Consider the following 115,343-nt stretch of genomic DNA (forward strand, 5'->3'; position numbering starts at 1 on the left):
CGGCGAGCATGTTTCGGAAATGTCGGATGCCGCGGGCACAAGCTGGCTCGACGTCAGCGCGCGCGCCTGGTCTGACGCGCTGCTCGACGCTTCCTTCATGGACGCAAGCCAGATGCCGCGTCTCGTCGAAGGGTCCGATGCGAGCGGGATGCTTCGCTCCGAAATCGCTTCCGAATGGGGCCTCGCGCATCCCGTGACGGTCGCCGGCGGCGCCGGAGACAATGCGGCGACCGCTATCGGCATGGGTATTCTCGAAGAGGGCTCCGCCTTCCTGTCGCTCGGCACCTCAGGCGTGGTATTTGCGGCGAACAGCGCCTATCGGCCCAACGCCGAAAGCGCGGTCCACACCTTTTGCCACGCGGTTCCGGCGCGCTGGCACCAGATGGGCGTCATCCTGTCCGCCACCGATACTTTGAACTGGTTCTCCGGCGTCACCGGCAAGTCGGCCAGCGAGTTGACGAGCGAACTGGGCGGCGACTTGCGCGGGCCAGCGGCGATCTTCCTTCCCTATCTTTCCGGCGAGCGCACGCCCCACAACGACGCGCATATCCGCGGCGCGCTGACCGGTATTTCGCATGGAACCGACCGGCCGGCCATTACCGCCGCAATCCTGCAGGGCGTCGCCTTCGCCTTCCGCGACTGCATCGAGGCGCTCGCCGCGGCCGGCACCCGCATCGACAGGCTGATCGCCAGCGGCGGCGGTTCGCGATCCGACTACTGGCTTAAGACCGTGGCGACGGTGCTCGACGTACCGATCGACGTCCCGGCAGCAGGCGAAGTGGGCGCGGCGTTCGGAGCGGCGCGTCTCGGAATGCTGGCAGCCGAAGGAGCCGATCCTGCGGCGACCTGCACCATGCCGGCCGTCGAACACACGATCGAACCGGAGCGCGCGCTTACCGACGCGTTCGGCGAAGCCTATCAGACCTATCGAAAAACCTACACGGCATTGCGGAGTATATGAGAATGAGCACGCGCTACTTTGGAGATATCGAACCTGTTTCCTATGAAGGAGCAGACAGCACAAACCCGTTGGCGTTCCGCTTCTACAATCCGGACGAGATCGTCATGGGCAAGCGCATGGAAGACCATCTGCGTTTCGCCGTATGCTACTGGCACAATTTCGTATGGCCGGGCCTCGATCCGTTCGGCGGCCAGACCTTCGACCGGCCCTGGTTCGGAGACACGCTGGATCTGGCGAAACAGAAGGCCGATGTCGCCTTCGACATGTTCACCCTTCTGCGCTCGCCCTTCTACTGTTTTCACGATGCGGATGTCCGGCCGGAAGGCGACAGCTTCGCGGAAAACACCAGCAACCTGAACGCAATCGCCGATTATTTCGAGGAAAAGCAGGCGGAGACCGGGGTAAAGCTGCTCTGGGGCACGGCCAACCTGTTCTCTCACAAGCGCTATATGGCGGGCGCCGCCACCAACCCCGATCCGGACGTCTTCGCCTTTGCAGCGGCGACAGTGAAGACCTGCATCGACGTGACCCACCGGCTCGGAGGCGAGAATTATGTGCTTTGGGGCGGTCGCGAAGGATACGAGACGCTGCTCAACACGAATATCGGCCAGGAACTCGACCAGATGGGGCGCTTTCTCAACATGGTCGTCGAGTACAAGCACAAGATCGGTTTCAAGGGCGAGATCCTCGTCGAGCCGAAACCGCAGGAGCCAACCAAGCACCAGTATGATTTCGATGTCTCTACCGTTTACGGTTTCCTGAAGCGCTACGGTCTGGAAGGCGAGGTCAAGATGAACATCGAGCAGGGTCACGCAATCCTCGCCGGCCATTCCTTCGAGCATGAACTCGCAACGGCCGCCGCACTCGGCCTGCTGGGATCGATCGACATGAACCGCAACGATTACCAGTCCGGATGGGATACGGACCAGTTCCCGAACAACGTTCCGGAAATGGCGCTCGCCTATTATCACATCCTGCAGGCTGGCGGCTTTACGACGGGCGGCACGAATTTCGACGCCAAGCTGCGGCGTCAGTCGATCGAGCCGGATGACCTTCTGATCGCCCATATCGGCGGCATGGACTGTTGTGCGCGTGGTCTCAAGGCCGCCGCGAAAATGATCGAGGACGGTGTCCTCTCCGGATTTGTCGCCGAGCGTTATTCCGGCTGGCAGGGCGGGGAGGCGCAGAAGATGCTCAACGGCGACTATTCGCTCGAAGACATCGCGGCCTATGTGGAACAGTCGGAAGTCAATCCTGAGCCGAAATCCGGCCGACAGGAATACCTGGAGAATGTCGTCAATCGCTACGTTTGACGCATTGCAAAAAAACGCTCTTGCCTTGTCGGGGAAAGATGCAATGCTGACGCCGATTCATACTGATTTCTAACATCGGAGCCTGCCTTGCTTGAGACCCCCTATCTACTGTTCCTGGGCGATGCGCCCGATTCACTGGCGGCAAAGGTTGCGCAGGGCATCAAGGACTGGCGACCGGAACTCGCCGTCGGACAATTGCGGCTGGACGGCTGCAACGCAAACCTGAAAATTCCCGATCTGACGATCGAGGAAGCAAAGGCCAGGGGCGCGCGCACCTTGGTGATCGGCGTCGCCAACCGCGGCGGCGTTATTTCCGAAAGCTGGAAAGCCGTTCTCAAGGAGGCGCTGGAAGCCGGCATGGATCTGGCTTCGGGCCTGCACAATCTGCTGCGCGACGAGCCGGAACTGGCGCAACTGGCGGCAAGTCAGGGACGCAAGCTGCATGACGTTCGTCTGCCCTCGGTCAAATATCCGATCGCCAACGGCAAGAAACGAACGGGCAAGAGATGTCTCGCCGTCGGCACCGATTGCTCGGTCGGCAAGATGTACACCGCCCTGTCCATGGAAAAGGCGATGCACGAACGCGGCATGAAGGCCACGTTCCGCGCGACCGGCCAGACCGGCATCCTGATCACCGGCGACGGCGTGCCGCTCGACGCGGTGATCGCGGATTTCATGGCCGGTTCGATCGAATACCTCACGCCGGACAACGATCCCGATCACTGGGATCTGATCGAGGGGCAGGGGAGCCTGTTCCACGCATCCTATTCCGGCGTTACGCTGGCGCTCATCCATGGCGGACAGCCAGACGCGCTGATCCTGTGCGACGAGCCCTTCCGGCCGCATATGCGCGGTCTGCCGGATTACACGCTCCCGAGCCTGGAGACGCTGCAGGACGTCGCGCTTCAGATGGCCAGGATCGTCAATCCGGATTGCAAGGTGATCGGCGTATCGCTCAATACATCGGCCATGGATGACGAGAAGGCGGCCGCCTATATCGCCGAGGTGGAGCAGAGGATGCAGCTTCCGACCGTCGATCCATTCCGGCAGGGAGCGGGGAAACTCGCGGACGCCCTGGCATGAGCATACGCAGACTTGGCGTCGAGGAAACCGTATTTCGCCTTGCGGAGACGTTCACCATTTCGCGTGGATCGCGCGATCAGGCGAACGTGATTACGGTTTCGATCACCGAGGACGGTCATACAGGTTTCGGTGAATGCGTGCCCTATGCGCGCTATGACGAGACCGTCGGCGGCGTCATCGCCGCCATCAAGGCGCTTCAGCCGGACATCGAGGCGGGCGCTGCGCGCGCCGAGTTGCAGTCGTTGCTGCCCGTGGGCGCTGCCCGCAACGCGCTTGACTGCGCCTTGTGGGATCTTGAGGCGAAACAATCCGGCAAACGCGTCTACGAGCTTGCCGGTCTCCCGCAACCAGAGCCCGTGACGACCGCTTTCACCCTCTCGCTGGAAGCGCCCGGCGTTATGCGGGAAAAGGCGCGCAAGAATGCGCATCGCCCGCTCCTCAAGATCAAGCTGGGCGGAGAAGGTGATATTGATCGCATCAAAGCCGTCCGGGAAGGGGCGCCGGAAACGGCCATCGTCGTTGACGCCAACGAGGGCTGGAGCGTCGAGACCTACCGCAGCCTTGCGCCGGATCTGCTGCGCCTTGGCGTGCGCATGGTCGAGCAGCCGCTGCCGGCGGGTAAAGACGAGGCGCTGCTGGAGCTCGACCGCATACTGCCGGTCTGCGCCGATGAAAGCTGCCACGACCGGTCAAGCCTGCCGTCGCTCGTCGGCAAATACGACATGGTCAACATCAAGCTCGACAAGACAGGCGGTCTGACCGAAGCCCTGCTTCTGAAGGACGAGGCGCTGGCCGCCGGCTATGCGATCATGGTGGGATGCATGGTCGGTTCATCGCTCGCCATGGCTCCTGCCGTGCTGGTAGCCCAGGGCGTCGACATCGTCGATCTGGACGGCCCGCTGTTGCTTGCCGAAGATCGTGATCATCCACTTGTGTACAAAGATGGCGGCGTATGCCCGTCCGAACCGGAATTATGGGGTTGAAGAATGCGTACAGTTTACGTCAACGGCGCCTATGTGCCGGAAGATCAGGCCAAGGTCTCGGTTTTCGACCGCGGCTTTCTGTTCGCCGACGGCGTCTACGAGGTCACCTCGGTTCTTGACGGCAAGCTCATCGATTTTGGCGGACATTGCAAGCGGTTGCGCCGCTCGCTCGGCGAACTGGAAATGCGTCTCGACCTGAGCGACGAGGATCTGCTCGCAATCCATCGCGAACTCGTTGCGCGCAACGATATCGACGAGGGCATGATCTATCTCCAGGTCACGCGCGGCGCCGCCGACCGGGATTTCGTCTTTCCTCCCGAAGATACGCCGCCGACGGTCGTGCTGTTCACGCAGAAGAAGCCGCTGATCGAGAGTGCGCTCGCCGCCAGGGGCCAGAAGGTCATCACCATCGAGGACAAGCGCTGGAGCCGTTGCGACATCAAGACGGTGCAGTTGCTCTATCCGTCGCTCGCCAAGATGGAGGCGAAGGCGAAGGGCGCTGATGACGCCTGGCTGGTGCGCGACGGTTTCGTTACGGAAGGCTCGTCCAACAACGCCTATATCGTGACGTCCGACGGGACCATCGTCACCCGGGATATCTCAAGCGCGATCCTCAGCGGCATCACCAGGCAGGCGGTGCTCGAATGCGCGCGTGATCTGCAGATGAAGATCGAGGAGCGTCCGTTCAGTGTCGAGGAAGCCGAAAACGCCGTCGAGGCCTTCTCGACCTCGGCGTCCGGTTTCGTCGTGCCCGCCGTGGAAATCGATGGCAAGCCGATTGGCGACGGCAAGCCCGGACCGGTCGCCACGCGTCTGCGTTCGGTCTATATTGAAAAGATGCGCCAAGCGGCTATCTGACCGTCTCCTTTCGATTGTGCGCAGTTCCGGTTTACTTTCCGGGGAATGCGGTGCAGATACGTCCAGATGAATTCCGCCACGTTATGCGAAAGTAATTTTGCAGCCGGCGAGCACTTCTCTGCGTATTGTGGATAGTGTTTCAGGGCGTCTCGCGGTATTTTGTGACAAGACCTGCGTAAGGGAGATCCCCCATGAATATTCAGTTGAAACAGAAGGACAGCCCGTCGCTCGGTTCTTTCAACTGGTCCGATCCGTTCCGTCTGGACGACCAGCTTACCGACGACGAACGGATGATCCGCGACTCCGCGCACGCCTACGCGCAAGAGAAGCTGCAGCCGCGCGTGATCGAAGCCTATCGCGAAGAAAAGACCGATCCCGGCATCTTCGCCGAAATGGGCGAGATGGGGCTGCTCGGCGTCACCATTCCGGAAGCCTATGGCGGCATTGGCGCAGGTTACGTGTCCTATGGCCTGGTCGCCCGCGAAGTCGAGCGCGTCGATTCCGGCTACCGTTCGATGATGTCGGTCCAGTCCTCGCTCGTCATGTATCCGATTTACGCCTATGGCTCGGAAGAACAGCGCAAGAAATATCTGCCAGGACTTGCCGCCGGCACGTCCATCGGCTGTTTCGGCCTGACGGAACCCGACGCCGGCTCCGATCCGGGCGGCATGAAGACCCGAGCAAAGAAGATCGACGGCGGCTACAGCCTGTCCGGCGCCAAGATGTGGATTTCCAACTCGCCGATCGCCGACGTGTTTGTCGTCTGGGCGAAGTCCGAGGCGCATGACGGAAAGATCCGCGGTTTCGTGCTGGAAAAGGGCATGAAGGGCCTGTCGGCGCCCAAGGTTGAGGGCAAGCTGTCGCTCCGGGCCTCGATCACCGGCGAGATTGTGCTCGACAATGTTGAGGTGTCCGAGGACGCGCTTCTTCCGAATGTTGAAGGCCTGAAGGGTCCGTTCGGCTGTCTCAATCGCGCGCGCTACGGCATTGCCTGGGGCGCGCTCGGCGCCGCCGAATTCTGCTGGCATGCGGCCCGTCAGTACGGTCTCGACCGGAAGCAGTTCGGTCGTCCGCTTGCGCAAACCCAGCTCTTCCAGAAGAAGCTCGCCGACATGCAGACCGAGATCTCTCTCGGTCTTCAGGGCGCGCTGCGCGTCGGCCGTCTCATGGATGAGGCCCAGGCCGCGCCGGAGATGATCTCGATCGTCAAGCGCAACAATTGCGGCAAGGCTCTGGAGATCGCCCGCATGGCGCGCGACATGCACGGCGGCAACGGCATTTCCGAGGAATTCCAGGTCATGCGCCACATGTGCAATCTGGAAACCGTCAACACCTACGAGGGCGCGCATGACGTCCACGCCCTGATCCTCGGCCGCGCCCAGACCGGCCTGCAGGCGTTCTTCTGATACCTGCCCGAACACACGCCCTGTCCCGATAACGGACAGGGCGACACGGAATCTCCTGCTGAAATTTCCCGCCATTTATGCTATAAGACGTGCAGTGAAACCCGCGAGCGCCCGGGCCCCTGACGCCTGAAAATCTCAATTCCCGAAACAAAGTCAGATTGTGAAACAAACCTACCACCAACTCTCATGCCGGACCTGATCCGGCATCCAGTCGTCAAGCGTCTGCGTGGCGGAAGATGAAGAAGCAAACACCTGAAATCCGGATTCCCGAAACAAAGCCAGTTTGTAAATCAAGCCTCACCACCAACCCTCCTGCCGGGCTTGATCCGGCATCCAGCGGCCACGCGTCTGCGTGGCGGAAGGTGAGGCAGCGAACGCCTGAAAATCAGATTCCCGAAACAAAGCCAGATTTCGCAAAAGCTCCATGCTACCAATATATTGAATCAAAATTATTAGTTAAAGTGTTGATATAATAGGATTTTTCTAACTTTCAATTCCATCTTGTCACGCGTCGCCGCAACGAATAGAGTGCGCTTGGCCCTGCGAGATGCCTCCGGACCCGCGGAAAAGGTTCAGCCTGCTCGATCATTCATGACATTCGTCTGCCCCAGGTGCAGCCGGTTGCGGGTCTCGGTCCTATGCACATGGAGGCAACATGAAAATCCTTCCCGCATCTCCGGATATTTCCCGTCTCAAGAAGCAATCCAAGCAGTTGCTGAAAGCCGCCAGGGCCGAAAGCCCCGAAGCGATCGCCCGCTTTGTCGAGGCGTTGCCGTCCTTGCGGGACGGCGATGCGCCAACTGCGAATGTTCTGCGGCTACACAATGCGCAATCGGTCATTGCGCGTGAATACGGATTTCCGTCCTGGCCGCAGTTGAAGCGTTACGTCGAGTGGAAGCGCGGGGATCTCGCAGAAAGGCTGGCGACCTGGTTGCGGCTTGTGCTGGAAGGCAACGCCGCGCGTCGCCGGCTCGCCATGCGCATGATGGATGAAGAGCCGGATCTGTTTGCCGGCGATCCATGGGTCGCGTGCGTCCTCGGCGATGTTTCGGCTCTGCGTGACATTCTTGGCCGCGATCCGGATTTCGTTCTGAAGCAGGACGGTCCGCTCGCCATGCCGCCACTGGTCGCTGTCGCGCATTCGAAACTCATTCTCGACGGCGATCGCGAGGACGGCCTTCTCGCATCGGCCCGTCTGCTCATCGATCACGGCGCGGACGTCAACGCACGCTGGTCCGACCCGCAATACAAGGACAGTTCGCTTTCGCCGTTATACGGAGCCGCTGGCGTCACTCACCATGCAGGCATGACGAAGCTGCTGCTCGACGCGGGCGCGGATCCGGATGACAACGAATCCCTCTATCATTCCATGGAGACAGGCGATCTCGCCTGCACGCGATTGCTTCTCGAGGCAGGCGCGACGGTTCCCGGAACCAACGCTGTGGGTCGGGCGCTGGATTACGACAGGCTGGACGCGTTGAAACTCCTCATCGATCACGGCGGCGACCCGAATGAGAACGTCTGGCTGCACCATGCGATCATGCGCGGGCGCTCCCTCGAGCATATTCGGCTGCTTGTCGAGGCTGGCGGCGATAGCCGCGCTGTAAGTAGCGAAGGCGTCAGCGTCTTTCGCTGGGCCATGCTTCATGGCCGCGAGGATGTCGTCTCCTTGCTCCGGGGTCTCGGCGTCGAGGAAAGCCCGACCGACGAAGAGCGCTTTGTCGCCGCTTGCACGCGCGGCGACGAGGCGGCGGCCCGATCCATTCTTGCAGATCATCCCGATGCGTTGTCGCGTCTGTCAAAGGCGCAGCTGCAGATTCTTCCGCAGCTTGCGAGCATCGGCGCGATCGACGCCGTCCGCACGATGCTGGCGTTCGGCTGGCCGCGAGAGGTCAAGGCCGGGTGGCATGCGACGGCGTTGAACCACGCCGTATTTCAGGGAGACGCCGCCATGACCCGCCTGCTCATGCAGGCCGGCGCCGATTGGCGAGCACAACATGGTTTCGGCGACAACGTTCTCGGCACACTGTCCTTCGCCTCGAATGCGGAGGACATCGCCGATCCCGCGCCGCTGGATTACGTCGGTTGCGCAAAGGCGCTTGTCGAAGGCGGCGTGCCGGTCGAAGCCTTCGATGAGTACGTCTTTTCTCCGGAAGTCGCGGCCTGGCTCGAAACTGCGTAGCGCCGTTAATTCATGCGAAAGCGCGCGCCCGGCGCCGGCGGGGTCTCCACCGCGCCGGCGAAACACTGGGCGTTCTGCATCCAGTATTTGGCGACCGGGCCGACAGCCTCGATCTGCGTATCCGCAACGTTGCGGGTCTGGGTCACCACTTGGCAGAAACCGGTCGCCGGTCCCGTGACGCAATTGTCCTCCTGCGGCTCGTTCCATTCCCATATCTCGCCCGATGGCGCGGTCAGGGAAACGAATGGCGCCGGATCGGGAACCGGTTTCCCGCGATTGACGAATGTCCAGCCGAAGGTGGTCACGCCCAGATGGGCGATGTTCCTGATCCGGTCGGTGTCGACCCGCTCCTCGCCGAGCACATCGAACACCTCCTGGCCATGCGCCCAGGTCTCCATCTGCCGCGCTGAAATGCAGGAGCGCGCGCTCATGTCTGGCCCCGCCCAGGCAAGACGGGCCTTGGGATCGGCTTTCGAATAGGCGTCCGCCAGTTCTTCGAAACCCTCGCGCCATGACGCCGCGAGGCGCAGACCGGTCGTGTCTCCCAGCCAGTCATACTGCACCTGCCGCAGCGATCTGCCTTGCTGGAGAGCTTCGGCGATCGGAACCATGAAGGCGTCGAACGCCGCCCGGTCCCTCAATGTCAGCAAAGCGCCGTGATTGAACATGTGCAGATGTCCGATCACATCCTCGATCGTCCAGTCCTTGAACTGCGTGACGGTCTTCAACCGCTCCGCGCCGAGCGGCGCGACGAGGGCGTGGAGGGCTCTGGATTCCTCAAGAAAGTCTGTGGCTTGCTGCATCTTGCGTTCCTCCGTCCGCCATGCGTCAGTAAACTGTGCCGTCGCAATTTTGTTAAGGGGTCAATCGTTCTTTTTACCAGTTAGCTTGTAGCGCACGAAGCCCCAGACCTTTCTTGGCATCACAAACACGCCAACTGCAAATGCCAGAGCAACTAGCAACGGATGTGCGCGCCTCAGCATTCGACTGGCATAGCCTTTGGCTTCCTTTTCCTGTTCTTCGACCTGGCCACCTTCGAGGTGGCCGCAGACATGGTGGCCAATCTCATGATACAGGGTCGTTTCGGCATTTAATCGGTAGAAAAAACTCCGATACCAGATGTTTTTGCTCGGCCAGGTCACCAGTATCTTCGAAAATTCAGTACGATAATAACCCAGATAATCCAGATCCTCGTGAAACGGCATAACGTCGATTGACGTCAGCTTCTGCAGATCCCTGGCGTCGGGAGTATGCAGCCAGCGGGACACCATTTTCGCGATCTTCTCCGGATCCTTCAGTTTTGTCGATATGGTGATCTGGACACCGCGCTTTTCAAAGCAGTAGGATCGATCTGCGACAACAGAAGCCAGAAGATCGACCGTGCGCCGGTGAAGCGAATGGAGTTTGGACCGTCGCAACCGACGCAATTCCCTTGCGCATTGATCGCTGTCTATCTCATTGAGAATACTTAGAAGAACCGCCAGGAATCTGGCTTGTGGGCCACGATGATATTCGGCCCATTTGGGCGATCTCAGCTGTTCCAGAATGACAGGTTTCGCGGGGGTTCCGATTGCATACAGAACGCGCCAGCCGTCCCGAGTCATCCTTGTGTTAGAGCCTGCAACGCCGCCAAGAAGCTTTTTCAGCGCGGCTCTGGCAGGATCTTCCGAAGGTGTCGCGTTTACGTTCATTCACCATCCCTATTTCTACCTGATGTAGGTATTCAAGGCAAAGCAACCAAGGCTTCGGTGGTCACACATGGAGTGTTGTGATAGCGGGAGGTTCGCGCTTTGGCTGTTGGAAACTTTCGTTTTCGGGAATAACAGTCACGGACGCAATTTCCGGAGATCAGCACGATGAGCAACGGTCGAAACAAGTACCAGTCACGAGAGAACCGTGCGGTTGTTGATGAGCTTTTAATGAAGCAATGGGATCCAATCGGCGTTGGCGAAGATCCAGACGCTGCCGGTGAATACACCAACTACGCCGACCGCGCCAATGTCATGCTGATGGACGAAGATGCCGATGTCGATGAAATCGCACGATATCTCGACTGGATCGCTACGGTTTACATAGGGCTGCCGGGCTTCCCCAAGAAAAGAGTGTTGACGCTGCTGAGTTGCTGGTCAGTCTCAAACCTTCATTCAATACGCACTGAAGCGCCGCGGCGACACAGGCGGCCGAAAATTCAATCTACTGGTCGCTGATTTCGAACAGCATGGCGCCATTCGCGATCTGGCGGCCGGTCTCCGCGCCGATCGCTGCGACGATCCCGTCGATCGGTGAAACAATTTCGTGCTGCATCTTCATCGCCTCCACAACGCCGAGCCGCTGACCTTTCGTCACGGCGTCGCCGATTGAGACGCCGATATCCGTCACGACGCCATGCATCGGCGCGCGCAGAAGGCCGGCTTCGGCGCTGTCTTGCAGGCCCGACTTCAATCCATCGAGGCGGCGAAAGCGCAACTCCCGGCCTTTCAACGCGACAAAGACAGCGTCGCCTTCGATCAACGCCGCGTCGAGGCGCAGGCGCTTGCCGTCGATGACGAACAGCATCGGGTCCGACGGATTGGTCTGCACTGTCCTCGTCGCCCCGTCCATTTCAATCGCGTAGCAGCCATTGCCTTTGGCGGTGAGGCGCAGCTCCGGCGCCTCCATCAAGCTCATGCGAACGGGAAGCAGCGGCGAACTCGACCAGTCGAGCAGGGCGGGGGCAACCGAAACGGCCTTTTCATGCGCTTCTCTGCGTCGGTCGAGATAGACGAGAATGGCGGCGATCGCCGTGGCGTCCGGATCGACCTCTACAAGTTCGAAAGACAACTTTCCGACCAAATCCGTTGTCGCCTGGCCTGACGCAAAGGCGTCGGAGGTCAGCAGGGTCTTCAAAAACGCCTTGTTGGTTTGCGGACCGAAGAGGATCGTCCGGTCGAGCGCTGATACGAGCGCCTGCCGGGCGCTCTCGCGGTCTGGCCCATGGGCGACGATCTTGGCGATCATGGAATCGTAGAACGGCGAGATTTCCGTGCCGGTCTCGACGCCTGAATCGACCCGCACGCCGTCGCCCTCCGGCGGCCGCCACAAATGGATCGGACCGGTGGACGGCATGAAGGCGTCGTCCTCGGCGCATAGCCGCGCCTCGATCGCATGCCCGTGAAAGCCGATATCCTCCTGGCGGAGTTCGAGCGTTTCGCCGCGCGCTATCCGGATCTGCCATTCCACGATGTCGAGGCCGGTCACCATCTCGGTCACCGGATGTTCGACCTGCAGCCGCGTGTTCATTTCGAGGAAGTAAAAATCGCCGCTTTCCGTTAGCAGAAACTCCACGGTTCCGGCGCCGAAGTAGTCGACCGCCCGGGCGGCGTCCACGGCGGCCTTGCCCATGCCTTGACGCAACTCGTCTGTCAGGGCCGGGCCGGGCGCTTCCTCCAGCACCTTCTGGTGGCGCCGCTGGACCGAGCAGTCGCGTTCGCCCAGATGGATGCAATGTCCGTGCGTATCGGCGAGAATCTGGATCTCGACATGGCGCACGTTCTCCAGCGCCCGTTCGAGGATCAGTTCGTCCGATCCGAATGCCGCGCGCGCCTCCGTGCGCGCAATATCGAGTTCGCCTTTCAGGGCGTCAGTGTCCCTGACAAGGCGCATGCCGCGACCTCCGCCGCCGGCCGAAGCCTTGATCATCAGCGGAAAGCCGATCTCTTCCGCAGCCCGCACAAAGGCGTCGTCGCTCTGGTCTCCGCCCTTGAAACCGGGAATGCACGGGATGCCCGCCTGTTCGACCAGCGCCTTGGCTGCAGCCTTGCTTCCCATGGTCCGGATAGCGTGTTCGTCCGGCCCCACGAAAATCAGGCCAGCGTCCTTGCATGCTTTGGCAAAGTCTCGATTTTCCGAGAGAAAACCGTAGCCTGGGTGAATGGCTTGAGCATTCGATTCAAGCGCTGCCGCGATTATCTGCTTGATGGAAAGATAAGATTCGGCCGCAGCCGATCCATCCAGAGCGACCGCCCTGTCTATGAATTTGACGTGTGGCGCGGCGCTGTCGGCCGGCGAGTGGACAGCGATTGTCTCAATCCCCATGCGCCTTGCCGTGCGCATGATGCGGATCGCGATCTCGCCGCGATTGGCGACGAGAAGCGTGTCGAAGGTTTGCGTCATCGCGCCCAGTCCGGCTTTCGCTTGCCAAGGAAGGCGGCGATGCCCTCGCGGCCTTCCTGACTGGTCATGCAGTTTGCGAAACGATCGGCTGCAAGGTCGATCAGTTCATCGGTGTCCATCTGGCCGACGCAAAGAAGAATTTCCTTGGTCGCCGCGTTCGCCTCCGGGCCGCATCTGAGAACCGCCTTGCGGATCTCCTTTTCCTTTTCAGCGAGTTCGTCGGCCGAATCGACGACCTCGTTGGCAAGTCCGAGTTTCAGCGCTTCGTCGCCGTCGAACCGCGTCGCCGTCAGCATGATGCGCCGGGCGGTCCGCAGCCCAAGTCGTCGCACCACATAGGGCGCGATCTGGGCCGGCGGAATGCCGAGGGTTGTTTCGGTCAGGGAAAACTGTGCGTCCCGGGTGGTGATGACAATGTCGCCGGCGCATAACAGGCCGAGCCCTCCGGCCATGGCGGCGCCTTCGACAAGCATGATGACCACCTGCGGCATGCCGTCGATCAGCGCGAAGAGTTCGCCTGCGTCGCGGTTCGCATCGCGGATCGTCGCCATGGGGTCGGCGGATTCCTCCGCCTCCATAAAGCCTTTCAAATCGCCGCCGGAACTGAAGACCCCGCCATTGCCGCGGAAGGTAATGCCGCGGATTGTGCTGTCCTCGCGCGCCTGACCGAGAACGGAGGTCAAGGCCGTCACCGTGTCCGACGACAGCGCATTGCGTTTATCTGGGCGGTTGAAGCGGATCGTCAGCCAATGGTCCTCATGGACCAGCACCAGACCGCCGGATTCCTGCAACATGGGGTTCTCCTTACATTCTCGCCACGCCGAAGCTGTTCGGATGGAGCTGCCGTCGTCGCGCTTCCCGGCAGGTTTCCAGGGCAAAGCCCAGCACCTTGCGCGTGTCGCGCGGGTCGATAACGCCATGATCCAGCATGTGGCCAGAGGTATAGAAAGCGTCGGATTGTCCGTCGAACAGACTGACGATCTTGTCGCGCTGTGCTTTCAGCATCGCCGGGTCGAGCGTCTTGCCGCGCCGCGCGGCCGATCGGGTCATCACCTGTTCCATCGTCAACGCAGCCTGCTCGCCTCCCATCACGCCGGTCTTCGCGTTCGGCCAGGAAAACAGGAAATCCGGCGCGTAGGCGTAGCCGCACATGCCGTAGTTCCCGGCGCCGAAGCTCGCGCCGACATAGAAGGTGATCTTTGGAACCCGCACATTCGATACGGCCTGGATCATCTTGGACCCGTGCTTGATCATGCCGGCGTGCTCATACTCCGCGCCGACCATGTAGCCGGTTGTGTTCGACAGGAAGACCAGAGGAATGTCGGCCTGGTCGCACAATTGCATGAATTGCGCGGCCTTGGTCGCCCCTTGCGGATCGATCGGCCCGTTGTTGCCGAGAATGCCGCAGGGATGGCCAAAGACGTCGGCCTGCAGGCAAACAGTGGAGACGCCGTAGTCCGGCTTGAAATCGCTGAAATCGGAGCCGTCCACCAGTCTGGCGGCAAGCTCGCGCATGTCATAGGGGCGTCGATAGTCAACGGGCGCGAGCCCTGCGATCTCGTCCGCCGACGACACCGGCTCCGTAAAAGCCCGGGCGGGCGGTGCGGCGCAGTCCTTGTTCCAGTCGAGACGAGCGACGATGTCGCGGGCGATCGCAATGCCGTGGGCGTCGTCCTCGGCCAGATACTCCACCAGCCCGCTGACGGATGCATGCATTTCCGCGCCGCCAAGCGTCCGGTCGTCGGATTCTTCGCCCGTGGCCGCCTGGACGAGGGCTGCTCCGGCAAGCGCCGCCATACCGTTCTTGCGCACGCCGATCACATAGTCGCTCATGCCCGGCTGGTAGGCCCCGCCTGCGGTCGACGGGCCGTGCAGAACGGTGATGACCGGAACGCCGGCGGCCGACAGTTTCGCAAGGCCGTGAAACATGCCCCCGCCATGCGCCCACAGCTCCACCGTGTAGTCCATGAGATTGGCGCCTGCGCTTTCGACGAGATGGATGAAAGGCAGTTTTTGCTTCAGGGCGATGTCCAGGCAGCCAAGCGCCTTGTCGACCGATCTCGGGGTTGACGCGCCGGCGTTGATGCCGCTGTCGTCGACAAAGACCAGGCAGCGCACGCCGCTCACGAAGCCGATGCCGGTAATCATGCTTGCGCCGGGCACGCTGGTCGCGGGATCGCCATTGTCGGCCAGATAGCCGGCCATATTATAGAGCGCGAGGTAGGGCATGCCCGGATCGAGCAATTGCGAGAGCCGTTCCCGCGGCGTCAGTTGTCCGCGCTCTTCGAAACGTGGCCGACGCTCCTCCGATTTGGCGGCGGCGCGGTTTTCCAGATCCCGCAGCGTTCCGACGAGACCGAGCATTGCAGCGCGGTTTTCCGCAAAACTTTCAGACTGGACGTCGAGCATGGAGCGATAGACGGGCATGTGCCTAATCCGGTTGATGTGCTGGTTCGCGATCCTGCCGCCTTTCAAGTCGCAACGCCAGTTCATTTGGAACGTGAATCGGCGTCGCGAGAAGGATTTGAGCGTACGCCTTGGCCTGCGGGTCGTTTCTCAGGCTGGCGACCCCGCCCCCGCCAAGGCAATCGTGCAGGAGAAAATTGATGGCGTTGAGACCCGGAAGATAGAACCGCTCGACCCGGCCGTTGAGAAAATGCGCGAACCGGTCGGCGACGAAATCCTCCGTCAGTTGCTCCCAAAGATAGGGCAGCGCATCCGGGTCTCGGGCGATCACGCCGATATTGGCCTTGTCACCCTTGTCGCCGCTGCGCGCCAGTGCGGCATCGATCAGCCGAAGCGTCGCCATTTGCGTCGTGGCGGCGGGAGCTGCGGGTGGTTCGGGTCTGACGATCGAGGCGGGGCCAGTCGTTGGCGCATGCGTGACAGTGCGGGTCGCGCCGCCCAGACTGACGGTCAGCGCAATGTCGTCGCGCGGCAAAAGGAATGAAAAGAGCCTGACGACCGGCGAGGGGCGCGGGCGCGTCCCGGCGAACCCGCTCAGCCCCGGCGGCCCTGACAGGCCGAGCCCGACCGCCTCGCGGAACAGCAGCGCGATCGCCTTTTCGTCCGCATGGCGGGCGGCGAGCTTGACGCAGACCTCGCGCCACTCCTGCGCGCGGGCATGCGCGCCATACTGGCTTTCGGCGCCGATCACCTCGACGCTGGTCTCCGTGTAGTCCGGGAGGTTGGCGCTGCGCAGGATATGTCGCGCCCGGTTGACGGCGGCGTCGGCGAAGCGCTGCGCCTTTCTGTCGGCGTCGAAGCCGGTGAAGCTGAAGAGATGGCCGCCCCGGTATCCGTCCATCCAGGTGGCGCAGATTTTCAGCGTCTCAGGCGGCGGCGATCCCTTTGCTCCCGTCACCGCGACAAGGTCGTCCGCGGCCTGCTCAAGCCGGACCTCGCTGAAATCGCATGTCACATCCGGCAGCTTGTAGGCCTGCGGATCGCCGATCTCGTAGAGGATCTGTTCGGCCACGGTGCCGGTGGATACAAGGCCGCCGCTGCCTTGTGGTTTGGAAACCGAAAACCGTCCGCCAGGCTCGACCTCGACGACGGGATAGCCGATCGTCTCCATCGTGTCGGCGCACAGCTCCCAGTCGGTGAAATTGCCGCCGGTCGCCTGCGGGCCGCACTCGATAATGTGCCCGGCCAGACTGCCGGCCGCCAGCAGATCGCAAGATTCAGCTGTCCATCCATGGACGTGAATGCACACGCCGAGCGTGACGGCGGAATCGACGCAGCGCCCGGTCACCACGATGTCCGCGCCCATGTCGAGGGCTTCGGCGATCCCGAAGGCGCCCGTATAGGCGTTGATGCTTGCAATGCGTCGCGGATCGGGGAAGGGGGCTTTCGCGTCCAGTTCCAGGATATTCGATCGGGACAGGTTATCGGCGCGATCCGTCAGATCATCGCCCGTCACCCAGGCGACCTTCAGGGCGAGGCCAGCTTCGGCGATAGCCTTTTCAAGCGCCGCCGCGCAGGCGCGCGGGTTCAGCCCGCCGGCGTTTGAGACGATCCTCACGCCTTGTTCGGCGATGCGCTCCAGATTGGGCGCAATGGCTGCGGACACGAAATCGGTCGCGTAGCCGAGCGTCGCATCCTTGGCCCGCGCCCGCGCCAGGATAGACATGGTGATTTCCGCCAGATAGTCGTAGACGATGAAGTCGACGCGACCGCTGTCGAGCAACTGGCGCGTCGCCAGCGCCGCATCGCCCCAGAAGCCGCTCGCGCCGCCGATCCTGACAGGTCTGTCGCTCATAAGCCTCCCCAGCGAACGAACCGCCTCCTCGATGCGGATCGATCTGTCGATCTACATAAGATGATCGGACAAACGTATGCAACCGCTCCCGTCAGCCCTCAAAGCCTTCCAGCTTCATGTCGTGCGCGTAGCCGCGTCCCTCGCGTTGGTCGGGCGGCGGAATGAAGAGGAATTCCGGCGTGCGCCGGCGATATTCATGCATATGGACGATCACCGTGTCACGGTCGGCGAGCACAACGCCATAGGCCGGTTCCTCCATGTTGCCGGGAACGCGCCTGATATCCGGATTCTCAGTCTCGTCGCGCAGATCGAGCGCAAGCTGCTGGTTGGTGCTGCGCATGCAGGAGACCGGAACGCCGCGCCAGCTTCCGAAGATCGGCCGGTGGATGTGCCCGAAGAACAGATGCCGTATCCGCGCCCGGTGCGGCTCGAGGATCGACCAGAGCGCTTCGCTGTCGAGCATGCGACTGCCGTCCATTCCGGCGATCCCGACCTCGAAGGGCGGATGGTGCATGAAAAGGAAGACCGGCTCGTCATCGGCGTCCAGTTGCGCCTTCAGCCATGCCTGGCGTTTCTCGCAATAGTGCCCCGAGTGCACGCCTTCCTGCAATGTTTGAAGGAACAGGCACTTGCCGGCGTCGGTCCGCCAAACGCCCTGGACGAAACCATTACCGTCGTCGAAGGCGTCGGGAAAGTGGCGGCGGAGTTCCGGCACGGCGTCGTGATTGCCGACCATCAGGACGAGCGGGATCGTGAGGCCTGACACCGCCTTTTTGACAGCTTCGTACTCTTCCGGCCCGCCCCAGTGGGTCAGATCTCCGCCGATGACCGCAAATTCCGCGTCGGACTGTTCGGCGTTGATGCTTTCTACGGCGCCGGCAAGCCGTTTCGCCGGGTCGGAGCCGTACATGGTCTTGCCTTCGCCGACCACGTGGACGTCGGTGAGATGGATGAATTTCGCCATTTCGGAAATATCCGCCTGAGGTTGAATGCAGGCTGACTATAGTGGCCGGGTTTCGCGCCGCAAGGGCGGCCAGGTGTATTCAGCCCCGTTTCGGGCCGATCCGGTTGCGCAGCGTTCCCAACCCCTCGATTTCGAGTTCGACCACGTCGCCGGGATTGAGGAAACGGCCGAGTTCAAGACCACAACCCCCGCCGACGGTTCCCGAGCCGATGAATTCTCCCGGATAAAGCGTCTCGTCGCGCGAGACGTGGGCGATGATCCGGGCAAAGGAGTGGTGCATTGTGGACGAATTTCCGCGAGACCATTCCTCGCCATTGATACGGGCGACCATAGTGAGATTGTCGCCATCGCCGATTTCGTCGCGCGTGACGAGCCACGGTCCCATCGCATTGGCGGTCCGGAAATCCTTGCCCTTTGACGGCCCAAGCCCGCCCTGCATTTCGGCGATCTGATGGTCCCGGGCGCTGAAATCGTTGAAGATCAGGAACCCGAACACGTGGTCCATGGCGTCTTCTTCGGCGATGTCGGATCCTTCCTTGCCGATGATGATTCCCAGTTCGAGTTCGTAGTCCAGTTTCGTCTCCCCGAATGGCCAGAGGATCTCGTCTTCGGGGCCGGAGACGGAAAACCGGTTGCCCTTGTAGTATATCGGTTGATCGTACCAGACCTGCGGGATGACGACCTCGTCCGGAGATATTCGCGTTTTCGCCTGTCCGAAAAGATACCGGTTCGCGCGCGCCTGGCGCAGGTGCATTTCGAAGGTCAGGGCGTCGCGCATTTGCGGCGGACAGGGCACAGGCGCCAGCAAGCGGACCTGGCTCGTAAAGATCTTTTCTGCTTCGTCGATTGCGTCGCCGGCGGCGGCGAGACCTTCCTCTCCAGCTTCGATCAGGGAGAGCATATCGGAAAAGGCGGGATGGAGATTGCGGTCCAGAACGGCGATGCGGCCGTCATGCGCTATCGCGCCGATTTCGGGCGCTTCCGCGCCCGGTCGTTCAAACGTCAGGAGTTTCATGCCGTCTCTTTCAGATCTTCATAGAGTTCCGATACGCGCGTGCCGGCGACGTATGTCTTTGCGAATGAGGGGCGCTGCTGGATGGCCTCCCACCACCGTTTGAAATTCGGAGCATTGTCCCAGACATGGGCGAGGCCGAGATCGCGCATGCGGTCGACCGTGGGAACCACGCAGATATCCGCGATCGTGAACTGGTCTCCGCAGAGCCAGGCATGGTCGGCAAGCGTCTTGTCCATGCGCGAGATCGTGTCGCCAAGCCTCTCGATCGATTCCGCCATCTTGCTGTCGGTGAATCCGTTTTTTCCCATTTCCTTGTAGAAATGACGGCGCAGCGGCCGGTCGTCCGCGTTGGACTGGATCTCTTCGTCCGAGTAATCGCGATAGTGCCGGGAGAAGGCCTTGTTGAAGGAGGGGACCCGGATGGCGGCCGTCGGCACTTCCTCCAGATAGCGCATCCATGCCCGCATGCCGGCGCGTCCATAGGCGTCGGGGGGCGAAAGCGGCGGTTCGGGAAACACCTCGTCGAGGTATTCCATGATCACCGAACTGTCGATGACAGGCCTTCCGTCATGCAGCAGCGTTGGCACCACGCCGTTGGGATTGAGCTTCAAATATTCCGGCGCCAGCTGTTCGTTCTTGCGAAAGTCGATCTTGGTGTTCGTGAAATCGACGCCTTTCTCGTAGAGACACATGCGGGTTTTCTGGGAACAGGTCGAAATCGGATTGTTCAGAAGTTCGAGCGTCATCATTTTCCTCCGCCATGGGCTCCACAGGAGCACGGTTCGTCATGCGGGCAGGTTGCGCCGCGCCGGTATCTCAACATCTGCCGCATGATTTCCGGACGCGGCGGCGCGATCCGGCCATGCGACAGGTCGCGGTAGATCGAGGCGACATTGGCGACCACGCGTTCGCGGTCGAGCCAACTGTCAAACTGGTCGAAGGCGATGTCCCAGGCGGCGTCCTCCCAGGACATTCCCGCTTCGTATCGTATCGTCGCCTCATTGCGCGTATGGATCAGGTAATCGCGCATATGCCGCAGTTCGGCCTTGGTCCCGACCGGTCCGTGGCCCGGAACCACCGTTTCGATGTCCCAGTCCAGAATGAGGTCGCAGGCCTTGATCCAGTTGTCGATCGGGCCTGCCCAGATGATCGGATGACCGCCCGAAAACAGGATGTCGCCTGTAAAGACGGTTTTGGCATCCGGTATGTGAACCACAATGTCGCCGCGCGTATGGGCGGGTCCGAGTTCGACCAGTTCGACGGTGCGGCCGCCGACCTCAATGGTCTTGTGGCCGTTGAACAGCTCCGTCGGCGGACGGTGAACCACGTCCGAAAAATCAAAGCGCACGCCCATTGTTTCGTGAAGAAAGGCGCCGATTTCGCCATGGTTGCGCCAGTTGCGCACCATCTCGGCGAAGACTTCTGCAGGGCGTTCCTCCATTTCCTCCGCACAGGCCGTCGATCCGATGATCCGGGCGTCGCCGGCGAGCGCATTGCCGAAGGTGTGGTCGCCATTGGCGTGGGTGTTGACCAGTATGTCGATTGTTTCGGCTTCCGGCGCGGCGCGGCGGTAGGCGTCCAGCATGTCGCGCGTCAGGCGGCCGGTAAACAGCGTGTCGACCAACAGGCTTTCGCCCTCCGAGACGACAAGTCCGCTATTGCTCCATCCCCAGGATCCGTCTCCCTGAATATAGGCGAAAAGGCCGTCGCCGAGATCCGTCAGTGTGCGTGTTACATTCGTTGCCAAGTGCTTTGCTTTCATATGAGGGCCAGCGCCAGCCAGGGCGCGATCATGACAATCGCGATCATGACGACCATGATCAGCGCAAACGGGGCGGCGCCGGCGAATATGTCGCTGAGGCCAATTCGGTCATCGTCGAGATTCGATTTGATCACGAAGCAGGCCACTCCAAGGGGTGGGGTCAGAAGTCCGATTTCGACGGCGATGATCGTGACGATCCCGAACCATACGAGATTGATCCCGAAAGGCTCCACCACTGGCAGTATCAGCGGCAGGAGTATCAACAGGATCGAGGCGCTGTCGAGGATCGTTCCGAGAAGTATGATCACGATCAGGTAGAGGACGAGGATCCCGGTCAGGCCGAGGTTCCAGGTAGCCAGCAAATCGGTCATGGCGTTTGGCAGGCCGGTCAGGGCCAGCAAGCGCGAATACATGTGGGCTGCGATGATGAGAAAGGTGATCGAGGCCGTCACCTGGCCGGTTTCGATCAGGATGCGTCCGATCTCGCGCCATCCGAGCCGCCCCTTGAACTGCGCCACGAGGAATGCGCCAAGCGCGCCGACGCCGCCGGCCTCGGTCGGGGTGAAGAACCCGCCGTAGATGCCGCCCAGCACAAGCAGGATCAGGGCGACCACCGGCGCAGATTTCAGCAGCATTTCCGACGTTGCGATCGAGGCTGTGTCCAGACGGTTGGAAACGCCGGTGAAGCCGGACGCGAAGCGCGCCATCAGAATGATCGCAACGCTGAACAGGACCGCCAGCACGATGCCCGGAAGAATGCCTGCCTTGAACAGATCGCCGATCGAGACTTCGGCGAGTATTCCGTAAAGGATCAGAAGAAGGGACGGCGGGATCAGCATACCGAGCACCGAAGACCCGGCGACAACGCCCACGGAGAACCGTGGCGTGTAGCCCTGCCGGATCAGTTCGGGAACGGCGACCTTCGTGAACACGGACGCCGAGGCGATCGAGGTGCCGTTGACGGCGGCGAATATGGCGTTGGCGAAAACCGTTGCGATGCCGAGACCGCCGCGGAACTTGCGGAACAACTGTCCGGCGACGTCGAACAGGTCGCGACCGAGGCCGGAAGCGCCGACCAGAACGCCCATCAGCACAAACAGCGGGATAACGCCGAACGAATACCGGGCGACGCTGTCGAGAGCCGCCTGGGAGAGGAGGGCGCCGGCGATCGCGAATTTTCCTTTGACCAGGATGACGCCGACAAAGGAAACCGCCATCAGGGCGATCGCCACATGCATTCCGGTCTGGATCAGCACGAGGATCACGGCGATCGATGCAAGCCCGATTTCAACGTTGCTCATGGGTGGCGCTCCGTTTGAAACGCCGCCCGGAACAGGTTGACCGTCAACATGGCGTAGACCACGCAGGTCATGACGCATCCCGCAAGCACTGCAAGGACGAACGGCCAGCGGGGCAGGGTGAAGACGCCGTAGAGCCCCACTGTCTCGCGGTCCGCAATCGCTGATTCAATCTCGGGCCAGATGTAGCGCAAAAGGACGGCGAGCATGATCGTGCCGACAAGATGGTTCATTGCATCCATCAGCAGCGCCGCCCGTGGACTGCGCGCCATGATGCGGCCGATAACCATGTCGGATCGCACGGCGCGACCGGATGCCGTCGCATAGGGCAATTGCAGAAAGACGATCGAAACGATGGATGCGCTGACAATCTCCGCCGTCGCCGGCAAAGGCGTTGAAAAGGCGCCGCGACCGATGACGTCCAGATTGATCATCGCCATGATGGCGACTGTCCCGAGACCGCCAAGAATGGCCAGCACAAGGGCTATCGTTGTAAGGATGCGCTGCGCCGCCGATGGCGACGCAACGCGAAGTTCGGCTGTCATTCAGCGGTCCAGTCGCGGGCGAACTCCAGTCCGGCCTCGTTCGAAAGCTGCATGAACGTTTCAAGCGTTTTGCTGCCCGGTTGTCCCTGTGAATCGAGCTTGTCCGCCCAGTTCCGCGCAATGTTGGGCATGTTGTCGGCGTAGGCGGTCCGCATCTCGGGAGACAGTGACGAGATAGTCGCGCCTTCCGCCGAAGCCTTGTCGAGGCTGGTTGAACCGGCCGTGTAATAGGCATCCGCCGTCTTGTCGCGATACTCGGCGGCCACTTCCGTGATCACCGATTTGACGTCGTCCGGAAGGCTGTTCCAGACATCCAGGTTGATCGTGAGAGCGGACGAATATTTGGCGCCGAATCCAATTTTCGTGATGTAGGGGGCGACCTCGTAGAACTTGTAGGGCGCTATGGCGGACTCGAAGACGATGGCGCCGTCGATAAGGCCGGTCGAGATCGAATTGTAATAGGTCGTCAGCGCGCCGGCGACCGGCGTCGCGCCGCTTCCTGTAAGCCAGTTCAACGCAAGGCCGCCCGTGCCGATCTTGTGCCCTTCAATGTCGGCGGGCGACTTGATCTCGAAATTCGTGACGAACTGGTAGTCGTCGATACCCACGGGCGCGAGAAGCTTCTGGTTGTTTTTCGCCCAAGCCGCATCCATCTCCGGAATTTGCTCGTGCAGCTTGGTGATGACCTTGAGGAGCGCGGGAAGATCCGATGTTCCGAAAGGCGTCACGTAGGTAATCTGCTCGAGAGGCAGCTTGTCGCCCTCGAAGAGATGCGGCACATAACCGAATTCGGCGATGCCGGTCTCGACGGCTTCCAGCACGCCTTTGACGTCTGCGACGGATCCGGCGTAGGCCTCCGTCCATTCGATGGAATGCTTTCCCTGTTCCTCAAGGCGGCGATTGACTTCCGGTATGAAGAAATCTCGGATGTTCGCGACGCCCTTGGTGATCGGCGGATGACCGGCCACGACAGTGAACGAAAAAGTCTCTGCATGTGCGAGACCGGATGCGGCGGCGAGCGCCAGAAACGCCACGCCGGTTTTAAGAATGGTTTTCATGTTTTCCTCCCATTGGTTGAATTCAGTCGTCTACGGATCGGCCTCCCGCCTGTTCGGGATATGCGTCATTGTCCGGGCCGGCCTGGTTTCCAATCAGAAAGGCGCCGGTCAGGAAATCGACCAGTTGCGCTCTGAGAATCCGTTTGTCGGCGGGTTTGCAAAGTCCTCCCGAGAGCCTCTGCAGCCGACTTTCAGGTCCGTCGTCGCTCAAAGTCATCAAAATGGAGCCGACCATGAAATGGTAGCGCCAGTGCACCTCTGCCGGGTCGAGCTCGGGCGCGGCGTCGGCCAATGCGGCGACGTAGCGTTCTGCAACCCGGTCAAGTTCTTCGCGGACAACAGCGTGGGTCCATTCATTGGGGTCGACGCGATGTTTGAGAACCAGTCGCGCCAGGAGCAGGCCTGTCCGCGGGTCGTCCTCGTTGACATAGGCGTCGACGAACGACTCGATGACTGTGCGCAGATCCGGGCGCGCATTGTTCGCGCGCGCTTCGGTCTCAATGCGATCCAGGTTCGCAAGTCTCCGGACTGTCGACCGGTGAGCGACATCGCGAAAGACTTCCGTTGCGAGATTGTCCTTGCCGCCAAAATGATAGTTGACCGCCGCCGTATTGGCGCCTGCTTTCTCCGCGAGCGCGCGCGTCGTCACGCCGCCAATGCCGTGGGTGGCGAACATCTCCTCCGCCACAATGCGGATCCGGCTCTTTGTCTCTTTCTCAATCGTGTGATTCAAACGCATGTTTAAATCAAATCATTGAAACGCGTGCTTGTCAAATTCGCACTGGGTTGTCATGTTTGCGACGCAACCTGAATTTGTGGATATTGCCACATTCATATCGGGTAGAATCGCTATGTTCACTGCAATCAAATCGGGCGATTCAGGGTGCGACAGTGATGGGCAGATATTCGTATTCGGCAGGCGCTTCCAGTTCGGGGAGCAGAATCGGCAATGATCGCAAACCGCAGTCGCTGCCAGGCATTCAGCAGACCGAATGGCGCCGCCGCGGAGCGGCGGTCGGCGGCCACTGCATTGGCCGGGATCGCTAAAAGGCAGGCTTGCTTTCACCGCAGCGGGGCGTTTAATTCCCCACGGTGACGGGGAGCCTGTTGATGATCCGCATTCTGACACTTCTTCTGGCGCTGACGGTCCCGGCTCTGTCGGGGGAAACGCAGAACAGTCCATTTGATGAAGCAAGACGATTATTGTTCAATTTCGGCTATCTCGAGCAGGTGGACGCCGATAATGACGCGCTGGCGAAAGCGATCCGCCTCTATCAGAGCGATTGGGAACTCACGCAAACAGGTGTTGTCGACGACGATCTGATCGCCCGCCTTAAGCAGGACCATCCCGCCACGAAATCCAGATTGCAAATGGCCGAAGGACAGGCGTGCCTGATCAGGAATTCCCACCCCCAGGCGCAGGAAACGATAACCTATGAGGGACCTTGCGTTGACGGCTTAGCCAGCGGATCAGGATATATTTCCTTTAAATATCGTCACAAGGGCGAGTGGCGCGAAGGCTCCTATGAGGGGCAACTCAAAAACGGCGTTATGAATGGATACGGAATTTCCATCTCCGGGAACGGCGCGCGTTACGAGGGCGCGTTTCGAAACGGCCTCTATGGCGGGCATGGAGTGAAGACCTGGCCGAGCGGCGACCGCTACGAAGGCGATCATGCCGACGGCAAGAGAAACGGTCGCGGCGTCTACACCTGGGCGAAGAGTGGAAACCGGTACGAAGGTGAGTATGTCGACGGGAAACGGGAGGGGTTTGGCGTCTTCAGTTTCAAGAACGGCAACCGTTATGCAGGACACTTCGCTGGCAATAAAAGAAACGGCTTCGGTATTTTCGAGTGGTCGGATGGTACACGCTATCTGGGAACCTATGTCGGTAATCGGAGAGACGGCTACGGACGTCATGAATGGTCGGGTGGCGCCAGTTATGGAGGCGACTACAGAAATGGCGAAAGAACCGGCCACGGGGTTATGGAATGGCCCAATGGTCACCGTTATGAAGGCGCGTTCCTTAAGGGGGCTCTCACCGGACAGGGCAAATATGTCTGGCCGGATGGCAGCTTCTATGAAGGCGAATTCCTCGACGGCGAATTTCACGGGCAAGGTATGCGGATATTCCCCACCGGCAATCAATACATCGGAGAATGGAAAAACGGTCGGGCGGATGGCCACGGAATTAATGTCACCGTCGACGGCGGCGTCTACGAGGGCGAACTCAGGGACAACGCGTACAATGGTCATGGCGTCATGACCTGGTTCGACGGTATGCGCTACGAAGGAGCGTGGGTCGATGGACAGCCGCACGGACACGGCGTTCTGACAGACGCTGATGGCGCGGAGTATGAAGGCGAATGGAAGGCCGGATGCTATTCGGACTTTTGGATCAATACGACCCCGGAGGCGTGTGGCCACGAAGAGACGACGGAAACCGGCGACGACGCCGACTGATGATCCGTTGTCCTGCTCTGTCGCCCGGCGGCGAAATTACGTCAAGGCAGCCATCTGTTCATCGAGATGCTGCCGAATGTCGTCAGGCGGCTCCATGGAGCGGCGTGTTTCCGGGTTGAAGAAGACATTGGTCGACTGCGAGACGACGCAGCACTTGTCACCCTGGAAGATCGCGTACTGACAGGTGATGGAGCGGCCGCCCACGGCGGCCAGCCGTCCGCCGACCTCCACGGTGTCGGGATAAAGAATCTCCTGCAGATAGTCGACAGTCATGTTTGCGAGCACCATCCTGCTGTCAGGCAGCCGATCGCCGAACAGATTGTGCATGAAGCCGACGCGCCCCGATTCCAGATAGGCGGTAATCGCAACATTGTTGATGTGCTGGTTGGGATCCTGATCGGAATAGCGCAGGGTCACCGGCGTCAGGAATGAATAGGCGCCGCGTTCGCGCGGGATCGTCTTGTCTGTCGGCATTTCTGGCGGTTACTTCCGTGTGGGATCCTCTGAAACAGCGACGAGCTGCTTGCCGAAATTGCCGCCTTCGAGCAGCGAAATCAATGCCTGCGGCGCTGATTCCAGCCCTTCGGCGATGGTTTCGCGATACTGGATGCGGCCGTCTTTGACCATCGGACCAACCAGATCGAGGAATTCCGGAAACTGGTCGTAGTGATCGGTCACGATGAAGCCCCGCACGCTGAGGCGTTTGACGAGGATCGCCCGCCAGGTTCTGGGCAGATGGTTCTGTCCCTCCGACGCGCCTTCGCCCAGACCGCCGGCGTTGTACCAGGATATCACGCCGCAGATCGGAATCCGGCCGAACGTGTTCATGAGCGGGAGCACGGCTTCCAGCGTCTTGCCGCCGACGTTCTCGAAATAGATGTCGACGCCGTCCGGGCAGGCTTCGCCCATCGCCACCCTCAGGTCGTGCGGCGTGCTTGCCGCCCGATGGTCGAGGCAGGCGTCGAAGCCCAGCGTTTCGGTCGCATAGGCGCATTTTTCCGGTCCGCCGGCGACGCCCACGACGCGCAGCCCTTGCGCCTTGGCGAGTTGGCCGACCATTGTGCCGACGGCCCCGGTCGCAGCGCCCACGACCAGCGTCTCGCCTTCCTTCGGGCGGCCGTGAATATTGAGGCCGGCATAGGCCGTCATTCCGGGCATCCCGAGCACGCCGAGATTCGCCGAAAGCGGCGCGACCTCCGGATCGAGTTTCCGCAGGCCCTTGCCGTCGGAGACGCCGTGCGTGCACCAGCCGAAGCGATGATCCACAAAGTCGCCGACCGAAAAATCAGGATTGTTGGATTCGATGACCTGGCCGACGCAGCCGCCTTCCATGGTCGCGCCGATTTCTACAGGCGCGGCGTAGGAAGGGCCGGCGTCCATGCGACCGCGCATATAGGGGTCGAGAGAAAGCCAGATGGTGCGCACAAGGATCTCGCCGGGACCGGGAGCCGGCATCGGCAGTTCCTCAAGCCGGAAATTGTCCGGCGTTGGCGGTCCGTCCGGCCGCGAAGCAAGCACGATCCGTTTCATTGTGTCGTTGCTCATCATCTTTCCTCCTGATTGCAGGCCGGATATTTCCAGCTCCGCTTCACTTGTCCTTTATCGTGATCTCGAAACTTTGCGTCTTCGCAGGTGGAACGTCTTCCCAGGGGCGCAAATAACCGTAGACGAGTTTGGCGTCGCCGGGTGCAAGCGGCGTGACCTCGATCGACAGAACTTGTGGCGCGCCGACCTTTGCGCTGCTTTCCTCGACGGGGGCCCAGCCGAGCTCCTTCAATTCAAGATGATCAAGGCCGCTGCTTTGATCGTCGATCAGGCTCCATGTGTAGCCCGTGGAGGGAGTGCCGTCGAGACGAAGGATAAGCGCGGCGCCCACGACCGCATCGATCGTCTCGGCCGTCGCCGGCGAGACGGAGAGCAGCAATCCAGCGATGGCGGCGCGAATCCCCATGATGCTTCTTCACTACAGCAACCGACAGGAACCGGAAAGACGCTTGTTGATCTCACAAACTGATTCAATCCGCTGACAAACTGATTCAATTCTTTTGGATTTGCATCATGAAATCATTGGTTTTTCGGATTTCCTGCGCACGCCGCTTGTCCGGGGCGCCTCATCTCGATAGTTTGCTGCCATTCAAGTTCGGATTTTTTTCATGAAGTGTCTTATTGTTTCGGATCTGCACTACAATCTGAAAAAATACGACTTCGTTCTTTCCGCCGCCGAGCATGTGGATCTGGTCGTTCTGGCCGGGGACTTCCTGGAAATATCGCTCTACATCGACCGCAAGGCGCAGGCGGTCGTCGTCCAGAATTATTTTCGGCGGATTCGAGAAAAAGCGCCGCTGCTGATCTGTTCCGGCAACCATGATCTCGACCAGCGCAACGCGGCGGGCGAGATGTGCTCAAGGTGGGTCGACAGGATGCGGCTGTACAACGTCCACACCGACGGCGATTCCATTGTGGTCGACGACACGCTCTTCAGCATGTGCCTGTGGTGGGACGGCGAAGCGGGTAAAAAGAAGATCGAGGAGCAACTTCGCAAGGGGCATGAAATGAGGCCGGATCGCTGGGTCTGGGTTCATCACGCTCCGCCGGCGGGTTCGCCGACAAGCTGGAACGGCAAACGCTCCTACGGCGATCAGGAATTGCATGACTGGATAGAAACCTGGCAGCCGGATCTGGTCTTCTGCGGTCACGTTCACCAGGCGCCCTTCGTCGCAAACGGATCCTGGATCGATCGTATCGGTAAGACCGTCGTCTTCAATGGCGGGCATCAGCTGGGCGCCCTGCCGTCCTACATCCTTCTGGATACGAAAACGTCGCAGGTCTATTGGCGCGGCCAGCCGGGAACGCGCTGCGCCAATCTGGGCGAGCCGCTTCTGACGGCGCAGGACTGGGCCGAGGACGTGCCGGAATGGGTTTTTGCTATGTGTCGTCTGGAAGCTCGTCATCTGGCATGAACTGTTCTTCCTGCTCGTGCGCGAGTGATTCAAGCACCTCGTCGACCATGCCGAAATGGTCCTTGTAATCCTGAAACTGTCGCTTGAGATCGACCAGATAGGCGGTGGAATTGTTGAGCCGCATGGCCAGGAGATGGGCGATCGGCAGGAGGAACGACGGATTGTCTTCGATAAACCGCTTGGCGCCGTCAACGATATGCACCTTTGCGTCGGTCGCCGCGCGCACGTTGGCCGTGTGATCGACGTCGAGCAGGATCGACATTTCTCCGAAGACCGAACCGGGCTCGGTGACCATGGCGATCGAGACGTCGCCCCGGTAAACCTCAAGCGCGCCTTCCGCCAGGACGAAAAGCCGATCCGAGCGGTGGCCCTCCGTCATTATGATTTCGCCTTCGGTTAGATGCGCCGGTTCCCGGTCGCTGAAATATCGCAGTATTAACGACATGGACTCTCAAATATGCTGGCCGCCTTGACAATCTACGATGCGGCTTCATCGCCAACTCAAACACATATCCGTCCGGTTTTGCAAATCATCTTGCTGCCGGCATGAAAAAGGGCGGTCCGTTTCCGGGCCGCCCTGCGCGTCATATCCTCGAAATCCGGATTATCCGGCGCGCTGATCCAGCAATGGCGTGATGTTGCGGATGGTTACGCGGCGATTGCGCCATTCGTCATAGGGCGTGTCGATCTTCAGATACTCCTCGCCATAACCCTGGATGACCAGGTTTTCCGGCGGCACGTCATAGGCCTCGACCAGGATCTGCGCCACGGTTTCCGCGCGGCGGTCGGACAGCGTGAGATTGTAGATGTCCGATCCCACGGCGTCCGTGTGTCCTTCGACCAGGAAGAGCGCATTCGGGTCGCGATCGATGACGTCGAGCATGCCGCCGGCGATGTCGGCGAGATACGGAACCTGCGACGGCCCGACATAGGCGCTGCCGGAGGCGAAATTGACCGAATCCAGATCGACTCGACGAACCATGGCGCGAACGCGTTCGTTCTCGCGAATGTCGCGTAGCGTGTAGTTATGGGTGACTTCGGCGACCGGAGGCGCCGACCATACGTCGGCCAATTGGCGACGGCCGTAGCCTCCGCTTTCCACGACATACTGGTCGTAAGGAATGGTGATCTGGAGCGGCGGAAGCTGCCGATCATAATTGACGGGCCGCTGGCGGTCGTCGCGCGTGTCGAACAGGACGACCCGCTCGCCATTCGGGAAAACCTTTACACGGCGCAATATGTAGCCGCCTGGGTCACGCACCGTGATGATCTGCACGCCGTTGCGACGGGTGATGATTTCACGCGTCCTGCCGTTGCGCATGCGTTCGTACTCGACGTCCCGACTGTCATGGCGAAACAGCGCGCTTTCGTCCTTGCGGACATAGTAACGGCCGTCGCGCTCCACGACGAAACGGTCGCCTTCGTCTTCCACGACGCGTCCGCCCAGAGCGGGGGCCAGCACGCCAACGGCGATGCCTGCGGCGGCGGCGCCGATCAGGGCTTCACGGTTGCGTTTCGCATCGTCACGCCTGTCCTGCTCGGCCCGGCGCAAACGATCGCGTTGACGCTCGGAAATGTTTTCCGGAACCACCGCGACCGGGCGCTCTTCGGCGGCCTCGATCTGCTGTTCGACGGGCGCTTCCGCAATCGGCTTCGGCTTGGGAGCATCCGGTTGGGGACGCGGCGCCGCGCGCCGTTTTTCCGGCGGTCTGCGACGCGGCTCTTCTGCTACGGAGTCGCGCGGTTTGCTGCGGTTGGTTTCCGCGTTCTGGCGATCCTGATCGCCCCGCTGACGCTGACCAGCTTCATTCTTGTTATTCCTTCTTGGCTGGTCAGCCGTCGTGGCGGGTTTTTCCTTTGGTTCGGGTGCGGCGGTCTCCATCCCTTCCGGCTTGGGTTCCGGTTTGGGCGCTGCCTCTTCAACCGGTTTCGGCTCGGGCTTGGGCGCTGCTTCTTCTACGGGTTTCGGCTCGGGCTTGGGAGCTGCTTCTTCTACGGGTTTCGGCTCGGGTTTGGGCGCTCCCTCTTCGACAGGCTTTTGCGGACGCTCGGGACGCTCTGCGCGTTCCGGGCGTTTTTCCGGATTTTCCCGCGCGCGCTTGTCGCCTTGCGCATCCTGCGCCGGCTCCGGTCGCGCATTTTCAGCCGCGTCCCGCGGCTTCTGTCTCTGCTGCTGGCGGTTGTCCGCCTGTTCCCGACGGTTGTCCCGTCGCTCCCCGATAGCGCCAGCCATGGCTGCGCGTGCGGCGTCGAGCTCCTGCTTGGCTTCCTCCACGCCCTCTCCGGTGGCGCGTGCGCGTTCGAAGTTTCGACGCGCCTGGTCCAGCCGTTGTTTTGCTTCACCCATATTTTGGGCGCTCGCGTGCGTTGCCGCGAACATCGTCGCCCCGGCGACCGCGATAGCCGTTGCAGGCGTCGTAGCCTGGCCGACGACGATGGTCAGTGCGGTGGTGGCGTTGAGCAAGCTGCGTAACATCTGAATTTCCTCGTGAGTCTTGTTATGCCCGTCCGCATGCGGCGGGCTGTTTATTTCAGTATTCAAAACGATCATGGCCGGACTTGGTTCCGATCATTGACGTTTCCGGCCGATCACTAAACACTACGCTGCATGAACCCTGCATTAATGACGATCGCCGCCGATCTGATCCGGCGAATTCCGCGCGCCGAGCGCGATTTGCTGAATGCAATGGCGTTGACGGAAAACGGCCTGGATTGCCGGTCTGACGCCGGGATCCGTGGTCTTTTGGCCGCCTTTCCGGGCGCGATCGTGCATGACGCGGAAACCGATCGCGCGCGCTTTGCGTCGCAGGATATGCGCCGCGCTTTCAGGGAATTGCTGGATGCGGCTGCGGACGATCAAGTTTCGTTACCGCCGGCGACGCTTTATGCGCGAGGCGAGATCGCGCCGGCCATCCTGGCGGCCCAGAAAGCCGGAATGCTGGAAGACGCGCTGGAATGGTTTCGCGAGCAGGGCGGTATTTTCTTCATGCATTATCATGGCCAGGACGCCTGCGGACGGATTCTGGACGGTTTCCCCGATGACGTGCGCCGCGAGAACTCGACTGTGGTTCTGTGCTCGGCGATGCACGCCCTGAAATCAGGCAGCGTCAACAGGGCGCGTCACATCCTGCGCGAATTCAAAGGACCGGAAGCCATCGATATCGAACGCGTCGTCACGAGCCCGGACCGCTATTCGCTGGAGTTCCGGTCGTTCCGCCTGTTGATGGGCCTTTATGAAGACGTCGCCTATTCGAAGCGTATTCAACATTGCATGTTCGACCTTTTGGGCGAATTCTCGCTCGACGACCATCTCAACCGCGGCGCCATCTACAACACAATGCTGGAACTGTGCATGCAGCAGCAGCAACTGGGCACGGCGGAGGAGATCGCCAATCGCGCCGCTTATCACTACAGGCTCGCTGACGCGCACCTCATGGTGTTCTACATCGAGTTCCATCGCGGCGTGCTGGCGCTCATCCGGGGCTCTGTGCCGGACGCGGACGTGGCGGTGCATGCGGCTGAAAGCGCGCTCGGGCGGGTGACATTCGATTCACCCACAGATCGGCGGCTGCTCGACCTTTTGAAAGTGATCACCGCCTATGAGAAGGGCGACGCGGAAGGGCTCGTCGCGTACCTCAACAGCGAGTTCGACAAGTTCGCTTATGGCGAGTTGTGGCCAACCATCGTCGAACTGGCGCTCTATTACGGAAGCCTCGCCATCAGCGGCGAGTTGGGTGTCGCGGCGGCGCGCGCGTTTCTTGAGAAATGGCGCGTCCAGGAATGGCGATCGCATCGGTTTCACGATGTCATCACCTTCCGACAGATCGATATTCTGCAGAACCACAATCGCTGGCAGGAGGCGGCGGACCTGCTTAACACCGTGCAGGCCAGGATCAATCGCACCTGGGTGGAGTCGGCGGAAGAAGCTCTTTCGCGGCTTGATGACAGCCGTGAAATCGGCATTGCGATGGCCTGGCTGAAACACCTCATCCATCAGGGCGCGGATGGAGAAATTCGAGCGCGCCAGATTGAGGCGTTTCTCAACAATCCCAATCTGAACGGGCGTCAGCGCGCTGTTCTGTTGATATGGGACGCCTATGTCGCGCGATCGCAGCGCAGCCTCACCCGTGCGCGGCGGCAGTTCACGCGCGCGCTAGAGGATTCGATGCGCTCGGGCGCGCTCACCCATCTCGTCGGGGAGCGGGCGCTCATCGATAGGCTGCGAGACGACAGGCGGATAGCGGATTTCGTGCTGTCGACGCCCGGAACAGCCAGTTACCTGCGCAAGCTGGATCATTTCCACGCGACGTCCCAGCGCGATATGCCTGGCCTGACCCGGCAGGAGAAGCGGGTTCTGACCTTGGTCGCGGAAGGCGGGTCCAACAAGTTCGTGGCGCGCCAGATGCGGTTGTCGGAGGTGACGGTCAAGTTTCACCTGTCGAATATCTACCGCAAGATCGGGTGCCGCAGACGCGCGGAAGCGGTCGCAGCCGCCCGCGCCCTGAATTGGGTCGCGTGACGCTTACCGCCCAAAACTTATACCAATATCTTCAAAACCTATACTTCTGTCCGGTTGTGAAACCGCGAACCTTTCGCCGATCATGAAAGGACGGTGGACCCGCGCAACCAAGACCGGGCCGCCAGGCAAACGGGGAACCGACATCAACATGTTGTCGAATCGCATCTTGTTGCTTGCCAGACGTCTCGTCGGTTTCGCCGGCGTGATGCTCGTGCTCTCCATCATCATATTCGCGCTTGCAAGGATCGTTCCCGGCGACCCGGCGCGCATCGCGCTTGGACCCAGCGCCACCCAGGAGCAGGTCGACGCCATGCGCCAGGAAATGGGTCTCGATAAGCCGCTGGTTCAGCAGTACATGGATTACGTTACGCACGGCGTGCGCGGCGATTTCGGAAAATCGCTGATATCAGGCCGCCAGGTCAGCCACGAAATCGCCAGTCTGCTGCCTGCAACGCTCGAACTGGTTATCGCAACGGTCTTCCTCATCGTCGTCATCTCGATACCGCTCGGCGTGATGACGGCGCGCCACCGCAACAGCTGGATCGACAATGTCGGCCGCTTCTTCTCGATCGTCGGCGTCACCATGCCGAGTTTCCTCTTCGCCATTTTGCTGCAACTGGTTGCCGCGAGTTTCATGCCCGACTGGCCGGTGATCGGCCGCATCAACTATTCTCTGGACATTCCCGCGGGCCCGACCGGTTTGCTTGTGGTCGACTCGATTGTGCACGGACGCTGGGACGTGCTGGGAAGCGCTCTGAAACATCTGGCGTTTCCGGCGCTTGCGCTCGCCATGGCGGGCATCGGCCAGATCACGCGCATCACCCGTTCGGCGATGATCGAGCATCAGCGCCGCGATCATGTGCTTACGCTCAAATCCTTCGGCGTGCCGGAACGCGTGATCATCTTCCGCTATCTGCTCAAACTGTCCTCCATTGCGCCGCTGACGATCATGGGGCTCGAATTCGCGTCGCTCATCGGCAACGCCTTCGTCGTCGAGATGGTGTTTTCCTGGGGAGGTTTCGCCTCTTACGGGCTCGAGGCGATCCTGCAGAAGGATCTCAACGCCGTCATGGCGGTGGTGCTCGTCTCCGGCCTGTTCTTCGTGATCGCCAATCTGGTCATCGATATCGCGCTGATGGTCATCGACCCGCGGCTGCGCTTCAAGGAGGCCGGCGTATGAGCGCTGTCGCAGGAAGCGAGCCAAAGGCTCTCAGCGCCGGCTACATGGCCTGGTACAGGTTCAGCCGCAATCCGGCGGCGCTCATCGGCGCCCTCATGGTCATTTCCGTGATCCTGCTCGCCATATTTGCGCCGCTGATCGCGCCCTATCCGGACGACGTCGGGGCAAAGGTCGATTTCCGGTCCCGGCATATGGCACCCGACTGGGCGCACTGGATGGGCACCGACAAGGTCGGCCGCGATATCCTCACCCGCGTCATTTTCGGCTTTCGCGTCTCGCTTCTGCTTGTGATCGGCGTGCTCGGCGTCGCCGTGCCGGTCGGGGCGGTGCTCGGCATGCTCGCCGGCTATTTCAGCGGCGCTGTCGAGAAGATCATTTCCGGTTTCACCAATGTCATGCTGGCCATTCCGCCGCTGGTGATGGCGCTCGCCATCGGCAATGTGCTCGAACCCAATCTCGTCAACGCCATGCTCGCCATCACCTTCCTCTGGTGGACCTGGCATGCGCGGCTCGTCTACCGCGTTTCCAAATCCATCGCCGCGGAAGACTATATCGAGGCGGCCCGGCTCGCCGGCGCCAGTCACTGGCATATCCTCACGCGTGAAATCCTGCCGAACTGTGTCTCGGTGATTTCCGTCAAGACGACGCTGGACGCCGCCTTCGTCATCCTGTTCGGCGCGACGCTCTCCTTCCTCGGCCTTGGCGTGAAGCCCCCGACGCCCGATCTCGGCACCATGGTCGCCGACGGCCGGCAATTCCTGCCGGAAATGTGGTGGGGCGTGCTCGGGCCGGGTTTTGCGATCTTCTACGCGACCCTCGGCTTCAACCTGCTGGGCGACGGCCTGCGCGACATGTTCGACGTGGAGGTCTGAACCATGAGCGCGCTGCTTCAGATCAAGGATCTCGACGTCTCCTTCATGACATACGGCTACCGCAGCCACATTCTGAAGAGCGTCTCGCTTGAGGTGCCCGAAGGCGGACGCGTAGCCCTGATCGGCGAGACGGGCTCGGGAAAATCCGTGACCAGCAAGGCCGTGCTCGGAACTCTGCCGGACAACGCGACGGTCGAGGGCGGTTCGATCCGCTTTGCCGGCGACGACTTGTTGAACCTTCCCCAGAGCAAGCGCGACACCCTTAAAGGGACAGCCTTCTCGATCATTATGCAGGACCCTTTGAGCTCGTTTAATCCGGTGTTCCGCATCGGCCGGCATCTCGACGACGTGATCTATTTCGCGGACCGTCGACTGGGCGAGAAATCAGACGCCGCCAATCGCCGCCAGCGCATTCATACTGTTCTGCGCCAGGTGCAGCTTGCCGATCCAGAGCGTATCTGTCGCGCCTATCCCTCGCAGCTTTCCGGCGGCATGCGCCAGCGTGTTCTCATTGCGCTTGCGCTTTTACATCAGCCGAAGCTTCTGATCGCCGACGAACCGGGCACCGCCCTCGACGTTACGACCCAGGACGAGATCATGAAACTGATCAACCGGCTGGTCTCCGACAACGGGCTGACGCTGCTGATGATCACGCATAATCTCGGCGTCGTGCGCAAGATGGCTGACGACATCTACGTCATGCGCAAGGGCGAGATCGTCGAACACGGCCCGCTCGCCACCATCTTCCAGACGCCGCAGCAGGCCTACACGAAGCAATTGATCGCGGCGATCCCTCCGCTCTACGGCCCGAAGGTCGTGGATCAAAAGCCGGTCGAAGCGGAGACCGTGATTGAATTGGCGGCCGTCTCCAAGGTGTTCGAGGAGAGGTTCCTGTTTACCCGCGGCGCCGGCCACACGGCCGTCCGCGACGTGTCCCTTAAGATCCGCCGCGGCGAGATCTTCGGCCTCGCCGGAGAATCCGGTTCCGGCAAGACGACCGTCGCCCGCATGATCATGGGGCTGATCCGGCCGAGCAGCGGTCAGGTTGTCGTTGACGGACGCGACGTGTCGCAGGCCGGTCGCGACGGCGCGTTTCGCCGCAAGATCCAGATCGTCTACCAAAACCCGGGCACGTCGCTCAATCCCAAGCGCACCGTCGGGCAGACGCTCACCGTGCCGCTGCAGTTTTCAGGCGGCGGGCGCGGCGCGCTCAACGAACGGATCGAAAAGCTGCTGGCGCAGGTGGAGCTACCGGCCCATTTCACGTCGAAATATCCGCACGAATTGTCGGGCGGCCAGAAACAGCGCGTGGCGATCGCGCGAGCGCTCGCCGCTGATCCGGAAATTCTTGTGCTCGACGAGCCGACCTCCGCGCTCGACGTGTCGGTGCAGAAGAACGTCATCGATCTCTTGCACAGGCTGCGCGACGAACTCGGCCTGACATTCCTGTTCATTTCCCACGACCTTTCGCTGATGCGCAATTTCTGCAGCCAGATCGCCATCATGCTGAAGGGCGAGATCGTCGAGGCGGGCGAACCCCGCACGGTGTTTGGCGATCCGCAACACCCATACACCCGCGCGCTGATCGCCGCGGTTCCGGTGATGAGCGATGCGGAAGACAATTTGAAACCCAAGACAAGCCGGAAAGACCAGCAGCAGTATCTTGCCGATGCCGTTACCTGAACCGGTTGCCCATACAGGAGAGAAACGTGCTTAGACTAGGGATCGACGTTGGCGGAACCAATACGGATGCGGTGATCATGCGAGGTCGTGAGGTGCTCTCGGGCTTCAAGGCGTCGACCACGCAGGACGTGACCACCGGTGTGGTGGAGGCGCTCGAGGGCGCCATAAGCAAGGCTGGCGCCGATCGTGCCGAAATCGGCAACGTCATGATTGGAACCACCCATTTCACGAACGCCGTCATCGAGCGCAAACACATTAACCCGGTCGCCGCCATTCGTCTTGGATTGCCTGCGACGGCGTGTCTACCCCCCATGGTCGACTGGCCGGACGATCTGCGCGAGGCAGTCGGCAATCACGGTTATCTGGTGCGCGGCGGATACGAGTTCGACGGCCGCGAGATCGCTCCGCTAGACGAGGCAGAGATCGACCGGATCGGCGATGACATCAACACCCGCAAGATCAAGGTCGCAGCCATCAGCTCCGTATTCAGCCCGATCAATCAGGCCATGGAAACTGCGGCCCGTGACCGGCTGCTGCAGAAATGTCCCGATGTATCAGTGGTCCTTTCCAGTGATATCGGCCGCATCGGCCTTCTGGAGCGCGAAAGCGCGGCGATCATGAACGCCAGCCTGCTGGCGCTCAGCGATCGCACCGTCGAAGCCTTCGCCGAGGCGTTGAAATCGGCGGGTCTGGCCTGTCCCTTCTACATCACCCAGAACGACGGCACGTTGATGGCCGCCGACATGGTGCGCCGTTTCCCGGTTCTGACATTCGCCTCAGGCCCGACCAATTCCATGCGCGGCGCGGCGTTCCTGACTGGCGAGCGCGACGGCATCGTCGTTGACATTGGCGGCACCACCACCGATGTCGGCGCGCTCCAGCACGGCTTTCCGCGCCAGGCGGCGACCGTCGTCGATATCGGCGGCGTGAGGACGAATTTCCGCATGCCGGATGTGTTTTCAATCGGCCTCGGCGGCGGTTCGCTCGTACGCAGGAACGCAGACGGCGACATCACTGTCGGCCCGCAATCGGTCGGCTATCGGATCACGAGCGAGGCGCTTGTTTTCGGCGGCGACACGCTGACTGCGACCGATATAGCGATCGCCAGGGGCGAGGCCGATTTCGGCGATCGCGCCGCCGTCGCCAATATCTATGCAGCTACACTGGATGGCGCCCGAGCCGCAATGACCGGAATGCTGGAGCGCGCCGTCGAGCGCAGCCGGATTTCTCCGGAGCCCATTCCGGTCATTGCCGTGGGCGGCGGGTCGATCCTGATGCCTGACCAGCTCGGCGATCTCCAGGTCATCCGACCGGAAAACTTTGCGGTCGCCAATGCAGTGGGCGCCGCGATCGCGCAAATCAGCGGCGAGGTGGATCGCATCTTCTCGCTGGAAAACGGCCTGACCCGCGACATCTGCCTCAAACAGGCCGAAGAGGAGGCGACAAAGAAGGCCGTCGATTCAGGCGCTGTCGCGGAGACAATCGAGACGATTGAACGCGAAGACGTGCCGCTCGCCTATCTTCCTGGCAACGCCACGCGCATCCACGTCAAGGTGGTCGGCGAAATGGGGGGGCTCGATGCTTAGCAGGCAGTCCGAAATGCGGGTCGTCACCGAAGAGGACATCGACGCGCTGGAAATCGGCTCGGCGATCCTCGGTACGGGCGGCGGCGGCAATCCCTATATCGGCAAGCTGCGCGCCAAACAGGTTCTGCGGGAAGGCCGTCCCATGCGGATCTTGCCGCTCCAGGCCCTTCCGGACGACGCCAAGGTGGTTTCGCTCGGCGGCATCGGCGCGCCGCTCGTCTCGCATGAGCGTATCAAGGAGGGCCGTGAAGGCCTGCGTTGCGTGCGCGCGCTTGAGGAGCGCTTCGGCTTCAGGATCGACGCCATCGCCTGCGAGGAGATCGGGGGACAGAACAGCATGGAGCCGCTGATCATCGCGGCGCTCGCCGGACTGCCTGTCGTCGACTGCGACGGCATGGGGCGGGCCTTTCCGGAAATGCAGATGACGACCTATTCCATCTACGGCCATTGCAGCACGCCCAGCGTCATGTGCGATTGCCACGGCAATGTCGTGACTTTCGATCACGCGGTTTCGGAGCTTTGGCACGAGAAGATGGCGCGCGCCTGCGTCGTGGCGCAGGGCGGCGCGTCTACACTGGCGAGCGCGCCGATGGACGGCATTTTCGTGAAGCGGTTCGCCATACCGGATTCCTACACCAAGGCGATCTCACTCGGACGCACGGTTCGAGCCGCCCAGAAGCGCCACGAGGATCCCGTGCAGGCGATCTGTGCGTTTGAACATGGCAAGCAGGTTTTCACCGGAAAGATCGTTGACCTCAAGCGTCACCTCAAGGGCGGTTTCGTCCGCGGCGAGGCGATACTCGACGGTTTCGATGATTTTCAGGGGGATACGGCGCAAATCGACATCCAGAACGAGTACCTCGTGTTCACCCGTAACGGCGTGGTCGAGGTCATCGTGCCGGACCTCGTCGTCATTCTCGACAACGATACGGGCGAGGCGATTTCCACTGAAATGCTGCGATATGGCCAGCGGGTCAGCGTTCTGGCGCTGCCGTGCCATCCGCTTCTTCGCACTCCGGAAGCGCTGAAGGTAGTCGGACCGTCCGGCTTCGGACTGGGTCATCTGACCTACAGGCCGATGGAGGAAACAGACAGGAAGGATATGCCGGCATGAGCGGATTTCTCATCAACGCAGACGACATGGAGGCGATCGCCACAGGCGGTGCGTTTCTCGGAACCGGTGGGGGAGGCGATCCCTATATCGGAAAGCTGATGGCGCAGGCAGCCATCGCCGAATACGGGCCGGTCACGGTGATTGACGTCGAGGATGTCGCGGACGACGCGCTGTGCGTACCGGTCTGCATGATGGGCGCGCCGACGGTCATGGTCGAGAAACTGCCGAACGGCCAGGAAGCCCGCGAGGCGCTGGCCCAGCTCGAGGCGTTTCTCGGACGCAAGGCGGACGCGCTGATCTGCGTTGAGGCCGGCGGCCTCAACTCCACGATCCCATTTGCGGTTGCTTCTGCAACAGGCCTGCCGCTGATCGACGGCGACGGCATGGGTCGGGCCTTTCCGGAAATCCAGATGGTCAGTTTCACCATGCAGGACGTGTCGGCGACGCCGATGGTAATCGCCGACGAGAAAGGCAACAGCTCGGTTCTCAACACGATCTCCAACGTCTGGACGGAACGGCTGGCGCGCGTCCAGACCGTGCAGATGGGCGGATCCGCCCTGGTCGCCCTCTATCCCATGAGTGGCCTGCAGGTGAAAAAGAGCATTCTGCGCAACACCTTGTCGCTGATCCGGGAGATCGGCCAGACAATCGCATCGGAAAAGGCCAGCCGCCGCAACCCGGCGGAAGCGCTGATCAGGCGTCTTGACGGAAAGCGCCTGATGACTGGCCGCGTCGTCGATATCGAACGGCGCACCGAGGGAGGGTTCGCCCGCGGCACGGCGACGCTCAAAGGCATGGACCAGGATGAGGGCAGCACATTCAAGGTCCATTTCCAGAACGAATTTCTCATCGCGCTCAACGATCGCGACGAGATGCTTGCCGTCACGCCGGATCTGATCTGCGCGCTCGACGCCGATGGCGGCTTGCCGGTGACGACCGAGCAATTGCGCTTCGGTCTCGCCGTGACGTTGATCGGCCTGCCTTGCGATCCGCAGTGGCGGTCCGAGGCGGGCGTCGATCTCGTTGGTCCCGGCTATTTCGGCTACGCGCAGACCTACGTTCCACTTGAAGAATTGCCAAACGGAAACTGAGAAAAGGAGAACGGAAATGAAGAAACTGGGACTTGGATTGGCCTGCGCCGCAGCCATTGCGGCGTCTACGGCCCTGACTGCGCCGGCAGTCGCTCAGGACAAGGTGTCGCTTGTCGTCAACACGGTGCAGATATTTGGCACCATAGATCCGGCCAAGGTCAACGACTACACGGAATACATGGCGGCGGTGAACCTCTATGACGGTCTGACCACGGTGAGCCCGGAAGGCCAGGTCGTCCCGCAACTCGCCGAAAGCTGGGAAGTCTCGGACGACAGCAAGACCTACACTTTCAAGCTGAAGGAAGGCGCGAGTTTTCAGGACGGCAGCCCGGTCGAGGCCAAGGACGTCGTCTACACGATGAAGCGCCTGCTCGCGCTCAATGAAGGCCCGTCCTATCTGTTCGCAGACCTTATCGAGGCCGACGCCGTCAAGGCGCTCGACGACAGGACGGTCGAGATTACGCTGAACAAGGTCTATTCGCCGTTCCTTACCAACACGCCGCTGATCCTCGTCGTCAATTCAGATCTGCTGGCTGAACAGGATGGCGAATGGGCCGAAACATATCTCGGCGACAATTCCGCCGGCGCAGGGCCTTACCAGCTCGACAACTGGACGCGCGGCGCACAGATGATGCTGAGCCGCTATGACGATTATCACGCCGGTTGGCCGAACGAGAAGCCGATCGACGAGCTGCGTTTCGTGGTCACCCGAGACGAGGCCACCGTCAAGGCGCTGGCAACCAAGGGCGAGCTCGGCATGTCCTCGCAATATCAGGGCAACGAGACCTATGAGGCGATCTCCAAGCTGCCGAACTACAAGATCATCGCCGCCGATACGGCGACCGGCTTCTACATCAAGCTGAACAACCAGACCGCACCGACCGACGACGTGCATATCCGCCGCGCCATCGCTTATGCGATGGACTACGACACCATCCGCGACGTCATCTATCCGGGCGGTCAGTTGAACGGCCCGCTGGCGCCTGTCTTCGCCGACGCCTATCTCGACAGCCTGCCGGATACGGAATTCGACCTCGAAAAGGCCAAGGAAGAGGTCGCGAAATCGAAATACGCAGGCTCGGAGCCGATCAAGATCGTTCACAGCTACGTCGCCAAGACAGCCTTCGAGGAAGAGATCGGCCTGCTGTTCAAGTCGGCGCTGGAAATGATCGGCTTCGAGGTGGAGTTGCAGCCCGAGCCCTGGAACCGCATCACCGAACTCGCCGCCTCCGTCGAGACGACGCCGAATGCGACCCAGGTCTTCTACGGCCCGACCTACCCGTCGCCGGACTCCGTCTTCTACGTCCAGTACCATTCCCGCGCCAAGGGTACCTGGTCATCGATGGAATGGGTGATGGATCCCGAGATCGACGCGCTGATCGACAAGTCGCGCCAGACAACGGACATCGCCGAGCAGAACATGCTCTACAAGGAAATCCAGCAGAAGCTCTACGACCGCCAGTCCGACGTCTTCCTGCTGACCCAGAAGAAGCGCTTCGCTGCCAACAAGTGCCTGCAGGGCTACGCCTGGGTTCCGATGCAGAGCTGGGACACCGACTTTTCCCGCTTCTGGTGGAATTGCGACGAATAAGGACTTTCCTGCAAAGGGTTCCCTCCGGACGTTATCTCCCTGACGCCCGGCAACTGCGCCCCCGTTCGCTCGGACGGGGGTTTTTTCTTGCCGTTTTGGGTGCCGCTATGACTAAGTCGACTTTTGGGGAGCTGCACGGACGAATAGTTTTTTATTTCGCTAAGAGTGTTCTCTGATTTTCTTTTGTCCGTATTCCTTTAGTTCTTTGAAAACATTCTCTTGGGATTTCAGATATTTCTCCATTAGAACAATGAAGCCATTGTTTGAATTTCTCTTTTCCCATGCGTCATCATTCATGATTGTGATCATGCTTCGATAGTTTGCCGCGTTTCGTTCAAATTCATCAACGTACTTCGCGAGTTTTTCGGGAAAGGAACTGTATGCTATCGCCATCATTTTGCCAGCTGGCGGCAACTCGCGTATTCCGCCCTTTGTAAGTTCGCGAAGTTCCTCTGGATGAAGTAAGGCGCGCATCTCTTCAAACACAAGGCTAAAAAGTTCCTCATACTTGAGCCTAAGAATTTTCTTCTCTTCTCGATTATATCTTAGGTGATCGATGTAAAGAGTGGGGCCGATAGCGGCTATTGCACCGATGGCGGCAGCTAGCAATGTACTTAATCCTGCGTCCATATTGGTAGAACCTTTTGCTTTTCATCGAGACATTTTGACCCGATATCTCTCCTTGATATTTAACATTATTTTCGGATTATCCGCCTCAATACCGTCAAATTCAGTGGCCTGTGTTCTGTTTATAGTTTCACAATCTTTGCACATCAGATAGTCGCAACTGCAATCCCGGCGTGCGTCATCGCTGCTTTGTTAACTGTCACAGTTCTGTCGTAAATCCGCAATCAAAGTGACAACCCTTGCGCCTATGAGCGCTACAGCACGTCCGTACTGAACGTGTCCGTGTAACATCTAGGGGATCTGTCATGATCATTTCACGTCGCCGGCTTATGCAAGGCGCCACCGCAGCCGGGGCCTTCGTCGCCGCGCCCGCCATCCTCAAATCGCATGATGCGCTCGCGTCGTCCGGCCAGGTCAACGTCTTTGCCTGGGGCGACTACATCCAGCCGAACATGATCGAACTGTTCGAAAAGGATACGGGCATCAAGATCAATCTTTCGACCTTCGGCTCCAATGACGAAGCCGAGCAGAAACTGAAGGCCGCAGGCGGCAAGGGCTTCGACGTCATCTTCCCGTCCGTCACAAACGGCAACAACTACTACCCGGACGGTCTTCTGCAGCCGCTCGACGAGGAAAAGCTCGTCAACGCCGGCAACCTCATCCCGTCTATGGTCCGCGATTCCGTCGTGCTTGGCGGCACCTATCGCGGCAAGCGCTACCTGATGCCCTTTGACTGGGGCACGGAAGCCATCACCTTCGATTCCGCGACCTTCGATCTGAGCGACGCCGATGTTTCCTTCGGCTCCATGTGGATGCCGGATGCAGTCGGCAAGGCCACATTCCGCCAGAAATCGGCGATCATGGGTGTGGGTCTCTATCTCGACGCCACCGGCGAACTGAAGTCCGACCGCATGCTTGACGTCTACAAGACGGAAGACGATGCGCGCCGCGTCTGGTCCGCTTGCGCCGACTACATCATAGCGCACAAGGAAAACATCGCAGCCTTCTGGAACAACGCGACCGAAGCCACCAACGCCTTCAAGCAGGCGGGCGCCGCCATCGGCCAGACCTGGGACACGACCGGTCTTCTTTTGAACCGCGAAGACGCGAAGTGGAAATATCGCATGCCCAAGGAAGGCGGCATTACCTGGATGGATTCGATCGGCATGCCGTCCGGCGCCGCCAATGTCGAGCAGGGCTACGCCTTCATCAATGCGATGTTCACGCCGGAAATGGGCGGGCTTCTTTCCAAGAACACCGGTTACAACTCTGCAGTAGCCGACGCCGCGGAATATGCGGGCGAGGAGTACAAGAAGCAGTTCACAGAGGTCTACAACGCCGACAATCTCGCCAATCTCTGGTGGTGGCAGGCCGATACGCCCTGGTTCGCTCCGCTGCGTCAGGAATATGTCGACAAGATCACCAACGCCTGATTTTGCAAGCGACATCCAGGCAAGGCCGCGTTGATCGCGGCCTTGCTTCGTGAACCTGGAGGATGATGATGCGCGGACAGGACGTGTTTCTCGACGGCATAAAAATGACCTACCCGAACGGGTTTACCGCCGTGCATGAAACCGATCTTACGATCAATGCGGGCGAGTTCTTCTCGATCCTCGGCCCGTCCGGTTGCGGCAAGACGACCATCCTCAGAATGATTTCGGGATTTCTTGATCCCACGGCCGGCGCGATTTCGATCGGCGGCGTCAGGATGAACGGGATCGGTCCGAACAATCGGCCGACCGCGCTCATTTTCCAGAACCTTGCCCTGTTTCCGCTGATGCCGGTCTGGGAAAATGTCGCTTTCGGCCTGGAAGCGCGCGGCGTTCCCAAGGCCAAGCGCCGCAAGCGTGCCGAGGAGCTTCTGGAGCTCGTGGCCCTGTACGGTCAGGCCGACAAGATGCCGACGGAGCTGTCCGGCGGGCAGCGCCAGCGCGTCGCGGTTGCCCGCGCTCTCGCGGTCGAACCTGCGGTACTGCTGCTTGACGAGCCGCTCTCCGCGCTCGACCTGAAGCTGCGGCAGCACATGCGCGCGGAACTGAAGGAAATCCAGCGCAAGACGAGCGTCACCTTCATCTACATTACCCACGACCAGGGCGAGGCGCTCGCCATGTCCGACCGGGTCGCGGTCATGAACGAGGGACGCATCGAGCAGGTGGCCTCGGCCGACGATATCTACAACCGGCCGCAGACCGCTTTCACCGCCACGTTCGTCGGCGAGCAGAATGTGTTTACCGGCAAGGTGACCTCGGCTGTCGGCAACGAAGTCGCGGTCGAGACCGGGCAGGGGACGCTCTACGGCGTCAACCGCAACGACCTTGCGGTCGGCGACGAGGCGCTCGTCATGGTGCGGCCGGAGCGCATCGGGCTGCTCAATGGAGAAGCTGGCGATCCGGAGAAAATGGCGAAACTGAACACGCTGTCGGCGCGCCTGCAGCGGCGCGACCTCGAGGGCGCTCTGATCAACCTTTATCTCACCGCCGGTGAAAACGATATTCACGTCAACATGCATAACACCGGGGATGATGCTCCCTTCTCGGACGAGATAAAGCTCGCTTTCCGGCATCGCGATACGGTCATCATGCGGCCGGGCTCCATCGCCAGGGACCGGGCCTGAACCGTGGAGGCGCTGGTTCGCTCATACGGCAAGGGGCTGACGGCGGTCTTTGCCGGATTGGTCGCACTGTGGATCATTCTGATGATCGTGGTGCCACAAGTCACAATGATTGACAGGGCCTTCACGTATCAGGATCGCGGCGGCGAAACGGCCATGCTCGCGATCGAGATCGACCGGGCCTATACAAAACGTTTCCAGCTCGAGCAGCAGGTCCAGAGAGCGCAGAATGCCGCCGACGCTGAACCCGGTGCGTCTGCGCCCTCCGTATCTGCGCCGTCGGCGACGCCGTCCATTGGCGCGCCTGCTGCCACGACCCCGTCGGCCGGCGGGCTTCCGCAGCCTTCCGCTGGCGGCGCCGCGAACCAGGAAATCGACGTCGAGGCGCTGGAAGCCGAAATCGCGACGCTGACCGCGAAAATCGAGGAACTCGAATCCCAGGAAGACCTTTCCTCCGGCGAGGCCGGCATGAAGGCGACCTATTCGCTGAAAAATTTCACCACGATGAGCGGCATTCACTTCCAGATCTTCGTGATGACGCTCCTCTACGCGTTTTGCGTGACGATCCTGTCTTTCCTGATCTGCTATCCAGTGGCCTTCGTGATCGCCACCACGACCAATCGCAACCGGTTGGCGTTGATGATGCTCGGTCTCGTCATTCCCTATGCGATCAACGAGCTTTTGCGCATCTTCTCCTGGATCATGATCCTGGAAAAGAACGGCATTCTGAACACGTTCCTCAACTTCATCGGCATTATCGATATCGACGCCGGCGAGGGCATCCGCTTCGTCGCGTCCAACGGCGCAGTCTTTACGGTTATGGTCTACGCCTATGTGCTGTTCATGGTGTTTCCGATCTACAACACCATCGACACGCTGGACAAAAACCAGATCGAGGCCGCGCGCGATCTCGGCGCGTCGGCCTGGAAAATCCACACGCGCGTCGTCATTCCGCACGCCAAGCCCGGCATCGCCGTCGGATCGATCATGACCTTCATGCTCTCCGCCGGTTCGATCGCCGTGCCTGAAATCGTCGGACGCGGCCTGCATCCCGACTGGTTCTCCCAGCTCATCTACCGCCGCTTCTTCGAGGCGGATTCCTGGAACCAGGGCTCGGCCTATTCGCTGGCGCTGCTGATCGCCTGCATCGTCTTCATCTTCGCCACCATGGCGATTTTCAAGGTCGGAATCAGGGATATTGCGAAATGAGCGTTGCGACCCGGACAGATCCGATGGGCGTGGAGACGGGCGCACAGCCGCGCGCCGACCGGGACTGGGCGAACGCAATTCTCGGCGGCTATGTGGTCGTTTTCTTCGCCGTGATGTTCCTGCCGCTGCTCTTCATGGTCGCGGCCGCCTTTAACGCATCGCCCACGCCGTCGGTCACAGACTGGCAGGGCTTCACGCTGCGCTGGTTTCGCGAATTGCCGAACGATCAGCGGATGATTCAGGGGCTCTGGCACTCGCTGCTGATCGCCGCCGGCGTCATCGTCATATCCATTCCTTTCGGCCTCTCCGGCGCTTTCATTCTCACCCGGATGCGCTCGCGCGGATCGTCGCTGCTCTATACGGTGCTGGTCTCGCCCGTGCTTGTCCCCGGCATCATCCTCGGCGTCACCACGATGATCTTCTGGCGCGATTTCTTCGGTGTCCAGGCGGGGCTTTTTACAGCCATGGCGGCCCAGTCCTCCTTCATCGCCTCCTACTGCATGCTCATGTTCATGGCGCGATTGCAGCGCCAGGACCGGGTGCTCGAAGAGGCGGCGCTCGACCTCGGCGCCTCGCCGTTCATGGTTTTCCGGCGCATCACCTTGCCTTTTCTCATGCCGACGATCCTCACGGCTTGCGTCATCGCCTTCCTGCAGTCGATTGAAAACTACAACACGACCTTCTTCGCCATTGGCGGGTCATGGACGCTGGTGACCGAAATTGGCAGCCGCATGCGCTTCGGCCTCTCGCCGATGATCAATGCGATCGGCGTCATCTTCGTCGCCATCACCATAATTGTTGCGATCACCCATACGCTCGTGACAAGAAAGCGGGCATGAAGATCCGCTTTGCCTGCCTGCCCGGTTACGAAGCCATTCTGCCCAAACCGTCGCTTGCCTCCGGCGCTCTGCCGGACTGGCTGAAGGCGATGCCGGCCGCGACGGCGAGCAGCGTTCTGCTTGACGCGGAGGTGCGCACGGTCAAGCAGTGCCCGCCCTTCGTCGACGCCATGCAGAGCGGGATCCTGTTTCCGCTCGCCGCCGACGTCAGGGTCGAGAACGGCGAATTTGCCTGGGACTGGAACGCGCCTTCATCAGGCAGCCGGATGACACGCTCGCCGATTGGCGTCCACGCTCCGGAACAGGCGACGGGCCTTCCCGGCGCGCCATCCGGCGAGTTCGTTATCAAGTTCAACAATTTCTGGACCGTGGAACTGCCGGAAGGCTGGTCGATGCTGTTCACCCATCCCGCCAACCGCCCGGACCTGCCGTTTCACACATTCTCCGGCGTCGTCGACTGCGACCGCTGGAAATCGGGCCACGTCCATTTCCCGGCGGTGTGGACCGATCCGGAGTTTAACGGAACCCTGCCGGCAGGCACGCCCGTGGCGCAGGGCTGGCCGATAAAACGGGAAAGTCTCGAACTCAAATTCGCCGAGATGGACGCCAAAGAACTGGCCGAACACGAGACAGTGCAGGATGCGCTTGGCGAACGGGCAGGAGTCTATCGCAAGGATTTTCGCGCCCGGAGTAAATGATGCCGATGCGCGAATGCGCCAGTGCAGCTGTCCGCAAAGTTGCTGCATATCCGACCGCGCGGACGCGGGTCGCCGGGTTCCGGCCCAAGGCCGATAAGAGGGGTAATTTGCTAAATTTATTATATTAAACAGCCTCATTGGGGACTTGATCCACCATCCAGCAGCGCTGTGTCCACGGCGCGTAAGGAGAAATCATCCGTAAGTCTGCACAGGCTTCGCCGAAAGCGAAAACCGCCCCTTCGAACCCTGTGTCAGGATCTTCAGATTGTCCGCCGCATTGGCCTGCGTCTGCTGCCTTTCTTCAAGAAGCGCGCGGCAGCCCTCGATATCGCCTGTGTCCCGGCGGGCGATGGCGAGGCTGCGCAACGACAGGTCGGAAGGCGCGGCGGCGTGCGCCGCTGACAGAAGGCGCAGAGCCTCATCAGTCTCGCCCAGCGCCAGCTTCGCATTGCCGAGATTGAGCGTCGCATCCGCGTCGTTCGGCTGGTTTTGCAGGTAGGCCTCCAGAAGAGCTGCGGACTGCGCCGCGTCGCCCGTCTCCAGCAGCACGGATGCGAGTTCGAACCGGGCGTTGTCGTGACCGGGATCGCGTTCGAGCGTCTTCCGGAAGCCGTCGGCTGCTTCCTGGTCCCTGTTCAGGCGTTTGAGAACCAGGGCGCGATTGTAGTGAAGCGCCGCATGGTCCGGCATCGCGGCAAGCAGGCCGTCACAGGCTTTCAGCGCCTTTGGCCAGTCCTGTCTGGCCAGCGCCTCCTGCATCCGCCGGGCGAGCCCGTTCACATCCTGTTTCAAGCGTCTGCGTCTCCGAAATCCTTTGGCGCGCGCATTCAAACGTGAACTCGATGCAGAATCCAGTCAGAAACCGTCAGCCTGTTATTTCCAGCCCGCGCCTGGCGAAGGCAGGGGCGAGATGCTCGAGCTCCGCCGCCCGGTCGCCCACGGCGTTGCCCTGCTTCGAGCGTTCGGCGATGCCGACAAAGATCACAGCGAAACGGAACAGCGCGAACGCTTCATGGAAGGGTTCGAGCGGGGCAGTGGGCGTGGCGTGTCGATAGTATTCGTCGACGAATTCCGTCCGGGTGGGAATGCCAAGTCCGGCCATATCCAGATCTCTTATGCCGCCATATTCGGCCGGCGTGGTGCGCCACGCCATGCAGCAGAACCCCAGATCGGCCAGCGGATGACCAAGTGTGGAGAGTTCCCAATCGAGGATACCGGCCACTCTCGTGGAATCCCTGTCGAATATGAGATTGCCAAGGCGAAAATCGCCATGGGCGATCGACACGGCGCCGTCGTCGTCCGGCATGTTGTCGAACAGCCATCGCTCCAGTTGATCTATCTCCGGCATGCCTGTCAGCGCTGATTCCCGCCACTGCCGGCCCCAGCGGCTCACCTGCCGTTCAAAATAGTTTCCGGGGCTGCCGTAGTCCGAAAGGCCGATATTCTCGGGCCGCACCGCATGCAGTTTCGCCATCGCCTTGGCCATGGACAGATAGACGCCGCGCCGTTCGGCGGGAGAAAGATCCGGCAGCGAGGCGTCGTGAAAAACCCTGCCGTCAATCCGCTCCATCACATAGAAGGGCGTGCCCAGAACCGAAGGGTCGTCGCAATAGGTGAGCGGCCGCGGTACGGGAACGTCCGTGTTCGTGAGCGCAGAAAGCACCCGGAATTCTCTGTCGACCGCGTGCGCGCCCTTCTGCAGCCGGCCTTCGGGCTGCTTTCGCAGCACGAGGCTGCGGTCGCCGCTTGTCACAAAAAAGGTCGGGTTGGACTGGCCACCCGAAATCGGCGTGACCGTCATCCCGCCCTTCAGGTCGAGTTCCCGCGCGAGATAGTCGGCGAGCGCAGCTTCGTTGACGCCGATCGATGGCGTCATTGCACCGGCCATGACCAGAACTCATCGCCCTTGTCGTTGAGATGACGATTGAGAACCATCTTGTGGACCTCGTCGGCGCCGTCGACCAGTCGGGCTTGGCGGGCGTAGCGATAAATCCATTCGAGCCGCGTGTCCTTGGAATAGCCGCGCGCGCCGTTGATCTGGATCGCCCGGTCGGCCGCATCGTGCAGCACATTGGCGACAACGATCTTGGCCATCGATACTTCGGCCTGCGCCTTTTCGCCCCTGTCGAGCGCCCAGGCCGCCTTCATTACCAGAAGCCGGCCGGTCTCGATCCGCATCGCGAGATCGCCGAGCATGAGCTGGATGCTTTCGCGGTCCGCCAGACGCACGCCGAACCCTTCGCGATAGCTGGCGTAGTCCCGCGCGATTTCCACGCAACGCTTGGCGAGCCCCAGCCAGCGCATGCAATGGGTCAGGCGCGCCGGACCAAGCCGCGTCTGGGTGACGCGCATGCCCCTGCCTTCCTCGAACAGGAGGTTGTCCTTGTGGATTTCGAGACCGTCGAATTCCAGTTCACAATGCCCGCCATGTTCTTCAGGGCCCATGATCGGGATGCGACGGACGATGCGCCACCCGGGCTGATCCTTGTGGAACATCAGGGCGCTCAGGCCCCGGCGCGGATCGGCGGAGGTACGCGCGATCAGGATGAAGTGCGTGGCTTCGGCGCCGCCCGTGATAAACCATTTGCGGCCCTTGACGACATAGGTATCGCCGTTCAGTTCGGCCGTGGTGTTGATCATCGACGGGTCTGATCCGCCGCCCGGGTGCGGTTCCGTCATTACGAAGGCGGAGCGGACGTCGCCGTCCACGATTGGCTTCAGCCAGCGTTCCTTCTGTGCCGGCGTACCCAGTTTCGACAGCACGATCATGTTCCCGTCGTCGGGCGCTGCGCTGTTGAAGATGACGGGTCCGAAGATCGACCGGTTCATCTCCTCGTAGCACACGGCCATCCCCTGGACGCCGACTCCCAGTCCGCCGTCTTCGGGCGGAAGCTGGAGGCACCACAGGCCCTCGGCTTTTGCTTCCTTGCGCAGGCTGTCCAGAAGATCGAGATTGATGTTTTCGTGTTCGTCATAGGAAGACGAGTCGTCCTCCAGGGGAAGGATCCGCTCCGCTACGAACGCCCGGATGCGCTGGCGCAGTTGATCGAGTTCCGGCGATATCGAGAAATCCATGAAATCGGTCCTGACTTACAATGAAGATATGAGATGGCCGCCATCGACGGCCAGTGTAGCGCCGGTCATGTAGGCGCCGGCGTCGGAGCACAAGAGCAGAAGCGGTCCATCGAGATCCTCCATCCGACCGAGCCTGCGTTGCGGAATTCTTTTGACAAGGGCCTGTCCGGCTTCCGAGGCGAAGAAGTCCGCATTCAGCGGCGTCTCGATATAGCCCGGGCACAGCGCATTGACGCGGATGCGGTAACGGGCCCATTCAAGCGCGGTCGCTTTTGTGAGCTGTATGAGAGCGGCTTTCGAGGCGGCGTAGGCGGACACGTGACCGGCGACGCGCAGGCCGACAATCGAGGCGATGTTGATGATCGCGCCCGGACGGTTCGCGGTCTTCATGGCGCGCGCCGCATGCTGCGAAACGCGAAAGGCGCCGGTCAGATTGGTGTCGATGACACGCTGGAATTCATCTTCCGCCTGGTCGATCGCCGCGCCGGAACCGGACACGCCGGCGTTGTTGACGACGATATCAAAAGGCTCCTGAAAGCGCTCGAACGCCCTTGCGACGCTGTTCGTGTCGGCGACATCCATCGGTATCGCCTCAGCGTCGCCGCCTGCGGCGGCAATCGTCTCGACAACTTTTTCGAGCGCATCCTTTCGGCGGGCCGTCAAAACCACGGCGGCGCCGGCTTCCGCCAGCGTTTTTGCGAAATGCTCGCCAAGGCCGCCCGAAGCGCCGGTGACCAGCGCCTTCCTGCCTTCGAGGTTGAACTTCACTCCCTGACCTCCCCGTCCATCTTGTCCCGCACAAGAGGCGCAAGACCATTGCCCACCATCGCGTGCTGTTCCTCGTCCAGGTGGATGCCGTCGACACGGCTTGCCGTTGTTTCCGTGTTCATGTCGAAGAAGAAGACCGATTTTTCTACAGCGACGGCGCGGAACGCCTCCACGTGCCCGGCGCAGCGGGTTCCGGGAATCATGCCCCGGGACAGGCTGTCGCCATAAACCAGAATTCGCCGCATGGTCACTTCAGGGGCGTCGACTTGTGGGCGATCAGTTTCTGGCCCTGCGGCGTCGAAACCCAGACGGTGACATAGGAGCTATTCAGTTTTAACGCATTGCCGTTGCGCTGCACATCGGCCTTCATGACGCCGAAGAACACGGTTGTCTCGCCTTCGCAAGCTGTGTCGGAAACCTGACAGTCTAGTACATTATAGATCAGTGATCCGTCTTCGAGCGCCTTCAGGTAGCTGGACTTGCTGTCGATCGATGAATCCGAATGGGCGTAGAGAAGGGAGTCGCTGAAGAGGTTGCCAAGGCCTTCCGTGTCGCCGGCGAGCATCAGCGCCCATCGTTGCTCTTCAGCCTGTCTGGCCGCTTGCGTCTTATCAGTCATTCTTGCCTCCCCAGTTCGGCCAGGTGGAAACACGGAAGAAATCGTCGCCCCCGTTTCCGCCTGCCTGAAGCATTGCGTAATATTGCCTGACCATGGCGGTGAAGGGCAGGGGGATATGCTGATCCTTGCCGATCGCCATGGCGAGGTCCATGTCCTTCGACACGAGATTGCTGTTCGCCATCGGCGTCCAGTCTCCGCTCTTGAGCATCTCGCTTTTGTATTGGCTGAGCGGCGTAGCCGCCACGGAATTGTTGATCGCGTCCACCGCGACGTCTCGCGGAAGCCCTTGCCTCACGCCGAATTCCAGCGCCTCGCCGATCAGCGCGGGCATCACGCCGACCATCATGTTGATCATCAGCTTGACGATCCGGGCCTCTTCGCCCGGTCCGAAATAGAGCCGGTTCTCGCCGAAACGGGCAAGCACGTCCTCGACATCCTTGACTGCGTCATCCGGTCCCGACATCAGCAGGGTCAGGGTTCCGTTTTCCGCGTTTCCAGTGCTGCCGGAAACCGGACAGCGCACATAGGACGCGCCGGTTTTCGCTATGGCTTCCGCCACCGCGGCGGACGCGCCCGGCGAGACGGTGCTGAGGTCGACATAGACCTGGCCCGGACCGATCGATCCGGCGATCCCGTCGCGGCCCGAAACGATCTCCGCCAGCACCGCGTCGTTCGGCACCATCGAAAGGATGATCTCCGCCTTTGCAGTCAGCTCCGCTGGCGTGCGGGCTCCATGGCCGCCCGCGTCGACGATGCGCCGAACGGCGTCCGGGTTCGGATCGCAGCCTTGCAGCTCATAGCCGGCCGTCAGCAGACGCCGGCTCAGGGGATTGCCCATCGCGCCAAGGCCGATCCAGCCACAGCGCTTCCATTCCTTTTGTCTGCCGGTCATCTCAACACTCAATATACAAAGAACAGGACAATCTGCGGGTAGGCGATCAGCATGATTGTCACCAGCAGCATGATCAGGGCGAAGGGCGCGGCGCCCAGGAAGACGTCTTCCAGGGACACCTTGTAGTCGGTCAACGTACTTCGCACAACGTAGCACGACATGCCAAAGGGCGGTGTCAGCAGGCCGATCTCCGTCGCCATGATGGCGATGATGCCGAACCATACCAGATTGATGTCATAGGGCTGCAGCAGCGGGATGAACAGCGGAACCGTGATCAGCAGGATCGACACTGAGTCGATGATCGTGCCGAGGATCAGTGCGATGCCGACGAAGATCGCGAGGATGACGAGGTAGCTTGCGTCGAGATCAGACACCAGGGTGCTGATCTGCGTCGGCAGTCCGGAGATGCCGAGCATTCGCGAATACATCGTCGCCGAAATCACGATGAAGAGGATCGATGAGCTGATGTAGCCCGTCTCGATCAGAATGCTCCATAGGGAGCGCCAGGTCAGCTTCCGCTTGATGAGCGCGGCGACCAGGGCGAGCGCCGCGCCGACGCCGCCTGCCTCGGTCGGCGTGAAGACGCCGCCGTAGATGCCGCCGAGAACCGCAATGACGAGAACCAGCGTCGGCCCCATCTTCTCGATGAACTCGCGCAGCGTCAGGCTGCTGTCGCCCTCGATCATCTCTCTGACGTTTCCTCCCATTGCCTTGGGGAAGAAGATGGCGACAAGCGCGATGCCGAGCGCGAACATGACGGCGAGCAACAGGCCCGGCCCGATGCCGGCCAGGAACATCGCGCCTACGGATTGCTCCGCAATGATCGCATAGATGATGAGAAGGATGCTCGGCGGGATCAGCATGCCGAGCACGGAGCTGCCCGCGACAGTGCCGACGGCGAACCTCCGGTGATATCCGAAGCGCAGCATTTCCGGCACGGCGATGCGCGAGAACACGGCGGCCGAGGCGATGGTCACGCCGGTGATGGAAGCGAAGACCGTATTTGCCGCCACGGTGGCGATCCCCAGTCCGCCGGGAAGTTTTCGCAAAAGACGGTTGGCGACGTAATAGCTGTCGCGTCCGAGATCGGCCGCGCTCACCAGCATGCCCATCAGCACGAAGAGCGGTATGACAGCAAAGACGTAGTCGGAAATGCTCTGCGTCGCCGCTTGCGACAGCATGTAGACCGCGACCTGGAAGTTGTCGCGGATCATCCAGACCCCGACGAAGGATGTCAGCGCCAGAACGAACGGCACGTGAATGCCGCAATAGATGAGAAACAGCATGACGCTGACGGAGACGATGCCGATTTCAATGGGCGTCATGACAGGTGCTGCCTGCGATCTTTGACCACAAGAGTCAGGGAGTTCAGCGTCATGGCCAGAAGCTGGACGCCAGCCAATGTCGCGCCCAAGGCGATCGAGGCCTTGATAGGCCACGACGGAAAGGTGAAGAGGCCGACCGTGCCGATGTAGTAGTTGTTGGTGTAGTCGTTGATCATGTTGGGAACAGTGCCGTAGACGATGAGCGCCATGAGCGCGAAGCCGCAGAGCGCCGCAACCGCGTCGAAGCCGGAGCCGACCCTCGGATGGGAAGCGCGGATGACGTTGACGATCGAATCGGCGCGGGCGATGCGTTCGTGGGCCAGTGTGTCTGCGAGTTGCACGAAGACGATTGCGACAATGGATATCTCGGCGATTTCCGTCACGCCCATGATCGGCGTGCTCAAGAAGTAGCGTCCCATGACGTCGAGGCAGATGAGGCACATCAGCAGAAAAATGCCAACAGACCCGATCGCGTTGAAAGCGGCCGTGGTCAGGGCGAGAAGCCGCCCTGCCAAAGAACCGCGCACGGGGCGCGGTTCTTCATTCTCAATTCCAACGTCCGGCGACATGCCTTACTCGGTGTCCCAATTCCGTGCGATCGGCTGGTTCGCAGCCCGCAGCGCGTCCATGTAAGCCTTCAGAACCGCGTTGCCGGGCTGGCCCTGCGCTTCGGTCTGTTCCGCCCATTCCTGCGCGATGTTGGGAAGTCCAGCCGCCCACTCCTCGCGCTGTTCCTGGGTGTACTCGATCACCGTACCACCGTTTTCCTTGTAGGTCTCGATGGCCGCGGCGCTGGCGTCGACGACGTAGTCGGCTAGGCTCTGTCCATACTCTGCGGCCGTTTCCCGCAGCACGTCCTTGACCGGATCCGGCAGACCTTCCCAGAACTGCTTGTTCGCGGACACCGCAAAGGAGGTGACGGCGCCCTGGTCGGCCTTGATGTAGTAAGGCGCGACCTCGTACATCTTGAAGCCGGCGGCCGCCTCGGCCCAAACGGACGCGCATTCGGCGACGCCTGTCTGGAGCTGGTTGTAGTAGTCGGCGAGGTTGGAGCTGATGCCGACGGCGCCAACACCCTGGAAATAGCGCAGGTTCGTGCCTGCTCCGACGACCTTCACGCCTTCGAAATCGGCCGGCTTCTCGATCGCGGACTTGCAGACGACCTGATAGTTGTCAACCGATCCCGAACTTCCGAGGTAGACTTGGTTGATCTTGTCGAATTCGGCCTTCATTTCCGGAATATCTTCCGCCAGCCTGGATACGGTCTCCGTCACCAGATGCAGATCCGTGGTCGCGAACGGCGTCACGAAAGACACGTTGAACAGGGGCAGTTTGTCGACGTGGAAGGGCGGCACGACGATGCCCATGTCCGCGATGCCGCTGCTGACCGCTTCAAGCTCGCCGCGCGGCTTGACGATGGTTCCGGAGAACCCCTTGTTCCAGTTGATCTTGTATTCGTTCTTCTCGGCCAGTTTCTTGTCCACTGCCGGTATATAGGAGTCTTCGAAGACTTTGACCCAGGACGCGGTGGGCGGGTATCCCGACACGACGGTTATGTTGATCGATTCCTGCGCATAGGCGCAGCTGCTGGCGAGAAGCACGGCAGAGACTGACGCAATTCCTGCAAGGTTTCCTGATATGAATTTCACGCTTACCTCCCTTGAGTTAGATCCGATCGACAACCGATCGTTCCGGGGGCGTTCCGGCATGTCGCAGGATGCAACATTTCCTCTACCGGACCCGCCAATGTGTCGAACAATAGCGAATATTGAACCAATATTCTAGTCAGTTTTCGATGTTGTGCGCCTCCAGCGATATTGTTTTGCGCAATCGATAGTTCCGTCGCGCGGCCATCAGGCTTTGGCGCTCCGGCCATTGTCTGCATGCGTTCCCAAATTCGGATTTATCTCGCAGGCCTCGTTCCAGCTTATGACCTGAAGCGACCGCGCGAACTTGCCGACGCCGTCCACCTCTGCGCAGAACAGACCCAGTTCAATGATTTCCTCATCCGTGAAATGCTTGCGGAGCCTGGTGAAGACGTCGTCGCTGTCGATCGCGTCCTCTCCCTTCTTGAACTGGTCGGCGTACCACAGGGCCGCCTTTTCCTTTTCGCTCAGGTCGGGCGACGTTTCGTATTCGTAGGAGTCCCAGAGCAGCTGCTCCGTGAGACCTTCCTCTTTCGCCTGCTTGGAACGAACGGTCGAGCAGTATCCGCAGCGATGCGCCACGGACATGTGAATACGACAGAGTTCCTTTAGGCGATGGGGCAGCACGCCTTCATAGAGGAGATCGTTCCAGTAGCGCGCCCAGCGACGCCCGGTGGTCTCGTTGCGAACGAAGATGCTCATGATGCGCGGATCTGGCGCGCCGCGCGCTTCCGCGTTGTCGATGAGTTCGCGCGCGTCAGCGTCCATGCTGCTCTCTGAAATGGCATCGATTCGTGGCATGCGAAAGGCTCCTTTGTTAAGGGTTCAGCAGTCGATCCATCCCGTTGGCGTCTTCAGTCTGTGAACGACCGGAATCCGGTCCGAGATTATGGCCTCGACAAAGCAGCCCTCCTTGGCGGCGATGATGAGATCCACGAGTTGCTCGATCGGCGTTTCGCTGTCGATGGCGATGTCCATCGTTATTCCGACGGGCGCAGCCTTGTAGGGCTTGCCGGGTTCGATCAGACCTTTCCATGAGAATTCGGCGTCGACGGTCAGGTCGTCGAGCTTGATCCTGAACCGTTTGGCGAAGGCGCGAATCTGCGTCATGAGGCAGGTGACAAAGCCGCCGACGAAATAGGTCAGGGGAGGCGGAGCTGTCGAATCGCCGCCATGGAACGGACCTTCGTCCGACGCAAGCTCGTGGCTTTCATTGAACGGCTCGACGATGTCGATTTTCGTCTCGTTCCGCATCTTGCCGGTCGCCACGCCATTGCATCTAATAATCACGTCGAAGGAATTGTTCTGTGACACGCAGGTACCTCCAGTCGGCTAGCGCGCGAGGCCAAGCCAGTTTGCGATGTTGTTGCGCTGTACGGCGGAAGACCCGCCGATGATGGGCATCAGAAGCACGTCGCGCACGTTTCGCTCGATGTCGAAATCACGGACATAGCCGTAGGCGCCGAAGATGCTCTGTGCGTCGAGCACCACCTTCTTGGCCGCCTCTGTGACGAACAGTTTGGTCATCGATGTCTCGACCCGGCGCGGGGCTTCGCGGTCTGAGAGCATCGCGGCGTGATAGGTGGCGAGCCGTGCGACATGAAGCTGTGTCTTCATTTCCGCGAGCTGGTGCCGGATCGACTGGAATGTGCTGATCGTCGCGCCGAACTGCTTGCGCGTCTCGCTGTATTCCCAGGCGTCGTCACAGGCTGCTTCCGCAATGCCCAGCGCGATTGCAGCGACTTCCAGCTTTTCAACGTCGAGGCCGGAAGACGTGATCATGCCCCATCCGCGATTGAAGCCGTCCTGCTCGCCCACGATATTTTCGAGGGGAACCCTGACATCCGTAAAACTGACGTCGGTAGTGCGCGCGCCCTTCATGCCCATGGATTCGATGGGTTGGATCTCGACGCCCGGACTGTCGGGCGGAATCAGGACGATCGAAAGGTTCTTGTAACGCTCGCCCTGCTCGCCGGTGCGGATCAGGGCATAGATGTAATCGCAGATCTCGGAGCCCGAACAGAAGCGCTTCGAACCGTTGATGACGAGTTCGTCGCCTTCGATCCTGCCCGTGGTCTTGACGCTGGCGAGATCGGCTCCCGTATCCGCTTCCGTCCACCCATAGGCGAATATCAGCTTGCCGGCGGCTATTCGTGGTAAAAAGTCGGCTTTCTGGCGTTCGGACCCGCATTCGAGAATGTTCATGCCGGCATAGCAGGCGCACATGATGTATGGCACCGAAATGGCGAGGCTGCGGCGCGACAGTTCCTCAATAGTGACGAGGGTTGCGAGGATGTCGCGGCCTGTCCCGCCGAATTCTTCCGGAATGGTGCTGCCCATGACCCCGAGGGCCGCCAGCTCCTCGAAGACGTTTCGCGGAAAGGTGTTTTCCTTGTCCCAGCGCGCCGCTTCCCGGCGCGGCATGTGCCTTTCGGCAAAACGGCGCAAGGTGTCGCGAAGCTGGTCGATATGCGATGGCAGTTCTATGGTCATGCTCCTCACCAAAGCCCGCATATACAGGCTCCATCATCCGGTTTGCGACCGACCTGAACGCCGAAAGCTGTTTTGGCGTCCATCCTCCTCGGGTCTCCGGAATGGCCGTAACCCTGTCCTCAAAATGCCGGGTAGTCAATTAAAATTTTGAATCAATATTCAGTTTGAGTTTTGGGCTGACAACAGCTAATTTCAATTCGTTGTTCACGGAGGAGGAAAGAGTGGGCATAAAGAAATGGAAGTCACGCATCGAGCTCCTTCCCGCCGAAATGTGGGCGTCGAGCGGCGACTGGGAAGGCAAGACGATTGCAATGCGTCTGGATGCGCTCTGCGCGAGCGATCCGGATATAGTCCTCTTCGTCGATGGCGATGAAACCCTGACTGCGAAAGAAACCCGCGACGCCTCGCTTCGTCTTTGCTCCGCTTTCGAGAGGCTCGGCCTGCGGCCGGGCGACGTCGTCAGTTTTCAGCTTCCGAACTGGCGCGAAGTCGTGTTCATCGATGTGGCCTGCGCCTATGGCGGTTTCGTCTGCAATCCGATCGTTCCGATCTATCGCGAGGCGGAGGTCAAGCACATTATCGAAGACGCCGGCTCCGCGCTGTTTCTTGTTCCGCACCGATTCCGGAATTTCGACTATATCGATATGGCGAGGCGGATCGGAGACAAGCTCGGCCACACGTTCCGGACCGTTGTCGTGCGACCGGAAGGCGTTGTCGGGGAAACGCGATTCGACGATCTTTTCGACGTTGATGATTCCGGCGAAGAGCGGTCGCCCGTCGACGCCAATTCCATCAAGCTCCTCATGTATACGTCGGGCACTACGGGGCGCGCCAAGGGCGTCCTCCACAGCCACAACACGATCGGCGCAGAAATAGGGAACTTTATCCGGTATCTTGGAATGAGCGGGAACGACGTGATCCTGATGCCGTCTCCGTTGAGCCACATCACAGGGTACCTCTACGGAATTCAGTTGCCGATCACGCTCGGCGCCAAGGCGGTTCTGATGGACGCCTGGGAGGTCGGGCGCGCGACGGAACTCATTGACCGGCACCAGGTGACGTTCACCATCGGCGCGACGCCGTTTCTTCAGGAACTCGCCAGCTTTGCGAAAGCGCAGGGACGGCATTTGCCGAGCATGCGCTATTTCGCCAGCGGCGGCGCGCCCGTGCCGCCGGAAATCGTGGAGCGCGCCAATGCGGCGATGGAGAACTGCGCTGCGTTCAGGCTCTACGGAAGCACGGAAGCGCCTACGGTGACGCTGGGTGTGCCGCAACGCGAGCGGGCCCGGCTTGCGGCGACGACGGAAGGCTTCGTTGTTGGCCATGACATCAGGCTCGTCGATCTGGAGGGCAACGATGTTGCGCCGGGTGAGGAGGGGGAGATCATCACGAAGGGTCCGGAAGTCTGCCTGGGGTACACGCTTGCCGAACATAATGACGCGGCCTTCGATTCGGATGGATATTTTCACACCGGCGATCTTGCCATGATGACTGAAGAAGGATGTCTCGTGATCACCGGTCGAAAGAAGGATCTGATAATCCGGGGCGGCGAGAATCTCAGTCCAAAGGAGATCGAGGACGAGATCTACAAGCTGGACGCGGTCAAGGAGGCCGCCGTCGTGGCCATGCCGCATGCCCGTCTTGGAGAGACCGGCTGCGCTTTCGTCGTGCTCCAGCCCGGAAAAACATTGAGTTTTGGAGAGTTGGTGGAAAGTCTTGACCGTTCTGGCCTGGCGCGGCAGAAGTTTCCGGAACGACTGGAGATTGTTTCCGAGGTGCCATACACCGCAGCCGGGAAGGTCAGGAAAGACATGCTTAGAAAGATTGCCTCCGAGTTTGCTCCGGCCGGCAAGGCGGCTGATGAAAACGGCTAGGAAGAAGAAATCACGCGGCGATCAGCAACGCGAACGACGCGAAGCCCTGATCAGCGCCGGACTGCGGATCGTCTCCAGATATGGCTACGTGAACGCATCGGTCTCGCGTGTTACGGCCGCGGCAGGTCTCGCACAGGGAACCCTCTATTCCTATTTCGAGAGCCACCAGGCCTACCTGGAAGAACTGCTGAAAGTGGAAGGCGCCAGGTTTTTTCGGTTGATCAACAAGCACACGGTGATCAGCGACAATTTCTTCGATACGGAGCGCTCGGCGTTTCTCGCCTATTCGCGTTATCTGAAGCGCCATCCCTATTTTCTCCGCGTTCTGACGGATGCCGAAAGCGCGGCGCCGACCAGCTACGCGCAGCATATGGATCGCGTTGAAGGCCGATATCTGAAGGCCTTGCAGCGCGCTGCGGATGAAGGTCAGTTGCGGCTGCAGAATAAGGACTCCTTTCGCGATATCGGCGAGGTGCTGGGCGGCTCCTATGGGCACTTGGGATTGGGCGCGCAGGCGCGTCCTTTCGACGGCGACGCAACGAATGGACTTTTCCCAGAGTGGGTCGCAGACACCTATATCGGCTTCATAAGGCGCGGGTTCGACGAGCCGATCGAGGCGCGCATGCCGTCATCCGTTCCGCTTGCCGAGAACCAGTCCATGACGACCCGGGAGGCCTTGCTGGAGGCGGCGGCGCGAGTCGTCTGGAATGTCGGCTTCGGAGATGCGACGATCAAGGCGATCGTCGAGGAGGCCGATCTGGCTGTCGGAACCTTCTACAGTCATTTTGAAAGTCAGCAGGAAATATTCGACGAACTGCTCAATCACGTCAGGGCGAAGATGGTCGCCCACGTTCGTCTGTTCGTCGCGGGCAACACCCGCTTCATAGACCGCGAATACGCCGGCTTTGTGGGCTTCTTCGACTATCTTCGTCATCAGCCGTGGTACATCAGGATCGAATCGGCTGCTGCTGTTTATGCGACGGAAACCTACCGCAGGCATTTTTTCGATCTGGCGGACAGTTACGTCCGCACGATGCGTCGCGCGCAGGCGAACGGCGAACTCTTGCGGTTCGAGGAGAGGGATCTGCCTGCTCTGGCTTATATCATGATGGCCGCCCGGCATTATTTTGCAGCGCGGTATCTGCCGCCGACGGCGACGGATCGGTCGCTTCCCGGTCACGTCTTCGACACCTATCGGAGCTTCCTGGAGCAGGGTCTGGAAGCGCGGTAAGTTGCTCCAGGCAATTGTTTTCAATATAAAAAAATAGTTCTTCTGTACGACTGCCCGAGTAGGTGTGAACGCGTCTGGATCATCGAATCCCGGTTCACAACAATACCCGAATATTGGTTCAAAATTCTATTGACATCCAAGTCTGGTTTGCTCATCATCCGGGCATTCAAATTTTGGGAGGTTCCAATGCAGAAGGTCGAGTTCAAGAGTGGTGGAGAAACGCTGAGCGGAGTTTATATCCGCCCGGAAAATGCGTCCGGCGACGTGCCGATCGTCGTCATGGCCGGCGGATGGTGCTACACCAAGGAAGTCGTCATGCCGCACTACGCCAAGTTCTTCCACGATATTGGCTGCGCCACTCTCTATTTCGACTATCGCAATTTCGGTGAAAGCTCCGGCGAGCCGCGTCAGCATCTCGATCCGTGGGAGCAGATCGAGGACTATCAGAATGCCTTTTCATTTGCTGAAACGCTGGACGGCATCGACATCGCGCGTTCGGGATACTGGGGCATTTCCTACTCGGGCGGCCACGCCATCATTCTGAACGCGATTGATCCGCGCGCCGCGTGGACGATCTCGACTGTGCCGGTCGTCGACGGCTTCCAGACGATGCGCCGGTGCCATGGCGAGCGTCGCTACGCCGAGCTGCTCAAGGTCATCGCCGAAGATCGCAAGAACCGGTACGAGGGAAAACCGAGCGCGCGTCTGGCGATGTCGCCGGAATCCGATCCGTCGAAAGAGATGAGCTCCTGGCCATTCCCGCACGTCTATGCCGGATTCATGGGGATCAAGGCGAACGAGGCGCCGCTCCACGAGCACTGGAACACCGTCGAGTCGGTCGAGCTGCTGCTGCGCTATGTCGTCAAACCCTACGCGGAACGCATTATCGAAACGCCGGCTATGGTGGCGCTCGCCAAGGCCGACAACATCACATCCGCGGACCTCGAAGTCGAGATTTTCAACGCCATTCCGTGCGCCGACAAGGAACTCGCTGTCGTGCGCGGCGTCGATCACATGAGCCTCTACACAAACACGGATCACCTCGGAAAGATCGCCAAGGTTCAGGCCGATTGGCTTGGGGACTTGTTGAAGCGGATCTGACCGGACGAGCCTGGAGCGGCGTCTTTGATCGCCGCTCCGCAAACCAACGGCGGTTGCTTGACATGATATCCAACACGCGCGCGGCGGGGTCACTCGATCTGCTGCGAATGATGCTGACGATCCGCAAGGCGGAAGAGCGCCTCGCAAGCGACTTCAAGGCCGGATTGCTCCCGGGGCCCGTGCATCTCTATATCGGCCAGGAGGCTGTCGCGACCGGGATTTGCGCAGAGCTTGACGATCGCGACTGGATCACGTCCACCCATCGCGGTCACGGACACTTCCTCGCGAAAGGCGGCGACCCGAAAGCCATGTTCGCTGAAATCTACGGGAGAAGCACCGGTATTTGCGGAGGCTTCGGCGGGTCCATGCACGTCGCCGATGTATCGAAGGGCATTCTCGGCGCAAACGGCATCGTCGGCGGCGGCGTGGCGCTTGCAACGGGCGCAGCCCTTGCTGCGCAGCTCGATGGTGAAAATCGCGTTGGCGTCTGTTTCTTCGGCGACGGAGCAGCGGCTCAGGGCGTCCTCGGAGAGGCGCTTAATGTTGCGGCGCTCTGGAAACTGCCGCTGATCCTCGTTTGCGAAAACAACGGATTTTCCGAGTTTTCACCGAGCAGCAATGTGATTGCAGGCGACATTTACAGGCGGGCGGAACCCTATGGTGTGCCTTCCGTCCAGGTCGACGGCAACGATCTCGACGCCGTTCTGGAAGCTTCCGAAGCCGCTCTGGACCGGGCTCGTAATGGCCGGGGGGGCACGCTGATCGAAGCGCTGACCTACCGGATACACGGCCATGTCGAGGGTGAGCAGGCCTTTTTGAAAACCCGCTATCGGGAAGATGACGAAATCGAACGCTGGCGCGCGGAAGATCCGATCGAGCGTTACGCCCGCCGGCTTGTGGACAAAGGCGAGATGGCGTCCGGCAAATTCGCGGAACTGGAAGAAGACATCGGCCGAATGATCAAGGATGCAGCGGACTCCGTCGCTGACGATCCCTATCCCGAAATCGGCAATCTGGAACGCCATCGGCTGGGGGCTGTATGATGCGCAAGCGTATGATCCACGCCATAAACGATGCTCTCTTTGAGGAAATGGAGCGCGACGAACGCGTCATCGTGATCGGCGAAGATGTCGGAGCTTCCATCTTTGGCGATACGCGCGGCCTGCTCGATCGTTTCGGTCCGGACCGTGTCCGGGATATGCCGATCTCGGAAGCGGTCATGAGCGGCATGGCTGTTGGCGCAGCGGCCGCCGGTTACCGCGTCGTGTGTCACCTCATGTACGCGAATTTTATCTACACGGCTTTCGATGCGATCGCCAATCAGGCCTCGCGCCTGAGGCTGATGACGAACGGTCAGATACGATTGCCTGTGGTGTTCATGGCAGCCGGCGGTGGCGGCCGATCGAACGCCGGCCAGCACTCCGATTATCCGCATGTGCCGGTGGCCTCTCTGGGAGGCGTCTATGTGGCGACGCCGTCCTGTTCGGCAGACGCGAAGGGGCTTTTGAAGACCGCGATCCGCACAGACGATCCGGTGTTTTTCCTGCAGCCTACGAGCCGTGGCGGCGAAATGGGGGATATCCCGGAAGGCGACCATACGGTTCCGCTGGTCAGCGCGCATGTGACGCGGCAGGGCGATGACGTGACGATCGTCGCTGTCGGGGCGATGCTGCGTATCGCTACCCGCGCCGCCGACGCGCTCGCCGAAGAAGGCGTTTCCGTCGAGATCGTCGATCCGCGCACCTCCTATCCGCTGGATGAGGACGCCATTCTCGCTTCCGTGCGAAAGACCGGCCGTCTGGTGGTTGTGGACGAGGCCCGCGCGGCCGGCAGTGTTGCAAACCATATCTCGGCGCTCGTTTGCGAAAAAGCATTTTCGGCGCTGAGGGCGCCGATCATCCCGGTGACGACTCCGGATCTGGCGGTCGCCTATTCGCCTCCGCTGGAGAAGGCGATGATACCGGGGCCCGACGACGTCGTGGCCGCAGTTCAAAGACTGATCAAGGAGACAGGGCAGTGAAGGCCGTACTGAAACTTCCGAAGCTTTCCATGAATATGGAAGAGGGAACCCTGACGGAATGGCATAAGGCCGAAGGCGACAGCTTCAAGGAAGGCGAAATCCTTTACGCCGTCGAAACAGAAAAGGTCGTGAGCGAGGTGGAAGCTCCCTGTGATGGAACGCTTCTGTCTATCATTGCCGGAGAGGGCAGCGAACTGGAGGTCGGCGCGCCGGTCTGCCGCATTGAACAGGGCTGAGCGCCATTTTCGGGAGGAGTTGGCATGAGTTGGACAGATGCATACGAGACGATCCGGTTTGAGCGCAGAGGTCGTGTCATCACTGCGACCCTGAACCTTCCGGACAGTTTGAACGCCGTCAACGCCCGGATGCATACGGAACTGTCGCGGGTCTTTGTCGATCTCAACGACGATGCGGAGTCGGACATTGTTGTCCTGACGGGCGCGGGACGGGCTTTCTGCGCCGGCGGGGACATCGACTGGATGCAGGATGCTATCGATGCGCCGCGTCTGTTCGAACAGACCGCCTACGAGGCAAAACGCATTGTTTTTTCGCAGCTTGATCTCGAGAAGCCGCTGATATGCCGCTTGAACGGCCACGCAATCGGACTTGGCGCGACGATTGCGCTCGGTTGTGATGTCGTCATTGCTGACGAACGCGCGAAAATCGGCGATCCGCACGTGGCGGTCGGCCTCGTCGCGGGCGATGGCGGCGCCGTGCTGTGGTCGCATCTGATCGGCTATCTTCGCGCAAAGGAATATCTCCTGACAGGCGACCTGATACCGGCGCCTGAGGCCGCCCGCATGGGGCTGATCAATCGCGCCGTTCCCGCAGACACTCTCGACGATGACGTCGACCAGCTCGCTGATCGTCTTGCATCGGGCGCCCGAAAGGCGATCCGCTGGACGAAGGTGGTGTCGAACCTGGCGTTAAAACAGGTGGCGCACGCAGTGATGGATCCGAGCATTGCGTATGAGTCGCTTTCGAACGTGTCGGACGACCACAGGGAAGCCGTTGCGGCGTTTCGCGAAAAGCGCGCGCCGAAATTTACCGGAAACTGATCCCGGCAGGGAACCGGCCCACAAGGAGAACGTAAAGTGACCGAACGTATCGATGTCGAATTCCAGTCGGAGGGAACAACCTGTCGGGCCTGGTTCTATCGTGGCCACCCCACGGAGAAACGGCCGACCGTGGTGCTCGCCGGCGGCTGGTGCTATGTGCGCGAGATCGTCATGCCGGTTTACGCCAAGGCTTTCGCCGAGGCCGGCGTCAACGCCATGATTTTCGATTATCGCAATCTTGGCGTATCGGACGGCGACAACCGCCAGCACCTCGACCCCTGGGCGCAGATCCGCGACTACCAGAACGCGCTGAGTTTCCTGGAGCGCCACGAGAACGTCGATCCGGACCGGCTCGGCGTCTGGGGCATCTCCTATTCAGGAGGCCATGCGCTGATCCTTGCCGCAACCGATCCCCGCATCAAGGCGATCGTCAGCCAGATTCCGGTGGTCGACGGATACGAGAACATGCGTCGCGCCCACGGCACGATGGAATACCGGGCGCTTTGGGATCTGATCCTGAAGGACCGGGCCATGCGCTACGAGAAGCCCGGCGAACGGCTCTACCTTCCGCATGCGACGGAAGACTCTTCGAAGGAAGTCTCGTCCTGGCCGTTCCCCGAGACGGTCCGCACCTTCATGCAGATCAAGGAAACGGAAGCGCCGCTGTATCAGAACAAGAGCACGGTGGAATCGGTCGACCTGTTGCTGAACTACGACGTCGGTCCGTTCGTCAAGCGCATCTACGACACGCCGACATTGATGATCGTTGCCGAAGGCGACGACCTGACGCTGTGGGATCTTGAAATCAACGCGTTCAATCAGATCCCGACGAACAAGAAGAAGCTCGAAGTGCTGCCGCACACCAGTCACATGACGCTTTATTCTGACAAGTCGAAGGTGGAGAAGGCCGCCGAGATGGCGACCGCCTGGTTCGTGGAGACATTGAAGCCCTGAGCCTGTTCTGGCCGATTTCAAATCCACAACGACGGGCTATTTCAGCTGAAATTTTCCTGGTTTGAAAGTTGCCCGGCCGCTGCGGGCGCATTCAACCGTGCTTGCGCAAGTCGTGTGCTCCAGGCATCCGACGACTGGAACAATCGTGTCTTGATCCTGTAACTTTGTTCGCACAGAGTCCGCGATGTCCCGTCCAACGGAGGCGCGCCAGACCGTGGATCCTTCCAGGAATCTTCGAAGCGACAGCTTCCGCAGAACAGGACGCCGCGCCACATACCGCAAAGCAAGGCCAATCCATGAAGCTCGTACATATATCGGACATCCATATCAATTCGGAGACTATTCTCGATTCCGATCCGGTCGATAATTTCGGCAGGTGCATCGCGCATGTCGAAAAACACCATATGGACGCCGATTGCATCGTAATCACCGGCGATCTGACCCACCACGGTCAGGAAGCGAGCTATATCCGTCTGCGCGACATGCTCGACAAATCCGCGCTCAAGGACGCGCTCGCGCCGCGTCTGATGATCGGCAACCACGATAACCGGAACAATTTCGCACGGGTGTTTCCCAACACCCCACGCGACGAGAACGGCTTCATCCAGTGGACGGAGGAAACGCCGGCCGGGCTCTTCGTCTACATGGACACCAATGAGCCTGGAACCCACGCCGGGGTTTACTGTGAACGCCGGCAGGAATGGTTGAACGAGACCCTCGCCGACGCGCGCGCCGCCGGAATGGATGTCTGGCTGTTCATGCACCACAACCCGCTCACCGTCCACGTCGCCAACGCCGACCTGATCGGCATTATCCAGCAACACGAACTGCGGGAGATCCTGCGCGCCCACTCGGAAATCGTGAAGCACATTTTCTTCGGCCACTGTCACTACACGCTGAGCGGCTCCGTGGAGGGCATTCCGCTCTCCGCGCCGCGCTCCACCAACCATCCCTGCTGGCCGGAGTTTTCAGGCGATCCGCGCGTCATGGCCTACGGGCCGGTCGCGCCGAACTACAATGTCTGCTTCCTCGACGCCGGCGCCACCGTCGTCCACAGCATCGATTTCCTGCACGAGGACGAGATCATTCGTCTCATGGCGGGCGAGGACGGCTGGATCACGGAGGTCGTTGCTGATTGAGCGGAACGGAAGCTGAACATTTTGGCTGCTTTTTAACCGGTTTTATGCTACAAGAGGCCTTCCAGACAGGATGGAGTTCGGGTGGGCAAAGTGGCGCTAACTACGTCGAGAAAACCGGATTCCCGAAACAAAGCCACCTGAAAAGCCGAATTCCCGAAACGAAGCCAGACGGGGGATTATACTTTAGTCAAAGACGATCTCTGACTAAAAAATCATCAAAGCCGGGCCGGAGTGAACATTCTGTGCGCATGGCTAGTTTCGCCGACATTCAAATAAAAATCTAACCACCTGTAATCATTGACAATAATCAGGATTATCAAAACTGGCACACTGTTTGCAAGAAAGTTGGCAGGTCCAGAGGGGACCCTACAAGACGTCCATCAAGCGACGTCGCAGGCAACCGCCGGGTGGTCATCGCTTCTTGATCCCGATCGATTGATCATCCGGCGGTTTTTTCATCTCATAATCAGCGCTTGATCGTTTCCGCCGTCTGTTCTGTTTCGGCCTCTATGGGCGCCATGCCAAGCACGACGATGTCGACTGACGCGCCGGCGCCTTCCACGGCCGTGCGCAATTCCGTTCCCGTGAGTGCGCCGTTGTAACCCTGCTCGGCGGCGCTCTTCCATGTTCGCGCGTCGCAGATGCAGGAGCTGGCGAATGTGCGGTTCAGCTTTTCCAGCTTGGCGGACAGGTTCACGCTGGCGCCGATCACCGTCATCTCCAGCCGGTCGCCGTGGCCTACGGCGCCCCAGCTCACGGTTCCGGTCGCGATCCCGATGCCGATGGCGATCGGGCCGAATGCGCGGATCGCTTCTTCCTGCCCGGACCATTGCGAGGCTTCGCCGAGAATGCGTTCGGCGGCCGCCACGGCGCGGGCGGCCGGGTTTTCCTCTTCGTCGCCGACGCCGAAGGTCACCATCACGCCGTCTCCCATGAATTTGTCGATCGTGCCGCCATATTCATGGATGATCGGGATGACGCGCGCCTGGTAGGCGGACAGAAGCTGCATGACCTGATCGGCGTCGCGATCGGCGACCAGTTGCGTAAAGCCGCGAATGTCGATGTTCATTATGGTCGCCAGACGTTTCTCACCGGTGCCTGCAACGATTTGCGACTTGTTCTTGCGAATGCCCTCGGCGACCCGGTTGTCGAAGAATTTCGACAGATCTTTCGCCGCCGTCTGTTCGGCGACGGAACGGATCAGCAGGTTCTTGGAGCCGTTGACGGCCAGCGCCAGAATGCCGGTCACGAAGAGGATCGAGACCATCTTGTCGATCTCGGCGCCGATCAGGATCGTGTTGGACGTCAGATATTCGACATAGGACCGGGTCAGCATGCTGTCGGTCGTGTCGAAATTCGTCACGTAGAGGATGATCGAGGTCCAGCCCATCGCCGCGACCAATCCCGCGAAGATGACGAATTTCGGATGGAAACGCAGCGCCCTGATGGCGATGAATATGAACACGTAAAGCAGTGACGGCGCCTTCAGGATGAAGGAGGGCGGCTGCATGTACTGCATGTGGAAACTCACCATCAGCCCGTATAGCAGCGTGAAATCGAACAGGATCGACAGATAGGCGGCCCAGTCGGGCGGCAGGCGGAACAGTGACCACGTCAGCCCCGTCACAGAGAGAACCAGGAAAATAGCAAGAACGTAAGGCGCCGGGGCAAACGCGCCGTCCGGAAAGGTTTTGGGCGCGACCGTGTAGATCATGCAGAAGAGAATGATGATGGCGAGATGGATCAGTCGGAGAAACACCTCGTTCGCCCATTCCTTGCGCTCCACATCCTCCTGGACGCGTTCTGGAAGGCTGGCGATGTCAGGCGCGCCGAACAGGGTTTCGCGCAACTGATGGAATGTGATCAAGAGCTCTCCTCACATATGGTCGCGGCAGACTAGCAAAGAACCGCTTCACAAGCCCCTCAATTTAGCGAAACCTGGCAGTGATGAAAATCCACGCCGGAGCAAGCGTCGGACTGTGCTTGCCGCATCTTTTATCCGGTGCTACGAATTGCTGTCGATAATGTTATGAAGTTGTCACATTCCAATGGGCCAACGAGAACTCGAAATCAAGCTTGAGGTCGGCCCCGACATTCTCGACAGGGTTAAGCGCAAGCCGGTTTTCACGGCAATGGCTGCGGTCAAGCCGTCGCGAACGTCGCTCCGTTCCATCTACTATGACACGCCCGATCACAGTCTTCGCAATCAAAGCGCATCGTTGCGTTTGCGGGCCAAGGGCGGCGGATGGCTGCAGACGTTCAAGAGCGGAACCGGCGTGGTCAATGGCGTGTCCAATCCAATCGAAACGGAAGTGGAGGTTGGCGGGCCGTCGCTCGAACTCGACCGCATCGGCGGCGACGAACAAAAGGAATGGTTCGCGAAGCTGGTCGACGCCAAGCCGCTCGATCCGGTGTTCGAAACCCTGATCGACAGAACGATCTGGCTGCTCGATTGCGACGGAGAAGCCGTTATCGAACTGGCCGTGGATGACGGAACGGTGGAGGCGTCAGGCGAGTCTGAAGAAATCAGCGAGATAGAGCTCGAGCTCAAGTCCGGTCCCTCACGGGCGCTGCTGGAAGCAACTGAAAAGCTCTTCGACGGCGAACCGGTTGATCTTGCGACGATGAGCAAGGCGCAACGCGGATACGCGCTTCTGCAAAAGGCCAAGCCGGATACGGCGTCGGCCAGGCCGATCAATGCGGACAAGCCGGCGCTGTCGCCGGAGATGACGCCGGTCGACGCGATCAAGGTGCTCGGCCGGTCCGCCGCGAACCAGATACTCGGAAACTGGGCGATGCTTGGCGGTTCGGAGGATTCCGAAGTCCCGCATCAGCTTCGGGTCGGCCTCCGGCGTCTGCGCACGACCTTGAAGCTGTTTTCTTCGCTCGGCGACAGCGACGCCCTGGAACGCCTTTCGGATGAGGCGCGCGAACTCGGTCGCATCGTCGGCGCGGCGAGGGACGCCGATGTGCTGATCGAGGATATCGTGACGCCGGTGATGGCGCGTGACAGCGCCGACAGCCGCTTCGAGACGCTGCTTCTGGTTCTGGAACAGGAGCGGGCGAACCGTCGGCAGGCCGTCCGCGAGGCGCTGGCCGAAGGGCGCTGGACCTGGTTCAAGCTGAACTGCACGCTGTTCGAGCAGGCCGTCGAACGAGCGCTGGACAAAGGGCTGTCGCCAAATGCGAACGCCGAAATCACTGTCTTTTCAGCGCGCGAACTGGACAAGGCCTGGAAGCACGTTCGCAAGCGGGGAAAGGGTTTCGACAGGCAGAAGGCGCCGGAGCGTCACGCGATGCGCAAGTCCCTCAAGACGTTGCGCTACGCCTGTGATTTCCTGTCGCCTCTCTTCTCGCATAAAGAGTCCGAAAAATTTGGCAAGCGCCTGAAGAAGCTGCAGGACATCTTCGGCTATTTGAACGATGTGGCGATGGCTGAGGGATTGGAGACATTTATCTCCGAACGGTATCCCGACCGGGAGGATTTGCATGAAAGCGTCGCTGTGATCCGCAAATGGCATCGCAAGCAGGCGAAGGCGGCGGACAAGAAGGCCGGCAAGCGTTGGCGGAAACTCAAGGACAGCCCGAAGTTCTGGGCCGTGTAAGAGCGGCTATCTCCCTGAACTGAAATAATCGGAGCGCAGGTCCTCCACAGCGCCTTTTTCCTTCAGCGTCAGCAGCGACAGCGTAAGCGATTTGGTCAGCGGGCTGTTTTGCGGCAGGGCGAAACCGTATTTGTCGGGATTGAAGATTTTGCCGACCACCTGATACGGCTCTTCCGCGTTCAGTTCCGTATAGTATTCGAGCGTCGGCGCATCGCCCACGATCGCGGCGATATCATCGGCGAGCAGGGCTTCGGCGGCGCTGTCGATCCCGTTGTAGGACACGTAGTCGATGCCAGTAGCGTCGATGAATTCTTCCGCGACGCTGCCCTCGAAAACGCCGACCGTCTTGCCCGGCAGGTCCGCGAGGCCGCTGATCTGGTTTGTCAGCGACAGTGTCGTCATCACGCTCGTCACAGTGGAAGTGACATAGGCGATGACGGCGATTCCGCAGATCAGCCAGACGCCCTGCCACATGCGCCCGAGCCAGCCGAACAGGTTCTTGCGCGAAGGCGGCCGACCCGATGTCGCAACCGACATGACCGTGTAGAAACTCTCCGCGACGCCATCGCGCCAGCGTTTGGGAAAATCCGGATTGAAGCGGCGATCGAATATCGTCAGCAGGATCGTCGCGAAGATAATGATTCCGACGAGCCATGCATAGGCGCGCAGGAAGCCGGCGTCGGCGAGACCAGCGATGATGTCGCGAAAACCGGAGCGCCGGTCGCCGTCGATCATTACCCTGAGGCCCGCATCATACCAGGGCTGCGTGAAGTCGACACGCTGGGCGCGGTTGCGAGTAATCGTCAGGTTCGTGACGGCGATATCGCTGTCGCCTTCAGCCGTTGCGTCGACGAGACTGCGAACCGTCGGATATTCCTTGTACTCGTATTCGAGATTCAGTTCCTCGGCCAGCATCTCCCACAACCGGATCGCCATGCCTGTATAGGCGTCGTCCTTCTTCATGACGAAGGGCGGGTTGATCCAGACGCCGACGGTGACGGGTTGCGAGACGCCTTGCGGGGTCTGGGCGCTGGCGATGGCCGGCTGAAAGAGCTGCAGGCCAAGGACTATGAGCAATAGTCCGAACCCACGCGGTCCGATTGCCGGTTTCGTCTTTGTGCTCGTTCGCCGCCAGTTTTTCATTGTCGCCCCGCCATACCGAATCTTCTGACAGGCGTTAGTTTAGAAAACCATCGGCGAACGTCGCAAGGCTACCAATTCGCATTTTCTGAAGCGAGGTGTCCGCAGTCTCCCTCTTCGAATACCCAAACGCCGGAATCTTCGCCCGCCTTGAGGAGCCGATAGGCTGTGTTGATTTCCGTCGATTTCGGTGCATTCACGGACAGTAGCTGCCTCTTACCCAATGACATTCCTTCATAAGTGCAGCCAATGGCTTCAAGCGGCCGCCAGTATTCTTCGAACCGGCTTTCGCAGTCCTCGTCCGGTAACATGATGCGATAAGTCGAATTGCCGGATTTCGCTGAGATATGCTCGTAGAACAGTTTTTCCTCGCGCTCACTGGTGACGACCACGTCTTCGAAGCTGATGCCCTTGGCGAACCACGTGCTGTTCAGAATGCAATAAAGATCGTCGGAGATCCTCTCCGCCCAGACGCCTTCCGTCTCATGGCCGAGCCAGCCGTCCTCTCCCAGCTCAATCACAATTTTAACAAGGTCATCACTCACGGCCCAACCCCGCCTCGGCCACGATCCGGCGCAGAACTTCTGCGAAATATTCTCCCGCCGGATCAAGCGCCGTCTGGGCCCTGGTGTTGATGCCGATCGAACCCAGAGTCGTTTCCGTGTCGATCGGCAGGGTGACGAATTCGCCGCTTTCGATTTCGGCCGCGATCACGCCGCGCGAGATGATCCAGATCGCCTGGTAATTGCGAAGCATGGCGCGCCCGAAGGAATCCGAAACGGATTCGATCGCCTGTCGCGGCTCGGAAATACCCTGTTCGACGAACAGTCTGTCTACGAAAGGACGGATGATGCTGTTGTCGCTCGGCACGATGACCGGATAGTCGTCGAGGCTGTCGACGCTGATCTGTCGTTTTCCGGCGAGCGGATGCGAAGCATTGACGGCGATGACCACGCGGTCGCGGTATAGCGGCTCGAACACCAGGCCCTGCATGTTCTCCGGCGCCGGCAGCCGGCCCATGACGAGGTCGAGTTCGCCGTTGCGCAACTGGTCGAGAAGCACCCGGTTTTCGCCGGTCACCACCTTGAGCCGGTTGCGCATGCCCGACCGCAGGTATCGCGACACGGCCTGCGGAATAATCGTTGTCGAGACAGTCGGCAGGGCTCCAAGCCGGATGCGCGGTCCATCGTCCAGGCTGAGTTCGGACAGCGCGTTGACGCCGTTGCGCGCGGCGGTGATGCTGCTGCCGGCGTAACGCAGGAAGATCTCGCCGTAGTGGGAAATCCGGATTCCGCGTCCTTCTTTCTCCACCAGCGGCTTGCCGCAGATCTCCTCCAGTTCCCGCAAGGTGCGGGTCACGGCCGGTTGCGTCAGGTTGAGCGCGTCGGCTGCGCGGCTCACGCTTTTCTGCCGGGCCACCTCCACGAAGGTCTCCAGATGACGCAATTTGATCCGTCGGAGTTGATTCATATCATTTACGGTATCCAAAGTTTGATATTTATCATTATTCATTACTGAAGAAATATGTAAATTGTCATCGGTAGGGAGGTTGCCGGTTTGTGTGGCGCGGGTTTGAAAACGCGTCGAGCATGACGCCGCCGCAGATCCGGAGGACATCCCGAACAAATTGATGACGGAGCGGCCGATGACAAACAACCCGCCAATTTCGAAGCGGTATTCCGAGGGTATGGCTACCCGCAGGCAAGTGCTCGGCGACGACCATGTCGACCGCGCCGAATCCGCCAAGATCGATTTCGATGCACCGTTCCAGGAACTGATCGTGGAAGCCGCCTGGGGCCATGTTTGGTCGCGGGATCAGTGGACGCGACGCGAACGTTCCATGGTCACGATTGCGCTGCTCGCTGCGTTGGGACACTATGAAGAGGTCGCCATGCACGTACGCGCCACGGCCAATACCGGCGCCACGCGCGAGGACATTCGCGAGGCCATGTTGCATGTCGCGGTGTACGCAGGCGTGCCGGCGGCCAACCACGCGATCAAGGTCGTGAAGAAGACATTCGACGAAATGGACGCCGACGGAACCGGATCGTGAGGTTGACGGCTGTTTCGTGCGGCTGCGTAATAAAAAAGAAAAGCCAGCAATGGAATATTGGCATTGAGGGATGAGGAACCGGTAATTCAATACCAATGGACCACTCAGCAGACCTTGGAGGTCGATAATGCGTAATACACTAGCGGAAACCGGGGCGTTTTTCCCCCGTGACAGGAGCTGGCATCCAAAAGCCTTCACGCCTGACTACAAGACCAGCGTTCTGCGGTCGCCTCAAAAGGCGCTGCTGTCGTTGTCAAACACGGTCAGCGAGATCGCGGGCCCGGTGTTCGGTCACGATATGCTTGGCGAGATGGATGACGACCTGATCTACAATTACGCCAAACCGGGCGAAAGCGCGATCGGCGAGCGGATTATTGTTCACGGACGGGTGCTGGACGAACGGGGCAGGGGCGTTTCCGGCGCGCTTGTCGAATTCTGGCAGGCCAACGCCGCAGGCCGGTACCGCCACAAGAAGGAAACCTATCTTGCGCCGCTCGATCCAAATTTCGGCGGCTGCGGACGCACGATAACGGATGACGACGGCTACTACGCCTTCCGGACCATCAAGCCGGGTCCCTATCCGTGGCCGAATGGCGTCAACGACTGGCGTCCGGCCCATATCCACTTCTCGATCTTCGGTCACGGCTTCGCGCAGCGACTGATCACACAGATGTACTTCGAAGGCGATCCTCTGATTTCCATCTGCCCGATCGTCAACACGATCAGCGATCCGGAAGCGATCAGCCGGTTGACGGCGCCGCTCGACATGAACAACACCATCCCCATGGATTCACGGGCCTTCAAGTTCGACATCGTGTTGCGCGGCCGCCGCTCGACCATGTTCGAAAACCGCAAGGAGGGCAATTGACATGACCCAGGCTCTCAACATGCTGAAGGAAAGCGCGTCACAGACCGCAGGTCCCTACGTTCACATCGGCTGTACGCCGAACTTCACCGGCATCGAAGGCGTCTATGACGAGGACCTTGGCAAGGTCATGGTCAATGACGATACGCTCGGCGAGCGCATCACCATCACCGGCAAGGTCATCGACGGCAGCGGCACGCCGCTAAAGGATGCGCTCCTGGAAATCTGGCAGGCCGATCACAGCGGGCTCTACAACAGCCCTGCTGAAACGCGTGGTCTCGCCGATCCAAACTTTAAAGGGTGGGGCCGGCAGCCGACGGACATGACATCCGGCGTCTTCACTTTCGAGACCATCAAGCCGGGCAGGGTTCCATTCGTTGAAGGACGCATGCAGGCGCCGCACATCACGTTCTGGATCGTGGCTCGGGGCATCAATCTCGGTCTGAACACGCGCATGTATTTCGGCGACGAGGAAGAGGCCAATGCGGAAGATCCGGTGCTGGCCCGCGTCGAACACCGAGTCCGCGTTCCGACGCTGATTGCTGGCCGGGAGGGAAACACCTACACGTTCGACATCAACCTTCAGGGCCCGAACGAAACCGTTTTCTTCGATATCTAACTAGAGAGTTGCCATGGCGAGTTTCATGTCACTCCGCGACGCGGTCGCGGAAAATCTGATGGACGGCGACGCCGTCGCATTCGAGGGCTTCACGCACCTCATTCCCCATGCGGCGGCCCATGAGGCGATCCGTCAGAACCGCAAGGATCTGACGCTTATCCGGATGACGCCGGATATCGTCTACGACCAGATGGTCGGAATGGGCATGGTCAATAAAATGATCTTTTCCTATGCCGGCAATCCGGGCGTCGGCCTGTTGCGTCGTGTTCGCGACGCAGTGGAAAACAACTGGCCACAGCCGCTCGAGATCGAGGAACACAGTCACGCCGCCATGGCGAATGCCTACGAGGCGGGGGCAGCCGGTCTGCCCTGCGCCGTCTTCCGCGGTTATCGCGGCGCCGGCCTTGCGGAGGTTAATCCAAACATCAAATCGATCACCTGCCCGTTCACCGGCGAGAAACTGGCGGCGATCCCGTCTGTGCGGCCGGACGTCACTTTCATTCACGCCCAGCGGGCGGACAAGAAAGGCAACGTGCTGATCGAAGGCATCATCGGCATCCAGAAGGAGGCCGTGCTTGCTGCGAAGCGGTCGGTCGTCACGGTCGAGGAAATCGTCGACGAACTCGACGAGCATCCGAATACCTGCATCCTGCCGCACTGGACGGTTTCGGCCATCAGCGTCGTTCCCGGCGGCGCCCATCCGTCCTATACGCACGGTTATTACGATCGCGACAACGCCCGGTACATAGAGTGGGACAAGATCGCCGCCGACCGCGACACGTTTCTGACATGGATGAAGGAAAACGTCATTGACGCCGATCCTGAAGCGTTCGCCGACAGGGTCAAGGATCTGAGGACTGCAGCATGAGCGAGAACGATTTCACACCCGATGAGATGATGACCATCGCGGCGTCGCGCGCGCTGACGAATGACGACGTCTGCTTCGTCGGCATCGGTGCGCCGTCGGCGGCCTGCAACGTGGCGCGTCTCACCCATGCGCCGGATATCACGCTGATCTACGAAAGCGGCACGATCGGCACGGCGCCGGACGTGTTGCCGCTATCGATCGGCGACGGCGAATTGTGCGACACTGCCATCACGACCGTTTCCGTGCCGGAGATGTTCCGGTACTGGCTGCAGGGCGGCCGCATCACCATCGGCTTCCTGGGCGCGGCCCAGCTCGACAAGTTCGGCAACATCAACACGACCGTGATCGGCGACTATCATCACCCAAAGACCCGCCTTCCGGGCGGCGGCGGCGCGCCTGAAATCGCGACCTCCTCGCAGCAGGTCTACATCACGATGAAGCAGACGCTGAGAGGCATGGTCGAGAAGATTGACTTCTTTACGTCCTTCGGCCATGGCGACGGCGGCGACGCCCGCAAGAAACTCGGTATCGAGACAGCCGGTCCGACGCTTTTGATCACCGATCTCGCCATCTGGAAGCCGGATCCTGAAACGAAGGAATTCACCGTCGTTTCCCTGCATCCTGGCGTTACCCGCGACGAGGTCCAGGCGACCTGCGGCTGGACAGTCAAGTTCGCCGACGATCTTGAAGTCACCCCGGCGCCGACCGAACTCGAGCTCAAGACGTTGCGGGATCTGAGGGAACGGACCCGGATCGCCCATTCCGGAAAAAAAGAAAAGGCTGCATGATGAGCGAAGCTTATATCTGCGACTATATCCGCACACCGATCGGCCGTTTTGGCGGCGCGCTGTCCAGCGTGCGGGCGGACGACCTTGGCGCAACGCCGCTGAAGGCTCTCAAGGAACGCAATCCTTCGCTGGATTTCGAGGCGATCGACGAAGTCCTCTATGGCTGCGCCAATCAGGCGGGCGAGGACAATCGCAACGTCGCGCGCATGAGCCTGCTGCTTGCAGGGCTGCCGGAATCCGTGCCGGGCGCAACGATCAACCGGCTTTGCGGATCCGGCATGGACGCGCTGATTACGGCCGCGCGCGCCATCAAGGCCGGCGAGGCAAATCTCATTATCGCCGGCGGCGTCGAATCCATGTCGCGCGCGCCTTTCGTCATGCCAAAGGCGTCGACGGCCTTCTCGCGCAACGCCGAAATCTACGATACGACCATCGGCTGGCGCTTCGTCAATCCGGTTATGAAGGCGCAATACGGCGTCGATTCCATGCCGGAGACCGGCGAGAACGTCGCCGCGGATTTCAACGTCTCGCGCGTGGATCAGGACGCCTTCGCGCTTCGTTCCCAGGCCAAGGCCGCCGCCGCCCAGTCCAATGGTCGGCTGGCGAAGGAAATCACCCCAGTCTCGATACCGCAGCGCAAGGGCGACCCGATCGTCGTCGACAGCGACGAGCACCCGCGGGAAACCTCGATGGAGCAACTGGCGAAGCTCGGCACGCCGTTCCGCAAGGACGGCACGGTTACGGCCGGAAACGCCAGCGGCGTCAACGACGGCGCGGCGGCTCTCATCGTCGCATCGGAAGAAGCCGTGAAGAAATACGGTCTCACGCCCATCGCCCGCGTTCTCGGCGGCGCCACCGCCGGCGTTCCGCCGCGGATCATGGGCATCGGTCCGGCGCCGGCGACGAAGAAGCTTTGCGAACATCTTGGCCTGAAGCCGACCGACTTCGACGTCGTGGAACTGAACGAGGCCTTCGCCAGCCAGGGCATCGCGGTCCTGCGCGACCTCGGCATCGCCGAAGACGCCGATTTCGTCAACGCCAATGGCGGCGCGATCGCGCTCGGCCATCCGCTCGGCATGTCCGGCGCGCGCATCGCCGGCACGGCGGCAATGGAACTCGGCGTCCGCGGCGGCAAGCTGGCCCTCGCGACCATGTGCATTGGCGTCGGGCAGGGCATCGCCGTGGCGTTGGAGCGCGTTTAGCGGTCTCACCAAAAGGATTGCATTCTGGCTCTGCCGAATCGCGGATTGAGCGTTTGGGCGATCTGGAGCACACCTGCAAAGCGGTCTCGCCTATATTTCCAAAAATGACGGGAAGCCGGCGCCCGCTTTCAGGACGACCTCAACGTTTGATCCGTTCGCCGCCGAGTTCGGCCGTGCGGACTTTTCTGTCGTCAAGGTGATGATGCAAAGATCTCGAAACCGGACATACGCCTGGTGGCGCAAACAAGAAATGATTTTCTGGGCGGGACTGGGCAATTAATCTTGCTTGTTTTCGCTGTGCAGGAGCTCTGTCATTCCTCGCACGCAAACCACGAAGTTTGAGCAGCGACATATCCTGGCTGGAAAGCCGCGATATTTCCCCGAGTTGCATTCGGCGCCCTCGAGAACTGCTTCTGAGATTACATCTGCAACTTTCATTAGAACCATGTGATCCGCTGCGACAGTAATCGCGTACCTACTGTAAATACCCAAACTGGCAGTTCACCAAATCAGAATTCAGCTATCCATGGTGCGAATGATGAGTGACGTCGATGTAAACAAGATCGAGGGATTGGTGCGAGTAGAAAACGTGCCTAAGGAAGACATGCAGGAACTCTGCATGGAGATGACCCACTCGGTCTATCCTCACAAAAAGGTCTACGGGGACTATTGTCCGATACAGGCGCATGTAAACTGCCCACCGGAGCTGGCATTTCGATATCTGGCAAAAACCGAGGCCCTGCTGGAGTGGACCTACAGTTTGCGGGATATGATTTATGTTCCCGAAAAAGAACTGTTTGAGTTTACCGACGCCATTGGCGGAACAACCAAATGCTATGCGAAAACAGTCGCCCATAGCGGCCCCATGACCGTCGACTATCACTGCGCATGGGATCAGCCAGATCACCTCTGGATGATTTACCTCATGCGCGTGGTTCCTGCAGAGTTGGTGTTCAACAAGTCCGGGTGCGTTATTACCTGGATCAACTGCCGTCATCCATTTTACGATGAAAACCCGTCTCCTGAACTGGCCCCGGAGGGTCGCAAAGTTTGGGTTGGGGACGGTTGGCCATTTTTCTATGCGGGTCACACGGTCGAACTGGAAAACCTCAAGCGCATTCTGGAATACCGGAACGCACACAACGAATGGGAGGTTTGACGTTGATTGCGGTGAGCCTGATGGGCGCGGCCAGTTACATGCCCGAGACGGTCGTGGACAATGACTTTTTCCGAGCTGCCAGCGGTGTCGATCGTCATCCGATGTTTCGCGGGACCCAATATCGGCATCACATGTCATCAGGGGAAACAGCATCCGGTATGGCGACCACGGCTATTGGTCGACTGCAGAAAAAACTGGATCTGGATCTCCATCGCGACGTGGACGCGCTGATTAGCAATGTAACCCTGCCTGATATTCCTTTTGTCGGGGCAGGCGCGGCAATCGTAGGCAAACTCGGGATGAATCCAAAGGTTGTGTACGATCTTCACAATGGTGGATGCGTTTCATTCCTGTTCATGCTCGATCTCGCCCGAACTCTGATCCAGGCGGGCAAAATACGCAACGCGATCCTGTGCAACATGCAAACAGCCGCTGGGCGTGTATTTTCACAGGACGATAACCGGAAATTGCCCCAATCCTGTGTTCCGGGAGACGGCTGTGGAGCGGTGTATGTATGCGCCAGCGAAGCAAATCCGATCGATGTCATCATCACCCGAACCCACGGTGAATATGCCCTCGATATGAACGTGACAGCTCCCGACGGGCGTGATTGGTGGCAGCCCGGCGAAAGCGCTTTCAATATTGATTTTGATGAAGCCCATATCGGATCGGTCATCGATCGAGGCAATGCGCTTGTTCCGACAGCGATGTATGACGCGTTGGCGGAAACCGGTCTCGAACCGCAAGCCATCGACCGTTTAATAACGAATCAACCCAATCGGATCTTCCTGCGGAACTGGAGAGAAGCACTGTTTCTTCCGGAAGAGGCGCACATCCACACCCTGCCTGAACATGGAAATCTCTTCGGCGCGGCATTGCCGATATGCCTCGAACGCGGTTGGTCAGAAGGACGCCTCAAGCCGGGCCAGCGGCTCATGATGGCGGGCTTTTCCCATGCTGGAGATTACAGTGCTGCCGCCATTATTTCACTGAATTCTGTGGTGCATTAGGCAATGGAGACGGTCGCCGATGCTCTCGTTTCCACACTGCGTGAATTCGGCGCACGCTACGTCTTCGGCGTCAGCGGCGCCAACATCGAACACATCCACGATTCCTTGTATCGACTTGGCCAGAACCGACTGAATTCGGTCTTGTGCAAAACTGAAACCGGAGCCGCGTTCATGGCTGACGGCTATGCGAGGCAGACCGGAAGCATAGGTGTGTGTTGCGCCACGTCCGGCGGTGGCGCCGTGAATTTGGCGGTGGGAGTCGCCGAAGCGCGAGCTTCCGGTGTGCCCGTGCTGGCGTTGGTGGGCTGCCCTCCGAAATCTCTGCAAGGCAGAGGTGCATTTCAGCAAGCCGAAGGCGGAGGCAATCAGGTCGATGGAGAAAAAATGTGGCGCTCCGTCGCAAAGAGAGTTTCAGTTCTAAAGGTCGAAGACTTCTGGCCGAACTTGCGTTCAACACTGATCGCAATGCTTTCCGGGCATCCGGGACCGGCGGTTTTGCTCATTCCTCGCGATACGATGGAGGAGTTTGTCCCCCCATGTCCAGCAGGAAAACTGCACCGGTTTTGCGCCCAAATTCGGGAGAGCGTCCACTCGACATATCCTGTTCCACTGATGCCAAGTGCAATGTTCCGGAGTGCTTGGCTCGAAGCAAAGCGGCCGGTTGTTATTGCGGGAGCAGGGATTGCAAACTCCGCACAGTTGACCGAATGGGCAGAACGCGAGCAGGTTCCCGTAGCAACCACTCTGGAAGCGCCATCGGCGTTTCCCCAAACGAATTCGCAGTTTTTGGGCATGGTCGGTGTCGCCGGGCATCCGACCTGCCACGACTACATTGAACGAAGTGATTGTATATTGGCCTTGGGAACCAGCCTCGACATCATGGCTCGCGCGCCCATTGAATCTGCTGCAAGGGAAAAACCGGTCTGCATCGTGCATACCAATCTGCAGGCTCTGCCAGATTGGTCGCGACTCGTCGCGATCGAAGAGTGTCCAAAGCGTTGGCTTGCCCAGGATTTCCTGAGCACCGATGGTGATAGCTCTCGATTGCGAGATTGGCCTGAACCTCGACCTTTCGAAAGAAGTGTCGTCCGGGAAACTGAACGAACAGATGCTTCCGGGTTGGGAAATACCCAGGCTGTTGAAGCGATGCAATCCCATCTGCACGCCTTTGACATCGTGATGATGGATGCTGGCAATTGCGCTGCCACAGCAGCTCACCACTTGCGTTTTCCAGCTGGGGTGCACAGCCAGATAACACTCGGGATGGGTGGGATGGGCTATGCCGTATGTGCGGGTATAGGTGCGCAATTGGCGCGACATGACCAGCGCACTCTGGTTCTTTGCGGTGACGGCGCGATGTTGACTACGGGTATGGAGCTGCATACCGCGATCGAACTCGGGTTGCCCATTCTTTGGGTGATATTCAACGATAGTCAGCATGGCATGTGTACAACCCGACAGCGCAAGCTGTTCGACGGTCGCATCCATGCAACGCGCTACAGCCAGGTCGACTTTGTTACGATGGTCAGCGGCTTGGCTGGCGATAACCAGATTTGGCTTGCCCGTGCAGATTCTCAAGCCGCCGTCTCCCGGAGACTGCAGGAATATCTGCAAATTGAGCCACGTGTGCCCGGAATGCTCGAGCTGGAAATTTCGACGGAGGAAGTGCCGCCGTTTTTTCCATTCATGTCAGCAGAATCACCGAAGCGGGAGAGACAGGTTGTCGAGAGGACATTGGCCTGATGACTGCTTTTCTCCGAGTACGGCATGCTGTGCATATCGGGTTGAATGCACCGGATTTCTTCGCCAAACAACGTGATCAATTTGGCAATACGTTTTTCGTGCAGGTCCCCGGACTAAACCGCGTTCTGTTTACAAGTGAACCAGAATACGTGTCGGACCTGTTTCAGTTTCCCAGTGACGTCATGTCGTCCTCCTTGCCGAGCCCAATCCAGCCGCTCCTCGGAGAACGCTCGCTGATACTGGTGCAGGGAGACGCACACCGTGATGAGCGTCGGTTACTAAAACCCGCTTTCCAGGGACAATGTCTGATTCAATACAATCGGTTCATTGAAGATGCGATCGAAACGTCCTGCAAACAATTGCAGAGCGATCCTGTTGCGCAAACCTGGATGCAGGACGTCACGCTGGATGTGATCTTGCGTGCGGTTTTCGGTGAGGAAGAGGTCTCTGAGCGCGCGGAGTTTGCAGCAGCCTGCAGGCGGCTGATCGGTTCCTACACCGCGTTGTTATTGCTGTTTCCAAATGCTCGGTTCAATGCCTGGGGCTTTAGCCCGTGGGACAGATTTCTTTCGGCTCGAGAGGTTCTGGACGAACAAATTTATCGGGTTCTCGACCGTTCCATCACGCGCAAGAGCGATAGCGTTGTCGGTCGGTTGATGGAAGAAGGAGCTGCCACAGATCTTCACGATCCAAAGGTTCGGCGAGATTGGCGCGATCGACTGACGACACTGTTGCTGGCAGGATTTGAGACCACTGCCAATACCCTGGCTTGGACACTTTATCACCTTACGCAACACCCCGAATGGCAAGATCGTATAGCGGTGTCGCTCGGCAGGGCGGATAGCAGGGAAGCGTTGACACGGCATGCCATGAAGCAACCGGAACTGGATTCGTTCTGCAAGGAGGTCATGCGATTGCACCCGGTTGTGCCGCTGGTAATTCGCTCGGTCCTGTCACCCGTCGAATGGGCCGGCCGGTCGCTGTCGCCGGGTGAGTATGCGGGTGTTGCAACGTTGAATATCCACACGGATCCCACGCTATATCCCGATCCGATGCGGTTCGATCCAGCCCGTTTCTTGGATGCGAAACCGAAACTTCATGAGTATGTGCCGTTTGGTGGCGGTGAAAAGAAATGCCTTGGCTATGGCTTCGCATTGCACGAAATCAAGATCGTGATTGCGACAATATTAACCCGATTTCGAATTGCATTGACGAGCCCTGTATACCCAAAGCCACGCATTCAAGGCCTGGCGCTGATGCCCAAGCCGGAAATCCGGTTGACTTTGTCGCCGCGTTAGCACCAGACCCATGTAGTCTAGCTGCAGCGCCGCTGGTTCGCCGTGTCATCGGTGTCGCAAACTGAATGGGCCAGTCTGCTGGAAATGTCCGTTTTCCGAATAGCGAACTTCAGAGAGTACCCCGGAAAACGACCACTTTGGGCTGATAGCGGTCGGCCGACTTTGCAAACCGGGGCGCCGTATCTCGAGGTAAGCCAGACATCGAACTACGCAGCGCTCGAACTCGGCGCTTGCGGCGGCAAGCTGGCGCTGGAGCGGGTGTAAGGAACCGCCATCAGTTCCGAGGCGGGGCAGCCTCCGCTCAGTAATCCGACACTTCAATCATCGTCAGCATCAGTTCGACGTGTTTCGGATCGTGAACCCATTTGGGCAGTAGCGATCGCATCAACTCCGGAGTGAGGTCCGGATAGCTTTCACGCCACTTCCGGGCGGCCTCCAGTGCTTCGTCCTTGCGTCCGGCCATCCAAAGCGCTGTGTACAGCATCCTATACGCCCAGACAACACCGGGCCCGGCGCGCATTCCTTGCTGGATCAGTTCGATGGCTTCGTCATAGCGCTTCTGGACCCGCAACGCAGCGGCCCGGCCAAACAGCACGTTGAAATGGAAAGGATCGAGAGGGCTAAGGGACTCCGCGCGATCAAGGTAGACCAGCGCCTCGTCCGGAAAACCGCGGTAAACCGCGTTCCAGCCTTTTCGCAGCCAGCCCCAGGCATTGTTCGGGTCGAGCGTCAGAGCCCTGTCCAGAAACAAATCAGCCTGATCGAAATCGTCGCCGGCCAGCGAACTCGCCGCAGACAGCGCGACAAGCGCCCCGGGGTCGTCACCCACAAGAGGGGCGGCGCGCGCGACGAGGTCGTTCGCCATTTCACGGTCCGACACGGCGTCCTTGCTCCAAAGATAGCAGCACTGATGGGCGTGGCACCACGCCTTGAGCGCGAGCGCAGGCGCATAGTCTGGCGTATGGCGCAGCGCCTTGTCGAGCAACTCGATGGCCTTCAGATTTTCTTCCCGGCGATGCGCCCAGAAATGCGGAAGCGCCGTCAGCATCAAATCATAAGCCGTTCGATCCGCATGTGGCCTCTTCCTTGCCCTGGCGATCTCCGCCGCTCTGAGGTTTGGTGCGATATGACCTGCGACCTGCGCGGCGATCCTATCCTGGAGATCGAACAGGTCATCCATTTTGTCGTCGAACCGTTCGGCCCAAAGCGTGCGTTCTTCGCTCGCCGACACGAGCTCCACGGAAATGCGGATGCGTTCTCCTGATCGCCTGACCGATCCTTCGACGATGTAGTCCGCCCCGAGACGTTCGCCGATCGTCTTGATGTCCAGCGGCTGGCCCCGGACCGCAAAGGCGGATTGGCGGGCGATTACATGAAAATCGTGTACGCGCGACAGCGCGCCGGTGATTTCCGCCACCACGCCGTCGGCGAACATGTCCGTGTCGGCGGCGCCAATTTCTTCAAAGGCCAAAACCGCCAGCCGAGGGCGATTCAAAGCGGAGTCCGGCGTCGGAGACATCGGTTTTGTCTGTTCCACAGAGCGCATCTCGCGCAACCAGTCTTCGAAGCCTTCCGAGGCGAGATCAAAGCCGTCGAGGAACACGCCGTCGCCTGCAAGATCGGACTCCACCCTGTGGCCGTCCAGCCAGACATATTGCCTGTCGGCCATCAGCGCGCCCTCGGGCAGATCGCGACGCATGACGGAAAGCTCCTGGCGGAGGGAGGCGCGCGCCTGATCGCCGGACCGGTCCGACCAGAGGAGGTCGGCCAGTCGTCCACGTTCGGCGCGAAGGTCAGCTTGTCGGGAAAGGAAAGCAAGCATTGCCTGTCCGCGTCGCGACAGGGCGGTCGGAGCGCCCGGACCGGTCATTCGGAACGGGCCTTTCAGGTGCAGTGTCAGCATGAGAACGCCAGCGGAAACAGGTGTAGTATGAACAAGCCTAGGGGTTTTTACGAATGCAGCCTAGTTTTTTTACGGAATTATTGCGACGGCGCGAGAATTTTTACGCGCCTGCTTACGGGCGTCTTGCGCAGGCAATGCAGAGTGTAGGTGTCGAAACAAACACTCCAGCAAAGATGAGAAATTCCATGACCTTCCACAACGACACCGTCAACCGCCCGATTTCCTCGCCGCTGAGAAATTTCGAACTGCTCGCAGCCGGTCTGCTGAATTTGGTGAACTTACTCGATGACAAGTATCGCCAGGCGCGTCAGATGGAGGAACTGACCAACGACCAGCGCCTTGACATGGGAATGCCCATCCGCGTTGATCCGCCGCGTTTGCCCGATATGGGCTGGTGATGGGTTCATCCAGCCGTCGAGGCTTTTTCTGGCCTTCAGTGACGCTACAAGACGGCTTCGGCGACTACCGCCAGCGCTTCCGGCTGCTGGCAGCCGAGCAGCATGCTTGAAACGTGCGCCTTCTTGCCGGCGCTTTGCCATCGCTGCAGCCGGTCCTTGATCCGGTCCGCCGGACCCACAAGATGGCAGGCGTCGATCAGCTCCGCCGGCACAGCGGCCATCGCCTCGTCCTTGCGGCCGGCGAGGTAGAGGTCCTGTATCTTTTCCGCTGCTTCCTCGAAACCGAGCCGTTTGGCGTAGTCGTTGTAGAAGTTCTTGTTCTTCGCGCCCATGCCGCCGATATAGAGCGCCATGTTTTCGCGAATGGGAGCCATGCAGGCCTCGACGTCGTCGCCCATGATCACCGTAACGAAAGGGGCGATCTCGAACTGCGTCAGGTCCTTGCCGCCGCCGGCTTTCGCAAAACCCTTCCTGATCGGCTCGTCGAACACATCAAACTGCTCCGGATCCATCCACACGGGGAAGAAGCCGTCCGCCACTTCCGCTGCAGCTTCAACGCCTTTGGGCGTGATGGTCGCGGCGAAAATCGGGATCTCCTGCTCGCAATGCAAAATGCTTTTGAGCGGCTTGCCAAGCCCCGTCGCGCCAGGGCCCGTATAGGGCAGCTGGTACATGTCTCCGTCGAAGGTTACGGGGCCTTCCCGGCGAATGATCTGCTTCATGATCCGCACATATTCCTTCAGCCGGGTCACCGGCTTGCCGTAAGGCACGCCGTGCCATCCCTCCACGACTTGAGGTCCCGAGGCGCCGAGACCGCAGATGAAGCGCCCGCCGGAGAGTTCGGCCAGCGTCATCGCTGTCATCGCCGCTACGGCTGGCGTGCGGGCCGGCATCTGCATGATGGCGGTGCCGACTTTCATCTTGCTGGTGTTTGCCAGAATCCACGCCGCCGGCGTCACCGCGTCCGAACCATAGGCTTCCGCGGTCCAGTAGGAATCGTAGCCGAGGCTCTCGGCGTGTTTGATAAAATCGAGCGGAATGCTCATCTTGCGGCCTGAATAGCCGCCAATCAGTCCCAGTTTCATGTGCTTCCCCCTGGCGTGAATATCGCGCCGATATCTGCTCTTGCGCTATTGTTTGCCCACCGGCTTCAGACTGTCAAACGCCATCCCGGTGTCGTCCTTGAACTCCTGCTCATCCCAGAAGCCGATCAGCACCCCTGATTTCGCAGCCCTTTTCTGGCCGGCGAGCACCTCGGGCGTCGCCGTTATCCGGGTGTGATGGCGGGTCGCCCACTCGAGCAACGCCGCTTCCATCCGCCGGCGCACGCCGATGTGTTCGGGCGTTTGGGAGCCGCCGAGGTCAGTTACCTCGTCCGGGTCGGTCTCCAGGTCAAAGAGGATCGGCCGGAATCCTTCGCAACGCACATATTTCCACCTGCCGTCGAAAATCATGATCGTGTGGGCGTCCTCCTGCGGCACACCCAGGATGCGGGCCATGTCCGACCAGTGGTAGTCATGTTCGCTGATCGCATATTTGCGTGAGAAACCGTCAACGCCGTGCAGCAGCGGCGTCAGATCGCGACCCTCGATAACATGCGGCTTGGCATGGCAGCCAAGCGCGTTCATGAAAGTCGGCGCGAGATCGATCATCTCGACGAGTTCGTCCTTGACGCTGCCGCGTGACGCGTCCGCCTCCGGCCGAGGGTCCGCGATGATCAGCGGAACCTTGACCGCCACTTCGTGGTAGAAATCCTTGTCGCCCATCCAGTGGTCGCCCATGTAGTCGCCGTGATCGGACGTAAACGCGATGATCGTGTTCTCGGACAAGCCCTGTTCGTCCATCCAGGCGAACAGCCGGCCCAGATTGTCGTCCAACTGCTTGATCAGGCCCATATAGGCCGGGATCACGCACTCGCGAACATAGTCGCGGGAAAAGCTTCGGCAGACCCGGGCCTGGTGGTAGGCGCGCAGGAGAGGGTGCTCTGTTTCGCGTTCGGCTTCGGAGCGTATGGGCGAAACGATGTGCTTCTCGCCGTACATGTCGTGGTAAGGCGCCGGCACGATATAGGGCCAGTGCGGCTTGATGTAGGACAGGTGGCACAGCCACGGGCGACCGTCCTCTTGCGCCTCTGTCATGAAGTCCATGGCCCGGTTCGTCATGTAGGCGGTTTCGGAGTGTTCTTCGGGAACATTGGCCGGCAGTCTCGAATTTTTCAGCAGCCATGCGGACAACAGGTCTCCGTCTGCGTCCTTTCCGGAATTGGCAAAATCCCCCCACGGATTTTTCGAGGAGAATCCGTGCTCGACCAGATAGTCGTCATATTTCGACCAATGCTGCCGCGGACTGTCCGGATGCAGGCCGTCATCCCTCTCGAAGGGCTCGAACCCGCATTCCGAAACCCGCACGCCGATCTCGCTTGAAGGGTCGATGCCGAGCCAGGCCATGCCTTCGGCGTCCGCCCTCATGTGCGTCTTGCCGACGAGGACGGCCCGCGCGCCAACCTCGCGCAGATGGTCTCCCAATGTCGGTTCGCCGACGCGCAGCGGCATCCCGTTCCAGGTGGAGCCGTGGCTGCGCACATAGCGTCCGGTGTAGGCCGACATCCGCGAAGGCCCGCATACGGGCGACTGCACATATGTGTTGGTGAACCGGACCCCGCGCGCGGCGAGCGCGTCAATATGCGGCGTTTGTAGATGAGGATGGCCGTTACAGCTCAGATAGTCGAAACGCAGCTGGTCGGCCATGATCCACAAAACATTCGGTCGCTTCGTCACGTATTCGACTCCCCCTCGAGCAATTGCCCGGCTGACATGTGCAGGAACTCATCAAGGCGGTCTGCGAAAGCAATAAACGCCCCGATTTCTTCCGTGGTGAACCGCTCGCGCAAGGCGTCGCGGCGGCGCTGCATGATCGGCGCCGCCCGCTCATAGGCCTGCCGGCCGCAATCCGTCAAGGCGACGATCATTTGCCGCCCGTCATCGGCGTCGCGCTCCAAAGTGATGTAACCCTTGCGACGCATGTCCGGCAGCGCCCGGCTCAGCAACGAGTGGTCGGAACGCTGGACGTAGGCGAGATCGCGGATCGTCATCGGGCCGGTATGATACAGATCCCAGACCGTGCGCCATTCGACAATCGAAAGACCGCCCCCGGCTTCCAGCAATTTCCGCCCCTGAACCCGCGAAGCCGCGTAGAGGGCCGGCAGCCGGGAAAACACGTTTGCGTCCAGCGTCTCGCGCCTTTGTTGTATCCGGGCTGCGGCCGTGTGAGTCTGTTCAACCATGGCGTTCCTCCGCAACAATATTGCCCAAAGAAAAATTCCGTGACAAGTCATATAAATTCTGCGATTTATGTTTAGCCCTGAAACCGGGGCTCGTGTTGTTGAGGAGCACACGAACTCAAGGGAGGAAACCGAATGATCAAGAAACTTTTTCTTGCAACGGCGGTTGCATTGATTCCGGCCGCCGCAGCGGCCCAGGCGACGCTGACTGCCGAAACCACAACGCCGGGCTCGACGCCGCATTATATCGACACCACGCTCGCAGCCGTGCTGGACAGCGCCGGCGTTGCGACAATGCAGATCACCGAGGGCGCGACGCTCACCAACTCCGTGCAGGCGGTCGCCGAAGGCAGACTGGACATGGCGCCTGCGCCGCTGATCCTGCCGTTCCTGCTGTCAAAAGGCATCGGTCCCTATAGCGGCGTCGGTCCGGAAAAGGGCGCCGAGCTCGCGGAAAACATCCGCGCGCTTTTCTTCAATGCGGGCTCTGCGCAGATTTTCGCCTACTACAACAGCAATCCGGTGGAAGACATCCGCAATCTTGAAGGCCTGCGCATCTGGAATGGTCCGCCGCGCGGCGCCGCTCTCACGTCCGGTCGCGCGATGATCCAGCTTCTGGCGGGCCTCAAGGACGGCGAAGGGTATGAGGGCATTCAGACCGAATGGCCGGACACGGTGTCCACGATCACCGGCGGCGGCGCCGATGCGTGGACGATTCCAGAAGGCCTGCCTTCGGGCCGTGAGATCACGATTGCGGCCGCAGGCGGAATAACGCTGCACGATGTTCCTTCGGATCTGCTTGCAAGTGAACTCGGCCAGCAGATCGTTGCGGCTCCGGGCCATGCGCCTTACTCCGTGCCCGTGGACGTGTTCCGCAAGGCTTACGAAGGCAACGACATCACCATCGTGACCGATGACGACACGTTCGACAGCTTCGCTACAGCTTTTGCGCAGATCGTACCGGCCACAATGGACGACGAACTCGCCTACAACATCACCAAAGCCTATCTCGAAGGCGAAGAGCGGTTCATGACCAGTTCGCCGCGTGGTCCCCACTCCAAGCTGAGCTTCGGAGATATCGACGGCAAGAGCCAGGGCGCCTGCGGCGCCGTGCAGATCAAGATGCATCCCGGCGCAATCCGCGCCTTTGAGGAGGCTGGTCACACCGTCGCGGACTGTCTGAAGCCGTAACCGTCCGAAAAACGTCACGGAGCCTGTCCCCGGACAGGCTCCGCCAGGGACGCGGGTCATGACGCAGCAAGAGACAAAACGCCCTTTCGGGCAATGGCTGGCGCTCGTTCTCGCGCTCGTCCTCGTGTTCGTCGGGCTCGTCAACACGATGCCGGAAATACCGGGTCTGCAGGACCTGGCCCGGGATCTGACCGGCCGTAAATTCTTCCGTATTTCCGGCTTTCCCCCGCAATATTTCTATCCGCCTTTTTTCGTTCTGATGATGGCGATCGTGACGCTGGACGCCAGCGTCTACCGGGAATGGAAAAGGGAGAAGCCACAGCTCGCCTGGCTTGGCTTCCTGCTGGACGCCGGGCTTTTGCTGGCGGCGTTTCTGGGCGCACTCGGCTTTCTCGCCGAAACCGATTCCATCTGCCTGTTTGACCAGATCTCCGGCGAACGCGCGCGCCTGATCCAGGAGGCGGCGGAGCGGGCGCAGGGCGTCATTCCGGGCATTTCGCTCGAAGCCGAAGTGCCGGCGTGCCAGGCGCGTTTCGGCATCTGGATCATCCCGCTGCTGTTCACCATCATCACCCTGTTTTTTCTTTACAACGTGCGGGTATGGGGGCTGCCTCTGGTGGTCGTCGCCAGCGTTGTGGTGGTCTACACGGTCGCGACCGCGCTGATCTGGGTCTTCGGGCTTTCGGACAACAGTTTCCTTCTGACCAAGCTCGGCGCCGATGGCGGCGACGCCACGGCTGCGGCCATCCAGAAGGCGACCAATGTGTTCATTACACCGGACGGGTTCATGGGCCGGTTCATGGACATCGTGGTCAACCAGGTCTTTCCCTATGTCATTCTGGGCTCTCTGTTTGGAACATCGGCCGGCGGCACGTCGCTGATCAAGGTCGCTGTCCGCATGACGCGCAATCTGCGCGGCGGGCCTGCGCATGCGGCCATCGTCTCTTCGGCGATGTTCGGCACGATCACCGGCGGTCCGGTCACCAATGTTCTGTCAACGGGGCGCCTGACGATCCCGATGATGCGCCGCAATGGTTTCTCGCCGCAATTCGCCGGCGGGGTCGAGGCCGCGGCGTCGTCCGGCGGTCAGATCATGCCGCCGGTCATGGGCGTCGCCGCCTTCGTGCTCGTGGCGCTGACGGCCGTGCCCTACAGCAAGGTCATCACTGCGGCGTTTCTGCCGGCGCTCGCGTTCTTTTTCTCGATCTTTCTCGCAGTGATGTTCCAGGCGCGGCGCGAGCGCGTGGAGGCGATGCGCGAGATTCCGGAAGACCTGATCATGGACCGGCAGGACTGGTGGAACCTGATCATTATCGTCGTTCCCATTCTCACGATCCTCGTCCTGCTGCTCGGAAGCAAGGATTTCTACACGGACAGTTTTGTCTCGACCATTCTTCCGGCCGGCGTGGTGCAGACCATCGTCAATGCGACCGGCGACGCCGTCTCGGCTGGCTGGTGGGCCGTCGCCGTGCTGCTGCCGCTGCTGTTTCTTGATCCGAAAACACGCGCCAGACCAGTGAAAATCCTCATCTCTCTTGCCGACGGCGGCATCCTTCTGTCGCGTTTGTTCCTCCTGTTGTTCGCTGTTTCGATTATCGCAGCGTTTCTGAACGAAAGCGGGCTCACAGGCGAGTTGACGCGGGCCGTGACGACATGGCTGGAACAGGCGCAGTACCTCCAGCTGTTCGGTTTGACGATCCACATCTCCGGCGGGTTCTACCTGATGCTGGCGCTCACTTGCGCGATGCTGTGCGCGATCATCCTTGGCATGGGCATGCCGACGGTGCCGGCCTATGTGAACGTCGCGCTGCTGCTCGGACCGCTGCTTTCCAAGCTCGGCGTCAGCTTTTTCACCGCGAACATGTTCGTATTCTATTTCGCCGTCGCCTCCGCCATCACGCCCCCGGTCGCGGTCGCCGCCTTCGCCGCGGCTTCGATCACCCGCACCGAGCCGATGCGCACCGGTTTCGCCGCCGTGCGGGTCGGTATCGTCATGTTCACGATCCCCTTTATCTTCGCCTGGTATCCGGAACTCCTGCTGATCGAGGAGGCGGTCACGATCACCAACGAAGCCGGCGGGCGCGAACTGATCGCAGGCTACAGTGGCGAGCCGGAGTGGTTTGCGCTCGGACTGCTTGGCCTGCGCATTCTGCTCGCGCTCTACCTTCTGGCCTCTGCGCTGGCGCGCTATGACCGCGGTCCGATAGCAGGCTGGGAAATCGTTCTGCGGCTCATGGTTGCGGTGCTTGTGCTTTGGAAGGCGCCGGTATTGATGTGGGTTGGCATTGCGCTCGGTCTGCTTCTGATCGCGAGGAACGTCTTCACAAAACAAACGACAGTGGCCGTGCCCTCGATCCACTGACGTTTGGCGTTACGCTGTACGGATAATCCGTCGAACAGCTCTAGAACGGCGTGTCACCCTGCAGGCTCCACAGGTCAACAGTCTTGTCCCGCGCGGGCATCTCCACGGACGGCAATGTCGTCGCGTCCATGATGTCGCCTTCGTCGATCACCCCGTTTCGGGCGAGAATATAGGCGGTCAGCGCATAAATCTCGTCGTCTTCCAATGACTTCGGCGCATGAAACGGCATGGCGCGGCGAATATAGTCGAAGAGCGTCGTCGCATGGGGCCAATAGACGCCGGCCGCGCGGGAGAATTCGTCCGGATGCGAGGCGACCAGCGGCTCGATCGGTCCCTCGACGCCTGTTTCACCATGGCAGAACGCGCACTGGAACTCGTAGAGTTCGGCGCCTTCGGCAGCCGAGCCGGACCCATCAGGCAGTCCGGTCCCGTCCGGCATGATATGGATGGCGAAGTCCGGTATGTCGTCCCGGGAAAGCGGAACTCCGAGACCTGGCCCTTCAGACATGGAAGCCGTCGTCGCCAGCCCCAGCAGGGCGAATGCTGCAAACCCGCTACGCATAGGCATTGGCGACCTTCCCATCTGGCGTCACGTCCCAGGCCTGGATGGCGTTGTAGTGATTGATGTTCGAAGGATGATAGCGGGCTTTCCAGTCGGCGCGGGTCGGTTGCGTATGGCCCTCCGAATCCGTCGCCCGGCTGAGCAGTCGCGCCGGCGATCCGTCCCAGCGCCAGGGGATCGTGAAGCGGGTGAGCGATTTTGAAAGAACCGGTTGCTGCAGGTCGGCGTCCGCCCAGCTCGTCCCGCCGTCGGCTGACACCTCCACCCGCTCGATCGCGCCGCCGCCGGACCATGCAAGCCCTGAAATCCCGTACAATCCCGGCCCGTTCATCGTCATTGTGCCTGAAGGATGGGTGATCACCGACTTCACCCCCATGGTAAAGCTGAACCGAACGACGTTTCCATCGGCCAGCGGATCGGAATAGGCCCCCGACTCGTCACGCGTATAGGCCGGTTGCGAGGTGACCTGCAGGCTCGTCACCCATTTCACGTTCATGTTGCCTTCGTATCCGGGCAGCAGGATCCGCATTGGGTAACCCTGTTCGGGCCGGATGCGCTCGCCGTTCTGGTGGAGCGCCAGCATGCCGTCCGCCATGATCTTTTCTATCGGGATCGAGCGAGAGAGGCCGGCCGCGTCGGCGCCGATAGCGATCACCCATTTGCCTTCGGGTTTGACGCCTGCTTCCTCCATCAGGATGGACAGCGGCACGCCGGTCCACTCGGCGTTGGAGACGAGTCCTGCAAGCACGTCCAGGCCGACATCCTGCGGCTCGGACTCGACCGCATTGAGAAACCCGTTTCCGGCGCATTCGATGAAATGCACGCGCGAGACCATCGGGTAGCGGTCGAGAGAGGCGAGATCGAATTGCAGCGGCCGCTCCACAAGTCCGTGGATCATCAGACGGTGCTGTTCAGGATCGATTTCGGGCCGTCCGCCATGGTGGACCTCGAAATGCAGGCCGTTTGGGGTCATGGCGCCGCGCAGTTTCTGCAACGGCGTTCCGGAGAAACCGAACTCCGGCGACAGGTCCTCGTAGATCTGGAACAGCGTGCGTTTCACCTCGGCTTCCTGGGGCGCCGGCAAGCCGTAGCCGCGGACTTCTTCGCCGGGAATGGTCGTCCATTCGGGCGCCTCCGCCTCGGCGTGAACTACCTCGAAGACGCCCTGGCTGAAAGTCGCCGCAGTCCCGCCGAGCGCGGCGCCTTTGAGTAAACCGCGCCGGTTGAGCAGGCCGCCGCCTGCAAAAGCCGTCATTTCCCGTCCGATTTTCCTTGCTTTCGCCAACGCTGCCCCCCCCCGAAAATCATCCAGTCTGTCGATGGACCGGCCGAACGAACTATAGGCGATGAAAGAAAGGAAGAGTAGGGCGCGGGGACGCGCCCGACCTTGTCGATATCAGGCCGTTGCCCCGATCAGGGCAGGGTGATGTTCTTGTTGGGCTCGATCCGCACCGTTGTGTCCGTCAGGTAACGGAAGCTCAGACCTGCCTCACCGGACACAATGCGGTAGCAGCCTGCAGACACTTCATACGTGGCGCTTTCGCCTGGCGGAATCTGCTGCGGCGCAGGCTGGGCGACTGCGTTCGTCTCGCACTGGAGGAGTGTGACGACGCCGACTGTAAAATCGGTGTTGTTGCGCAGCGTGAACGTTCCGGTCGGGGCGCCAGGGCGAACGAGCTGAAGCGTCGGATTGGCGTCACCCATTTCACTACAGGCAAAAAGCATGAGCAGAGGCAGGAGCAGAAGTGATTGTCGCAAGAAACTTTCCTCGTTATGGTTTGCAGTCAGACTAAACTTTTGTGTTCGTGGCGAACCAGTATGGTCTATCCCCCGTCAGGTAAACCCGGTTTGTCGGAATTGTCGAAAAACTGAGTCAAACACTGGCCTTTAAGATGTGTTAACCATGATTTTGTGCAGCCGGGGAGGAGGATGTGCGTTCCCCGCCGCCAAAGGGGGTGACGTATGCCGATGGGCGAAAACATCATTGCGGCCACTGGGCTGGCGCCGTTTTTCAAGATTTCGAATCCGGATATTGTCGGTATTCGACCTCCGGAAATCCGTGATGGCGACGCCTTGCAGAGCCGGATCCGGTCGCTGTCCGGTTTCCAGAAGGAAGCGATTGTCGCCTCCGCGCGAACAGGGCTCGTCTGGCGACTCGTGAGCGATGAGGGCGCCTATCTCGACGGACACGACGCCGCTCCCTGTCCTTTGGCTTTTCTGAGCGCCGGCATGGCGGCGTCCTGGATGGACGAGATCCTGGCGCTTGCAAGGCGGCAAGGGGTTGAGATCCGGCATATCAGGCTCGTGCAGGACAACTACTATACGATGAAGGGATCGATGCAGCGGCGGACGATGGTCGGCGGCGCGCTCCCGGTGGAGCTTGTCGTGGAGATCGATTGCGATCTGGAGGACGCGGCGCTCAACCAGTTGCTGATGGACGCCGTTCACGCCTCTCCGCTCAACGGTTTGATGCGCGGCCAACTGACGAGCCTGTTCGCCCTGTCCAAGAACGGCCGCGAATTGCAACTCGGCAATGCGGCGCCGCTGCTCGGTGAGATTTATCCCGAAACGGACGCCCGTTTCGAAGGTCTTGAGGCAGAACATTCGGACGTGGATCTGGTGGGACCGGTCGGCGTGACCCCGATAAAGGAAGTGGCGCTCGGCACGGCCGCGGCTGGATCAAGCCTTGCGGACGAACAGAACCGGGTGCTCAACATCGGCGCTGTCTGCACGCTGCGCGAGGACGGATTGAAGGACATCGTCCAGATGCAGTACAGCCCGCACGGCACGTCGTTCCGCTTCCTCTCGGAGCCGGCGCCGGCAGACGGCGGCAAGGGGCGGGCGCCGGACGCCAATACGCTGATCTCGGCCGGCTTCGGTTTCTGTTTCATGACGCAGTTCGGCCGCTTCGTCAGCATGCTGAAGCTCGATCTGCCCGAATACCGCATCGTGCAGGACACGTTCTTTTCGCTTGGCGGCGCCAGCGGCGGCACTGGCGAACCCGGCAGGGCCGACCCGGTCGAGACCCATGTCTATCTCACGACGATGGAAAATGACGACACGGCGCGCGAAATGCTCGATATCGCCGAGCAGACCTGCTTTCTGCATGCCTTCTGCCGCACCGACCTCAAGACAAAACTCCGGGTCAGGCGGGTATAGAGCTCTGCTCGCTTGTCCGGCTTGCGCGGGGTGCGTCACAATGAACCTTGAATTCCGGAACGCTACGGGCCATCCCGGTGATGGCGAAAGGAGCGCGACATGCGTTGGAGAGGCGTTCATCACGTCGAGTTTTCGGTTCTCGACTATGACAAATCGGTCGAGTTTTACGACCGGATGTTCGGATGGCTCGGTTATACGAGTTTCTGGACGCTCGATATCGGTTATCATTCCACCTACTACATGGCCCGCTTTCCGATCCCGCACAGCTATATCGGCGTCCAGCCGGCGACGACCGGTTCGAAGCTGGACCATGAAGCCCGCGCCGTCGGCATTCATCACATCGCGATCTGGGGGAAGAACCGGAAAGAAATCGACGCGTTCCACAGCGAGTTCCTGATCCCGAACGACATCCACGTGACCGAGCCTCCGACGGAGTATCCGGTCTACGCGCCGGGCTATTACGCCGTGTTCTTCGACGATCCCATCAACGGCATCCATTGGGAACTGGCCCATACGCCGCGCATCCCGTCACTGTCCGCCTATCGGAGGTTCACACGCGCCATGCGGGAGGAAGAGCAAAAGCACCCCGAGTGGGATGGTTCCCCGATGAAGCAGGCCTTCCGCAGGCTGCCCGGTCGACGTTCCTGACGTTGCGACCAAAAGACAATGAGCAGAACGAAGCAGGAACATAATTGCTGCGTTTCTTCGCGATTTATGTTATGCTGACGCTTCGTGAATTCGAACATTGCCCATGCCGAAAAGGCGTCTGCGTGTCGCTGAAATCCTGAAGATCGCGGATTCCCGAAACAAAGCCAGATCCGCCGATACGATGAAAAACGCCAATTCCCGAAACGAAGCCAGTTTCATGGAACAAGCTGAAAATGCGATTTACCGAAACAAAGCCAGATTTACCGAAGCGCCTGAAGGAGCCAATTCCCGAAACAAACCCAAACCGCCAATGCATCGAGATCGCAAATTCCCGAAACAAAGCCAGATTGGGTATAAAATTATCTAAATAATTGATATATATAGATAATATATGATGCTGAGATACGTTTCGATCCGGCTCAATTGCGCTCGGTCACTTCGACCGTCTGTTCGACAAGTTCCGCGAATCCGAAATTGGTCATGAAGGCGATCGTGGCCGCGTCGTCGCCGACGCCGATCCGCGCCATCCGGTCGGCGGTCGCCATGCCCGTCGCATCCACCAGATACCATGCCCCGTCGAGGAAAACCTCGGCGACGGCGTGGAAGTCCTGCGGGGTCACGTCCGGGCCGTAGACGCTGACCATGCGGGCGGGGATCGACGAGGCGCGGGCGAGCGTTATCATCACATGCGCGAAGTCCCGGCAGACGCCCTGTCGCTGAACGAAGGTCTCGAGCGCCGTCGTGCGCGGATTGCTGGACCCGGACACGTACTGGAAGCTTCCGTTGATCCAGTCGCGGATCGCGGCGATGCGCGCGCCGCCCTGCAGGTCGCCGAATTCGGCGATAACGAAATTCTGGAAGTCTGCGGACGGGCAGAAGCGCGACGGCATCAGGTAGCGCACGGTTTCGCCCGGCAACTGGTGCGGCGGCGTGAACGCCAGACCGGCGAGGTCCGGCGCATCCCGGTTGATCTCGACAGACACCGAATAGGTGCAGACGAAATCGTTCTGGACGCGCAGCCACAGCCGTTCGCCGATAGCGTCTTCGGCGGGCACGCGGGCCTCAAGGTCCGTTTCGCTGAGGTCGAGATTGGACGAGAGGATCTGCTGGTCGGGCTGGATGGCCGCCTCGATCTGCAACAGGACATCCGTCTTCTGCGGCATGCGATAATGAAGGTGGGTCTTGATGTCGAGGATCATGGGAATTCCGTTGTTTGCGCGACCCTTAACGCATCATTGCAACGGTGGTTCCATCGCTTGTACCGATTATCCGCCGAGACAATAACTCCGGTAGTCCAAAATGGCCAACATCTGTGGCAGCACTCTTGGGGTCAGGCTGCTATAGTATTGAAATTGTTGATAGAAAGCGGAACCGTTATTGACACATACTTGTTTTCTGTGCCGCAATGCCATGATCGCCAACCCTTACGGAGATGATTCATGCAGGTCAGTGACGGTTTCCAGAAGCAGATCGAGGGCTATGGTCTGACGACGGCGCAGATTTATTACCGCTTGCCCGACCACCTGTCGGTGGTCCAGGAGTTCATCTGGCAGGAGTACGATGTCTTCCCGAAGTTTCCGATCCTGAAGAAATTCCTCGCCTTCTGGGAAGAAGAGATCGAAGGGCCGCTTCATTCGGTCACTGTCGCGCATCAGCGATTGATCAAACCGTCGGAAATGCGCAATGTCGACGGGGAATACCTGATCCACTGATTGGCCTGACCAAAGCAGGCCAGATCGAAAGGGCGCATCGATGCTGCAGGCCTGTCTCAATGGCGGCTGGAAGAAAGACCACCACATCGCGGTTCCGCTGACGGTGGCCGAACTTGTCCGTGACGCTGCGAGCGTTCGCGCGGCGGGCGCAGACGATCTTCACATCCACATCCGCGCCTCCGACGGATCGGAGACGCTCGAGCCTGACGCCCTGAGGCAGACGCTCGAAGCAATCCGCGCCGTCGTTCCTGACATGCCGATCGGCGTTGGCACAGGCGCGTGGATTGCGCCCGGAGGGCGGGCCCGCCACGACGATATCAAGGGATGGACGGTCAAGCCGGACTATGCCTCCGTCAATCTGAACGAAGAAGACGCGCCCGAGGTCATGGCGATGCTGACAACCATGGGCGTCGGTATCGAAGCGGGTCTGTGGAGCACGGATGACGCCCGCCGTTTCGTCGACGAGATCGATTTCGACACATGTCTGCGCGTGCTCGTCGAGATACCGGATGTCAACGGCAATGAGGCGACATCCGAGGCGGTCTCCATCATTACGATTCTGGAGGAAGCTGATTGCTCTCTTCCGATCCTGCTTCACGGCCAGGGCGAAAGTGTGTGGCCCTGCGTCAGGATGGCATGGGAGAAAGGTATGTCGACGCGGGTTGGTTTCGAGGACACGTTCCTGTTGCCGGACGGATCGCTCGCTCCCGACAACGCAGCGCTGGTCGAAGCGGCAAGAGCGCTGAAGGTGGTCTGAATACAGATGTCGTTGTGACTGCGGTTGAAATCCTTCCGGTCACGTCATAGCCAGAGTTACATTGTTACTTTATTACATCGCCCGAATGCTTCAGCGAAACAGGGAGTTCACCCATGCTTTATGACGCCATCGTCGTCGGCGGCGGCTTTGCCGGAATGTCCGCGGCGCTGCAGATCGCGCGGGCGCGCCGGAATGTCCTCGTCATCGATTCAGGCCAGCGCCGAAACCGGTTCGCCTCCCATGCCCACGGTTTCCTGAGCCGGGACGGGACGCCTCCGGGCGAAATCGCCGAGGTGGCGAAAAACCAACTGCTCGCCTATCCGAACGTCGTCTGGGTGGAAGGAAAGGCGGTTTCCGCAGGTGGCGAGCAGGACACATTCGAAATCCGCACGGAGGATGGCGTGACACATAGCGGCCGTCGCGTGGTTCTTGCGACCGGTGTCAGCGATTCGCTTCCCGACGTGCCGGGTCTTGCCGAGCGATGGGGCAGGGCGGTGTTCCACTGTCCCTATTGCCACGGCTACGAACTCGAAATCGGGACAATCGGCGTTCTGGCAAGCCACCCGATGTCGATCCACCAGGCCGAAGTCGTCGCCGACTGGGGCAGCACCATCCTGTTTACGAATGGCGTGATCGATCCCGACGCGGAGCAGATCGCGAGCCTTGGACGGCGCAACGTGGTGATTGAATCGACAAGGGTCGCCGAGGTTGTCGGCGATGACGCCGATATCCGGCTTGAAGACGGGCGGGTGATTGAACTCGCCGGTCTCTTCACTGTTCCGAAGACGCAGATGACAAGCGCCGTCGCCGAAGACCTCGGCTGCGAAATCGGGGAAGGCATGACCGGCCCTGTCATCACCGTCGACGAGATGAAGAAGACGTCCGTCGACGGCGTCTTCGCCTGCGGCGACGCCGCGCGTTTGTCGGGCAACGTAGCGCTTGCCGTGGGCGACGGGGCGATGGCGGGCGCCGCGGCTCACCAGTCGCTGATATTTGGATAGGAAGACCCTCAAGAGGAACGGATAATGTCGAACCTTCTGTCGACGCCGCCGTTCAGTGATGGCCCACATCAATCAGAAAGGAGTGGAGGCCGTAATAGATCAGGAAGGCGTTGACGACCGCGAAATAGTAGAGCCCCGTCATGAAATAGGCCTCCATCTGCAAGGACTTCTCTCGCAGGACCAGGATGTAGCGCGCCTCCGTAGGTCCGCGTATGACCAGAACGAAGAGGATTGCGATGATCATCAGGTGGCCGATGGCGTCGATCAGTCCGAACTTGAAGATGGCGAGCACGAAAAGCATCTGGAAGGCGAAGGCGATCAGCCGGGTGACCACGGAAACGGCGCCCAGCAGTGTGAAGATGATCATCATTTCCACGAAGCCGGCGAGGTTCATGTAGGTTTGCGGGTCGATGCCCATCAAAAGGTCGGGGTTCTTTTCCAGAAGCGGAAAGGTCCAGTACGGGTAGGCGAATTTTTCGACCGCCAGCCACATGAAGTTGATCCCCGTGACCGCAAACAGGGTGACGAACCCCGATTTGATCCATCGCGGGTTCCTGATGGATGTGGCGAGATAAAAATAGCCGATCGCCAGGAAGACCATGTAGTCCAGAACATGGAAGAGGCCGTATTGCGCGATCGCCGCGCCATAAAGGATCAGGATGCCCGGAAACATCAGCGGCGTGGTGCGCGGGTGGATTGCGGCAAGGCCGATCAGAAGCTGGACCCAGGGAACCCACACAGCGTCTGTGAGCAGTTCTGGCGTCAGATAGAACCGGACGCCGAAGATCTGGCCATAGACGAAGACCGACAGGAAGAAGAGCCCGCCAGCCGCCCGCATGATCAGGACACCGAGGGAATCGAACATGCGCAGTCGTTCGTCGAGGCCTGACAGGATCCCGCGCCGGAAGGCAAAGCGATCGACCAGGAAGAAGACGTAGATCAGGATCGCCGAGATGACGAAGAACCAGACGAAGGTCGGGGTGAGGACGTCGGCCGGATCGCGCGGCGGCCGTGTGATGTCATAGGCTTCAAACCACTTGATATGCGCGTGTGTGGTGATTGGGAACAGCAGCGACGCCATGAGAGTGAGAAACGGGAGGCGCGTCCAGACCGCGGCCGCTTTAAGTCGTCTCCCGGTTTTGGAGGATGGCGCGCTTTCTGCGCGGTCGTCGCGCAAATTCTGGGATATCATCATGCCGGTGCGGACTGCTGTGTGGATCGGGAAATTACTTTGTAAGCATCCAATCGTTACCTTCTCGTATGCGCAAAGGCTAATATGCGGGTTTCCACAATTGAGAAAAGGCCCTCTGGTAATCTATATTGACCAGGCCAAGACTGACTTTGAAAGCGGCGATACAAAGATCATGCTCAAGGTGGAGGGGTAATGTCGAAGATCCTGTTATCGACCCCAAGGTTCGATGTCATTGAAACACCGCCAAGAGCGGCAGGTTACGATCGGGACTTCTTCATAGAAAAACAGGACGGCGTTTCGATTGCCGTCCGATTTGGCGGTAGCGTCCTTATGCTCGAGATCAATCGGCCCGGACAATCGTCACCATGGCTGGAATTCCCGGGAGGAGGCGTTGATACAGGGGAAGCGCCGGCAGAAGCCGCCGAAAGGGAATTGTTCGAAGAGACCGGACTGGAGATTTCCAACGTGGCTGAGGTCGGCCGTATCGCGCCTCTACCCGGGTATGTCAGCGAACGGGTTACGCTTTTTACAGCTGTCGCGGAATCGAAAGATACATCTCGCATTGACGCTGGCGTGGGACATGAGGGGATCGTTGGGTCGCACCTGATTTCGATAAAAGAACTTTCATCGTTTTGCAGGCGCGGGCGTATAAGTTCCGCGGTTGACGCCTATTTCGCGATGTTACTCACGACATTGGATGGTGAAACGGCGCGGTATGTTGCATCCTATTTGTTCTCGCTCTGTTGTTTCGGTGCGCGGTTCTCAAGGCGAGGTCCGGTGAATATGAAGCTCGGACGGATGATGCCGCCGAGGCCTATTTCGTTAATCTTGCTGTTTCGGACGACCTGGACAGCAAGAAGGTTCTCCCCAACGTAATCGACGCCATCCGTCAGATCGAAGACGAAGGGAACGCTGAAACCGTAGCCCGATGTCCCGATGAACTGACCGTTGATCCAGACCCGGGCTTCGTCCTCGACGCCGCCAATGAAAAGACCTATCGGCTTGTCCCGCGCCTGTTCAGGCAAGGTGAAGTTGTAGCGATACCAGACTGCTGTGTTGCGCAGGCTCCCGAGTCCCTGTGCATCCCATGTGCTGCTGATCGTCTTTGTCTTGACAAAGCGATCATCGTTGATTTCTGGCGACTGAAAACGCATTTGCTGACCGACTTGTGCGGGATCAAAGATTGTTTTCACCTCATCGGGCAGCGCGACAAGCATTTCATAGTCGCCTGTGGAATACTTGACCGACTGATCGACGAACAGGGAGACGAACCTTTTAAGGTAAGCCGGAACCTCGTTCGAAACCACATCCTCGTTTATGGCATACGTCTCGCTCCAGAGTTCATTCATCGCGTTGTAGAGTGATTTCGCTTTAGTGAAATCGAAATCGAGAGTGGCTTGGTAAAAATCCAGATAAAGTTCTAAGGCTTCCAGCGGTTCGCGGGCAAAACGGATGCGCTGCTTCTGGTCCTGCGTTTGTGCAGAGTTGAGCGCCTCGTCAAAATCAGCGCGTGAGGCTTCGATAAAGTTGTCATCAAAAATCAGCGGGAATGCGTGATAGGAACCGGCTTCCATACCTGCTGATTGCTGATATTCAATTAGCCTCAGATTGTAGCGTTCCATCGCCTCGGCGCCTGCGCCATAGGCAGCTTCGCAATATTGTCGGAGCAGGTCTCGCCAGTCTTGTGATGTGTCCCAGGCAAGGTTCATGAAGACATAGTCCGAGGGGCCGAGGACGCCCCACATCTTGGTGCCTTCGACATTGAGGCCTTCGAAACCCTGAGCGCTATAGAACGGAAGCTCCTCGCCCCAGATCTTCACCTTCGAATAAGGCATCATGTTTTCGGCCAAGTTCCAGGAGTAGCCGCGATAGAGGAGCCTGTTTCCCTGTTTCCTGGAGAGATCTCCCCACTTCTCCACCACATCGCGATAGTAGGACTGCGTCTTGCTCTCAGGGTCGAGCAGGCTGTGGAATCTGCTGAAGTTGATCGGCGCGAAAATCGGTATCACGTTGGGATGCGGGGTGTATCGGGCAGGATAATCTGCATGGGTCGAATAGGAGTAGAAGCCGACATGAGCGTTGGGATAGTCCTTGTGCACTTGTTCCAGAACACGATTTCCAAGCAGGACAAGTTCGTCGGTGCGATCGAGACTTCCGACAATCGGATCAAAACGCCCGGCGCTTGCCAGCATTGCGTCGACTGACTCCGAATAACCCTCCCTGTCAGCCGGTCCTATCGCATAGGCGGCTGCTGTTTCCATTGTCCACTCGCCAGCCGCGATCTTCTCGCGATACGTTTCCCTGATGTCCTCGACCATGAGTTCGATGACGCGTGGATGCGTCGATTCAATCTGGGGGCCGCGGCGGATCATCTTTCCGTCCGCGCCCCTTACCAGGGCGTACATGGTGGGGTCGCTGTTGAATTCTTTCTTGTGTCGACGGATGAACCTGTCCCACATGTGTCCGCTGGCAGATCCTTCAAGGTCGGACCATGTCCCGCCGCGCTGGCGCAGACGCCACTTGGCGAAACGGGCGAGCTGGTCCTTGGTGCGATCCGGATATCCGCGGTACCACAAACGCCTTGAAGGAAAGTCCGGCGCGCTGGCGATATCCAGTTTGTCGATCCGGACAGTCTTTCCTTTTGGCACGATCTGTCCGATTTCGCCGGGCATCACCCAGTCAATGCCCAGGTGACGGAGCAGTTCGTAGAGGCCGTAAAGCACTGCGCGATCGGATTGCCCGCCTATCAGAAGACGATTGCCAGCCTCCAAAAGTCTGTAGCCTTCCCCGGACGGACTTGAAGCTGTCGGGATTGCGCCAAGAAGGATTGCAGGTTCGCCCAGAACGATGCTGTTCTCCGGAGGCGTCTGACCTTCTTGCAGAACCAGGACCTCGAGCCTTGCGCCGGTCATCAATTCGAGATGATCGTTGAGTTCCTTAACGGTCAATGCGCGATACTGTTGAGGCGTTTTCGGTTCATGCCAGACCGGGTCTTCCGGTTGTTCTTCAAGGGGACCCTGAATTGCGATGACCGCGGATGGCTCTCCGTTTTCAACGAGCGTGATTGCAAGCGCTGCGCCGGTCAAACACATGTACGCGACAATGGAGGCGAGCAGACAACCATGGAGACGCGACAAAATCTTTCGTTGCAGTGACATTTTTCGACCTCCATGCTTTCGGCACTGTGTTCATTATATCCAGGACTCGGGCGATCTTGGGTATCATGTCTGTCGTTGTTTGAATTGTGGTGCATAGAAGGTGCGAAGGCCAAAGTTTTCAAGATTGTTCAGGTGGCTTCCGGCTCTCGCGATTGCGATTGTCTTCTCCACCGCCCTTGCGGATTTCCATGAGCGGACACAATCGACCAACATGGATGACGGGGGGCTCGGCGTCGTCTTTACGGGTCAATTTGTCAGGGTGCGAAAGGGACTGGAACTGCTTCAGAGCGACAAGCTTGAAGGCTTGTTTGTATCCGGGGTCAATTCGCGGGCGGGAATGACGATTGAGGGTTTCGCAAACCAGTTTGATCTCGACGATAAACTTCGCAGCGATTTGTCGGAGGGAATACTGGTTCTCGGGAGCCGCGCCGACAATACATTTTCAAACGCCAATGAAGCCCGTTGCTGGCTTTTGAGAAACCCAACGCACCTACCGATTGTCCTGATTACCTCTTCCGATCATATGCCGCGGGCATCGCTTTTGCTGGAGTTCGCACTCGATGGACGTCGCGTCGAACGTATCAGTGTCTTCGACGACTCGTCAGATTTTCGGGATTACGCCAGGGAGTTCAGCAAATATCTTGTCGCTTATGCAATTGCTTGCTGGCAAAAGCTGACCGGGGCCTATTCAGTAGAATGCAGCGCCTGATTGGCGCTGCCAGAGGTCCACTGTGATTGGATGAGCCGGCCCCGTAAGCCTCTCATGCGTCAAGATTTGTCTTGAGAACGATCGCGCATTTGCGATCCGGAACGCTTGCTCCTGCGTTGCTTGCGATGAGTTGGCGCAATCAATTCTTCCCCGAGGCTTTGCGGCTTTGAGGAACTTGATCGTCTGCGTGATTGCCTGTGTTGACCAGACGCAACATGGTCGTTTTCATTTCCTTTTCTACGGCGTGGAGATCTGTTTTCCTCCCGAAGCGGGGTGAATGTCATATCTCCTTTGCTCAGGATTATTGCGAGCAGCACTGTGAAGGTTGTGGCGATCGCCATGGTGCGCAAGGGATAATCGACGACGCTGTGCAACAACACTGCAAGAACCGAGAGAGTAGCAGCCTGGGTGAGCGAAGAGCGCATGGCGTGTCTGAATAGCTGAAAGAGAAAAAGCCCGATCAACGGAATGAAAAACAGGAAGCCGATTTCCAGAAGCAGTTCCAGATAGTCGTTGTGAGCGTGGTTCGCAAACTCCCGGGTCATATCCACCTGAGGCTCGAACATCGGATAAATATTGATGAATGTTCCCAAGCCTGTCCCGACGAACCAGAAATCGGAAATCGCGCTGATTGTGTTCTTGTAGAAGACAAGTCGAAGATCGCCATCAACCTCCGAGCCGGATTCAAGGAAAAGGAAACTGATCACAGCAAGAACCAGCAACACGCCGAACGCTGCTATCCGAATGAGGGGGCCATCTTTTTCTGTCGCCTTCCAGAACAGGCACAAAACTGCGAGAGCTGCGGATATGCCCATGCCGGCGCGCGAACCTACTGCAAAGAGAAAACCGACTAGCAAGAAAGAAAGCGCAACATAGATAAGCGGTTGTTTTGCGTACCACATGAAGCGCCAGGCGATGAGCGGGATCATCATGAATATAAGCGTTGAAAAATGGTTCTCGTTCGCGAACAGCCCTGAGGTGATCGTGTAGGGAAAAACGCCTCCGATCTGCACGTTTGATCCATATGAGAGCTCGATTACGCCGGCGACAAGGTTGATGATAAAACCCAGAAACAGGTACCGGACGAGGAGTTGATGTTCATACTCGCCGAAACAAGAGATAAAGACAAAAAGGCCAACGAGAGGCAGGGTGAAGAGTATCGATTCAATGCTGCCCTGAGCCGACATTGTCCAGAAACGTGGTGACGGGATCAAACCCTCCGTCCCCGGTATGGCGCCGTGTGGGCTAAACGGCATGAACTGGAGCAAACATACGGCAATGACCGCGAACACAAGTGTCTTTGTCACTGTGTCCAGACGCCATTTATCATAACCATAAAATCCGATTACGATGGCGGGCAGCATCAGGATCTGAAGGACGTGGTCCGTCCACAGACGCTGGGTCGTCCCACCCCCGAGAATCATGGCAAGTACGATGATGACCCCGGTGTAGTTGATGCGAATTTTGTCGTTCAGCGAATGAATGACCTAAGCTCCATGTATTGCTGGCGTTTTCTGTGCCGTATCGGCAATTCGCCAGTCCAGATTTTTCCAGTCAAATCCATAGAACGCATTGAAGTTTTCCCAGGAACTTCATCCTATTGAATGCGTGATAATTCGACTGATTTCAGAAGAAGCGATCCCGAATACCGGTTGTTCCAGCTCTCAACGTAGTTGTCATTGACGAGCCTCAGGCGCTGCAGTTCGCAATTAACCGGTGGAATGGTGAATTCGGAGCTCACGACCTGTTCCGAGCTGCCGCCGATGGCGAATTCGACACTGGTCAATTCTGTTGCCTTGCGTTCATTCAGACAATCGATAACCAGTCGCACAGGCTTTGGGCCCCTCAAGCTTCGGGTGGCGTAGTCGATCGTCAATGTGAAACGTGACGGTGGGAGCCGTGTCAACATCACGGCCGTGTTGAAGCGAACGGGATTGTCGAGGAACCGGACCTGAAGCGCTTTCTCGCGCCCGGTTCCCGACGGAAGATCAATAATCGAGAAGTCCATTCCGGATTGATTTTTCAGTTTCCAGTCGAACGGGTTGCCATTGGGCTGCAGGTTGAAATCGCCATTGAATATGTACCCGTTCTCGGCTTTTTCCGATTCGTTCAAGGTGTTTAGAAACAGTTGGTAGGCAGCGTCAGCGTATCCCCAGCGAAACAGACGGTCTGTAAGTCGGTTGATGGCTGGTCGCAAGTCGCCTTGTCCCCTTTTGTTGAAATCGAGCACCAGCCGATTGACCAGCAAGGCGGTTTCGGGACCAACGGAAAGAGTATTGATCAGCCAGACAGGACCTCCGTGCAGGTTGGCGAACCTGTTGACAACTTCCTGATACCCTGACGGATCAGAGAGTATCTGCAGCAAGTGAGGAGTGATGATTTGGCGATATTGAGGCCAGCGGCGGTAGACTGTTTCAGCCGTGCTGACAGCCTGATCGAAATCGCCGTTTCCCACCTGCCAGACAAACCTGCGCCCAAGCGCCTGAATTTCGATCGGAAGAACTTCGAGCGCCGCCTCATAATATTTCTGCGCCTCTTGGTTGTTGCCTGCTGCTTCATCTGACAGACCAATCAGGCTTAAGAAACGCGCGTCGGCTGGTTCGAAAACCGAACCGGTCATGGCGATTTGGCGAATGGTGTCCGCATCATTTCCTGATGCGTCTTCGGCAAGGCGCGCTGTCAGCATTCTGACGCGCGCCTCGGCGTTCAGAGGATTGATTGATACTGCATGTTCCGGGTCAGTTTCGGCGTAAAGTCCGCTGCGTGTATTAACTAAAACGGCGAGCAATACGACTAAAGAAATCACCAACAGCAGTAGTCGAACGAGCGACATCGAAATTGGTTTCCTCATCATCTCGTCCATGGTGTTCCAGACGCGCATTTTCGGCGCCTGCATATGAGTAGTAATTGTAGTGCATATAACGATGAGCGTAATTGTAGTCGAGTTTGTTGATGGTGAACTTGGTCAATGTGGAGCCGACGACATTTGCGCCAGCCGACTTCAACCGGTTGAGCGCAGCTTTCGCCGCCTTTCGCGTAACCTGTTTTGCAGAAACCACCATCAAGGTGGCGTCAGCCTGACGGGCAAGGATCGGCGCATCGGACAAGCCCATTACGGGCGGAGAATCAATAATGACGAGATCATAGCGCTTCTTGCAATAATGGATTGTCAAACCCATTTTTTGCGAGACCAACAGATCGGCCGGGTTGGGCGGGATTGTTCCCGCCGACAGGAAAGTGACGTTCGGATTTCTCGTCTTCCTGAAGATGTCCATCGCAGTGCCGCTCTTGACGACATTGGAGAGCAGATTGCTCAGGCCGATGCCATTGTCGGTGTTGAACATTCGATGCAGGCGGGGTTTTCGCATGTCGGCGTCGATGAGCAGGACGCGTCTGCCGAGACTGGCGAAATCTTCGGCAAGCTTGAATGCGGTCGTCGTCTTGCCTTCCGATGGCTCTGCGCTTGTCACGACCAGTGTTCGGATGCTCTCGTCGGTTCCTGTAAACTGCACCGACGTTCGCAACGTGCGATAGGCTTCAGACAATTGCGAAGCCGGGTTCTGAAACGCTTCTGAAATCTCGCTTTCAGGAACCTGTGGAATGGTTCCGAGAACAGGGACTTTCAGTTCGTCTTCAAGCTGATCCGGGATCGTGAACGTATTGTTGAGAAGTTCCAACACATAAATCGTGGCGACTGCGAAAAGCCCGAACAGCCCAAACGCAATGATCAGGTTTTTCGAAAGCTGAGGCGAATACGGTGATCCGGGAGTAAGCGCCAGGTCGACGATGGATGCATTGGCGGATCTGAGATCCGAGCCAATGCCGACATCGCCCAATTTGCTGATGAGGGATTCATACTGTGCGCGGTTTGAATCAACCTCGCGCTTCAGGATCGTATACTGGATATTCTTTTCCTGAAACTTAGATTGCTCGGCCTCGAGCCCCGCCAATTCCTTTTTTAACGCCGCTTCTTTCTGTTTCGACTGTTCGTATTTGAGTTTCACAGAGTCCGCGATCGCCAAAATTTCGGCGTTCATCTGTTTCTGCAGTTCGTTGATCTGCGCCTGCAGACGCTGCATCTCGGGATAGCCTGGCTTTAGTGTGGCCAGCTTTTCCATATAGGTAGCTCTCAGACCTGATATGGCTTCCTTGTTGGCTTGAATGGACGGACTGCTGAAGACTTCAGGCAGTGCGGCGGCGTTGCCGTCTTCGATTTGTTGAAAATAGCGTTCAGCTGCGAGACGTTCCTGAATGGCTTCGGAAAGCGCGCTGTTTATCTCACTGATATTCCCTGAAACAAGAGAGGCGTCGTCGCCGGTCAGGGTTATGCCATTTTGCTGGGCGTATTGGACAAGCGCTTTTTCCGAATCCTGAAGCTGTATTTTTGTTTCCCGGACCTGATCCTCGATAAATTGACGAGCAAGAGTGGTGGTTTCGCTTTTCTGGTCTATGTTCTGATCGATATAGCTCTTTGCGAGCTGATTGGCCACGAGAGACGTGTATTTGGCGACCGGGTGATGATATTCAAGGTTGATCAGACTGGTGCCTCTGACCGGTGTCGCAGATGCCCCCTGCCTTACAAGATTGACAGCGATTGACTCGCGTCTCTCCGGTGACCAATCCGCAACGTTGTTAGAGGAACTCGTGCCGAAAGCCTTGTGAAAGATATTCATCAAGGAAAACGACGGCTTTGGCGCCAGAAACTCGGGATCTTCGGTGAGATTCAGCGCGAAAACGACACGGCGCGCCAGATCTCGCGACAGCATCTTCTGTCGAGCCGTTTCAAACGCAAAGCTGTCGTTTCTCTGAGAAACAACCTCCAGATCTTCTATAACGCGCGCGCCCTGCGTAAGAATTTCCACCTTTGTAGAAGCCTTGTAGTAGGGCGTCTGCATAAATGTGAAGAGAACGCCGCAAACAACGCCTACAAAAAGGAACGATGCGATCATCCAGCGATAATGAACCGCAAACCAGAGGAGTTTTAACGGATCAAAGCCATCTTCATCCTGCGCGGGTTCGGCGTATGGTCCATACCCATATGGATGATGATGTACAGGATAAGCCGGCACGCCCCCTTGCTGCCCCGGATAAACCATGGGGACCGGTGGTTGGTCACGCATCATGTGACAAATCCCGTTGGTGTCTCATCGTACAAGGGTATCATATCCCGGGCACCAGACCTGTGGCGGAGGTGGCGATGCCAAGGGCTTCCCTCAGGTTCTTGGCAGCAACTTTGCCTGCAGAGGTGAATGAGACGACGACATCGCCCCCGTATATTCTGGGGTCAGGCTGTTTGCCTGCCCGAATGGATTTGATGCTGTAGTTTGCTACAAGCGTCTTGTCGCCGAACTTCCGGAAAACGTAGACCTTGCTGTCATCTGCGATGTTGGAGAGACCGCCAGCCAAAGCGAAAGACTGAACCAATGTCATGTTGCTCGTCACCGGATAAATGCCGGGTTTCGAAAATTCTCCATCCATTGTTACCCGTTGCCCGGCAGATTCCGTCATGAAGATCGTTACTTCAGGCGACTGAAGGTACTTGGCTCCGTAAATGCGTTCGATTTCCGCTTCGGCTGATGGAACGGTTTTGCCAGCGACCTCGACGGCGCCTATCAGCGGGAGTGATATTTTGCCATTGGAGTCCACCCGCACCGTTCGGTCGAGGTCGTCGACCTGGAAGACATCAACTTCGAGAAGATCGCTTGCCGAAATCAATTCGTCTGCTCCGCTGTTCGTATTGGGCGGAGGAGGCAGGACTTTGACGACCTTGAGGTTTCCGTCTGTTGCGCCGACATTTCCAACCTCATTGACCGACGAAAGGGAATCGGAGGTATTGTTGCAGGCGGTCAGGAACATTAGACCGACGATTGCACATGCTGTTGCAAAATATCGAGTATTTACTCTAACCATCAAATTCATCGCCCGTATGAATCGCAAACTGCATCTGCGTCCAAACTCGGAAGTGGCAGTCAGTCATCCTGCAATCGCTCGGTTGTCGCGCCAAAACGCTCACGCTGACTTGCCCGCGAGACGTTGTTACGAACTTACGTACCATCTAAGGCCTAATCAAGCATGAATCGTCTGCTCGATGATTGGTGCAAGCGCGAGTTGTCCAAAAACTGTATCCCGAATCTCATTTTCGGCAATTCACCATGCTACTTCGAACAAAGTTGCGCCAAGGTACATTAAACTCCTGAAAATTGCTGAAACAAAATGTCATGTTGTTTCCGTATGTCTTGTGATTAAGACGATGTAAGTACGTCATCATGTAGATTGACGATTGGTAATGGCGTTATTGCAAGGGCACGCATGTGGTGAAATGGAGTGTGGTGGCGACGAAGCCGGCGCGAGAGCGTCTGGCCTGCACACAACTGAAAAATCAAGGTTTTGAAGTATTCTTCCCCGAGATCAGAAAAATCGTGTTGCGGGGAGGTCTGGAACGCGCACTCAGGAAACCTCTTTTCCCGGGATATCTGTTTGTCGCATACGAAGAAGACGCTACTCGCTGGAGATCCATAAACGGAACTCTGGGGGTTAAAAACCTTCTCATGCAAAGTCAAAAGCCTGGCGTTTTGCCGAGCGGGTTTGTAGAAGCGCTGCAGGAAAACTGCTCTGGTGATGGCCTTGTCGAGCAGTATCGGTTTTTAAGTGTCGGCGACAACGCCTCATTTGCCCGCGGGGCCTTCGCCACCCACATCGGAAAGTTGCTGGAGGTTGACGCAAAAGGCAGGGTTGCAATACTTCTTAATCTTCTGGCGTCAGAACGGCGGGTCGTCACGCGCTTGGAAAATTTGACGCCAGTCTGAACAACTGATGTTATGCTTGTATGTCAATCATATCTGAGATGAATGCTCCATTGTGCAGGAAGTGCGATGTTCCCGGGGCTTTTGCCCTTGAAAGGAGTTCGTGATGTACAAACACGCGACGACAATCGATATCAAGGGTCCTGAAAGCCTGTCTGCGAGCCAACCGCTTTACCAGAGCACGAAACCGATCATTACCAGATTGCGGGTCCAGCTTTTGGGCGCTCTTTTATTCTGCGTGTTTTTGCCGGCGGTTGTGCGCGCGGGCCAACTCGATCTTACACGCCAGGACACAGTTTTCTTTGCAGCAATTGGCGCGACACTTTCAGTTCTTTTTGGCTTGTTCCTGGTCCGCCGGCTCAGCGACTATCCGGGCGTCAAATCCGGTACACACGTCCTGATTTCGATATCTATCCCGTTTGGTCTCATGGCCGCCGCGTTTCTTTTCTTCCGCCTTGACTATAGCCGGTTTGTATTCATAGCGAGCTACATTCTGTCCCTGGTCTGGTTTCTTGGCATACATTTTTTCGTTTTAACGCGCGTAAAACCACGTCTGCTGGTGGTCCCGGGCGGCAACGCCGACAAGTTGATCGGTATCCCTGATGTTGAATGGGTCTGGCTTACGAAACCCGAAGACGCGTACGGTCGATCCAACGCTATCGTCGCTGATCTCAGATTTGATCTTTCGGAGAAGTGGCAGCGGTTCATTGCCGATTGCGTCATCAACGGAGTTCCGGTCTATCACTCCAAACAGGTGGCCGAGTCCGTTACCGGGAAAGTCTCCATCGAGCATCTTTCAGAAAACAATTTTGGTTCGCTTATCCCGAATATGGCGTATCTGAAGATCAAGCAGCTGTTCGATCTGGCGTTTGCGCTCCTGGCGCTTCCATTTTTCATTTTTTTGTACCTTCTGGTTGCTCCCGTTATTCTTCTGAGTATGGGCCGTCCGGTGTTTTACACCGACCGCAGGATCGGGTATCGTGGACAGGCGTTCAACGCATACAAGTTTCGCACAATGCGAAATGAGGTCGCGAACGAAGCCAACCAACTCGAAGCCTCGATGACGAAGGAAGACGATG

General features: G+C 59.4%; 106 protein-coding genes and 1 pseudogene (2 of these 107 only partly in view). 56 read left to right on the forward strand and 51 right to left on the reverse strand.

Translation table 11 applies throughout. From position 1 onward, the window contains the following. The 7 genes from xylB to K1W69_RS02765 all read left to right on the forward strand — a co-directional run. A protein-coding gene (gene xylB / locus K1W69_RS02735) for a xylulokinase (protein WP_220226796.1) crosses the window boundary here: on the forward strand, window positions 1–961 show its 3' portion. It extends 485 nt beyond the left edge of the window; the window shows 961 of its 1,446 coding nt (coding positions 486–1,446); its start codon lies beyond the left edge, outside the window; its stop codon occupies window positions 959–961. Window positions 962–963: 2 nt separating this feature from the next. After that, window positions 964–2,274: a xylose isomerase gene (gene xylA, locus K1W69_RS02740; protein WP_220226797.1), complete on the forward strand. Its 1,311-nt coding sequence runs from the start codon at window positions 964–966 to the stop codon at window positions 2,272–2,274. Window positions 2,275–2,361: 87 nt separating this feature from the next. Then, window positions 2,362–3,357, forward strand: a complete 996-nt coding sequence (gene dgcN / locus K1W69_RS02745; protein ID WP_220226798.1) for an N-acetyltransferase DgcN — start codon at window positions 2,362–2,364, stop codon at window positions 3,355–3,357. Further along, window positions 3,354–4,340 (forward strand): N-acetyl-D-Glu racemase DgcA, encoded by a 987-nt coding sequence (gene dgcA, locus K1W69_RS02750; protein WP_220226799.1) that lies wholly within the window; start codon window positions 3,354–3,356, stop codon window positions 4,338–4,340. Before dgcN ends, dgcA begins: the two co-directional genes overlap by 4 nt. A gap of 3 nt (window positions 4,341–4,343) precedes the next feature. Beyond that, window positions 4,344–5,198, forward strand: a complete 855-nt coding sequence (locus K1W69_RS02755) for a D-amino-acid transaminase (RefSeq protein ID WP_220226800.1) — start codon at window positions 4,344–4,346, stop codon at window positions 5,196–5,198. A 191-nt stretch (window positions 5,199–5,389) separates the two neighbouring features. Beyond that, window positions 5,390–6,604, forward strand: coding sequence for an acyl-CoA dehydrogenase (locus tag K1W69_RS02760; protein ID WP_220226801.1), 1,215 nt, complete (start codon window positions 5,390–5,392; stop codon window positions 6,602–6,604). 655 nt (window positions 6,605–7,259) lie between these two features. Next, the gene (locus K1W69_RS02765; RefSeq protein WP_220226802.1) at window positions 7,260–8,786 is read left to right on the forward strand and encodes an ankyrin repeat domain-containing protein; all 1,527 of its coding nucleotides are present in this window, start codon (window positions 7,260–7,262) and stop codon (window positions 8,784–8,786) included. A 5-nt stretch (window positions 8,787–8,791) separates the two neighbouring features. On the opposite strand, the gene K1W69_RS02770 is transcribed toward K1W69_RS02765, so the two are convergent. Both K1W69_RS02770 and K1W69_RS02775 read right to left on the reverse strand, forming a co-directional pair. Continuing rightward, window positions 8,792–9,589, reverse strand: coding sequence for a TIGR03084 family metal-binding protein (locus K1W69_RS02770; protein ID WP_220226803.1), 798 nt, complete (start codon window positions 9,587–9,589; stop codon window positions 8,792–8,794). A gap of 60 nt (window positions 9,590–9,649) precedes the next feature. Next, window positions 9,650–10,477 (reverse strand): hypothetical protein, encoded by an 828-nt coding sequence (locus K1W69_RS02775; protein ID WP_220226804.1) that lies wholly within the window; start codon window positions 10,475–10,477, stop codon window positions 9,650–9,652. 165 nt (window positions 10,478–10,642) lie between these two features. On the opposite strand from K1W69_RS02775, the gene K1W69_RS02780 reads away from it, so the two are divergent. Continuing rightward, entirely contained in the window at window positions 10,643–10,993 is a 351-nt protein-coding gene (locus K1W69_RS02780; protein WP_220226805.1) for a hypothetical protein, read from the forward strand. On the opposite strand, the gene K1W69_RS02785 is transcribed toward K1W69_RS02780, so the two are convergent. From K1W69_RS02785 to K1W69_RS02840, 12 genes are all read right to left on the reverse strand, one after another. Beyond that, the gene (locus tag K1W69_RS02785) at window positions 10,980–12,938 is read right to left on the reverse strand and encodes an acetyl-CoA carboxylase biotin carboxylase subunit (protein ID WP_220226806.1); all 1,959 of its coding nucleotides are present in this window, start codon (window positions 12,936–12,938) and stop codon (window positions 10,980–10,982) included. The genes K1W69_RS02780 and K1W69_RS02785 overlap by 14 nt on opposite strands. Beyond that, window positions 12,935–13,732, reverse strand: coding sequence for an enoyl-CoA hydratase/isomerase family protein (locus K1W69_RS02790; RefSeq protein WP_220226807.1), 798 nt, complete (start codon window positions 13,730–13,732; stop codon window positions 12,935–12,937). Before K1W69_RS02790 ends, K1W69_RS02785 begins: the two co-directional genes overlap by 4 nt. Before the next feature lie 10 nt (window positions 13,733–13,742). Beyond that, complete coding sequence (locus tag K1W69_RS02795; protein ID WP_220226808.1) at window positions 13,743–15,365, reverse strand: acyl-CoA carboxylase subunit beta; 1,623 nt, start codon at window positions 15,363–15,365, stop codon at window positions 13,743–13,745. A gap of 4 nt (window positions 15,366–15,369) precedes the next feature. Further along, window positions 15,370–17,199 carry an acyclic terpene utilization AtuA family protein gene (locus K1W69_RS02800; RefSeq protein ID WP_220226809.1) on the reverse strand — a complete coding sequence of 610 codons (1,830 nt, stop codon included), beginning with the start codon at window positions 17,197–17,199 and terminating at the stop codon, window positions 15,370–15,372. A 91-nt stretch (window positions 17,200–17,290) separates the two neighbouring features. Then, window positions 17,291–18,163: a phosphodiesterase gene (locus K1W69_RS02805; protein WP_220226810.1), complete on the reverse strand. Its 873-nt coding sequence runs from the start codon at window positions 18,161–18,163 to the stop codon at window positions 17,291–17,293. A gap of 79 nt (window positions 18,164–18,242) precedes the next feature. After that, entirely contained in the window at window positions 18,243–19,178 is a 936-nt protein-coding gene (locus tag K1W69_RS02810) for a fumarylacetoacetate hydrolase family protein (RefSeq protein ID WP_220226811.1), read from the reverse strand. Then, window positions 19,175–19,924 carry a glutathione S-transferase family protein gene (locus tag K1W69_RS02815; protein ID WP_220226812.1) on the reverse strand — a complete coding sequence of 250 codons (750 nt, stop codon included), beginning with the start codon at window positions 19,922–19,924 and terminating at the stop codon, window positions 19,175–19,177. Before K1W69_RS02815 ends, K1W69_RS02810 begins: the two co-directional genes overlap by 4 nt. Continuing rightward, window positions 19,924–20,925, reverse strand: a complete 1,002-nt coding sequence (locus tag K1W69_RS02820) for an MBL fold metallo-hydrolase (protein ID WP_220226813.1) — start codon at window positions 20,923–20,925, stop codon at window positions 19,924–19,926. The genes K1W69_RS02815 and K1W69_RS02820 overlap by 1 nt, the downstream gene beginning before the upstream one ends. Window positions 20,926–20,936: 11 nt before the next feature. Next, window positions 20,937–22,241, reverse strand: coding sequence for a TRAP transporter large permease (locus K1W69_RS02825; RefSeq protein ID WP_220226814.1), 1,305 nt, complete (start codon window positions 22,239–22,241; stop codon window positions 20,937–20,939). Then, entirely contained in the window at window positions 22,238–22,783 is a 546-nt protein-coding gene (locus tag K1W69_RS02830; RefSeq protein ID WP_220226815.1) for a TRAP transporter small permease subunit, read from the reverse strand. The genes K1W69_RS02825 and K1W69_RS02830 overlap by 4 nt, the downstream gene beginning before the upstream one ends. Continuing rightward, the gene (locus K1W69_RS02835) at window positions 22,780–23,841 is read right to left on the reverse strand and encodes a C4-dicarboxylate TRAP transporter substrate-binding protein (RefSeq protein ID WP_220226816.1); all 1,062 of its coding nucleotides are present in this window, start codon (window positions 23,839–23,841) and stop codon (window positions 22,780–22,782) included. The genes K1W69_RS02830 and K1W69_RS02835 overlap by 4 nt, the downstream gene beginning before the upstream one ends. A 22-nt stretch (window positions 23,842–23,863) precedes the next feature. Next, window positions 23,864–24,580: a TetR/AcrR family transcriptional regulator gene (locus K1W69_RS02840; protein WP_220226817.1), complete on the reverse strand. Its 717-nt coding sequence runs from the start codon at window positions 24,578–24,580 to the stop codon at window positions 23,864–23,866. Window positions 24,581–24,951: 371 nt separating this feature from the next. Here K1W69_RS02840 and K1W69_RS02845 point away from each other — a divergent pair, with 371 nt between their 5' ends. Then, the gene (locus K1W69_RS02845) at window positions 24,952–26,304 is read left to right on the forward strand and encodes an MORN repeat-containing protein (RefSeq protein ID WP_220226818.1); all 1,353 of its coding nucleotides are present in this window, start codon (window positions 24,952–24,954) and stop codon (window positions 26,302–26,304) included. Window positions 26,305–26,340: 36 nt separating this feature from the next. Here K1W69_RS02845 and K1W69_RS02850 read toward each other — a convergent pair whose 3' ends face one another. Genes K1W69_RS02850 through K1W69_RS02860 form a run of 3 tightly spaced genes read right to left on the reverse strand, consistent with a single transcriptional unit; the run spans window position 26,341 to window position 28,255 of the window. After that, window positions 26,341–26,778: an acyl-CoA thioesterase gene (locus tag K1W69_RS02850; RefSeq protein ID WP_220226819.1), complete on the reverse strand. Its 438-nt coding sequence runs from the start codon at window positions 26,776–26,778 to the stop codon at window positions 26,341–26,343. A gap of 9 nt (window positions 26,779–26,787) precedes the next feature. Beyond that, window positions 26,788–27,849, reverse strand: a complete 1,062-nt coding sequence (curA, locus tag K1W69_RS02855; protein ID WP_258570777.1) for an NADPH-dependent curcumin/dihydrocurcumin reductase — start codon at window positions 27,847–27,849, stop codon at window positions 26,788–26,790. Between the two features lie 43 nt (window positions 27,850–27,892). Then, complete coding sequence (locus tag K1W69_RS02860; protein ID WP_220226821.1) at window positions 27,893–28,255, reverse strand: protease inhibitor I42 family protein; 363 nt, start codon at window positions 28,253–28,255, stop codon at window positions 27,893–27,895. A 202-nt stretch (window positions 28,256–28,457) separates the two neighbouring features. Here K1W69_RS02860 and K1W69_RS02865 point away from each other — a divergent pair, with 202 nt between their 5' ends. After that, window positions 28,458–29,264, forward strand: a complete 807-nt coding sequence (locus K1W69_RS02865; protein WP_220226822.1) for a metallophosphoesterase family protein — start codon at window positions 28,458–28,460, stop codon at window positions 29,262–29,264. On the opposite strand, the gene K1W69_RS02870 is transcribed toward K1W69_RS02865, so the two are convergent. Together K1W69_RS02870 and K1W69_RS02875 are read right to left on the reverse strand one after the other, a co-directional pair. Beyond that, window positions 29,230–29,709: a Crp/Fnr family transcriptional regulator gene (locus K1W69_RS02870; protein WP_258570778.1), complete on the reverse strand. Its 480-nt coding sequence runs from the start codon at window positions 29,707–29,709 to the stop codon at window positions 29,230–29,232. The two genes, K1W69_RS02865 and K1W69_RS02870, sit on opposite strands and share 35 nt — an antisense overlap. Window positions 29,710–29,868: 159 nt before the next feature. Next, the gene (locus K1W69_RS02875; RefSeq protein WP_220226824.1) at window positions 29,869–31,740 is read right to left on the reverse strand and encodes an OmpA family protein; all 1,872 of its coding nucleotides are present in this window, start codon (window positions 31,738–31,740) and stop codon (window positions 29,869–29,871) included. 147 nt (window positions 31,741–31,887) lie between these two features. Between K1W69_RS02875 and K1W69_RS02880 the strand changes: the two genes are divergently transcribed. From K1W69_RS02880 to K1W69_RS02915, 8 genes are all read left to right on the forward strand, one after another. Beyond that, complete coding sequence (locus tag K1W69_RS02880; protein ID WP_220226825.1) at window positions 31,888–33,783, forward strand: helix-turn-helix transcriptional regulator; 1,896 nt, start codon at window positions 31,888–31,890, stop codon at window positions 33,781–33,783. A gap of 148 nt (window positions 33,784–33,931) precedes the next feature. Then, entirely contained in the window at window positions 33,932–34,963 is a 1,032-nt protein-coding gene (locus K1W69_RS02885; RefSeq protein WP_220226826.1) for an ABC transporter permease, read from the forward strand. Then, window positions 34,960–35,835, forward strand: a complete 876-nt coding sequence (locus K1W69_RS02890; protein WP_220226827.1) for an ABC transporter permease — start codon at window positions 34,960–34,962, stop codon at window positions 35,833–35,835. Before K1W69_RS02885 ends, K1W69_RS02890 begins: the two co-directional genes overlap by 4 nt. A 3-nt stretch (window positions 35,836–35,838) precedes the next feature. After that, the gene (locus K1W69_RS02895) at window positions 35,839–37,518 is read left to right on the forward strand and encodes a dipeptide ABC transporter ATP-binding protein (protein ID WP_220226828.1); all 1,680 of its coding nucleotides are present in this window, start codon (window positions 35,839–35,841) and stop codon (window positions 37,516–37,518) included. 26 nt (window positions 37,519–37,544) lie between these two features. Beyond that, window positions 37,545–39,104: a hydantoinase/oxoprolinase N-terminal domain-containing protein gene (locus K1W69_RS02900; protein ID WP_220226829.1), complete on the forward strand. Its 1,560-nt coding sequence runs from the start codon at window positions 37,545–37,547 to the stop codon at window positions 39,102–39,104. Further along, the gene (locus K1W69_RS02905) at window positions 39,097–40,218 is read left to right on the forward strand and encodes an S-methyl thiohydantoin desulfurase family protein (RefSeq protein WP_220226830.1); all 1,122 of its coding nucleotides are present in this window, start codon (window positions 39,097–39,099) and stop codon (window positions 40,216–40,218) included. The genes K1W69_RS02900 and K1W69_RS02905 overlap by 8 nt, the downstream gene beginning before the upstream one ends. Beyond that, window positions 40,215–41,309, forward strand: a complete 1,095-nt coding sequence (locus tag K1W69_RS02910; protein ID WP_220226831.1) for an S-methyl thiohydantoin desulfurase family protein — start codon at window positions 40,215–40,217, stop codon at window positions 41,307–41,309. The genes K1W69_RS02905 and K1W69_RS02910 overlap by 4 nt, the downstream gene beginning before the upstream one ends. A gap of 16 nt (window positions 41,310–41,325) precedes the next feature. After that, on the forward strand, window positions 41,326–42,900 hold the full coding sequence (locus K1W69_RS02915) for an ABC transporter substrate-binding protein (RefSeq protein WP_220226832.1): 1,575 nt from the start codon (window positions 41,326–41,328) through the stop codon (window positions 42,898–42,900). A gap of 159 nt (window positions 42,901–43,059) precedes the next feature. On the opposite strand, the gene K1W69_RS02920 is transcribed toward K1W69_RS02915, so the two are convergent. Further along, the gene (locus K1W69_RS02920; RefSeq protein ID WP_220226833.1) at window positions 43,060–43,530 is read right to left on the reverse strand and encodes a hypothetical protein; all 471 of its coding nucleotides are present in this window, start codon (window positions 43,528–43,530) and stop codon (window positions 43,060–43,062) included. 302 nt (window positions 43,531–43,832) lie between these two features. Here K1W69_RS02920 and K1W69_RS02925 point away from each other — a divergent pair, with 302 nt between their 5' ends. From K1W69_RS02925 to K1W69_RS02945, 5 genes are all read left to right on the forward strand, one after another. Beyond that, window positions 43,833–44,960 carry an extracellular solute-binding protein gene (locus K1W69_RS02925; protein ID WP_220226834.1) on the forward strand — a complete coding sequence of 376 codons (1,128 nt, stop codon included), beginning with the start codon at window positions 43,833–43,835 and terminating at the stop codon, window positions 44,958–44,960. A 68-nt stretch (window positions 44,961–45,028) separates the two neighbouring features. Next, entirely contained in the window at window positions 45,029–46,141 is a 1,113-nt protein-coding gene (locus K1W69_RS02930; protein ID WP_220226835.1) for an ABC transporter ATP-binding protein, read from the forward strand. A 3-nt stretch (window positions 46,142–46,144) separates the two neighbouring features. Beyond that, window positions 46,145–47,347 (forward strand): ABC transporter permease subunit, encoded by a 1,203-nt coding sequence (locus K1W69_RS02935; RefSeq protein ID WP_220226836.1) that lies wholly within the window; start codon window positions 46,145–46,147, stop codon window positions 47,345–47,347. Further along, on the forward strand, window positions 47,344–48,186 hold the full coding sequence (locus K1W69_RS02940; protein WP_258570780.1) for an ABC transporter permease: 843 nt from the start codon (window positions 47,344–47,346) through the stop codon (window positions 48,184–48,186). Before K1W69_RS02935 ends, K1W69_RS02940 begins: the two co-directional genes overlap by 4 nt. Then, window positions 48,183–48,884, forward strand: a complete 702-nt coding sequence (locus K1W69_RS02945) for a hypothetical protein (RefSeq protein WP_220226837.1) — start codon at window positions 48,183–48,185, stop codon at window positions 48,882–48,884. Before K1W69_RS02940 ends, K1W69_RS02945 begins: the two co-directional genes overlap by 4 nt. Before the next feature lie 192 nt (window positions 48,885–49,076). Here K1W69_RS02945 and K1W69_RS02950 read toward each other — a convergent pair whose 3' ends face one another. From K1W69_RS02950 to K1W69_RS03010, 13 genes are all read right to left on the reverse strand, one after another. Continuing rightward, the gene (locus tag K1W69_RS02950) at window positions 49,077–49,676 is read right to left on the reverse strand and encodes a tetratricopeptide repeat protein (protein WP_220226838.1); all 600 of its coding nucleotides are present in this window, start codon (window positions 49,674–49,676) and stop codon (window positions 49,077–49,079) included. A gap of 73 nt (window positions 49,677–49,749) precedes the next feature. Continuing rightward, a complete protein-coding gene (locus K1W69_RS02955; RefSeq protein ID WP_258570781.1) occupies window positions 49,750–50,772 on the reverse strand; it encodes a phosphotransferase family protein in 1,023 nt (340 codons plus the stop codon). Continuing rightward, window positions 50,757–51,959, reverse strand: a complete 1,203-nt coding sequence (locus tag K1W69_RS02960) for an acyl-CoA dehydrogenase family protein (protein ID WP_220226839.1) — start codon at window positions 51,957–51,959, stop codon at window positions 50,757–50,759. Before K1W69_RS02960 ends, K1W69_RS02955 begins: the two co-directional genes overlap by 16 nt. A gap of 15 nt (window positions 51,960–51,974) precedes the next feature. Then, complete coding sequence (locus tag K1W69_RS02965; RefSeq protein ID WP_220226840.1) at window positions 51,975–52,727, reverse strand: SDR family NAD(P)-dependent oxidoreductase; 753 nt, start codon at window positions 52,725–52,727, stop codon at window positions 51,975–51,977. Beyond that, window positions 52,724–52,972 (reverse strand): SGNH/GDSL hydrolase family protein, encoded by a 249-nt coding sequence (locus K1W69_RS02970; RefSeq protein ID WP_220226841.1) that lies wholly within the window; start codon window positions 52,970–52,972, stop codon window positions 52,724–52,726. The genes K1W69_RS02965 and K1W69_RS02970 overlap by 4 nt, the downstream gene beginning before the upstream one ends. Before the next feature lie 2 nt (window positions 52,973–52,974). Continuing rightward, the gene (locus K1W69_RS02975; RefSeq protein WP_220226842.1) at window positions 52,975–53,346 is read right to left on the reverse strand and encodes a nuclear transport factor 2 family protein; all 372 of its coding nucleotides are present in this window, start codon (window positions 53,344–53,346) and stop codon (window positions 52,975–52,977) included. Continuing rightward, complete coding sequence (locus K1W69_RS02980) at window positions 53,339–54,238, reverse strand: NAD(P)-dependent oxidoreductase (protein WP_220226843.1); 900 nt, start codon at window positions 54,236–54,238, stop codon at window positions 53,339–53,341. The genes K1W69_RS02975 and K1W69_RS02980 overlap by 8 nt, the downstream gene beginning before the upstream one ends. 8 nt (window positions 54,239–54,246) lie before the next feature. Further along, window positions 54,247–55,563 (reverse strand): TRAP transporter large permease, encoded by a 1,317-nt coding sequence (locus K1W69_RS02985; protein WP_220226844.1) that lies wholly within the window; start codon window positions 55,561–55,563, stop codon window positions 54,247–54,249. After that, window positions 55,560–56,132, reverse strand: a complete 573-nt coding sequence (locus K1W69_RS02990) for a TRAP transporter small permease subunit (RefSeq protein WP_220226845.1) — start codon at window positions 56,130–56,132, stop codon at window positions 55,560–55,562. The genes K1W69_RS02985 and K1W69_RS02990 overlap by 4 nt, the downstream gene beginning before the upstream one ends. Before the next feature lie 3 nt (window positions 56,133–56,135). Beyond that, entirely contained in the window at window positions 56,136–57,212 is a 1,077-nt protein-coding gene (locus K1W69_RS02995; RefSeq protein WP_220226846.1) for a C4-dicarboxylate TRAP transporter substrate-binding protein, read from the reverse strand. A 204-nt stretch (window positions 57,213–57,416) separates the two neighbouring features. After that, complete coding sequence (locus K1W69_RS03000; RefSeq protein ID WP_220226847.1) at window positions 57,417–58,010, reverse strand: carboxymuconolactone decarboxylase family protein; 594 nt, start codon at window positions 58,008–58,010, stop codon at window positions 57,417–57,419. 24 nt (window positions 58,011–58,034) lie between these two features. Further along, on the reverse strand, window positions 58,035–58,523 hold the full coding sequence (locus tag K1W69_RS03005; RefSeq protein ID WP_220226848.1) for an OsmC-related (seleno)protein: 489 nt from the start codon (window positions 58,521–58,523) through the stop codon (window positions 58,035–58,037). 18 nt (window positions 58,524–58,541) lie between these two features. Then, window positions 58,542–59,702, reverse strand: a complete 1,161-nt coding sequence (locus K1W69_RS03010) for an acyl-CoA dehydrogenase family protein (protein ID WP_258570783.1) — start codon at window positions 59,700–59,702, stop codon at window positions 58,542–58,544. Between the two features lie 221 nt (window positions 59,703–59,923). Between K1W69_RS03010 and K1W69_RS03015 the strand changes: the two genes are divergently transcribed. From K1W69_RS03015 to K1W69_RS03055, 9 genes are all read left to right on the forward strand, one after another. Beyond that, entirely contained in the window at window positions 59,924–61,576 is a 1,653-nt protein-coding gene (locus K1W69_RS03015) for an AMP-binding protein (RefSeq protein WP_220226850.1), read from the forward strand. Beyond that, window positions 61,563–62,807, forward strand: a complete 1,245-nt coding sequence (locus K1W69_RS03020) for a TetR/AcrR family transcriptional regulator (protein WP_220226851.1) — start codon at window positions 61,563–61,565, stop codon at window positions 62,805–62,807. Before K1W69_RS03015 ends, K1W69_RS03020 begins: the two co-directional genes overlap by 14 nt. A gap of 186 nt (window positions 62,808–62,993) precedes the next feature. Then, a complete protein-coding gene (locus K1W69_RS03025; protein ID WP_220226852.1) occupies window positions 62,994–63,908 on the forward strand; it encodes an alpha/beta hydrolase in 915 nt (304 codons plus the stop codon). A gap of 62 nt (window positions 63,909–63,970) precedes the next feature. Continuing rightward, window positions 63,971–64,951, forward strand: coding sequence for a thiamine pyrophosphate-dependent dehydrogenase E1 component subunit alpha (locus K1W69_RS03030; RefSeq protein ID WP_220226853.1), 981 nt, complete (start codon window positions 63,971–63,973; stop codon window positions 64,949–64,951). Continuing rightward, window positions 64,951–65,928, forward strand: coding sequence for an alpha-ketoacid dehydrogenase subunit beta (locus tag K1W69_RS03035; RefSeq protein ID WP_258570784.1), 978 nt, complete (start codon window positions 64,951–64,953; stop codon window positions 65,926–65,928). Before K1W69_RS03030 ends, K1W69_RS03035 begins: the two co-directional genes overlap by 1 nt. After that, window positions 65,925–66,164 (forward strand): biotin/lipoyl-containing protein, encoded by a 240-nt coding sequence (locus K1W69_RS03040; protein ID WP_220226854.1) that lies wholly within the window; start codon window positions 65,925–65,927, stop codon window positions 66,162–66,164. Before K1W69_RS03035 ends, K1W69_RS03040 begins: the two co-directional genes overlap by 4 nt. 24 nt (window positions 66,165–66,188) lie before the next feature. Continuing rightward, on the forward strand, window positions 66,189–66,986 hold the full coding sequence (locus tag K1W69_RS03045; protein ID WP_220226855.1) for an enoyl-CoA hydratase/isomerase family protein: 798 nt from the start codon (window positions 66,189–66,191) through the stop codon (window positions 66,984–66,986). Between the two features lie 36 nt (window positions 66,987–67,022). Continuing rightward, window positions 67,023–67,940: an alpha/beta hydrolase gene (locus tag K1W69_RS03050; protein ID WP_220226856.1), complete on the forward strand. Its 918-nt coding sequence runs from the start codon at window positions 67,023–67,025 to the stop codon at window positions 67,938–67,940. Window positions 67,941–68,236: 296 nt separating this feature from the next. After that, window positions 68,237–69,079, forward strand: coding sequence for a metallophosphoesterase (locus K1W69_RS03055; RefSeq protein WP_220226857.1), 843 nt, complete (start codon window positions 68,237–68,239; stop codon window positions 69,077–69,079). Between the two features lie 466 nt (window positions 69,080–69,545). Here K1W69_RS03055 and K1W69_RS03060 read toward each other — a convergent pair whose 3' ends face one another. Then, window positions 69,546–70,946: an adenylate/guanylate cyclase domain-containing protein gene (locus K1W69_RS03060; RefSeq protein WP_220226858.1), complete on the reverse strand. Its 1,401-nt coding sequence runs from the start codon at window positions 70,944–70,946 to the stop codon at window positions 69,546–69,548. Window positions 70,947–71,127: 181 nt separating this feature from the next. Between K1W69_RS03060 and K1W69_RS03065 the strand changes: the two genes are divergently transcribed. Then, window positions 71,128–72,684, forward strand: coding sequence for a CYTH and CHAD domain-containing protein (locus K1W69_RS03065; protein ID WP_220226859.1), 1,557 nt, complete (start codon window positions 71,128–71,130; stop codon window positions 72,682–72,684). 6 nt (window positions 72,685–72,690) lie between these two features. Here the strand turns inward: K1W69_RS03065 and K1W69_RS03070 are convergent, their stop codons facing one another. The 3 genes from K1W69_RS03070 to pcaQ form a co-directional block, all read right to left on the reverse strand. Then, entirely contained in the window at window positions 72,691–73,761 is a 1,071-nt protein-coding gene (locus K1W69_RS03070; RefSeq protein ID WP_258570785.1) for a transporter substrate-binding domain-containing protein, read from the reverse strand. 134 nt (window positions 73,762–73,895) lie between these two features. Then, complete coding sequence (locus tag K1W69_RS03075; protein WP_220226861.1) at window positions 73,896–74,369, reverse strand: DUF4265 domain-containing protein; 474 nt, start codon at window positions 74,367–74,369, stop codon at window positions 73,896–73,898. Next, a complete protein-coding gene (pcaQ, locus tag K1W69_RS03080) occupies window positions 74,362–75,294 on the reverse strand; it encodes a pca operon transcription factor PcaQ (protein WP_220226862.1) in 933 nt (310 codons plus the stop codon). The genes K1W69_RS03075 and pcaQ overlap by 8 nt, the downstream gene beginning before the upstream one ends. Before the next feature lie 175 nt (window positions 75,295–75,469). On the opposite strand from pcaQ, the gene pcaC reads away from it, so the two are divergent. The 10 genes from pcaC to K1W69_RS03130 all read left to right on the forward strand — a co-directional run bounded on the left by pcaC (window position 75,470) and on the right by K1W69_RS03130 (window position 85,429). Next, window positions 75,470–75,877: a 4-carboxymuconolactone decarboxylase gene (gene pcaC / locus K1W69_RS03085; RefSeq protein ID WP_220226863.1), complete on the forward strand. Its 408-nt coding sequence runs from the start codon at window positions 75,470–75,472 to the stop codon at window positions 75,875–75,877. Window positions 75,878–76,004: 127 nt separating this feature from the next. Continuing rightward, window positions 76,005–76,745, forward strand: coding sequence for a protocatechuate 3,4-dioxygenase subunit beta (gene pcaH / locus K1W69_RS03090; protein ID WP_220226864.1), 741 nt, complete (start codon window positions 76,005–76,007; stop codon window positions 76,743–76,745). 1 nt (window position 76,746) lies between these two features. Then, window positions 76,747–77,361, forward strand: a complete 615-nt coding sequence (gene pcaG, locus K1W69_RS03095) for a protocatechuate 3,4-dioxygenase subunit alpha (protein ID WP_220226865.1) — start codon at window positions 76,747–76,749, stop codon at window positions 77,359–77,361. Window positions 77,362–77,374: 13 nt separating this feature from the next. Continuing rightward, window positions 77,375–78,229: a CoA transferase subunit A gene (locus K1W69_RS03100; protein ID WP_220226866.1), complete on the forward strand. Its 855-nt coding sequence runs from the start codon at window positions 77,375–77,377 to the stop codon at window positions 78,227–78,229. Continuing rightward, a complete protein-coding gene (locus tag K1W69_RS03105; RefSeq protein ID WP_220226867.1) occupies window positions 78,226–79,017 on the forward strand; it encodes a CoA-transferase subunit beta in 792 nt (263 codons plus the stop codon). The genes K1W69_RS03100 and K1W69_RS03105 overlap by 4 nt, the downstream gene beginning before the upstream one ends. Beyond that, a complete protein-coding gene (pcaF, locus tag K1W69_RS03110; protein WP_220226868.1) occupies window positions 79,017–80,219 on the forward strand; it encodes a 3-oxoadipyl-CoA thiolase in 1,203 nt (400 codons plus the stop codon). Before K1W69_RS03105 ends, pcaF begins: the two co-directional genes overlap by 1 nt. 538 nt (window positions 80,220–80,757) lie before the next feature. Continuing rightward, entirely contained in the window at window positions 80,758–81,378 is a 621-nt protein-coding gene (locus K1W69_RS03115; protein WP_220226869.1) for a hypothetical protein, read from the forward strand. Further along, window positions 81,366–82,388 (forward strand): 3-oxoacyl-ACP synthase III family protein, encoded by a 1,023-nt coding sequence (locus K1W69_RS03120; RefSeq protein WP_220226870.1) that lies wholly within the window; start codon window positions 81,366–81,368, stop codon window positions 82,386–82,388. The genes K1W69_RS03115 and K1W69_RS03120 overlap by 13 nt, the downstream gene beginning before the upstream one ends. A gap of 3 nt (window positions 82,389–82,391) precedes the next feature. Next, the gene (locus K1W69_RS03125) at window positions 82,392–84,131 is read left to right on the forward strand and encodes a thiamine pyrophosphate-binding protein (RefSeq protein ID WP_220226871.1); all 1,740 of its coding nucleotides are present in this window, start codon (window positions 82,392–82,394) and stop codon (window positions 84,129–84,131) included. Continuing rightward, window positions 84,131–85,429, forward strand: a complete 1,299-nt coding sequence (locus K1W69_RS03130) for a cytochrome P450 (RefSeq protein WP_220226872.1) — start codon at window positions 84,131–84,133, stop codon at window positions 85,427–85,429. The genes K1W69_RS03125 and K1W69_RS03130 overlap by 1 nt, the downstream gene beginning before the upstream one ends. Before the next feature lie 301 nt (window positions 85,430–85,730). Here K1W69_RS03130 and K1W69_RS03135 read toward each other — a convergent pair whose 3' ends face one another. Next, window positions 85,731–87,332, reverse strand: coding sequence for a tetratricopeptide repeat protein (locus tag K1W69_RS03135; protein WP_220226873.1), 1,602 nt, complete (start codon window positions 87,330–87,332; stop codon window positions 85,731–85,733). 53 nt (window positions 87,333–87,385) lie between these two features. Between K1W69_RS03135 and K1W69_RS03140 the strand changes: the two genes are divergently transcribed. Then, window positions 87,386–87,730, forward strand: coding sequence for a hypothetical protein (locus tag K1W69_RS03140; RefSeq protein ID WP_220226874.1), 345 nt, complete (start codon window positions 87,386–87,388; stop codon window positions 87,728–87,730). A 44-nt stretch (window positions 87,731–87,774) separates the two neighbouring features. Here the strand turns inward: K1W69_RS03140 and K1W69_RS03145 are convergent, their stop codons facing one another. From K1W69_RS03145 to K1W69_RS03155, 3 genes are read right to left on the reverse strand one after another with little or no spacing between them, the layout of a single operon-like run. Continuing rightward, window positions 87,775–88,815, reverse strand: coding sequence for an LLM class F420-dependent oxidoreductase (locus tag K1W69_RS03145; protein WP_220226875.1), 1,041 nt, complete (start codon window positions 88,813–88,815; stop codon window positions 87,775–87,777). 45 nt (window positions 88,816–88,860) lie between these two features. Next, entirely contained in the window at window positions 88,861–90,507 is a 1,647-nt protein-coding gene (locus tag K1W69_RS03150) for a sulfatase-like hydrolase/transferase (protein ID WP_220226876.1), read from the reverse strand. Further along, window positions 90,504–91,013 carry a MarR family winged helix-turn-helix transcriptional regulator gene (locus K1W69_RS03155; RefSeq protein ID WP_220226877.1) on the reverse strand — a complete coding sequence of 170 codons (510 nt, stop codon included), beginning with the start codon at window positions 91,011–91,013 and terminating at the stop codon, window positions 90,504–90,506. Before K1W69_RS03155 ends, K1W69_RS03150 begins: the two co-directional genes overlap by 4 nt. 132 nt (window positions 91,014–91,145) lie before the next feature. Here K1W69_RS03155 and K1W69_RS03160 point away from each other — a divergent pair, with 132 nt between their 5' ends. Then, window positions 91,146–92,201 (forward strand): TAXI family TRAP transporter solute-binding subunit, encoded by a 1,056-nt coding sequence (locus tag K1W69_RS03160; protein ID WP_220226878.1) that lies wholly within the window; start codon window positions 91,146–91,148, stop codon window positions 92,199–92,201. Between the two features lie 58 nt (window positions 92,202–92,259). After that, a complete protein-coding gene (locus tag K1W69_RS03165) occupies window positions 92,260–94,563 on the forward strand; it encodes a TRAP transporter permease (RefSeq protein ID WP_220226879.1) in 2,304 nt (767 codons plus the stop codon). A 40-nt stretch (window positions 94,564–94,603) separates the two neighbouring features. Here K1W69_RS03165 and K1W69_RS03170 read toward each other — a convergent pair whose 3' ends face one another. The 3 genes from K1W69_RS03170 to K1W69_RS03180 form a co-directional block, all read right to left on the reverse strand. Further along, a complete protein-coding gene (locus K1W69_RS03170; RefSeq protein WP_220226880.1) occupies window positions 94,604–95,131 on the reverse strand; it encodes a c-type cytochrome in 528 nt (175 codons plus the stop codon). Next, window positions 95,118–96,380 (reverse strand): sulfite dehydrogenase, encoded by a 1,263-nt coding sequence (gene soxC / locus K1W69_RS03175; RefSeq protein WP_220226881.1) that lies wholly within the window; start codon window positions 96,378–96,380, stop codon window positions 95,118–95,120. The genes K1W69_RS03170 and soxC overlap by 14 nt, the downstream gene beginning before the upstream one ends. 158 nt (window positions 96,381–96,538) lie before the next feature. Continuing rightward, window positions 96,539–96,883 (reverse strand): hypothetical protein, encoded by a 345-nt coding sequence (locus tag K1W69_RS03180; protein ID WP_220226882.1) that lies wholly within the window; start codon window positions 96,881–96,883, stop codon window positions 96,539–96,541. 204 nt (window positions 96,884–97,087) lie between these two features. On the opposite strand from K1W69_RS03180, the gene K1W69_RS03185 reads away from it, so the two are divergent. From K1W69_RS03185 to K1W69_RS03195, 3 genes are all read left to right on the forward strand, one after another. Next, the gene (locus tag K1W69_RS03185) at window positions 97,088–98,284 is read left to right on the forward strand and encodes an OsmC family protein (protein ID WP_220226883.1); all 1,197 of its coding nucleotides are present in this window, start codon (window positions 97,088–97,090) and stop codon (window positions 98,282–98,284) included. Between the two features lie 99 nt (window positions 98,285–98,383). Then, the gene (locus tag K1W69_RS03190; protein WP_220226884.1) at window positions 98,384–98,932 is read left to right on the forward strand and encodes a VOC family protein; all 549 of its coding nucleotides are present in this window, start codon (window positions 98,384–98,386) and stop codon (window positions 98,930–98,932) included. A gap of 103 nt (window positions 98,933–99,035) precedes the next feature. Then, window positions 99,036–99,299 (forward strand): hypothetical protein, encoded by a 264-nt coding sequence (locus tag K1W69_RS03195; protein WP_220226885.1) that lies wholly within the window; start codon window positions 99,036–99,038, stop codon window positions 99,297–99,299. A gap of 52 nt (window positions 99,300–99,351) precedes the next feature. On the opposite strand, the gene K1W69_RS03200 is transcribed toward K1W69_RS03195, so the two are convergent. Then, a complete protein-coding gene (locus K1W69_RS03200) occupies window positions 99,352–100,131 on the reverse strand; it encodes a transglutaminase-like domain-containing protein (RefSeq protein ID WP_220226886.1) in 780 nt (259 codons plus the stop codon). Window positions 100,132–100,371: 240 nt separating this feature from the next. Here K1W69_RS03200 and K1W69_RS03205 point away from each other — a divergent pair, with 240 nt between their 5' ends. From K1W69_RS03205 to K1W69_RS03215, 3 genes are all read left to right on the forward strand, one after another. Next, complete coding sequence (locus K1W69_RS03205; RefSeq protein WP_220226887.1) at window positions 100,372–100,644, forward strand: usg protein; 273 nt, start codon at window positions 100,372–100,374, stop codon at window positions 100,642–100,644. A gap of 40 nt (window positions 100,645–100,684) precedes the next feature. Beyond that, a complete protein-coding gene (locus tag K1W69_RS03210; RefSeq protein ID WP_220226888.1) occupies window positions 100,685–101,401 on the forward strand; it encodes a 3-keto-5-aminohexanoate cleavage protein in 717 nt (238 codons plus the stop codon). 113 nt (window positions 101,402–101,514) lie between these two features. Continuing rightward, window positions 101,515–102,402 (forward strand): NAD(P)/FAD-dependent oxidoreductase, encoded by an 888-nt coding sequence (locus K1W69_RS03215; protein WP_220226889.1) that lies wholly within the window; start codon window positions 101,515–101,517, stop codon window positions 102,400–102,402. Window positions 102,403–102,454: 52 nt separating this feature from the next. Here the strand turns inward: K1W69_RS03215 and K1W69_RS03220 are convergent, their stop codons facing one another. Beyond that, complete coding sequence (locus tag K1W69_RS03220; RefSeq protein WP_220226890.1) at window positions 102,455–103,597, reverse strand: hypothetical protein; 1,143 nt, start codon at window positions 103,595–103,597, stop codon at window positions 102,455–102,457. Window positions 103,598–103,786: 189 nt separating this feature from the next. On the opposite strand from K1W69_RS03220, the pseudogene K1W69_RS27395 reads away from it, so the two are divergent. Next, window positions 103,787–104,134 (forward strand): annotated as a pseudogene (locus tag K1W69_RS27395) (NUDIX domain-containing protein); the annotation flags it as partial. A 185-nt stretch (window positions 104,135–104,319) separates the two neighbouring features. Here K1W69_RS27395 and K1W69_RS03225 read toward each other — a convergent pair. Then, on the reverse strand, window positions 104,320–106,752 hold the full coding sequence (locus K1W69_RS03225; protein ID WP_220226891.1) for a DUF4838 domain-containing protein: 2,433 nt from the start codon (window positions 106,750–106,752) through the stop codon (window positions 104,320–104,322). A gap of 124 nt (window positions 106,753–106,876) precedes the next feature. Between K1W69_RS03225 and K1W69_RS03230 the strand changes: the two genes are divergently transcribed. Beyond that, complete coding sequence (locus K1W69_RS03230; RefSeq protein WP_220226892.1) at window positions 106,877–107,461, forward strand: YdcF family protein; 585 nt, start codon at window positions 106,877–106,879, stop codon at window positions 107,459–107,461. Between the two features lie 59 nt (window positions 107,462–107,520). Here K1W69_RS03230 and K1W69_RS03235 read toward each other — a convergent pair whose 3' ends face one another. The 4 genes from K1W69_RS03235 to K1W69_RS03250 all read right to left on the reverse strand — a co-directional run bounded on the left by K1W69_RS03235 (window position 107,521) and on the right by K1W69_RS03250 (window position 113,317). Next, window positions 107,521–108,825, reverse strand: a complete 1,305-nt coding sequence (locus tag K1W69_RS03235; RefSeq protein ID WP_220226893.1) for an O-antigen ligase family protein — start codon at window positions 108,823–108,825, stop codon at window positions 107,521–107,523. A gap of 233 nt (window positions 108,826–109,058) precedes the next feature. After that, complete coding sequence (locus tag K1W69_RS03240; RefSeq protein ID WP_220226894.1) at window positions 109,059–110,294, reverse strand: tetratricopeptide repeat protein; 1,236 nt, start codon at window positions 110,292–110,294, stop codon at window positions 109,059–109,061. After that, window positions 110,230–112,584 carry a GumC family protein gene (locus tag K1W69_RS03245; RefSeq protein ID WP_220226895.1) on the reverse strand — a complete coding sequence of 785 codons (2,355 nt, stop codon included), beginning with the start codon at window positions 112,582–112,584 and terminating at the stop codon, window positions 110,230–110,232. The genes K1W69_RS03240 and K1W69_RS03245 overlap by 65 nt, the downstream gene beginning before the upstream one ends. Window positions 112,585–112,621: 37 nt before the next feature. Then, the gene (locus tag K1W69_RS03250; protein WP_258570788.1) at window positions 112,622–113,317 is read right to left on the reverse strand and encodes a polysaccharide biosynthesis/export family protein; all 696 of its coding nucleotides are present in this window, start codon (window positions 113,315–113,317) and stop codon (window positions 112,622–112,624) included. A 470-nt stretch (window positions 113,318–113,787) separates the two neighbouring features. Between K1W69_RS03250 and K1W69_RS03255 the strand changes: the two genes are divergently transcribed. Then, window positions 113,788–114,267 carry a transcription termination/antitermination NusG family protein gene (locus tag K1W69_RS03255; protein ID WP_220226897.1) on the forward strand — a complete coding sequence of 160 codons (480 nt, stop codon included), beginning with the start codon at window positions 113,788–113,790 and terminating at the stop codon, window positions 114,265–114,267. Between the two features lie 103 nt (window positions 114,268–114,370). Continuing rightward, window positions 114,371–115,343, forward strand: partial view of a sugar transferase gene (locus K1W69_RS03260; protein ID WP_220226898.1) — the 5' portion only. Its footprint extends 350 nt past the window's final position; only the first 973 of its 1,323 coding nucleotides appear in the window; it begins with the start codon at window positions 114,371–114,373; its stop codon lies beyond the right edge, outside the window.

The sequence above is a fragment of the Flavimaribacter sediminis genome (assembly GCF_019492055.1).
Taxonomy (GTDB): Bacteria; Pseudomonadota; Alphaproteobacteria; order Rhizobiales; family Rhizobiaceae; genus Flavimaribacter; species Flavimaribacter sediminis.

Bases quoted from the DNA above. Each gene is read 5' to 3' on its own strand.
- xylA (WP_220226797.1), top strand. From the start codon at position 964: ATGAGCACGCGCTACTTTGGAGATATCGAACCTGTTTCCTATGAAGGA.
- dgcA (WP_220226799.1), top strand. From the start codon at position 3,354: ATGAGCATACGCAGACTTGGCGTCGAGGAAACCGTATTTCGCCTTGCG.
- K1W69_RS02755 (WP_220226800.1), top strand. From the start codon at position 4,344: ATGCGTACAGTTTACGTCAACGGCGCCTATGTGCCGGAAGATCAGGCC.
- K1W69_RS02760 (WP_220226801.1), top strand. From the start codon at position 5,390: ATGAATATTCAGTTGAAACAGAAGGACAGCCCGTCGCTCGGTTCTTTC.
- K1W69_RS02765 (WP_220226802.1), top strand. From the start codon at position 7,260: ATGAAAATCCTTCCCGCATCTCCGGATATTTCCCGTCTCAAGAAGCAA.
- K1W69_RS02770 (WP_220226803.1), bottom strand. From the start codon at position 9,589: ATGCAGCAAGCCACAGACTTTCTTGAGGAATCCAGAGCCCTCCACGCC.
- K1W69_RS02775 (WP_220226804.1), bottom strand. From the start codon at position 10,477: ATGAACGTAAACGCGACACCTTCGGAAGATCCTGCCAGAGCCGCGCTG.
- K1W69_RS02780 (WP_220226805.1), top strand. From the start codon at position 10,643: ATGAGCAACGGTCGAAACAAGTACCAGTCACGAGAGAACCGTGCGGTT.
- K1W69_RS02785 (WP_220226806.1), bottom strand. From the start codon at position 12,938: ATGACGCAAACCTTCGACACGCTTCTCGTCGCCAATCGCGGCGAGATC.
- K1W69_RS02790 (WP_220226807.1), bottom strand. From the start codon at position 13,732: ATGTTGCAGGAATCCGGCGGTCTGGTGCTGGTCCATGAGGACCATTGG.
- K1W69_RS02795 (WP_220226808.1), bottom strand. From the start codon at position 15,365: ATGCCCGTCTATCGCTCCATGCTCGACGTCCAGTCTGAAAGTTTTGCG.
- K1W69_RS02800 (WP_220226809.1), bottom strand. From the start codon at position 17,199: ATGAGCGACAGACCTGTCAGGATCGGCGGCGCGAGCGGCTTCTGGGGC.
- K1W69_RS02805 (WP_220226810.1), bottom strand. From the start codon at position 18,163: ATGGCGAAATTCATCCATCTCACCGACGTCCACGTGGTCGGCGAAGGC.
- K1W69_RS02810 (WP_220226811.1), bottom strand. From the start codon at position 19,178: ATGAAACTCCTGACGTTTGAACGACCGGGCGCGGAAGCGCCCGAAATC.
- K1W69_RS02815 (WP_220226812.1), bottom strand. From the start codon at position 19,924: ATGACGCTCGAACTTCTGAACAATCCGATTTCGACCTGTTCCCAGAAA.
- K1W69_RS02825 (WP_220226814.1), bottom strand. From the start codon at position 22,241: ATGAGCAACGTTGAAATCGGGCTTGCATCGATCGCCGTGATCCTCGTG.
- K1W69_RS02830 (WP_220226815.1), bottom strand. From the start codon at position 22,783: ATGACAGCCGAACTTCGCGTTGCGTCGCCATCGGCGGCGCAGCGCATC.
- K1W69_RS02835 (WP_220226816.1), bottom strand. From the start codon at position 23,841: ATGAAAACCATTCTTAAAACCGGCGTGGCGTTTCTGGCGCTCGCCGCC.
- K1W69_RS02840 (WP_220226817.1), bottom strand. From the start codon at position 24,580: ATGCGTTTGAATCACACGATTGAGAAAGAGACAAAGAGCCGGATCCGC.
- K1W69_RS02845 (WP_220226818.1), top strand. From the start codon at position 24,952: ATGATCCGCATTCTGACACTTCTTCTGGCGCTGACGGTCCCGGCTCTG.
- K1W69_RS02850 (WP_220226819.1), bottom strand. From the start codon at position 26,778: ATGCCGACAGACAAGACGATCCCGCGCGAACGCGGCGCCTATTCATTC.
- curA (WP_258570777.1), bottom strand. From the start codon at position 27,849: ATGAGCAACGACACAATGAAACGGATCGTGCTTGCTTCGCGGCCGGAC.
- K1W69_RS02860 (WP_220226821.1), bottom strand. From the start codon at position 28,255: ATGGGGATTCGCGCCGCCATCGCTGGATTGCTGCTCTCCGTCTCGCCG.
- K1W69_RS02865 (WP_220226822.1), top strand. From the start codon at position 28,458: ATGAAGTGTCTTATTGTTTCGGATCTGCACTACAATCTGAAAAAATAC.
- K1W69_RS02870 (WP_258570778.1), bottom strand. From the start codon at position 29,709: ATGTCGTTAATACTGCGATATTTCAGCGACCGGGAACCGGCGCATCTA.
- K1W69_RS02875 (WP_220226824.1), bottom strand. From the start codon at position 31,740: ATGTTACGCAGCTTGCTCAACGCCACCACCGCACTGACCATCGTCGTC.
- K1W69_RS02880 (WP_220226825.1), top strand. From the start codon at position 31,888: ATGACGATCGCCGCCGATCTGATCCGGCGAATTCCGCGCGCCGAGCGC.
- K1W69_RS02885 (WP_220226826.1), top strand. From the start codon at position 33,932: ATGTTGTCGAATCGCATCTTGTTGCTTGCCAGACGTCTCGTCGGTTTC.
- K1W69_RS02890 (WP_220226827.1), top strand. From the start codon at position 34,960: ATGAGCGCTGTCGCAGGAAGCGAGCCAAAGGCTCTCAGCGCCGGCTAC.
- K1W69_RS02895 (WP_220226828.1), top strand. From the start codon at position 35,839: ATGAGCGCGCTGCTTCAGATCAAGGATCTCGACGTCTCCTTCATGACA.
- K1W69_RS02905 (WP_220226830.1), top strand. From the start codon at position 39,097: ATGCTTAGCAGGCAGTCCGAAATGCGGGTCGTCACCGAAGAGGACATC.
- K1W69_RS02910 (WP_220226831.1), top strand. From the start codon at position 40,215: ATGAGCGGATTTCTCATCAACGCAGACGACATGGAGGCGATCGCCACA.
- K1W69_RS02915 (WP_220226832.1), top strand. From the start codon at position 41,326: ATGAAGAAACTGGGACTTGGATTGGCCTGCGCCGCAGCCATTGCGGCG.
- K1W69_RS02920 (WP_220226833.1), bottom strand. From the start codon at position 43,530: ATGGACGCAGGATTAAGTACATTGCTAGCTGCCGCCATCGGTGCAATA.
- K1W69_RS02925 (WP_220226834.1), top strand. From the start codon at position 43,833: ATGATCATTTCACGTCGCCGGCTTATGCAAGGCGCCACCGCAGCCGGG.
- K1W69_RS02930 (WP_220226835.1), top strand. From the start codon at position 45,029: ATGCGCGGACAGGACGTGTTTCTCGACGGCATAAAAATGACCTACCCG.
- K1W69_RS02940 (WP_258570780.1), top strand. From the start codon at position 47,344: ATGAGCGTTGCGACCCGGACAGATCCGATGGGCGTGGAGACGGGCGCA.
- K1W69_RS02945 (WP_220226837.1), top strand. From the start codon at position 48,183: ATGAAGATCCGCTTTGCCTGCCTGCCCGGTTACGAAGCCATTCTGCCC.
- K1W69_RS02955 (WP_258570781.1), bottom strand. From the start codon at position 50,772: ATGGCCGGTGCAATGACGCCATCGATCGGCGTCAACGAAGCTGCGCTC.
- K1W69_RS02960 (WP_220226839.1), bottom strand. From the start codon at position 51,959: ATGGATTTCTCGATATCGCCGGAACTCGATCAACTGCGCCAGCGCATC.
- K1W69_RS02970 (WP_220226841.1), bottom strand. From the start codon at position 52,972: ATGCGGCGAATTCTGGTTTATGGCGACAGCCTGTCCCGGGGCATGATT.
- K1W69_RS02975 (WP_220226842.1), bottom strand. From the start codon at position 53,346: ATGACTGATAAGACGCAAGCGGCCAGACAGGCTGAAGAGCAACGATGG.
- K1W69_RS02980 (WP_220226843.1), bottom strand. From the start codon at position 54,238: ATGACCGGCAGACAAAAGGAATGGAAGCGCTGTGGCTGGATCGGCCTT.
- K1W69_RS02985 (WP_220226844.1), bottom strand. From the start codon at position 55,563: ATGACGCCCATTGAAATCGGCATCGTCTCCGTCAGCGTCATGCTGTTT.
- K1W69_RS02990 (WP_220226845.1), bottom strand. From the start codon at position 56,132: ATGTCGCCGGACGTTGGAATTGAGAATGAAGAACCGCGCCCCGTGCGC.
- K1W69_RS03000 (WP_220226847.1), bottom strand. From the start codon at position 58,010: ATGCCACGAATCGATGCCATTTCAGAGAGCAGCATGGACGCTGACGCG.
- K1W69_RS03010 (WP_258570783.1), bottom strand. From the start codon at position 59,702: ATGACCATAGAACTGCCATCGCATATCGACCAGCTTCGCGACACCTTG.
- K1W69_RS03020 (WP_220226851.1), top strand. From the start codon at position 61,563: ATGAAAACGGCTAGGAAGAAGAAATCACGCGGCGATCAGCAACGCGAA.
- K1W69_RS03025 (WP_220226852.1), top strand. From the start codon at position 62,994: ATGCAGAAGGTCGAGTTCAAGAGTGGTGGAGAAACGCTGAGCGGAGTT.
- K1W69_RS03030 (WP_220226853.1), top strand. From the start codon at position 63,971: ATGATATCCAACACGCGCGCGGCGGGGTCACTCGATCTGCTGCGAATG.
- K1W69_RS03035 (WP_258570784.1), top strand. From the start codon at position 64,951: ATGCGCAAGCGTATGATCCACGCCATAAACGATGCTCTCTTTGAGGAA.
- K1W69_RS03045 (WP_220226855.1), top strand. From the start codon at position 66,189: ATGAGTTGGACAGATGCATACGAGACGATCCGGTTTGAGCGCAGAGGT.
- K1W69_RS03055 (WP_220226857.1), top strand. From the start codon at position 68,237: ATGAAGCTCGTACATATATCGGACATCCATATCAATTCGGAGACTATT.
- K1W69_RS03065 (WP_220226859.1), top strand. From the start codon at position 71,128: ATGGGCCAACGAGAACTCGAAATCAAGCTTGAGGTCGGCCCCGACATT.
- pcaQ (WP_220226862.1), bottom strand. From the start codon at position 75,294: ATGAATCAACTCCGACGGATCAAATTGCGTCATCTGGAGACCTTCGTG.
- pcaC (WP_220226863.1), top strand. From the start codon at position 75,470: ATGACAAACAACCCGCCAATTTCGAAGCGGTATTCCGAGGGTATGGCT.
- pcaH (WP_220226864.1), top strand. From the start codon at position 76,005: ATGCGTAATACACTAGCGGAAACCGGGGCGTTTTTCCCCCGTGACAGG.
- pcaG (WP_220226865.1), top strand. From the start codon at position 76,747: ATGACCCAGGCTCTCAACATGCTGAAGGAAAGCGCGTCACAGACCGCA.
- K1W69_RS03100 (WP_220226866.1), top strand. From the start codon at position 77,375: ATGGCGAGTTTCATGTCACTCCGCGACGCGGTCGCGGAAAATCTGATG.
- K1W69_RS03105 (WP_220226867.1), top strand. From the start codon at position 78,226: ATGAGCGAGAACGATTTCACACCCGATGAGATGATGACCATCGCGGCG.
- pcaF (WP_220226868.1), top strand. From the start codon at position 79,017: ATGAGCGAAGCTTATATCTGCGACTATATCCGCACACCGATCGGCCGT.
- K1W69_RS03115 (WP_220226869.1), top strand. From the start codon at position 80,758: ATGAGTGACGTCGATGTAAACAAGATCGAGGGATTGGTGCGAGTAGAA.
- K1W69_RS03120 (WP_220226870.1), top strand. From the start codon at position 81,366: ATGGGAGGTTTGACGTTGATTGCGGTGAGCCTGATGGGCGCGGCCAGT.
- K1W69_RS03125 (WP_220226871.1), top strand. From the start codon at position 82,392: ATGGAGACGGTCGCCGATGCTCTCGTTTCCACACTGCGTGAATTCGGC.
- K1W69_RS03130 (WP_220226872.1), top strand. From the start codon at position 84,131: ATGACTGCTTTTCTCCGAGTACGGCATGCTGTGCATATCGGGTTGAAT.
- K1W69_RS03135 (WP_220226873.1), bottom strand. From the start codon at position 87,332: ATGCTGACACTGCACCTGAAAGGCCCGTTCCGAATGACCGGTCCGGGC.
- K1W69_RS03140 (WP_220226874.1), top strand. From the start codon at position 87,386: ATGCAGCCTAGTTTTTTTACGGAATTATTGCGACGGCGCGAGAATTTT.
- K1W69_RS03145 (WP_220226875.1), bottom strand. From the start codon at position 88,815: ATGAAACTGGGACTGATTGGCGGCTATTCAGGCCGCAAGATGAGCATT.
- K1W69_RS03155 (WP_220226877.1), bottom strand. From the start codon at position 91,013: ATGGTTGAACAGACTCACACGGCCGCAGCCCGGATACAACAAAGGCGC.
- K1W69_RS03160 (WP_220226878.1), top strand. From the start codon at position 91,146: ATGATCAAGAAACTTTTTCTTGCAACGGCGGTTGCATTGATTCCGGCC.
- K1W69_RS03165 (WP_220226879.1), top strand. From the start codon at position 92,260: ATGACGCAGCAAGAGACAAAACGCCCTTTCGGGCAATGGCTGGCGCTC.
- K1W69_RS03170 (WP_220226880.1), bottom strand. From the start codon at position 95,131: ATGCCTATGCGTAGCGGGTTTGCAGCATTCGCCCTGCTGGGGCTGGCG.
- soxC (WP_220226881.1), bottom strand. From the start codon at position 96,380: ATGACGGCTTTTGCAGGCGGCGGCCTGCTCAACCGGCGCGGTTTACTC.
- K1W69_RS03185 (WP_220226883.1), top strand. From the start codon at position 97,088: ATGCCGATGGGCGAAAACATCATTGCGGCCACTGGGCTGGCGCCGTTT.
- K1W69_RS03190 (WP_220226884.1), top strand. From the start codon at position 98,384: ATGCGTTGGAGAGGCGTTCATCACGTCGAGTTTTCGGTTCTCGACTAT.
- K1W69_RS03195 (WP_220226885.1), top strand. From the start codon at position 99,036: ATGCCGAAAAGGCGTCTGCGTGTCGCTGAAATCCTGAAGATCGCGGAT.
- K1W69_RS03200 (WP_220226886.1), bottom strand. From the start codon at position 100,131: ATGATCCTCGACATCAAGACCCACCTTCATTATCGCATGCCGCAGAAG.
- K1W69_RS03205 (WP_220226887.1), top strand. From the start codon at position 100,372: ATGCAGGTCAGTGACGGTTTCCAGAAGCAGATCGAGGGCTATGGTCTG.
- K1W69_RS03210 (WP_220226888.1), top strand. From the start codon at position 100,685: ATGCTGCAGGCCTGTCTCAATGGCGGCTGGAAGAAAGACCACCACATC.
- K1W69_RS03215 (WP_220226889.1), top strand. From the start codon at position 101,515: ATGCTTTATGACGCCATCGTCGTCGGCGGCGGCTTTGCCGGAATGTCC.
- K1W69_RS03220 (WP_220226890.1), bottom strand. From the start codon at position 103,597: ATGATGATATCCCAGAATTTGCGCGACGACCGCGCAGAAAGCGCGCCA.
- K1W69_RS03225 (WP_220226891.1), bottom strand. From the start codon at position 106,752: ATGTCACTGCAACGAAAGATTTTGTCGCGTCTCCATGGTTGTCTGCTC.
- K1W69_RS03235 (WP_220226893.1), bottom strand. From the start codon at position 108,825: ATGCTGCCCGCCATCGTAATCGGATTTTATGGTTATGATAAATGGCGT.
- K1W69_RS03240 (WP_220226894.1), bottom strand. From the start codon at position 110,294: ATGTCGCTCGTTCGACTACTGCTGTTGGTGATTTCTTTAGTCGTATTG.
- K1W69_RS03245 (WP_220226895.1), bottom strand. From the start codon at position 112,584: ATGATGCGTGACCAACCACCGGTCCCCATGGTTTATCCGGGGCAGCAA.
- K1W69_RS03250 (WP_258570788.1), bottom strand. From the start codon at position 113,317: ATGTTCCTGACCGCCTGCAACAATACCTCCGATTCCCTTTCGTCGGTC.